Origin of the sequence: Microbacterium sp. PRC9 (assembly GCF_031844125.1) — a bacterium.
Taxonomy (GTDB): domain Bacteria; phylum Actinomycetota; class Actinomycetes; order Actinomycetales; family Microbacteriaceae; genus Microbacterium.
The window spans coordinates 1-115,343 of sequence record NZ_JAUZUR010000001.1 but is presented as its reverse complement, the minus strand read 5'-3'; the positions used below and the strand labels follow the sequence as shown (position 1 = coordinate 115,343).

The window sequence follows — 115,343 nt, the reverse complement described above, 5'->3', positions numbered from 1 at the left end:
ACGGCGACACCGGCGCTTCCAGCGTGAGGCTCAGCACCGGGTGGTCGAGCGCGTACTGCATGACGACAGCGCCGCCCAGCGACCAGCCGACGAGGTGGGCGGTCGGGATGTCGAGGGCCTCGAGTGTCGCGCGCACGTCGTCGCTGAAGTCCCGCACGCCGCGCGTCGCGTCGATCGGCGCGTGCTCGGTACCGCCGTAGCCGCGCAGATCGATCGCGATCACCCGGAGGTCGTGGGGGAGGTCCTGCATCAGCTCCTGCCAGAAGAGCGAGGAGGAGGCGTTCCCGTGAATGAGCACCACCGTGCGATCGGGCGGTGTGGCCGGGTCGTCCGCAGTGCGCTCCAGCACGTTCACCGACAGGCCGGGCGTCTCGACGATGCGCGCGGCGATGCCGTCGAAGAGGGTCATATCGGGTGCCTCCCACGTCCTGCGGAAGCTCCTGCGCCCCCGCCCACTCATGAGAATAGACCGGCCGTCAGTTCTTGCGAATCAGGTTTCATGTTCCGGATGCCGTGACCCGGGGCATCCCGTCACTCCTCCGTGGACGGCGGGGTCTGGCCGGTGTAGAAGGCGAACGTGTTGTCGGCGGCTCGCGCAGCGGCGGCGGCATCGGCGCCGTCGGCGACGTGCGCGGCACCCCACGCATCGGCGGCGCCGCGGTAGAACGCGCGGCCCTCGTCCGTGAACGCCCACGCCTCGGCGTCTTCGGGCTTCGGTCCGCCGCCGCCGGTGAGGTGCAGGCCGAGTCCGAGGAGTCCGCCGTCCCAGCCGACACCCGTGGCGCCGGGGCCGTAGAGGTCCCAGAACTCGGCGGGCACGTCGTCGGTGCGGGCGATGTGCTCCAGCTCGAAGCGGGTCGCATCGTCGCCCTCCGCGGTGAGCCGCACCGTGAGCCACGTCACGCCGCCGCCGTACTCCCACGTCGCCTTGTAGTGCGCGGCGCCGTGGGTGGGAGGCGTGCACTCCTGGATCTCGCCGCCGGCGTTGCCCTCGATCTGGTAGCGGCCGCCGAGCATGAGGTCTCCGGAGATCGGCTGGAACCACCGTGCGATCCGGTCCGCGCTGGTGACGGCATCCCACACGTCGTCGATGGGGGACGGATACGTCTGCGCGAGCGTCTGCACGCGCGACGGGAAGCCGTCGACCTCTTCGCTCGCGATCTCGCGGCTCACTGCGGCGAGCTGGCTCTGTACGTCGACCATGTCAGTCCTCCTGGGGTTCGGTCGTGTCGGTTTCGTCGGTATCGAGGTGTGGGGTGTCGCCGGCGGTGTCCTGTTCGGCGAGACGCCGAGCGCGGCGACCGCGGGCGAGCTCGGTGCCGAGGGCGTCGAGGTGCGGCTGCCAGAACCGCCGGAACGGGTCGAACCAGGCCGCGGCGTTCTCGAGCGGCTCCGGCGCGATGGCGTAGAGGCGGCGGGCGCCCTCCGGCCGCACCGTCGCGAACCCCGACTCGCGCAGTACCCGCAGATGCTGCGACACCGCGGGCTGCGAGATGCCGAACTCGCGCTGCACCTGCTCGCCGATCTCGCCGGCGCTGCGCTCGCCCTCTGCCAGGAGTTCGAGGATGCGCCGGCGCACCGGGTCTCCGAGGATGTCGAGCGCGTGCACGAGACAATATTTGCGCTCTGGCTTATATAAGTCAACACCTATGCTGACCTATCCGTTCGCAATTCAGGATGGATGGCGACGGGATCGCGTGCGACCCACGTGTTTCCGCGCCTCGACGCGTGTGGGTGGAGCAACCATCCTGAATTGCGAACACGGGTGGGCTCGTAGGATCGGATCCATGGCTGCAGACACCCCCGCCCTTCCGCCCATCGCGATCCTCGGCGCCGGCTCCATGGGCGGGGCGATCGCCCGCGGCCTGTCGCGTTCCGGGCTCGCGGCCGGGGGAGTGACGACGACGAACCGCTCCCTCGCCAAGGCGGCCGAGCTGGACGGTCTCGCGGGAGTGGCGAGCGTGGCCCTCGAAGCGGATCCGGCAGGGAACACGGATGCTGCGGCCGCCGCGGGCGTCGTGCTCGTGGGCGTCAAGCCGGTCATGGTGCCGGACCTGCTGCGGGAGATCGCGCCGGCGCTGCGGCCCGGCACCATCGTGGTGAGCCTCGCTGCCGGCGTCACGATCGCGACGTTCGAGGAGATCCTGGGTGACGGCGTCGCCGTGCTGCGCTCGATGCCGAACACCCCCGCTCTCGTCGGTCGCGGCGTCACGGGGCTCGCCGCGGGCTCGCGCGCCGACGCCGCCGCGGTCGCCACGGTCCGCCGGCTGTTCGAGACCGTCGGCACCGTCGTCGAGGTGCCCGAGTCAGAGATCGACGCGCTCTCCACGATCTCGGGCTCGGGTCCGGCCTACTTCTTCCTGCTCGTGGAGGAGTTCACGAAGGCCGCCGTCGCCAAGGGGTTCGCCCAGCCCGAGGCGCGGCTCATGGCGGAGCAGACCTTCATCGGCGCTGCGGCGCTCCTCGAGGCATCCGGTGACGATCCCGCGGAGCTGCGCCGGCGCGTGACCAGCCCGAAGGGCACCACCGAACGCGCCATCGCCGTGCTGCAGGATGCCCGTCTCGACGACGTGTTCGCCGAAGCCACCGGCGCGGCGCTGGCCCGTGCGAAAGAGCTCGCCGCCGGAGGCTGAGGTTCAGCTCGCCTTCGACCCGTCAGCGCTCGAGGGACGCGAAGCGCTCGATGTCCGAGTTGGTGCCCGACACGATGATGAGGTCGTGGTTGGTGACCACGGTGTTCGCCTCCGCATAGCGGAAGGGCTTGCCCGGGCTCTTCACGCCCACGACCGTCACGTTGTACTTCGTGCGCACGCCCGACTCGTTGAGGCCGACGCCCCGGATGAACTTCGGCGGGTAGAGCTTCGCGAGGGCGAAGTCGTCGTCGAACCGGATGAAGTCGAGCATGCGGCCGCTCACGAGGTGCGCGACGCGCTCGCCCGCCTCGCGCTCGGGGTAGATCACGTGGTTCGCCCCGACGCGGGCGAGGATCTTGCCGTGCGACTGCGAGACCGCCTTGGCCCAGATCTGCGGCACCTTGAGGTCGACCAGGTTGGCCGTGATGAGGACGGATGCCTCGATCGACGAGCCGACCGCGACGACGGCGACGGAGAAGTCCTGGGCGCCGATCTGCTTCAGCGCGTCGATGTTGCGGGCGTCGGCCTGCACCGTGTGGGTGACGCGCTCCGACCACTTCTGCACGAGGTCGAGGTTGTCGTCGATGGCGAGCACCTCGCGGTCGAGCCGGTCGAGCTCACCCGCGCAGGCGGCGCCGAAGCGCCCGAGTCCGATCACGAGAACGGGCGCATCGCCCCTCATCCGCTCAACCAACGATCGGCCTTTCCACGGGCAGCGAGTACAGCTGCGATCGGGATGACGCGGCCACCGCCGCGGCGAGAGTCACTGTACCAACGCGGCCCATGACGATCGTGATCGCCAGCACGTAGACCGCGGGATCCGGGAGTTCGGCGGTGAGCCCGGTCGACAAGCCGACGGTGGCGAACCCCGAGATGACGTCGAAGAGCACGTCGCCGAGATCGGCCTTGGTGATCTGGGTGATGATGATCGTCGAGATCGCGACGATCGTCGATCCCCAGGCGACGACCGAGAGGGCGACCCGCAGCACGTCGCTGGGGATGCGCCTGCCGAACACCTGGTTCGACGCTCGCCCTTTCGCCTCGGAGATGACGGCGAGGGCGATGACCGCGAGCGTCGTCACCTTGATGCCGCCGGCGGTCGACGCCGAGCCGCCGCCGACGAACATCAGCATGCACGCGACCAGAAGACTCGACTGGTTGAGCTCCCCGATGTCGAGGATGGCGAAGCCGCCGGATCTCGTCATCGCCGAGAGGAAGAACGCCTGGAAGGTCGTGTCCCACGCGTCATTGGTACCGAGGGTGAGGAGGTTGTCGTACTCGAGGACGAGGAAGACGACGCCGCCGAGGAAGAACAGCCCCACCGTCGTGATGACCGTGAGCTTCGCGTGCAGCGACCAGCGCCGCACCCGCCACCGCTGCCTCAGGAGCGTGTAGATCACCGGGAATCCGATGGAGCCGAGGAACACGCCGGCCATCAGGACGGTGAGGAAGAAGTAGTCGTGGCGGAACGGCGCGAGGCCCTCCGCGTTCGGGGTGAACCCCGTGTTCGTGAACGACATCGCCGCATAGAACGGCGCCTCCCACAACGCCACGTTCCACGGAACGCCTGCGACCAGCAGCCCGGGGTAGAGGAGGATCGCGATGATCACCTCGATGACGAGCGTCGACAGCGCGACCGTCGCGAGCAGGCTGCCGATCTGGCCGAGCTGCACCGTCTGGCCTTCGTTGACCGGTCCGCCGTGCGTGCGGAGCGGATTCGAGTCGCTCGCCGCGATGAGCTTCGCGCGCAGGCCGAGCCGACGCGAGATCACCAGGCCGAGGATCGAGGCGAGCGTCAGCACGCCGAGCGCACCGATCTGAACGCCGACGAACACGAGCACGTGCCCGAACGGCGACCAGTGCGTCGCCATGTCGACCGTCGCGAGGCCCGTGACGCAGATCGTCGACACGGCGGTGAAGAAGGCGTCGGCGAACGGGGTGACCTGGCCGCTCGCGGCGGCGACCGGGAGGGAGAAGAGACCGGTGAAGACGAGGATCAGCGACAGGAAGATGAGGATCGCGAACCGGGCGGGCGAGCGCTGGGTGAGGTCGCGGAAGAACTCCATGAACCCGTGGCCGAGGGCGCGCAGCGGGCTCATGCCTGAGACGGGGGCGGCGCGCCTGCCATCCGTCATACGGGGTTCCTCCTGGTGCGAACGGTCCTCGTGCGGGCGGCCCGGCGGTCTCGCTCATGGTACTCCGCTGGGCTCCCGACTAATCTGAGCACATGGCGGACATCTTCGACGTGATCGCAGACGGAACGCGTCGCGACATCCTGCGACTGCTGCTCGATCGATCATCCGCCGGAGAGCGCGGCACCAGCGTGTCGCACATCGTGACCGAACTCGGCGCCAGCCAGCCGACCGTCTCGAAGCACCTCAAGGTGCTGCGCGACGCCCACCTGGTGTCGGTGCGCGAAGAGGGCCAGCACCGCTACTACAGCCTGTCCGCCGCACCACTGGACGAGGTCGACGACTGGCTCGTGCCCTTCCTCGACGACGACGGCGGCATCGAGGGTGACGGCATCGCCCCGGCCCTGCCGGATTCCGCCGCGCACGCGGCCGAGGTCGTGGGCCGCGCCGCCGCCTCCGCGAAGCACGCCCTCGAGAACGCCTTCAAGCGCCTCCCCGGACGCTGACATGTGAGGACGGATGCTGCGGCCCGCAGCATCCGTCTCCGTCGTCGTCTCCACGTGACGAGACCGCACGACAGCACCGCCCCGCCAGGCGGGGCGGTGCTGTCGTGCGGTCTCGCGATGCGTCAGTGGCGGCGGCTCTTGCGGCCGAAGAGCCACGCGCCCCACACCGCAGAGATCGCGACGATCCCGACGCACCAGCCGATGGCCCACCACGGCTCGGTGCCGAGGTCGGTATCCATCAAGAGGCCGCGGAGGGTCTCGATGATCGGGGTGATCGGCTGGTTGTCGGCGACCCACTGCAGCCACTCCGGCATGGTCTCGACCGGCACGAAGGCGCTCGAGAGGTACGGCACGAACAGGATGATGAACCCGTAGCCGGAGGCCGCCTCGGGGCTGCCGGCCGCCAGGCCGATCGAGGCGAACAGATACGTGATCGCGAGGATGTAGAGCGCGATGAGTCCGGCCGCGCCGATCCACGCGACCAGGTCGGCGTGCGGGCGGAACCCGACGAGGAGCCCGACGCCGATGACGACCGCGGTCGCGACCAGGTTGCGGGCGAGGCTCGCCACGACATGTCCCGTGAGTACGGCTCCGCTGCGCAGCGGCATCGTGCGGAAGCGGTCGATGATGCCGCTGGACATGTCGCGCGCGACGTACGTCGCGGTCGTCGCGGCCCCGAAGCCCGCGCAGAGCAGGATGATGCCGGGAACGACGTAGTCGACGTAGGCGCCGCCGGGCTCGATCGCGCCGCCGAACACGAACGTGAACAGCAGCATGAGCATGACCGGCAGCAGGATCGACATGCTCAGCGATTCGCCGTCGCGCAGCGACTGCGTGAGACTGCGGCCGACGAACACCGACTCGGCGGTGAACCCGCGCAGCCGCGGGCGAGGGGCGATGGCGGTCGTGGTCACGCGAGCTCCTTGGCGGCGGGGGCGTGGGAAGCGCCGGTGAGGGACAGGAAGACGTCGTCGAGAGTGGGCCGTCGCAGCGTGACCTCGGCGCCGGGCGCCACGTCGCCGAGCTGATCCATCGCCGAGCGCAGGCCGTCGATCGACCCGTCGGTGGCGATCTCGCGCAGGACCTCGCCGTCCGCGCCGGTCAGCACGACGGTGTCGGTGCCCACGAGCGACTTGAGCTCGGCGGGGGTGCCGGTCGCGACGATGCGGCCGCCGTCGAGCACCGCGATGCGGCCGGCCAGCTGATCCGCCTCCTCGAGGTACTGGGTCGTGAGGAACACGGTGGTGCCGGCACTCGCGAGCGACCGGATGACGTCCCACAGGTCGCGGCGGCTGCGCGGGTCGACGCCGGTGGTGGGCTCGTCCAGGAACAGCACCTCGGGCACCACGACGAAGCTGAGGGCGAGGTCGAGACGTCGGCGCATGCCGCCGGAGTAGGTGCTCACGCGGCGGGTCGCAGCATCCGTCAGTGCGAAGCGCTCCAGCAGCTCGGCCGCGCGCAGCTTCGCGGCCCGCGGCGACAGGCCTGACAGGCGCCCCAGCATGACGAGGTTCTCGACGCCGGTGAGCATGTCGTCCACCGCGGTGGACTGCCCGGTGAGCGCGATGCGCCGGCGCACCGCGTCGGGATCCGTCGCGACATCGTGCCCTGCCACGCGCGCGATGCCGGCATCGGGGCGCAGCAGCGTCGTGAGGATCGAGATGGTCGTCGTCTTGCCGGCGCCGTTCGCGCCGAGGAGGGCGAAGATCTCGCCGCGCTCGACGTGGAGATCGAGGTGGTCGAGGACGAGGGAGCGCCCGAAGCTCTTGCCGAGCCCGCGGACGTCGATGGCGGGTGCTGGGCCCACGCGCCGAGAGGCTCCGCGCGACGCGCCGGCGGCGTGTGGAGTAGGTGTGGGGATCATCGCGGCATCCTTCCGTCAATCGTGTAGAGGAGAAACTGTTTATGCCAGTAACTGTTTATGACGCTAACACACTGTTTACGTAATAAACAGTCTTAGACTGACGCCATGACGGATGCAGTCGAGCCCGAGCTTCCGCGGGGGATCGCCCTCGCGTGGGGCGTGGCCGCCAACCCGCAGCGCGGCCCCAAGCGGGAGATGAGCGTCGAGCGCATCGTGGAGGCGGCGGTCGATATCGCGGATGCCGAGGGCCTCGGCGCCGTGTCGATGGCCGCCGTGGCGGCTCGACTGGGCTTCACGCCGATGTCGCTCTACCGCTACGTCACCGCGAAGGAGGACCTCATCCTGCTCATGCAGGAGGAGGCGACCGGTGCCCCGTCGGAGGCGACGCGGACGGCCGGCGGATGGCGCGAGCGGCTCGAGGCGCTGTACCGCGAGCAGTTGCAGCACTACCTCACGCACCCGTGGGTGCTCGACATCCCGATCTCCGGGGTCCCCGCGACGCCGAACAGCGCCGCGTGGATGGACGCCGGGCTGAGCGCGCTGGCCGAGACCGACCTCACCTACACGGAGCGCCTCGCCGTCATGCTGCTGGTCACCGGCACCGCGCACTGGGCCGGCACGATCCTCGCGGGCTACGCGCGGGTCGAGCGCGAGCGGGGTGTCGACGGCCAGGCCATCAGCCGCAGCGAGGACGCGATGTTCCGCACCCTCATCACGGCCGACGCGTACCCCGAGCTTCGCGCCGCCATCGAGGCCGGCGCCTTCCTCGATGAGTCGGATCCCTTCTCGTTCGCCCTCGCCCGTGGCCTCGAAGGGGTCAGCGACTACATCGCGGCGACCGGAGACGGGCGCCGGGAACGCCCGCAGTCGTGGGTCGAGCGGGACGACGCCGACATCGCCGACGACAAGAAGTTCCGGGAGGCGCGCAAGGCGGTGCGCGAGGCCGAGAAGGCGTTGCGCGACGCTCACAAGCTCGAGCGTCAGGCCGCGCGCGAGGCGCGCGATCGACGCGCCCGGCAGTGACCCGGGATGTGATCACCCCACGGGCATCACTTGTCACAGGATTCACACCAGTCTCTGTGTTTACACGCGGGTCGCGCGCGTTCTAGAGTGACTGCAGCACTTCTGGGGAAGGGGATCGAGATGGCTGAACTGCCGGACGTGCGCTTCCTCACGGTGGCCGAGGTCGCCGAGCTGATGCGGGTCTCGAAGATGACGGTCTACCGCCTCGTGCACTCGGGCGAGCTGCCCGCGGTGCGCTTCGGCCGCAGCTACCGTGTGCCCGAGTCCGCGGTCACTGAGGCTCTGCAACGGCCGATCGCCGACGTCGGCTAGACTGTTCCGAGGCATTTTTTCCTTTTGCCCCGTTCCCGGGCGCGGCCAGCCGCGTCCAGACCCCGATCTAGTGAGGTTTTCCGTGGGTTCTGTCATCAAGAAGCGCCGCAAGCGCATGGCGAAGAAGAAGCACCGCAAGCTGCTTCGCAAGACTCGCCACCAGCGCCGCAACAAGAAGTAAGCGGCATCCGCACCAAGCGCCTGTCTCCGGACGGGCGCTTCGTGTATCCCTGCCCGCAGAGCCCGCGACCCGAGAGGCCGTCATGAAGTCCATCACCGTCCAGCAGCTGCGCGAGCGCGTCGAGACCCCGCTCATCGACGTCCGCGAGGTCGACGAGTACGCCGCAGGACACGTGCCCGGCGCGGTCAACATCCCGATGTCGGTCATCGGCGGTCGCCTCGACGAGCTGCCCGACGGCGCGTTCGACGTCATCTGCGCGATCGGCGGCCGTTCGGGGCGCGTGGTCGAGGCCCTCGAGGCGCGCGGCTACGACGTCACCAACGTCGACGGCGGCACCAACGAGTGGATCGCGGCCGGCTTCCCGGTCGAGGCCTGACGACGCGCGTGAGGACCGTCACCCTCATCGGCAAGCCCGACTGCCACCTGTGCGACGTCGCACGCGAGGTCGTCGAGACCGTCGTGGCGGAGCTGCCCGAGGACGCGGTAGACGTCGAGGAGCTCTCGATCGCCGACGATCCCTCCCTCTACGCGACGTGGTGGGAGAAGATCCCCGTGGTGCTCATCGACGGCGAGCTGCACGGGCACTGGCGCGTGTCGCCCGACCGCCTGCGCGCGGCGCTGACCGCCGCGCGCTGACGGGCCTGCGTCACTTCTCGATCTCTTCGACCCCCGCGCCGGGCGCGTTCGTCCTGACCGACTCGATGCCGTTCAGTGCGCTCGCCTTCGACGAGTACCCCTGACTGGTCGCGATCACCTGTCCGTTCGACGCCTTCAGGTTGAAGCGCCAGTCGCCGCCCTTGTCGGTCCACAGTTCGAACTTGCCCGCCATCGGAGCCCCCTTGATCGATGTGGGATGCGAATGGATGCTGCGCACCCCGGCGCCCGGCGCCGCGTTCACGCTATCGGCGCCCGCCTTGCACCGGAAGGGGCCTGCGTCCTCCGTGTTCCGGGTGGCGGATGCAGGGGTTCACGCCCTCAAGCGAGTCCGGAGTGCGTCGAGCTCGTCGTCGGTGAGGCCGCCCGACTGCAGATAGGCGGCGGACCCGCCCCTGCCGTCGACCCATGTCAGGGCCTGCTCGATCGCTGCGGGAGGAGTCTTCGTCACGAGGGTGCGCAGCGAGTCGGTGACCGGCACGCCCATCGAGGTGAGGGTGCCGAGCATGCCCTCGGCCCAGGGGCCGGCAAGGTTGTCCTGTGAGGACGCGTAGTCGGCGACGATCGCGTCGCGCTCCGCGCCCGCGGCGTCGAGCATCAGGGCGACCGCCACCCCCGTGCGATCCTTCCCCGCGGTGCAGTGCACGAGCACCGCCGTCGGCTCGTCGTCGGTGGATGCGCCGACGAGGCGTGCCACCCCGGCGAAGGTGCCGGCGCCGTGGGCGAGCATCGACAGGTACAGCTCGCCGAGAGTCGGCAGCTGCGCCAGCACCGTCGCGAACGACTCCGGTACCGCCGTGGCATCGGGACCGATGGCGGGCTGAGGCAGGGCGCCCTCGAGGAGGGTGAGCGACTCGACGCGGAACGGGCGTGACACCGGAACCCGGTCGGGGGCCATCTGCTGTTCGACGGGCGTGCGGAAATCGGCGATCACGCCTACCGCCGTGTCGGCGAGCTGCGCAAGCCCGTCGTCGGTGAGCGCGTTGAGCGCGGCAGACCGGTAGAGCACGCCGCTGCGGATCACACCGCCCGAGGTCAGCGGCATCCCACCGGTGTCGCGGAAGTTGAACAAACCCTCGATCGCCATGCGATCCACCCTAACCACCGGCGGGCGGCACGCCCGTGCGTCAGGGGGCGAGGCGCGTGGGGCCTCGGAAGAGGTAGGTGACCTCGCGGATCGAGTCCTGCCCGAGCAGCAGCATGAGCACTCGCGCGAGGCCCATACCGAACCCGCCGTGGGGCGGGGCGCCGTAGCGGAAGAAGTCGAAGTAGAAGTCGAGGTGCTCGGCCCCGAGACCCTTCTCCTTCGCCTGCTCGATCAGCACGTCGACGCGGTGCTCGCGCTGGGCGCCCGTGGTGATCTCCACGCCCTTGAACAGCAGGTCGTACGACTTGGTCAGCCCGGTCTCCTCGTCGCGCATGTGGTAGAACGCACGGATCTCGGGGTGGTAGTCGGTGATGAAGACGAACTGGTGGCCGTAGGTCTCCTCGACGTACGCGGAGATCTGGCGCTCGCCCTCGGGGTCGAGGTCGCCGTCGGTGCGCGGGATCTCGTACCCGCGGCTCTTCACGATCTCGCGCGCCTCGGCCAGCGGGATGCGCGGGAACGGGATCGCCGGCACCTGCACCTCGAGGCCGAACAGCTCCTCGATCTCGGCGCCGTGCTTGTCCTTCACGGCCTGGAACGCGGTCTGCAGGAGCTCCTCCTGCATGCGCGCGACGTCCTCGTGGGAGTCGATCCAGCTGATCTCGGCGTCGACCGAGGTGAACTCGGTCGCGTGGCGCGACGTGAACGAGGGGTCGGCGCGGAAGGCGGGAGCGATCTCGAAGATCTTGCCGAAGCCGGCGACCTGCGCCATCTGCTTGAAGAACTGCGGAGACTGCGCGAGGTACGCGGTCTTGTCCTCGAAGTACGGCACTTCGAACAGCTCGGCGTTGGACTCGGATGCCGAGGCCATGAGCTTGGGGGAGTGCACCTCGATGTAGTCGCGCTCGATCCAGTACGAGCGGAAGGCGTGCTCGAGGGTGGTCTGCACGCGGAAGACGAGGTTGTTGCGGCGCTGGCGCAGGTCGAGGAAGCGCCAGTCCATGCGCTTGTCCAGACCCGAGTCCGCCGCGATGGGCGTCTCGGGAAGAGCCGCCGCTGCGATCTCGAGCGCACCGATCTTGATCTCGACGCCGCCGAGCTTCACGCGCTCGTCATGCTTGAGCTCGCCGGTCACGGTCAGGAAGGTGCCCGTGGCGAGGTTGGAGATGAGGTCCGTGAGGGCCAGGGCCGCAGCATCCTGTTCCGTGCCGTCCTCTGCCGGGCGCGTCGCCGGGTTCACCAGCTGCACGGCGCCGGACTCATCGCGGAGGATGACGAACTGCACCTTCTTCTGATCACGGACGGTCTCGACCCACCCGGACACCGACACCGGGCCGTCGGCGAGACCCTGAAGCTGCTTGACGAGGACGCGTTCACTCACGAGCGACAAGTCTAGGTGACGCGCCGCACTCGCCTTCTCGCTGAAATCCGCACCCACCGCTACCATGCGGGCATGACCACGCCGGAACCCGAGCAGCCTGCGCCGGCCTGGACCGCGGCGGCTCCGCCTCCCTATCCGGGCGGCCCCGCCTACACGCCGTCCCCCGAGGGCGCAGCGCCGGCGAAGCCGCCGGTGAAGGTCCTCGACCTCGTGATCACGATCGTGCTGCTGGTCGCCGACGCGGTCCTGGCGACGCTGGCGTCGTTCATGGGGATCTTCCTCGTGATGGCGTCGGATTCGTGCGGCGCCCGCGACTGCAACGTCGATCTCATCACCCTCGGATGGCTGATGGGCATGATCCTGCCGTGGGTGATGCTCGTCGCGACTGTCGTCGTGGCGATCGTGCTGATGGTCAAGCGACGCCTCGCCTTCTGGGTGCCGCTCGTGGGAGCCGCCTTGATCGTGCTGTCGCTCGTCGCGGCGTTCATGGTCGCCTCGGCCGCTGTTCCCGGGTCGACGCTCTGATCCCGACCTGACCCCGCGAGGTTCATCGGCTTCCGGGGGTCTGCACCCGGGTTTCGTTCATCCTCGCCCCGTAGCGTGGACGTCGTCGCGCCGAACGGTCGCGGCCGCCGCCACGAAAATGCCACCGACGGACGGGATCCGACGAATGACGACTGCGACGACGACCGACGGCTCCTGGCTCACCGCCCTCGCGGACTGGGCCGTCTCCCTGATGGACGTGATCGGACCCGCCGGAGCGGGCATCGCGATCGCGATGGAGAACCTGTTCCCGCCACTGCCGAGCGAGGTGATCCTGCCGATGGCGGGCCTCGCGGCCAGCCGCGGGTCGTTCTCGCTGGTCGAGGCCCTCGTGTGGACCACCGTCGGATCGGTCGTCGGCGCCCTCCTCCTCTATGGGCTCGGCGCATGGCTCGGAATCGCGCGGCTGCGGGCGATCGCGACCAAGGTGCCGCTGCTGCACCCGGAGGACATCGACCGCACGGTCGCGTGGTTCGGGCGCCACGGTGGCAAGGCCGTGTTCTTCGGACGCATGATCCCGATCTTCCGGAGCCTCATCTCGATCCCCGCGGGCATCACCCGCATGCCGGTGTGGCGGTTCACGCTGCTCACCGCGGCGGGAAGCCTGGTGTGGAACTCGATCTTCGTGTTCTCGGGCTTCTTCCTCGGGGAGTCGTGGCACATCGTGGAGCGCTACGCCGACATCCTGCAGTACGTCGTCATCGCGGCCGCCGTGATCGGGGTCGCCTGGTTCCTCTCTGTGCGGGTCCGCGCACTCCTCGAGTCCCGCGGCACCTCCCGCGGTCCCGAGCCCGAACTCGACTGACGCGAGCCCGCCGAAGCTGGGAGAACGCTCAGCCGGTCCACAGAAGACCCCCACGTAGACTGGGCCGGTGCCCGCCGCCCGCCTTCATCTCGTGCGCCACGGGGAGGTCCACAACCCTGCCCGCGTGCTCTACGGGCGACTCCCCGGATACCGGCTGAGCGCCGGCGGCCGTCACATGGCCCGGCAGGCCGCCGAGTACATCAAGTCGCTCGAGCGTCCCGTGTCGGCGCTCGTGTGCTCCCCGCTCGAGCGCACGCAGGAGTCGGCCGAGCCGTTCACCGAGATCTTCGGCCTCCAGCCCGTCCTCGACGAGCGGGTCATCGAGCCGACCAACGTCTTCGAGGGCAAGCGCATGGCGCGGGCACTCGTCAATCCCTGGAACTGGCGGCACCTCAGCAAGCCGGCACTGCCGAGCTGGGGCGAGCCGTATGCCGACGTCGTGGGTCGTATGAACTCGGCCATGACGCACGCGTGGGATGCTGCGGATTCGGGCGACGTCGTCATCGTGTCGCACCAGCTCCCGATCTGGATCACCCACCTCGCGGTCGCCGGGCTCCCGCTCCGGCACGACCCTCGCGCGCGGCGCTGCGCGCTGTCGAGCGTGACGAGCTTCGAGATGGTCGACGGCACGTGGACCGAGACCGCCTACGCCGAGCCGGCGTCGACGGCCGGTGCGGTGGATGTGGGGGCGGTATGACTGAGCGGTTCCGGAAGGCGCGGGCAGCAGCATCCGCTCTCCTCGTCGTCGGGCTGATCGCCGGTCTCGCCGCGTGCACGAGTGACCCCCTCGCCGACCAGTACCGCTCTGGTGACAACAAGGGCTTCGTCGCGGCCGACGGCTTCCGCGTCGTCGAGATCCCGGCCGCCGATCGCACCGAACCCGTGGAGTTCGAGGGCGTGCTCGACACGGGCGGCACGACCTCGAGCGCGGATTATGCGGGCGACGTGCTCGTCGTGAACTTCTGGTACGCCGGCTGCGCGCCGTGCCGCGTCGAGGCTCCCGAGCTGGCCGCGGTCGACGCGGAGTTCCAGGACCAGGACGTCTCGTTCCTCGGGGTGAACCTGTACGACGGCGCCGCGGCATCGCAGGCGTTCGCCGAGAAGTACGGGGTGGAGTACCCCAGCGCCCTGGCGACCGAGGACGGCTCGATCAAGCTCGCCTTCGCGGGGGAGACCCCGCTCAACGCGGTGCCCGTCACGATCGTGCTCGACAAGCAGGGTCGCGTCGCCGCCCGCCTGGTCGGCCAGATCGAAGAGGCGTCGATCCTCGAGACCATCGTGCGCGACGCCCTGGAGGAGTCGTGAACCTCGGCGCCCTGGTCGCCGACGGGTCGCTCCTGATCGCCATCCCCATCGCGATCCTCGCCGGCGCCATCTCGTTCCTCTCGCCGTGCGTCCTGCCGCTGGTTCCGGGGTACCTCGGGTTCATCGGCGGCGCGGTCTCGCCGCGGCCGGCGCCGGTGGCGGTCGGAACGGATGCTCCACTCCAGCGTTCCGCGGACGCCCAGGGCGTCTCGTCTCGCTCGTCCCTCGCTCGCTCAACCAGCGGGGGTGATGACGCGCCCGCGCGCGGGCGCCTGGTGCTGGGCGTGCTGCTGTTCATCGCGGGGTTCACCGTGGTCTTCGTCAGCATGGCGATGCTCGGCGGCACCCTCGGCCGCTTCCTGCTCGAGTACCAGGACCTCATCACCCGCATCCTCGGCGTCGTCATCATCGCGATGGGGCTCGTCTTCATCGGGTGGTTCGGCATGGCCCAGCGCATCGCGCGGCCGCAGGTGAGGGGCAACCTCGGTCTGATCGGGGCGCCGCTCCTGGGCATCGCGCTCGGCATCGGGTGGGCGCCGTGCATCGGCCCGACCCTCGCCGTCATCCTGACGATGGCGTTCGACTCGGGCTCTGCCGCGCGTGCCGCGCTCCTGGGCGTGGCGTACTCGCTGGGGCTCGGCATCCCGTTCCTCCTCCTCACCCTGGGATTCGGGTGGGCGACGCGTTCCGTGTCGTTCCTGCGTCGCCACATCCGCGTCGTCAACCTCATCGGCGGCGCCGTGCTCATCGTTCTCGGCCTCCTCATGGTCACCGGCGTCTGGACCGCCGTGATGGCCCAGCTCCAGGGGGTGTTCGCCAGTGTCCCGGCCCCGCTCTGACGCTCCGGAAGGTTCTGTGACCGACGACGTGACCGACCCGCTGAGGCCCTCCGACCACGCGGACTCCGCGGCGCCCGACGTCACCCAGCCCGCTCTGGGCGTGGTCGGATGGCTGCGCTGGGGCTGGCGCCAGCTCACGTCGATGCGCACCGCGCTCGTGCTGCTGCTGCTGCTCGCGATCGCCGCCGTGCCCGGCTCGCTCGTGCCGCAGCGCAGCGCCGACCCCAACGGCGTGCGCCAGTACTTCGTCGACAACCCCGACCTCGCCCCGGTGCTCGACAACCTGAGCCTGTTCGACGTGTACACGTCGCCGTGGTTCTCGGCGATCTACATCCTGCTCTTCGTCTCGCTCGTCGGCTGCGTCATCCCGCGCACCAAGCACCACTACAAGGCCATGCGCGCGCAGCCGCCGCGCACGCCCGCGCGACTGGCGCGGCTCGACGCGCACCGCTCCGAGATCCTCGAGTACCCGGACGACACGGATGCTGCCGCCGCCGCGACGACCGCCATCGAGGCCGCCGAGCAGCAGCTGAAGAAGGCGGGGTACCGCGTCGCCCGCTACGACGGCGCGAAGTCGCTGTCGGTGTCGGCGGAGCGCGGGTACCTGCGCGAGACCGGCAACCTCGTGTTCCACGCCGCTCTGGTCGGCGTCCTGCTCGCGGTCGGCATCGGCGGCGGGTTCACGTACACCGGGCAGACGGTGATCATCGAGGGCCGCACCTGGGTCAACACGATGCTCGACTACACGTCGTTCAATCCCGGCCGGTTCGTCGACGAGGACGCCCTCCAGCCCTACGCGCTCACGCTCGACGAGTTCTCGCTCTCGTACGTCACCCCGGGCGCGCAGGGCGCGGGACAGGCCGGCGACTTCGTCGCGCACCTGACGACGCAGTTCCCGGACGCCGATGCCGAAGCGGGCGAGGTGCGCGTCAACCACCCGCTGCAGATCGCGGGCGACAAGGTGTACCTGATGGGCAACGGCTACGCGCCGACCATCACCATCCGGGACAGCGACGGCGACGTGGTCTTCTCGGAGTCTGTGCCGTTCCTGCCGCAGGACAACAACATGACCTCGCAGGGCGTCGTGAAGGTGCCGGACGGCCTCCGTGACCAGGTGGGCCTCGTGGGCTTCTTCTATCCCACCGCGCAGGAGCTCACGAACGGCGCCTACACCTCGGTGTACGGCGACCTCGAGTACCCGATGCTCACCTTCTGGGTCTACGCCGGCGACCTCGGCATCGACGGCGGCGTGCCGAAGTCGGTGTACACGCTCGACCCGAGCGAGATGACCCAGCTGGCCGGCGGCGATTCGGGCACCGATTCGCTCGAGCTCAAGCCCGGCGACACCGTCGACCTTCCGGACGGCCTCGGCACGATCACCTTCGAGAACGAGACACCGGACGCTGCCGGCTTCCAGGACTCGGTCAAGCGGTACGTGTCGCTGTCGATCCATCGCGACGCCGCGGCGACGTGGGTGCTGGTGTTCGCCGTGCTCGCGACAGCCGGCCTGCTCGCCGCGCTCTTCGTGCCGCGCCGGCGCATGTGGGTCAAAGCCACGCGGCAGGGCCACACCGTGCACCTCGAGTACGCCGGCCTCGCGCGCGGCGAGGACCCTGCGCTCGAGGGCGCGGTCGAGCAGTTCGCCCAGCGCCACCTCGCATGGCTCGCCGACCCCGCTTCGGCGGGCGAACGTCCCACGAAGCCCGAATCCACCCCCGACGTAGACTGAGAGCCATGCCCGACGCCTCCCCCCTCACCCTCGACTCGGTCTCGGTGCTGCTGGTCTGGACGGCCATCGCGATCTACGCCCTCGCGTTCATCGCGTACGCGGTCGACCTGGCCCGTCGTGGCGCGGTCGCCGTGGACGCCAAGGATGCTGCGGCCAAGACCGCGCGCGAGCGCGAACTCGTCGCCGCCGGTGGCGCCGGCGCAGGCTCGCGCGGCGGCATCGTCGAGCAGCTGCGGGCGCAGGAGACGGCGTCGGAGGCGGCGCTCAACGCCCCCGTCGGAAAGCGCGCACGGCTCGTCTGGGCCCGCATCGGCACCTCGCTGACGGTGCTCGGCTTCCTCTTCCACCTCGGTGGCGACGTCACCCGCGGCATCGCCGCGGGGCGCGTGCCGTGGTCGAACATGTACGAGTTCGCCCTCACCGGGACGCTTCTCATCGTCGCGGTGTACCTCGGTGTGCTTTTCCGCTACGACCTGCGATTCCTCGGCACATTCATCACGGGCCTCGTGGTGGTGCTACTCGGCGGCACGGCCATCTGGTTCTACACCGACATCGTGCCCCTCATGGACCCGCTGAAGTCGGTGTGGCTCGTCATCCACGTCTTCGTCGCCTCGCTCGCGACGGCGCTGTTCGCCCTCGCCTTCGGCCTCTCGGTGCTGCAGCTCATGCAGGCCCGGCGCGAGACGAAGATCGCGGCTCTCGCGACGGCCGAGGCCGCGGCATCCGGTACCGCCAAGACCGGCCCGGGCTTCCTCAAGACGCTCCCGAGCGCCGAGGCGCTCGAGTCGCTGGCCTACCGTTTCGCGATCCTCGGCTTCATCTTCTGGACCTTCACGCTCATCGCCGGATCCATCTGGGCCAACGACGCGTGGGGCCGCTACTGGGGCTTCGACACCAAGGAAGTCTGGACCTTCGTGATCTGGGTGCTCTACGCCGGCTACATCCACGCGCGGGCCACGCGCGGCTGGCGCGGCTCGCGCTCGGCGTGGCTGTCGATCATCGGTTTCACCGCCGTGATCTTCAACTTCACGATCGTCAACATGTTCTTCAAGGGCCTCCACGCCTACTCCGGTCTGAACTGAGCTGCTGTTCCGCGATGACATTCCGTCGACGGAATGTGCCGTCTGAGCAGGAATTCACGACACACCCTTGACGGAACTCGGTGGGCGGGTCTAGCTTTGCCGCTGTTCGGTCCGCCGTGCGTGTTGCCCTCGGGTGGGCGGGTGCGGAGAACCGGACAAGGGGTTCGATGCATGTGTCATCGCCGGGGTTCGGGGGAGCCGCGTAGCGGAACGAGTGCACCGGCGCGTTGTTGTCAGTTCGATCGAGCGACAGGCGCGTCATGGTTTGGGGTGAGGGGACGAAGCGCTCTCAGAGCGCAGCGTTCGGAGTGCTCGCGTATGCGACGGCGATCGCCGTCGCCGTGAGCATTGCGATCCCCTTCGGCACGCCCGCGAACGCCGCCGCCGCGACGGTCACCATCGCGAGCGAGTCCGCCCCGACGCCGGCATCCGCACCCGCCGCACCGGAGCTCTCGGTGAGCGGCGGGCAAGCGGCACCAGCGTCCGGCGAGATGGTCGGGCAACCGGCCGCACTCGACGTGCGGCCCTTCGAGGTGACGGACGGCGCGCCGACGGAGCCCGCGCCGGCCGAGGCGACGACGCCCGCCGAGCCCGCGCCCGCGCCGGAGCCGGCTGCTCCCGCGCCGGATCCTGAGCCCGCGCCTGCGCCCGATCCCGCCCCGGCGGTCGATCCCGCGCCGGCCCCGGTCGAGCCCACGGTCGTCGACCCGGCACCGTCTGCTCCCGCCCCCGCTGACCCCGCGCCCGCGGCCCCGGCCGAGCCTGCTCCGGCGGCCCCCGCGGCGCCCGCCCCGTGGGTGGTCACGATGTCGGGCACCTCGTCGTTCCTGGTCTTCCACGGCGACGGCACCGTGACGTTCGAGGGCGTGACACGGGCGCTCTCCGAGATCTCCGTGATCCGCGTCACCGGCACGTCCGGTGACGACACCTTCACGATCGACTTCGGCGGGACCGATCCCGCGATCACGATCGGGTTCGACGGAGCTGCCGGATTCGACACGCTCGCCACCGGTGGCGCGGGCGGCTTCACCTCGCAGCCGACGGACGGCTCAAGCGGCGTGATGCTGTTCGGTTCGACCCGCGTCGAGTACGCCGGCATCGAGCCCATCGTCGCCGACAACGACCCCGGCGCCGGTGTCGGCTTCGCCCTCGCCGACGACAAGGACGACGAGGCGATCCTCGAGGCGGGCCCGTCGGCAGGCCAGCTGCAGCTGCGCAGCGCCAACGGCACCTTCGAGACCACGACGTTCACCGCGCCGGTCGGCACGGGCACCGTGCTGAAGATCACCGGCGGCGGAGGACGTGACTCGCTCACCATCGCCGACGTGCTGAACCTCGGGTTGGCCGCGTTCCTCGCGGAGTTCGAGACGATCACCGTCACCGGCTCGCTGAGCGCGGGTGACATCACGCTGACCGCGGCCGAGAGCAACACCGACGGCATCCCGGTGAACGTCCCCGACTGCACGGACTTCGACGACTTCAGCCTCACGGAGTGCCTCGACCACGACGCCGATGCATCGGTGATCGTGGACGGCGGGTCGCTCACCGCGACCGGTGATGGCGGGGCGGCCACCGGCGGCATCACCCTGACAGCCACGGCCACCGTCGTGCCCGACGCGACCGCCGGCAGCGCCTACCTCGTGCTCGCCGATGCCGACGCCGTCGTGGACGTGCGCGGCGGCGCGACGATCACGGCGACCGGCGACTTCACGGCGACGGCCACGTCGACCGTCGGACCCGTCACCCTCATCAAGGACTACGGCGACGCCGCGTTCGTCACCTCGAACGCGTCCGCCACCGTCGGCGGCGACGCGGTCGTCGACGTCGACGGGGCGGCGACGATCTCGGCCACCTCGACGGTGGACGTCGGAGCGACGCCCCAGACCGATCCGTCGAAGGACGAGGACCCGCTGTCGAGCGACTTCGATGCGGCGGTCGCGATCCTGAGCGTCACGGCGATCGCCCTCGGGAAGGTCACGGGGAACGCGCGCATGATCGTCGGGGGAGCGCTCGGGATCGCGGCCGCGAACAGCGCCACGCTCAACGCCGTCGGCGACGCGCACGAGGCATCGAGCGGCGCAGGTGTCGCGATCGCGCACCTGTCGCAGACCACCGACGCCGCCATCGACTCGACCAACACGACCGGCTCGACGGCGGGGTCCCTGGCGATCCTCGCGTCGCAGACGGCCGACGTGACCGCCACCGCGAAGGCGAGCCCCGGCGGCGCGTCGCAGAACAACAAGAACTCGAACGGCGCCGGACGCGGCAACGGCCAGGCGAGCACCAGCGACGGGGGCATCGGCATCTCCGGCGCGTTCGGCATGGCGCTCACCGACTCGCACACCACCGGCCGGATCGTCGGCGCCAAGGTCGTGACGACCGGCACGCAGAAGGTCACGGCGCGGGGGAAGAACACCATCGCCGTCACCGGCGACGGCGGCACCACCACGGGCAGCGGCGGCGCGAGCGGCAACGGCGTCGGGATCGGCATCGCCCTCCTGATCACCGACCTCTCGACCCGGGCCTTCGTCCAGGGCGGCGCGATCGATGCCGCCGGCGGCCTCACGATCGCCGCCGAGGGCCCCGACGCCGGGCACTCGTCGTTCACCGCCACCGCCGTCTCGGGCAAGAAGACCTCGGGCGGCTCGATCGCCGTGGCAGGATCCTTCGCCCTGGCCAAGATCGACGCGCTGACCTCGGCCACGATCGACGGCGCCGGCTCCTTCGCGAACCGGGCCGTGGCCATCACCGCTCGCGGCGCGCACAAGAGCACCGCGAAGGCGACGGCCAAGCAGGAGCTCGGCGGCGACAACGGCAGCGCCGTCGGAGCCGGGGCCTCCGTCGCGCTGAGCCTCGTCCGCGACGACATCGTGGCGGCGATCGGCGCGGGCGCCGCGCCCTCCGGCATCGGCGTCCTGACGATGAACGCGACCGGCGCAGACGACGCCACCACGACGACCGTCGGAGGATCCGACGGCGGCACCAGCGCGACCCTGACCGGCGTCGCGAGCATCGCGATCCACAACGTCCGCACGTTCGCCGGGGTCCTCGCGGGGCCGGCTCTCACGCTCGGATCGCTGGCCGCCACCGCCACCCAGACCGCCAAGGCGACGACGAGCGCCACCGGCGCGACGAACGCGGGCGCAGGATCGTCGCTGGCCATGACCATCTCGTTCGCTCTGACGTCCGCAGATCACGAGGTCGAGGCATCCGTCGCCCGTGCCGTCACCGCGACCGGCGACGTCGGTCTCACCGCCGACGGCACGTCCACGACGGCCACGGCCGCCGAAGCGAGCGCCACCGGCGCGCCCGCCGAGAACCAGGGCGGCGGCAGCGCCGGCAGCGACAACGTCAACACGAAGTCCGACGCGAAGCTCGGCAACGCCGCGGGCCGCACCAGCGGTGGCGCGGGCGGCGGCTCGACCACGCCGCAGGCGAAGAACGAGGACGGCACCAGCGTGAGCGTCGCCGCCGCGATCGCGTTCAACCTCGTCACCTCGGCGGCGCGCGCCATGCTGCTGCCGGGCGCGTCTCTCGCCACCGGCGGGACGGTCAGCTTCGTGGCTCGGGCCGACACCGATGCGTCGGCCTCGGCCAAGGGCACGGCGACCAACTCGTCGACCGTCGGCATCGGCGCCGCGGTCGCGGTCAACAAGGTCACGATCGCCACCGAAGCCGGCGTGGGCGTCGGCGCGGGCGTGCAGGCGTCGGGTCTCACGATCACGGCTCAGATGAAGGACGCGGGAACCCACACCACGCTGGCGGTCGCCGAAGCGGGTGCCTCGCACACCGACGGCACGCTCGGCGTGGCCGCGGCCTTCGCCCTCAACATCGTCAACGAGAGCACGCGCGCTGTCCTCGACGCCGACGGCTCGAACTCGCCCTTCCCGGGGCCTGGGCAGATCCCGGGCGTCGTCATCACGGGCGGCGGCGCGGTGTCGATCAGCGCCGGGTCGAAGTCGAACGACAAGGCCTCCGCGAAGGCCACGCAGTCCGGGGACGGCACCGTCGGCATCGGCGCCGCCGTCGCCCTGAACCTGCCGACCCACCTGGTGTACGCGGGCATCAGCCAGGCCGCCGACCCGACCCGCGGCCCCCCGCTCACCGGAGCAGGCGCCGTCAGCCTCACCGCCACGCACGATGTCGTGCTCACCACCGAAGCCGAGGCCGGCGCAGCCTCCGCCACGGTCAGCGTGACCCCCTCGGTCGCCATCCTCCTCGCGGTCATCCGCACCAGCGCCTCGGTCGGCAAAGGCTCCGCTCCGCTCAGCGCGTCGAGCATCACCGCCTCCGCCACCCAGACCGTCACCGCCGACACCACGGCGAAGGGTTCGACGGTCGCCGGCAGCACCGCCGGCATCGGCATCTCGCTCGCCCTCGCCATCCTCGACGACGTCTCGTCCACCTCGGGCAGCGACCGCAGCCTCACCACCACCGGCGCGGTCTCGTTCACCGCGACCCAGCGCATCGACGCCAAGACCACCGCGAAGGCCGCAGCCCAGGGTGCCAAGCCCTCGGAGGGCAAGGACTCCGGCGGCAAGGACGTCAACGAGAAGGCCGACGACAACCTCGGCAACGCGAAGTCCACGAAGTCCGCCAACGGCGGCGGCAGCACCTCCACGACGCAGACGCCGAAGGCGGCGACCGGTCAGAACTCCAGCGGCTCCTCGAGCGGCAACTCGGTGTCGATCGCCGGCGCGATCGCCATCGCCGTCGTCTCGGGATCGGTGACGGCGCGGTTCGCCGACGGCATCGCCGTCGCGGCAGGCGGAGCGGTGTCGCTCATCGCCCGCGGCGACACCGACTCGCTCGCCGATGCACGCGGCGACACCGCGACGAAGGGCTCCGTGGGTGTCGGGGCCGGCGTCGCCGTGCAGGCCGTCGACATCACGGTCCGTGCCACGACGGGGGCATCGGCGATCACGGCGACCGGGCTCACCGTGATCGCCGAGATGCTCGACGGCGACACCGACGACGTCGTGCGCCGCTGGAACGACGTCGCGAAGCGCTGGGAGACCGTCGAATCCGGCGAGCAGCTGCCGGGCCCGAGCGAGGGCGATCTGATCTTCGTCAAGACGAACGCCGACGGTGACGACGCGTCGGGCGGCGACGACGGGCTGTACAAGTACTCCGGCGGCAGCTGGAGCATGGAGACCGACGTCAGCCTCACCGGCACCGTCGACGCGCTGCCCGCCTCGGTCGTCAACGGCAACTGGTATGTCCTCGACGCCGAGAAGGACGGCCACCCGGCCGGCAGCGTCTGGAAGGGCGAGGGCGGCGCATGGGTGTTCGTCACGAAGAACACCGTGGTCGAGAAGTCGCAGCTGCCGACCGACCAGATCGCCGAAGACACCTGGTTCGAGCTCACGAAGGCCGACGGCGCGAACACGGTGGGCTTCTACAAGCGCAACGGCAGCCACGCCTGGGTGAAGCAGAACGGCGTCACCGTCGGCGACGGCGACACGCTGCCGACGAGCCCCGCCGCCGACCAGCTGTTCCGGCTGTTCGAGCACGAGATCGTGTCGACCGCGCGCGCCGGAGCGAGCAAGTCCACGAGCGTCGGCGTCGCCGGCGCCCTCGCGATCAACGTCCTGAGCAGCACCATCGAAGCGCTGGTGCCGGCCGGAGCCGTCGTCACGCTCTCGTCCGGAGCATCCGTCATCCGCGCCCAGAGCAACGAGCGCGACGCGGCCACCGCCACCAGCAAGGCGAAGGTGGGTTCGGCGACGGGCGTCGGCGCCTCGTTCGCGCTGCAGGTCATCGACGGCAGCGACGTGACCGCCCGCATCTCGGGCGGCTTCAGCGGGGGCGGTGCACTCACCGTCTCGGCCGCCGGGTTCCGCGACCTCGCGACCAAGGCCGAGGGCGGCACCGCGGGCGATACGGCGGTCACGCCCGTGGTCGCCCTCGTGATCAGCGTGGACGACCACGTGACCGCGCGCATCGCCGGCGGCGCCGCGACGGTGCAGACCGGCGCGGTCGTCGTGCGGGCAACGCACGTGACGTGGATCGCGACGGAGGGCAACGCGGATGCGGCGGGCAAGAGCACCGCGGTCGGCGCCACCGTCGTCGTCAACGCGGTCGTCGGATGGGACACGCTCGCCGAGATCGCCCGGAACGTGCAGGGGACCGCGGTCACCGTCGAAGGGCTGTCGGAGGTGCGGTCCGAGGCGAAGGCCGTCGCGAGCGCGAAGGGCGCCGAAAGCGGGGGCAAGTCGGGCGACGACGAGTCGAAGGATGCCGTCGGCGGCTCGAACCCGAACACGCAGGGCACCAAGAGCGACACGAACTCGATGCCGACCTCCAACGGGGGCACGAACGGCTCGAACGGCGCGTCCGGCGCGAACGGCCAGTCCTCGAGTCAGTCCGGCACCGGCAGCGGGTCGACGCAGGTCGGCGCGGCCGTCGCGGTGAACTGGGTCGTGGCGACGAGCACGGCGCGCATCGCCGCGAACGTGACCGTGACGGCGCTGAGCGGCGCGGTCACGGTGCAGAGCCTCCTCGCCGCGAACGCGCGGGCTCTCGCGATGGGATCGGCCATCGACCTGCAGTCCAGCGGCATGCGGGTGGGCGCTGCCATCAGCCTGAACGTGCAGGACATCACGACGCGCGCCGAGATCGGCACCGATGCCACGGTCAGCGGCAACGGCGGCGTGATCGTCCGCGCCTCGACCCCGCTCGTGTCGAACGCGCCGTCGCGCGACGATTTCGTCGCCTGGGCCTTCGCAGCCGGAGGCGGCCAGAGCACGTCGTTCGCCGGCAGCGCGGCGGTGCAGATCCTCCTGCTCACGACCGAGGCGAAGGTGGGCGCGGGCGCGACCCTCCAGGCGGCGAACGGGGCGATCACCGTCTTCGCCGGCCAGCGCTTCGGGTTCCAGAACCTCGCGATCGCGGGTGCGCTCTCCACCGACAGCGGTGCCGCCATCGGCGGGGCGTTCTCGGTCAACTACTTCGAGATCACCACGACCGCGGCGATCGAGTCGGGCACCGCGGCCGGCTCCGTCACGACGACCAACGCCGCGGGCGCGACATCCGTGTCGGCCACCTCCACGATCGAGCCGCTGGTCCCTGAGGTGCCGAAGCCGCTCGCCGGCAAGATCGACTGGCTGAAACTGTCGTCGGTCGCGATCGCCGGCGGTGCGAGCAGCGGCGGAGCGGCCGTCACCGGCGCGTTCATCGTCGACATCTTCGACATCGACACCCGCGCCTGGATCGGCGACGGCGCGCAGGTGAACCAGACGATCGCGGGCGGCGCCGGTCAGTCGGTGACGGTGCGCGCCGAGGACTCGCTCGACGTCGTCGACGTCGGCGGCACGCTGGCGCTCAGCCAGAGCTCGGCGAGCGTCGGCATCACCGTCGTCGTCGTGGTCGCCAACTCCAACGTGCGGGCGTGGATCGGGTCCTCCGCCGATGTCGACGCCGGTGGATCGGTGACCGTCGAGGCGAAGGGCACGGAGGACTGGTTCCTCCTCGCGATCGCCGGCGGCGTGAGCCTCAATTCCGTCGCCGTGACCGGCGCGGTCATCGTCTTCGTCTTCGACCAGGGCGGCTCCGACCCGAAGGTACGTGCCCACATCGGCGCGAACAGCACCGTCCACGCGACGGGCGCTGTGACCGTGGCCGCGAGCCGCGAGATGGAGGCCGACGTCGCGGCGGGCAACCTCGCGATCGGCGGCGGCTCCGCGGGCGTCGGAGCATCGGCCGTCGTCGTGGTGCGCGGCAGCACCGTGGAGGCGGAAGTGGGCGCGGGCGCCGACGTCCAGGCGGGCGACGCGGGACTCACGGTCTCGGCCACCCAGTCCGCGGACCTGCTGCTCCTCGCAGTCGGCGGCTCGGGCGGCGGCACGGCGGGCGTCGCGGGCTCCGTCGTCGTCAACACGACGACGGACGTGACGAAGGCGAGCCTCCTCGGCAGCGTGAGCCAGCCCACGACGAACGTGGCAGTGAAGGCGCAGGACGACACGACGATCCTGTCGCTCGCGGGGCAGCTCACCTACGGCGGCACCGCCGGCGTGGGCGCGGGCGTCGACGTCGAGGTGCTGAACAAGACGACCGAGGCCTGGATCGGGAAGGATGCCGTGGTCCGGGGCTCCGGCAACCTCACGGTCGACGCCATCTCGACCGAGGGGATCGACTCGATCTCGGTCGGCGGCGGCTTCGGCGGCACCGCGGCGGTCAACGTCAACGCCGGTGTCTCCGTCATCAACATCACGACCCGCGCGTACGTGCAGGACGGCACGTCGGCCTCCGACCGCGCAGACCTCGAGGTGTCGGGGAGCGTCCGGGTCGCAGCATCCGATCGCCTCCGTCTCAACGTCATCGCGGGCAACATCTCGGGCGGCGGCACCGCGGCGGTCGGCGCCGCGGTCGCCGTTCCCGTCGTCACCAAGAGCACGCGGTCGTTCATCGGGGCGTTCTCCCGCGTGATCGGCCTCGGCAACGGCTCGGCGCTCGACGTCGTCACGGGCGGGTACACCGTCACGACGCAGGACACGCGTTTCGACCCGTCGGTCGCCCTCGAAGGCGGCGGGGTCATCAACCTCGGCTTCGCGCACGGCTTCCACAACGGCGACGAGGTCATCTACGACTCGGGCTACGGTGCGAACATCGCGGGACTCGACGACACCCCGGGCGACGAGGTCACGCCGCAGCAGGTGTACTACGTCGAGGTCGTCGACGCGTTCCGCGTCAAGCTGCACCACCAGCAGAACCTGCAGGACGCGGCGATCGGCGTCTCGGGCGGCACGGGCGAGAGCCACCGCCTCATCCCGACCGACCAGGCAGGCGTCCGCAAGGACGACTCGCTCCGCTTCAACCCGCTGAAGCCCGGCGCGATCGGCGCGGGCGGGCTCATCACGCTCCCGTACGATCACGGCTTCAGCGACGGCGACACCGTCGTCTACAGCTCGGGCGGCGGCCTGCCGATCTCGGGCCTCATCGACGGCGGAACGTACTACGCCGAGACGAGCGGTCTCGCCGCGAATCAGCTGAAGCTGCGGAACAAGCCCGAAGACAAGGGCGGCGTGATCCTCACCGGACTCGGCACCGTGAACACGACGGGTCGCGGGCACAGCATCGTGAAGAGCGGCGTCACCCCCGGCGGCGACGCGAGCGCCTACGGGCCGCGGGTCGTCGAGCTGTCGACCGACACCTTCCGCGGCGTCGCGGTCACCGCGAGCAGCAGCGACGACATCGCCGTCGTCGGCATCTCGGCCGGAGTCGCCGGCACCGCGGCGGTCAACCTCGCCGGTGCGGTGAACGTCGACAACGTCCACACCTACGCATGGATCGGCGACAGCGCGCGCGTCAACTGCAACGCGGACTGCAGTGCGGCGACGGCCGGATCGAGCACCGCGCAGAGCGTGCTCGTCGCGGCGGCGAGCCAGTTCTACCACCTGGGCATCGCCGGGGCGCTGTCGATCGCGGGCAGCGCCGCGGTGGCCATCCCCGTCGGCGTCCGCGTCGTCAACCTCAACACCCGGGCCCACGTCGGCAGCGGTGCGATCGTCCGGGCGCGCGGCGACATCGCCGTGACCGCGCGGGCGAAGGACGCCGTCGTCTCGGTCGTGGTCGGCGCCGGCGGCGGCACGGTGGGCGTCGCGGCCACGGTCGCCGTCTCGATCCTCAACACCAAGACGTACGCCTGCACGGGCACGCCTGCGGGCGACGCCGCGACCTGCACCTCCGGCGGAGCGACGCTGCGCGCCGGCAACAACGTGCTCGTCCTCGCGAGCGACGACACGAAGGCGATCCTCATCACCGCCGCCATCGCGGGCGGAGTGGTCGGTGTCGGAGCAGCCGTCGGCATCGCGCTGCTCACGAAGGACACGCAGGCCTCTCTCGGCGCAGGATCGGTGGTGGATGCCGCGGCCACGGGCGCAGGGCTCCCCGATGTGTACGCGGGCACGATCACGGGCGACCGCTTCGACCGCTACGGCGTCGGCACCCCGTTCCACGGCGTCGCCATCCAGGCGTCCAGCTCGGAGGATGTCTTCGGGCTCGTGCCGGCGATCGGCGGCGGGTTCGTCGGCGTCGCGGGCGGCATCGCCGTCACGCTGCTCCGCGTCACCACCAAGGCGTTCATCGCGGCCGGCAGCCTCGTGAACACGCTCGCCGGAGCCTCCGCCGCGCAGTCGGTGAACGTGTCGGCGGTCGACCGCTTCAAGTCCCTGACGATCGCCGGCGGCGCGGCGGGCGGATTCGTCGGCGTGGCGGGCGGCATCGACATCGGCATCGCCGACACGAGCGTGCAGGCGGCGATCGGCACCGGCGCCACGGTGCAGGCGAACGACGACGTCGAGGTCTTCGCGCTGTCGGTGAAGGACGTCAGCTCGATCGCGGTGAGCATCGCGGGCGGCGCCGTGGGCCTCGCGATCTCGCTGTCGATCTGGGCGATCGGCGTGCAGCAGTCGGGCACCTACCACCAGGCCGACGGCGGCCGGTTCCGGGGCGACTACAGCTCGACGGTCGCGAACGACGCCGACCTGTTCTACCTCAAGGGCGACGTCGTCACCCACGGCGGCAAGCGCTGGGCGGCGACGATCGACCACGCGAACGACACCCCCGGCACCAGCGGCGAGTGGGAGGGCGAGACGGATGCTGCGCCCACCGCGAAGGACAACACCGACGAAGCCGACTCCATCGCCAAGGGCGACGGCGGCTACAAGGACGCGCTCAACGGCACCACCAGCACGCGGACCTTCACCGTGTGGAGCAACGCGGTCTCGTACGACAAGGACGACGCGAGCTCGTACGTGACCTTCAACGGGCACAAGTACCGTCCCACCGGGAACTCCACGACCGTGGGCGCCTCGCCCGAGGCCAAGCCGTCGGAGTGGGTCATGATCGACGGCGAGGAGAAGACGAACTCGCGCGTCGGCGCCGCCATGGCAGGCGCCTCGTCGGGCATCGCGGGTGCCGCTCCGACCACGGGACTCACCGCCGAAGCCCTCGCGATCCCGCCGGCCGGCGGGACGACGGCATCCATCGACGGCATCATCAGCGCGGGCCGGTCGGTGCGCGTGTGGGCGATCGACGACCTCGAGATCCTCGGCATCGCGGGTGCGATCGGCGGCGGCTTCGTCGGCGGCGGCGGATCGGTGCTGGTGCTGAACATCCGCAGCAACACCGAGGCATCCGTCGGCCGGAACGCCCAGATCACGGCGGGCGGGGGCGGGTCCGACGAGATCAGCGTGCGCGCGGTCATGACCGAGCACGGACTCGGCTTCGGCCTCGCCGCAGGCGGCGGCTTCGTGGGCATCGGCGGTCAGGTGACCGTGATCAAGGACACCAGCCGGCAGTTCGCACACATCGACTCCGGGGCGCAGCTGCGCCGGGCCGGAGGCCGGGTGCTGCTCGAGTCCGTCGCGAACCGCTCGCTCGAGGTCTACTCGATCGGTGTCGCAGTCGGTGCAGGAGCCGTCGGGTTCGCCATCGCGTACGTCAGCGTCGACGGCGACAACCGCGCGGTGAGCGGCTACGACCCGGCGACGGCCCTCGAGAACGGCACCGTGGCGGTCGGGGCAGGCGGCGTGGTCGGAAAGTACGAGGCGAAGGTCACCGACAACGTGACGGTGACGGCACTCGGCATCTCGCTGGCGGGCGGCGCGATCGGCATCGGCGGCGTGCTCACCTTCGTCGAACTGGGCGGCACGGCGCGCGCATCGGCGGCGCCCGTCGGCACGATCGGCGCGGGCGGCGTCTCGGTCACGGCCGACGGCACCCGGACGGTCGGCGTCACGACGCTGAACGTCACGGTCGGCGCCTTCGCGCTCGGCGTGACGGTGGCGCGCGCGAACTCCTCGCGACACCTCGAATCGGCGCTGCGCGGGAACACCACGACGACCGGGCAGGTGACGGTCCGCGCGACCGCCGACAACGAGGCGAGCGTGACGGCGCCCGCGGGCGGTGGCGGAGGCGTCAGCGTCCAGATCCAGGTCGTGTTCGCGGTGCTGTCGGGTCACACCCTCGCCGAGGTCGCCGGGAGCGTCACGAACGCGTCGGGCATCACCGTCGAGGCGGATGCCGAGAACCGGGCCACCTCCGACACCTTCATGGGCGGGATCGCCCTCATCGGACTCGCCGGCGCGTGGGCGAGCGTCGAGGTCACGTCCGGTGCGTGGGTGCGTGCGACCGTGGCCAGCGGCACGCTGAACTCCACCGGCATCATCGCGGTGACCGCGAAGACGCACGGCGACGGCAGCTTCGCGAAGGCGGTCGTCGACGCGATCTCGGGCGGACTCATCGACCTCAAGGCCATGATCGCGATCGCCGAGGTCGACAACGAGGTCGCCGCGACCATGAACGGCGCCGTCACCGGGGCGACGGCGGTGCGGGTGCGCGCGACCGCCGGCAGTACCGCCGAGGCACGCGTGCTGACCGCGGCCATCGCGCTGGTGAGCCTCGCGATCGGCGCGGCCTACGCGCACGTGAGCGGCGAGACGTTCGCCCGCGGTGCGGGCTCGCTCGGTGCGAGCGGCGCGGACTACGACTTCACCGCGACGTCCACGAACCGCGCCACGGCGTTCTCGAACGTCATCACGGGCGGCTTCCTCGGTGGGGTCGCCGTGTCGGCGCCCGTCGCCGAGATCGGTGCGCAGACCGGGGCGGACTGGAGCGGCACCGTCACCTCGGGTCACGACCTCACCGTCGAGGCGGACGCCGACAACGAGGCCACCGCGACGGCCAAGGTGCTGTCGACGGGCATCATCGGGGTCTCGGGTGCCGAGGGCAAGGCGACGATCACCGCCGCCACCGTCACGTCCGCGGTCATCGGCGATCCTGCCGAGATCTCGGGCCTCAGCGGCAAGCTCCTCCTCGACGCCCACGCCGACAACGACGCGACCGCGATCGCCGGCGGCAAGGGCATCGGTGCCGTGAGCATCGGGGTGATGTTCCCGAACGCCTCCAGCTTCGCCGTCACGAAGGCGCAGCTGATCGGTGATGTCGGCACGACAGCTGTCGATCCGGCCGTCGGCACCGTGGGTATCGCCGGAGCGGGTTCGATCGAGGTCAGGGCCATCGGGCAGGACTCGACCACGGCCAGCGTCGACAGCCTCAGCATCGGGCTTCTCGCGGTCTCGGCCTCCTCCGCCGATGCGACGACGAAGTCCGAGGTGCGCGCCACGATCGGCGGCGGCGAGGTCACGGCCTCCGGCGACGTGACGGTGCTCGCACAGTCGCTGGCCGACGCCGACTCCTACGCCGACGCGACCTCCGGCGGCCTCATCGACATCCAGGCCGGGTTCACGGCCGAGTCCACGTCCGAACCGAAGGTCTACGCCCTCGTCACGGGCGGGTTCGTGCAGGCCGGGGGACTCCTGTCGCTGACGGGCCTGCACGGCGTCGCACCCGGCACCGTCTCCGACGGCACGATCCTCGCGATCAACTGCAACGGCGCCGACACCATCTGCTTCGCGCTCCCGCACGGGGTGCAGACGGGCGCCAACGTCAGCTACTCCGCCCCGGCCACCGGCATCCCGCAGATCGACAACGGGACGCTTCCGAACCCGAATGCGATCGGCGGACTCGGCGACGGTCGCACGTACGGCGTGATCAAGGTCGACGACACGACCATCCGCCTCGGCGAAGCGCTCGACTTCAACGACCCCGACACCGGCGCGGACGTGAGCGTCGAGGTGGCGACGGGCAGCATCTTCTTCCCGCAGGGCCACAACTTCCGCACCGGCGACAAGGTGGTCTACGACTGCAACGGCTCGGGCGCCATGGGCACGCTGCCCGCTGCGGGTCTCGTCTGCGGCCTGTCGTACTGGATCTTCGCGATCGACGACAACCGCATCCGGCTGTCCACGAGCCAGCTCGACGACGACGGCAACGTCGTCGTGAGCTTCACGACCGTGACCAGCCCCACCGAGATCGCGGTGGCGAACTCGGCGGGACTCGACGGGCGCGCGGTCGTCTACGCGGCACCGGCGACAGTCGACTTCAAGAACACGCTCATCGACATCGACACGAACGGCTCGGGACAGCTGGTCACGAACGGGGACGGCCAGATCGTGCGCGACGGCTCGTGGAACACCATCTACGCGCCGAGCCACGGCTGGTCGACCGGCGACGCGGTGAAGTACTCGGTCACGAACGGTCCCGCGATCACGGGCCTGAACGACGGCCAGACGTACTACGTCTACCTCGGCGACCCGGACGGCCTGTTCGGCGTCTCGGCGGCCGGGCCTCATATGCTCCGCCTCGCGCTGAACCCGTGCCGCGCCGGTATCGGCACGTACAACACGACTCCCGGCGACGGCGGCGTGGGCAACTCGTGCGCCGGCGTCATCCAGGTCATCTCGCTGTCGACGGTGCTGAACATCAGCGACCCGAACTACTTCCCCTCGATCCTCGCCAACCACTCGCTGCGTCGCGTCGGGTACGAGCCGATCGGCCTCGTCGAAGGCAACATGTACTTCATCGACGTCGTCGACGGCACGCACATCCGGCTGCTGGATGCCGCGGGCAACGTCGTCGGCGGTCTCATCGACAAGCTCGGCACCCACTACCTGATCGACCAGGGCATCGCGGTGACCAGCGGCGCGGCGGGCACGCAGCGGCTCTACATCGACCTCGATGCCGGCGGACTGCCCCCCGCCACACCGCACGTGCTGATCGGCGTCGGCGGCCCGGGCAGCCAGGTCGGCCCGTCGGAGAACGGCATCGTGAGCGCCACGTCGACCGGCGTCGGCGGCGGCCTGTTCCGCTTCAGCGACGTGTACTCGGAGGCGACGGTCAAGCCCACCGTGTCGGTCGAGGTGCAGGGCGGCACGCTCCGCGGCAAGGGCGTCCTCGTCGACGGTCGCTCGTACGCGCAGGTCGCCGTGAGCTCGGTGGGCAAGGGCGGCGGCTTCCTCGGATTCGGCGCATCGAACGCCATCGCCGATCTCGTCAACACCGTGCAGACGAAGGTCGCCGACGGCGCCTCGATCTTCGCGAGCGGCGACATCCAGATCACGGCCTTCGGCGAGAGCCGCGCGAACGGCGAGGCCGTCAACCGCACCGGCGGCCTCATCGCCGGCGCAGACACCGACGTCGACCTCGAGATCGGCTACGACATCGATGTCGAGGTCGCCGGCGACCTCTTCGCGAACCGCACGATCCTCCTCGACGCGGCGGCGGCCTTCCTCGGCAACGCCCGGGCCTCCTCCGGGTCGGGCGGTCTCGGAACGAACTCCGACGCCAATGACGACGACCAGCAGGGCGTCGGCATCGGCCGCGAGCACGCGGCATCCGTCGCCACCACCCTCACCGGCACCGCGAGCGTGCGGGGTGCGCTGGTGCAGTACTCGGCGGGCAGCGGCGTGCGCTGGAGCGTCGACTTCGCCGGCGACACGGGCGCCCGTGTCGAGCACGACGAGCTCGCGCGCGGGTTCGCGCGGTCCGACTCCGACGCGTACGCGCTGGGCGCGGATTCGGATGCCGGCGCTTATGTCCACGTCAACGACAGCGTCACCACGACCATCGCGAACGGGTCGGTGTCGGAGGGCGAGGAGGTCCGGCTGCGCGCCGTGCACAAGAACCTCGACCTGCAGGCGATCGCCAACTCCAACTGCGGCTGCGGCGGCGGCGACACGGATGCCCGGGCGCACGTGACCTTCCTCGGCGACTCGCTCATCCGCGGCGTGGACGAGTCGATCGTGCGCACGAGCGAGCTCGTCGTCTCGTCGCTGACGAGCTTCGACCGGCTGTACGCCTACGCGCACCGCTCCGGCGGCCTGTTCGACGTGGGCGGCTCGGACGCGGACGTGAACTACCAGCCCCGCCGCGACATCCTGTGGGAGTCGACCGTCTTCCTGCTCGGGGAGCCGAACCCCGTGCTCGTCGTCGACTCGTCCGGCAAGATCATCGCCAAGTCGGGCAACGTCGTCGTGCGCTCGACGCAGTTCGGAGCGCCCCTCGGCATCGGCGACACGATCTCCGGCGACACGATCTGGATCGACCCGATCCTGTACGACGAGAAGCCGGCTGCGCTCTTCGAGGCCAACGACGCCGGCGGCAGCTGCGACGGCGACTGCAGCGGACTCATCCACGGCACGGCCGGCATGTTCTACATGCAGCAGACCTGGAACTCGGTGCTCATCCGCAACAGCTCCGACAAGGCCATCTTCATCAAGGGCACGGCCGACCCCGACAGCGTCTCGATCGACGTGCTCAACGCCGACCTCGACGTGGTGCCGTCCGCCATCATCAGCGTGTCGGTCGACAACGGTCCGCACGCGCCCCCGGCGACGCAGTGGTTCTGGCACCTCCAGCACATCTTCCCCGCGACCGACATCGTCATCGAGAGCCTGCGCGCCACGAAGACGACCGGCTTCGACATCGCCTACGACGGAGACATCCGCAACAACCTCGGCTCGACCCGGATCACGAACCACCGCGGCTCCATCCTTCGCGGCATCGATGCCGGCGACGAGGTCATCACGAGCAACCGCGTCACCCTCGACGCCGAGCAGGGCTCGATCGGCACGATCCCGAACCCGATCGCCCTGGTCCTGGTCCAGATCTTCCACACCGGAGAGATCGGCGTCCCGGCCGTCCTCAAGCCCGTTTTCCTCGATGCCGAGGCCGGGCAGAGCCTCTACCTCGACGTCACGACGCTCCGCCGCTCGTCGCTCACCGCGAGCACCAGCCCGATCGCCCCCGTCCTCGGCCCGATCAAGGCCGGCTACGACGCCGTGGTCATCCTCCGAGACTCGGCCGAGGGCATCGACCCGCTCGATGTCGCCGACATCCGCGTCGACATCTACGACCCGAACGACAAGCCCGCCCCGTACGGCTCCGGCAGCCCGATCGAGAGTGTGCAGACAACGTGCTTCTTCCGGCCCGACGGCCCGTCGTGCGCCGGCGGCGTGGATGCACCTGTCGTCGTGGGCGGCACCGTCGTGCTCGTCGGTCTCGGCACCGACCTCGACCCGATCCGCACGAACGTCACCTTCAGCGACATCCGCGCGGGCCACAGCATCGCGATCTTCCACCCGTCGCCGGCGACCGAGGTCACCGTCCTCGCCTACACCGACGGGGACGCGACGTGGACCGACGACGAGACCGGCGCGGGGCACGGCGTCACCGACGGCTCAGGCAAGATCGACGTGCTGACCAACGGGAACATCACGGTGGTCGAGAAGAGTGCAAAGGGCGACCTGCGCGTCGGCCACGTCCATGCCACCGGCCTGTGCTCGGGTGCGACGCCGAAGGCGTGCACCACGGCCACGATCGCCGCGGATGTCACGCTCCGCTCGCCGGCGCGGATCCTGGATGCGGAGCTCGACGCCGGCATCATCGACACCGACGACGACCGCACCTGCGTCGACGCCTACGACCTCGACTGCGCGGCGGGCACGCCGACCGGCGTCGACGTCACCGGCCGCAACATCACCCTCGTCGCCGGCGACAACGGCCTCGGGCAGCCGGGGAGCGTGTCGGGCTCGGGCGGCATTGGACTGGCCGGCAACTTCCTCGAGATCCAGGTCGACGCGGTCGGCGGACCCACCGGGCACCTCGACGCCTTCGACACCGCCGCGGACGACGCGAACACGCAGGGCATCTACATCGACCAGGTCGCCGGGCACCTGCAGATCGGCATCGTGCACACGGCCGGCGACGACGCGCTCACGACCGGCAACGTGTCGCTGCGGACGCGCAGCGGCAGCATCCTCGACACCCTCGACGACGCCGCCGCCGACGTGATCGGCCAGACGATCGACATCGACGCGCACGGCGGCTCGATCGGCGTCTCCGCGAACGACCTCGAGATCGACTCGCTCGTCGGGTCGCCGTTCGCGTGCGTCAACGAGAACTGCGCCGACAACGCGAACGGCACCTCGGATGCCGGACTCGTCGCGGTCGCCGACGACGTCGCCCTCGAGGCATCCGCCGGAATCTGGCTCACCGAGACCGACGCCTACCTCCGTCTCCTCTTCGCCCACGCGACCGGCGGCGACATCCGCATCACCGTCCGGGAGAGCGCGCAGCTCGACGAGGACCTGTTCCTCATCCGCAACGGCACCGCGAACTTCGCCGAGGACGACAGCACGGTTCCGGGCAACAACCCCGACCACCCGCGCGTGATCCCCAACGGCACGGTCTTCGCCGAGGACGGCGGCGTCGAACTGCGGGTCGGCGACGACGTCACGCTGCACCAGTTCACGCAGATCCTGGCCGACCGCGCGATCGACATCCGCGGCGACGCCGGCAACGCCGACACGGGCGGCACGCTCGCGGTTCCCGACCCCGAGCACGGCACCACCATGATCCTGCGCGGTCGGATCATCGCCGACTGCGTCGTCGGGGCGGGCGGCACCTACGGCTATCCCGTCGGAACCTGCTCGCCGTCCACCGCCAACCCCGTCGGCGACCGCCTGGCGAACGTGTGGGGCGGCAGCGACGTCGATGTCTTCCAGCTCGGCGACCGGTCGGGTCTCGACCTCGCACAGACCAGCAATGCCGCCCTCAACAAGGAGCAGTGGGGCGACGCCGGCTACATCTTCTTCGGCGCGAAGACCATCGTGCACGGCAATGCCACCCTCACGTCGAGCACCGCCGACGGCGAGGACGAGTTCACGGTCTGGTACCTGCAGTCGATGGACGTCGTGACGAGCCCGACGGGCCTGCAGTCCGGCACGGGCGCGGGGCACACGCTCACCCTCGACGGCCAGGGCGAGACCGACCACTACTCGATCTACACCAACGGCAGCCACGGCAACATCCGCAACTACGTCATCAACGTCCTCGACACGGGTCTTGCGAACCAGGGCGTCGACGAGCTCGGCATCTACGGCTACGACAACGCGGCCGTGGCGTACAACGGGGCAAGCGGCGCTGCCGACGACATCTGGCTGCTGCGAGCACTGACCTGCATCGACAACGAGTCGCCGTTCGCCCTCAACCCGGGCGTCCCGGCGACGTGCGCGACGCCGACCGAGACCGCCGATCACCCCGCGTTCATCGCCCTGCTCGCCGGCAACGGCAACGCCGACGGCGGCATCGGCCTCTACCGCGACCGCACGCAGGGCAACGAGCCCAGCGCGCTCGTGCAGCGCATCAACTACGACCGTGCGCTCAACGGCCGCATCACGGTCTTCGGCCTGGGCGGCAACGACGCGTTCTACGTCGACGACACGCAGGCCACGATGACGCTCGACGGCGGCGCCGGCAACGACGCGTTCCAGATCGGCCAGATCTTCGGCACGCAGCGCGACGGCGAGGCCGCGCCCGAGGGCGGCGCCCTGCTCCCCGCCGACACGTTCCCGGCGCTCGTCCCCACGACCCGCGGCTGGCTGAGCCCCGGTGCGCACGCCCCGCTGCTGGCCACCGGAGGCACCGGCAACGACCGCTTCATCGTCTACTCGAACCAGGCCGAGATCCAGCTCAACGGCGACGACGACAACGACCTGTTCATCGTCCGGGCCTTCGCGATCGCCGCGGTGTGCGACACCGACGCCGACAACATCGCCGGCTGCGGCCTCAGCGACGTGGACTACCGGCCGGCGGGCGGCGTCTTCCCGCTGGATGCGGCGGACGGCGCCGACGACGGGCAGTGCGTGCTCGCGGGCGGCTACATCCGCTACGACAACAACGGCGACGACGTCTGCAACAACGCCGACGCGCACATCACGTACCACCACGCGCCGGGCAGCAACGTCGATCTCGACCACACGATGTGGCAGGACGACGTGATCCCGCTGGACGCCAACGGCGTCGCCGTGCCGGTGATCGGGCTCGGCTTCTCGACGAACCGTCCGCTCGACATCCGCGCCGGCGGCGGCGAGGACGAGGTCCAGTACAACGTCAACGCGCCGGTCAACGTCGACGGCGGCACTGGCTTCGACAAGCTCGTCGTCCTCGGCACCGAGTTCGCCGACGACTTCGTCATCACCGACAAGGCGATCTACGGCGCCGGGCTCAACGTCAAGTACACGACGATCGAGATCCTCGAGGTCGACGGGCTCGAGGGCGACGACCAGTTCTTCGTCCTGTCCACCGCGTACGGCGTCGCCTACCGCGTCATCGGCGGCCTGGGCTCCGACCAGATCTCGGTCGCGGGCGACGTCACCGCCGACATCGTGACCCGCGAGCTCGAGGGCATCTCGGGGGCGGTCGACCACATCGTCCTCTCGGACGACCCCCGCTACGACGGCATCGTGGTCGACGGTGTGCCCTACAACCTCGCGACCCCCGAGACCGGCGTCGTCGTGATCAAGGAGCAGGGCACGTCGACGAGTGTGCGCGAGGGCACGACGACCGGGCCCATCAGGGAGATCAACCACTACACCGTCGAGCTCAGCCATGCCCCCACCGCGAACATCTTCGTGACGGTCTCGGCCGCGCTCTCGCCCGATGAAGAGGCGCGCGACACCTTCGACAACCCGACGGGCTTCGGGCTCACCGACGGCGTCGCCGACACGATCTGGCTCTGCGTCGACACGTTCCCGTACGGCGACCAGTGCAACGGCATCGGCGACTTCCAGCGCCACTACGTACGGAACGGCGTCGTCGTCGACGAGGCCGGACGCGCCGTGGTGCTGACGTTCACGCCCGGGAACTGGAACACTCCGCAGCGCGTCTACATCCGCGCCTACGACGACCTCCGCTCGGAGGGCGACCGCACCGTGGTGGTGCAGCACTCGGTCATCGCCGCCGACAAGGTCGCGGATGCCGAGTTCCACGGTGCGGCGGTGCGCCAGGTGAACGTCCGCGTGTACGACAACGACACCCCGGGCGTCTACGTCACCCACGTCGAGCCGTCGACCGAGAACCCCACCACCGCGCCGAACACGCCGGGCGAGATCGCCTGCGCCGCGAACGCGCAGAACTGCGTCCTCGACGATCGGGGCGTCGTGATCGAGGGCAGCGGCACCACGCAGCGCACCGACGAGATCCTGGTCCAGCTCGCGAAGGACCCGGGCGCGCTCACCATCACCGTCAAGATCACGATGGATGCCGACTCCCAGCGCATCCTGCAGATCCTCGACCCCGCACTCGGCTCGCGCTGGACCAAGGTCACCGGCGAGGCGTTCGGCACGTACTACCTGCTGACCTTCGACAGCACGAACTGGAACACCCCGGTGCGGCTCACGCTGCAGGCACGCAGCAACCCCGAGCCCGGCGATCCCACCACGGCCATCATCTTCTGGGGTCAGGAGTTCGCGACCCCGGCATACACCTTCCCGAACCTGCGGTCGGGTCAGCAGCGCACCGACGTGCTCGTCTACGACGACGAGACGGCGCAGGTCGTCACGATCCCGACGGGCACCGACACCGTCGTCGTCAAGTGCGGCGACGCGGCGTGCTCGGTGCCGGGCCTCCGCGACGGCTACTACATCCGCCTGACGACGACCCCGACCGGCGACGTGCACGTCGTCATCACACCCGACGGTCTCGTCGACGTGGTCTCGATCAACGGGGTCGCGGTCACGCCGGACGACTATGTGGAGATCGGCGGCGACATCCCGTCGCGGGTGTTCCTGGGCAACCTCTCGTTCGCCGGATCGACGATCACGCGGGCGAACGGCAGCGACACCGGCAGCTTCTGGGACGACGGCCTCGCCGTCGGCCAGCGTCTGCGGTTCGCAGCGTGCACGGGCATCTACACCGTGCAGTCGATCTCGGTCGACGGCAAGTCCTTCACGGTGTCGACGCCGCTCGTCGGCTGCAGCGGCGCGGCGACCGGCACGTCGATCAACGTCCTGACGCGGCGAGGGATCTGGGACGGCTCGGCGGCGCTCGCCACGGCGGTCGGCGATGACCTGCTCACGCACTTCCGGCTGACGCGCGCCGGCGGCGGCTGGCTCGTCGACGGATTCCTCGAGGGCCAGTGGGTGCTGGTGTGCGACGGGGACGGCGACTGCGTCCGTGCCAAGATCCAGAACATCCGCGGCACCAACCTCGCGCACGACCAGCAGCTCGAGTTCCGCCCCGACTCGTACGACGACTTCTCAGCGCTGTCGGGCTCGGCGTTCAGCGTCGTGAGGATCGCCGCGCAGGCGACCTTCACCGCCGCCGACTGGTACCTCGACCAGAAGGTCGAGCTCGAGGCCGACCTCGGCTACTACCAGCCGATCGTGCGCCAGGGCGTCAAGAACTTCCCGGCGTCGCAGCACCTGCTCACGCGCCTGCGCGGCCCGCTCGCGGTCGAAGGCGGCGTGACGGGAGCCGACCGCTCGCTCGAGCTCGGGCTGAAGCTGCCGGGCGAGCAGGACGGCCCGCTGTTCGCGATCGCCACCCAGGCGCCCGAATCCAAGCAGATCGACGTCCTCAACATCTACGGCGACGGCAGCGTGGCGCACAACTGGGGCGTCATGACCTCGACGACCCTCCGCGGCCTCGGCATGGCGAAGGACCTCGACTTCGGAGCGGCCTACGGCGGATCGCAGAACGAGACGTTCGGCGAGCCGCAGATCTTCCCCGGCGGCATCAGCTTCGGCTCGGTGTCGTTCGTCGACGGCGAGTACGAGACCTCCGCCGGCCGCAGCTCGATCGAGGTGCTCAACCTCTTCCTCGGAGCCGGCAACGACCGCCTCGACATCCAGGGCACGCTCCAGCCGGACGACCCGGTGAAGCTGAGGGGCCAGATCACCCTCGCCGCCGCGCAGTCGTACCCCGGATTCGCGGCGCCGCCGGCCGGTGCGCTCCAGCTCACACGACCGTCGCCGTTCGACTGGAAGGCGCAGGGCTTCCTGATCGGGCAGCCGGTGACGATCAGCAACCAGCCCGGGCGCGTGTTCAAGGTCGTCGGCTTCGCCGACTCCGACCCGAGCGACACCACCGACAACACGGTGATGTACCTGCAGCTCATGAGCGGCGGCGCTCCGACCCCGGGCACGTCGGGCTCCGGTGTCAACGCCCCGACCGTCGTCGCGCAGGACGTCCCGGTGACGATCACGGTCCCGGTGACCGTGGCCGGGGGCCCCGCCGGCGGCACGGTCACCCGTGCGAGCGGCAGCTGGATCGCGGACGGCTTCGTCGTCGGCCAGCTGGTGCGGATCGCGAACATCGCGGGCCAGTGGCGCCTGGTCGCGGTGACGGCCACGACGCTGACGCTCGACCGCGGCGACGTGCTCCCGTCGATCGCGGCGCCCACCTCGCAGAACGTCTTCGTCCCCGGACCGCACGGCGGCCTCACGGCGGTGCACGGCGGCGGCAACACGCCGATCCAGACGGTGTTCGAGATGACGCGCACCGCCCCGACGCCCGCTCAGGCCTCCGCGTTCCCGGGTGCGGCACTCGTCCTCACGCGACTCGACGGACTCAATTGGGCGTTCAACGGCCTGCTGCCCGGCAGCGGGTACTACGCGGGCGACCCGTACCTGCACGCCTCCCAGCACGTGCAGCTCGTGGGCGAGAACTTCACGCGGATGATCCTCGGCTTCCTCGATCTGCCGTTCGCCCAGTGCCCGTACGGCGACCCGTTCCCCGGCTGCGGCAAGGGATCGATCATGATCCTGGGCGGGCCGAACATCGCCCCCACCACCCCCGTGACGCTGCCGCTCGGCACCGGACTCGCGACCGATGTCCGCGTCGCGCAGCCGGTGAAGATCGAGGTCACAGCGCCGGTGCAGGTGAGGACGTCGAGCCTGACGCGTACCGACGGCGCGAGCTGGAGCGCGGCGGGCTTCAAGGTCGGCATGCAGGTGCGCATCAGCGGCTTCGCGGGTCCGTTCACCATCTCGAAGTTCTCGGGTGCGAACGACAGCGTCGTGGAGTTCGCGAACGTCGCGTGGGCGCCGAGCATGCACCTGAACGCGGCGGGCGTGGCGATCTGGGATGCCGTCACCCTGACTCTCACCGCGTGGGACGAGTTCCGCGCGTCGAACGGCGTCATGATCGGCGGCGACGTCCTCACCGTCTGCAACCGAGCGGTGGACAGCCTGCTCTTCAAGATCGCCGCGCAGCCGGACGGCCTCGTCGACGATCCGGTGCGCTGCGACGCGACGCACACGGCCGGCCCCGGCTCGCCGCTCGTGGTCTACGGCGACACGTCGCAGGACGGCGTCTGGTACTCGGGCACGCCGGGCGACAACCTGGGCATGGAGTTCGGTCCCAAGCCGTTCGACCCGTTCACCCACGTCCCCGACGGCGAGAACGAGGACGACGAGTGGGTGTTCGGACTCGCGAACCCCTACGACTACAGCGGCAACGACATCATCGACGCGTCCGGTCTGTTCGCCGACCTCCTCCCGGCGAATCTGCCGACCGTGGGCTTCACGGCCTACGGCGGACTGGGCGACGACCTCATCATCGGCAGCCAGGCCGGCGACCACCTCGCCGGCGGCTCGGGCGACGACGAGATCCGCGGCCTCCGGGGCGTCGACCACATCTACGGCGACTCGGGCGTCAACGTCGACGTGCTGACGCGTGCGCTCGACATCGCGACGATCAACCGCAGCCCGCGGCCCACGGTGACCGGTGCGGGCTTCATCCCGAACGGCACGACCCTCACGCCGATCGTGGGTGGCGTCATCGGCGTCGTCGACGACCTGCTCGTCGCCGGGTACGACCTCATCTACGGCGACGGCGCGCCGGGCCTCGGCCTCGGGTCGTTCGCGGTGAACGCCAATGGGCAGCCCGAGTGGGCGTACGACGACATCGTCTTCGGCGACCACGGCGCGATCGACCAGAACGTGGCCGACCCGAACGAGCCCGACCCGCGGCTGCAGAAGATCCAGACGACGGCGCTCGCCTCGATCCTGCGGATCCGCAGCGTCAACCTCGACAAGGGCGCGGACGACATCGTCTTCGGCGGCCTCGGCCGTGACGTGCTCGTCGGCGGCGCCGGCAACGACATGATCGACGGCGATCAGTCCGACGACATCCTGTTCGGCGACGCCGTGTGGTTCGACCGCACGCCGGGCAACTGGACGAGCCCGCGGTTCCAGTCGCTGTGCGGCACGCTCCTCTACAGCCGCAGCGACATCACGGACGCCTCGAACCTCTGCAACGGTGCGCCGACTCCGACCGAGAACAACTCGGGCGTGCTGCTCGTCGACGGCACGCCGCGCCCGTACCGCGACCCCGACGGGGCGCCGTGGTGGGCGGAGTACGACGTGACGAACCTGTTCCACGACGTGGCGTCGGACCGGGGTGACAAGTGGGCCGCGACGTGGGGGAACGACTACCTCGCGGGCGGCGCGGCCCACGACATCCTGTTCGGGCAGCTCGGCGACGACGTCCTGCAGGGCGACGGCGGCATCGAGGGGGCCTTCCGCCGCTGGATCGACGACCACCCGTCCGTCGTCAACGGTGTGGCCGATGCGGCGACCTCGGCCTCCCACGTGGGCGCCTCGCGCACCCCCCTCGGCTGCTACGACAACGACCCCGGCGCGGGCGTGGCGATCCTCTGCGACTACACGGGCGTTCTCCTGGTCGTGCCGTCGTTCGAGGCGGCGACGGATGGCGAGGACTACATCGAGGGCAACGCCGGCAACGACGTCGTCTTCGGCGGTCTCGGCCAGGACGACATCGTCGGCGGCTCGAGCGACTTCTTCAGCCTCGACACGGCCGACAAGCGCCCCGACGGCCTGCAGAACCCGGCGCTCAACTACCTGCCCGGTCACGACCGCGGTGCCGACGTCCTCTTCGGTGGGGCGGGCTCGCGCATCGGCATCAACGACCAGACCAATGGCGGCACGATGGTCAGCACGCCGACGACCGGCGGAACGCTCGTCGACGGCACACTGCCGGCGAACATGCACGCCCGCGACGCCGACACGATCGTCGGGGACAACGGCCGCATCGTCCGCATCGTCGGCACGAGCCACGGCGACGTCAACGGGCTGGGCAACACCGGCACGGTCGGGGTCCCGCCGGCCACGGGATCGAACTACCTGACGTTCCAGTACGACAACTACGGCACGCAGAAGCTCATCGTCCGTGGCGTGACGCTCCTCGACTACACCCTCGGCGGGCCGGACTTCGAGCCCGAGAACTTCGGCCTCGGCGTGGGCAGCGACTGCACCAACGGCTCGCCGACGCAGCCGATCTGCTCGAAGGTGCTCGACACCGCGACGGGTCAGTGGCGCAACGTCGCCTACGACCCGACGGCCGGCGCGCAGACCGGCGGTCGCGACGAGGTCCACGGCGAGACCGGCGACGACACGGTCTACACCGGCGCCGACCACGACGTCGTCTACGGCGACGCCCAGGACGACGACATCATCGGCGGCTGGGGCAACGACTGGATCTCGGGCGGCACCGGCCAGGACGGCATCCTCGGCGACGACGGCCGCATCTTCACCAGCCGCAACAGCTCGACCGGCATCCTGACCGGCGGCGCCGCCTGCTCCGGCAACGCGGCCGCGCCGGGCGCGGTGAACGCCTGCTACAGCGAGCGGCTCTACGGCATCACCGCGCTCCTGGCGACAGACCCCGACACCAAGTACTCGAACGGCAACGTGCTGAACGAGTTCATCTACACGCCCGGTCAGGGCCAGACGGCGACGATCAACATCGGCGGCCAGCTGAACAAGGCGGCCGACCTCACGATCTACAACCTCGGTCCCGACGTGAACGCGAGCCTGCACCACGTCGCGAACTCGCCGCTGTACGACGCGAACAATTCCGACGACATCATCTTCGGCGGCTGGGGGAGCGACTGGATCCACGGCGGCGCCGGCGACGACGCCATCTCGGGCGCCGAGGCCATCGGCACCGACCCCGACGACAACCGCCTCGCTCCGAACGGCGTCAACGGACCGAAGCCGGCGGGCAGCGGCTACGCCCAGCACTTCGACCTCGCCGGCACCCTCGTCGGCCTCGAGTACATTGACTTCGCCCACCCGTGGAACCCCGGCGACGTGCTGCACTTCGGCGCCGACACCAACCCTTGGCACGCCAACAACCACAACGAGATGCGCCTGGGCGAGTTCCTCCTCTACGACGAGTACGACCCGCGCCGCGCCATCCTCTTCAACGGCGTCGGCCAGACCTGGGGCTGCACCTCGTGGTCGCCGAGCGGGCACACCTGCACGGGCAGTTCCGACCGCACGCTGTTCCCGAACCAGTTCTTCCTCAACAACGAGGACCTCGTCGGCGACATCCTCGTGAAGACCTGCGTCTCGGTCGACAACCAGGGCAACTGCCTCGCGTGGAAGTACGACCAGGCCACCGACGGCGACGACGCGATCTTCGGCGATCTCGGCAACGACTGGCTCGTCGGCGGCACCGGCCAGGACACGCTGTGGGGCGGCTGGGGCAACGACCTGCACCAGGCTGACGACGATCTGCACAACGGATGCCTCGTCATGGCGAACAACGGCACGTGTCTGCAGTACGGCGACACATGGCTGAACGACATCGCCGACGGCGTCAACTCGAGCTTCCAGGACCGCGCCTACGGCGGCGCCGGACTCGACATCCTCATCGGCAACACCGCCGGCGACCGCCTCATCGACTGGGTCGGCGAGTTCAACAGCTACCTCGTGCCCTTCGCCCCATTCGGCATGGCTACCGTCAGCCGCCAGAACAACCCTGCGCTGCCCGAGTTCCTGTACGCGCTCAGCCGCAGCCAGGGCGCCGACCCGACGCGCTGGAGCGACGAGGGCAGCGACCCCGTGCGCAACGGCGAGCCGTTCGGCGAGCTGGGGCTCATCCGCCAGGAGGACCATGGCTACTGGCAGACGCAGACGGGCGGCCCGACCGACCCGCAGGCGGGGAACATCCCCGGCGGCAAGCGCGACAGCGTGCGCGGCGCGGACTTCAACGACGGCACGCTGCAGGGGTTCCTCACCGACTCGGGCACCTTCACGATCACCCAGGGGGTGCTGACCGTCACGGCGGCGAGCTCGCAGGGCGACGCGGTCGCCGTCTGGTACTCGGACGCCTACCAGACCGTCTACTACGAGGTCTCGGCGCGCATCTCGATGGACAAGCCGACCGGGGGCTGGAAGGCCAACGCGTACATCGTCTTCGACTACTTCAGCCCCACCGACTTCAAGTTCGCCGGCATCGACCAGTCGACGAACAAGATGGTGATCGGCGAACGCACCGCCACCGGCTGGTGGGTCCGGGCGCAGGGGAGCGTGCCCGGCGGCGTGAAGGCCAACACGTTCTACAACCTCAACGTCGTGATCAACGGCCTGGTCGTCACGGTGACCGCGGACGGCAAGAACGCCTTCAGCTACACGTTCGCGCCGCGCATCATCGGCGGCCAGCAGGTCGCCCTCAACCGCGGCCTCACCGGCTTCGGCTCGAACCAGGCGAAGGGCCTCTTCGACAACATCGCCCTCACCGTCATCTCGCCCGAGATCACGATCGACCGCGCCGAGTTCTTCGAGGGCGGCGGGCCTTCGGCGAGGCAGGACGTGACCGGCACCTGGACGACGGTCGGCGGGCGACTGCAGGGGACGACGGATGCTGCGGGCACCGCGACGTCGCTCATCGGCGTCCCCGTCGGCACGGGCTACAGCAGCGTGCCGCAGTTCGACGCGACCAGCTACGTGCAGCTCACCGCGACTCTCCGGGCGGCGGGGATCACCGGCATCCTCTTCGACTGGTACTCCGCGAAGGACTACAAGTTCGTCGGGATCGACGTCGCCGGCCAGCGCGTGGTGATCGGACATGTGGCGAAGGGCATCCGCACCATCGACCTCGCGATCGCCCGCGCACTCGTCGCCGGCAGTGACTACGTGCTCGACATCGTCCTCAAGGCGACGGTCGTCACCGTCACGCTCGGCGGCCAGGTGCTCGCCTCGTTCTCGTACAACTCGCCGCTCGCCGATGGCAGACAGGGTCTGTTCGCGTTCGGGGCCGGGGTCACAGCATCCGCTGCCGACTATCGCCTGCGCACCGACGACGATGCGTACACGGGATCCCCGCCCGCAGCGCAGGCCGTGCGGATCTCGGACGCGACGGTCACCGAGGGCGCGGCCGGCACCACCAAGACCGTGACGCTCACGGTCACCCGCGACCAGGCAGGCTCGGCGCTGTCGATCGGGTGGAGCGTCGACACCCTCATCGCGAACGGTGTCACATGGGGCGTCGATGTGACCGGTGCCACCTCCGGCGTCGTGACGTTCGCCGCCGGCGCCACCACCGCCACCATCACCTTCACGGTCCGCGGCGACGCCGCGAAGGAACCGGACGAAGCATTCATCGTGACACTGCAGCCGGCGCCCGGCGCCAATCTGGCGGACGCGCAGGGACTGGTCACGATCAAGACCGACGACGGGTGACCGTCGCCGGCGCCGGCGGGTCGGGTCTCACTCTCCCCCGAGGGACCCGACCCCGCCGGACATGACGCTCAGGGCGCCGGGGTGAGCACGACGACCGGGGTCTCGCGGCTGCGCAGCGACGCCATCGCGTCGAGGTCCGCGTCGCCCTGCAGGGTGCGCCACACCGCCCAGAGGCGTTCGCGGTCGGCTCCCGTCGCCTCGCGGGCGAGCACGTCGCGCCTGCCGTCGGGAAGATCGACGGATGCCGCGGGCCGCGCCTCGAGGTTCAGCCACCACGCCGGCGGCGGGTCGCCCCAGCCGTTCATCGCGAGGGTGACGAGGTCGGGGCCGTCCTCGAAGTACGCGACGATCGCGACGCGCGGCTCGCCCGAGCGGCGGCCGACCGTGTGCAGGCGCATCATCCCGTAGACGGTGGGGGACGGATGCCGCAGCCCCACGCGTCCGCGGGTCACCCGGTACAGCGCCCGATGGACGACCCACGCGGTGCGGATGAACCAGCGCGGCGGGATCCGGGCCGGATCGCGGCGCGCCTCGGTCGGGTGCGGGGAGGGGTTCATGCTTGCGATCCTGTCGCGCCGCGGTCCCGCCGGCAATCGGCCGATCGGCCACTGTTCGGCCGCCGATCGGACGAGCTGCCCGCCCCGGGTGATGCCTCGGGTTTTGGGGCGCGTCGCGTACGTTCGGGGCGCGCGCGGCGCGCCCCGAACGTCGCTCCCGCGCCCCGAACCCGACACGACACGGCGGAGCCCCGGCCGGGCGGCGGCCGGGGCTCCGAGGACGAGCGGGTCAGGCGGTGGCGGGCGCCGCCTTGAGCAGCGCGCGCGCCGAGGTGCTGCGCCGGCGCGCGACCGCGAGGATCGTCGCGCCGAGGGCGAGCAGCGTCCACACGACCAGGCCGGCGATCGCGGCGCCGAGTCCCGACGCCGAGGTGAGGGCGGCGAGCATCCCGTTGTAGGCGGGCCCGGTGGGCAGCAGCGCCGCGACGCTCGAGAGCACACCGGGCACCGTCGAGACGACTCCGGTCGCGACGGCGAACACGCCGATCAGTGCGGCGATCCATCGCCCGGCACCGCCGAACACGGCGATCAGGGCCTGGTTCACCGCGGCGAACGCGATGCCGGCGACGACCGCCACCACGGCGAACATCCACCAGTCCGCCCACGCGTACGACGCGGCGAGCTGCACGACGCCGGCCACCAGCATGCCCTGCACGGCGCCGAGCGCCGCCGCCGGGGCGAACGAGCGCAGCGCGAGCAGCGCCGAGGGCTGGCGCGACGTGAGCGCGCGGCGCGAGACGGCCTGCAACGCGACGAAGGTGCCGAGTCCGCCGAACCACAGTGCGAGGGTCGCCAGCAGCGGGATCGCGGAGGCGCCGAACAGCGACGTGCCCACGCCCTCCGCTTCCACGGGGTTCGCCACCACGGTGGCGAGGTCGGTGGCCTGGTCGTCGGTGTACGACGGGAGGGAATCGGATGCTGTGGCCAGCCCGCTCGCGAGCTCTCCGGTGCCGTCGGCGAGCTGGGCCACGCCGTCGGCGAGGCTCGTCGCGCCGTCGGCGGCCTGGGTCGCGCCGGACGCGAGCTGCGATGCGCCGTCGGAGAGTCCGTCCGCACCGCTCTCGATGCCGGTCACGCCGGTCGCCAGCTGCCCCGCGCCCGCCGCGGACTGGTCGATGCCGCCGGCGAGCTGGGTGAGGCCGCCCGCGAGCGTGCCGACGCCGGTGCCGATGGTGCGGAACTGCGTCGCGAACTCCTGGGTGACGCCGGTGTTCAGCTGAGCGATGCCGTCTGCCGTGAGCTGGGTCAGGGTCGCCGCACCGGGGTTGTCGGTAGTGGGGCCCGTGCCGTTGAGGATCACGGAGGTCTTGCCGGCCGAGGCCACGGCCGTCCCGAGCTGCCTGCAGAAGTCCGTGGACTGCGTGCAGGATGCGGCGAGCTCCTGCAGGGCTTCGAAGTTCGTCTTCGCCTCTGCTGCCGCCAGACCGGTCGCCGTCGACGCGCCGCCCGCGGCCTGCGTGAGTCCGTCGGGCACGATCCCCGTCTGCTCGAGCACGGTCGCGCCGGCGTTCACACCGTCGGCGATCTGCTGCGCCCCAGCAGACGCTTCGCGCGTCTTGCCGGCGATCGTGGTCAGACCGGACTGCAGCGACGTCGCGCCGCCCGCGATCTGGCCGGCGCCGCTCGCCAGCTGCGAGGCGCCGCTCGCCAGCTGCTCGTTGCCGTCGGCGAGCTGCGAGATGCCGTCGGGCAGCTGCGCCGCGCCGTCGGCGGCCTGGGTCGCGCCGTCGGCGAGCTGCTGCGCACCGTCGGCGGCGGTGCCGAGCTGGTCGCCCAGCGTCGTGAACCCGAGGAAGACGTTCTCGAGGTACACGGTCGACAGCTGCGTGCCCATGGTCGAGGCGGCGGCGGAGGCGACCTGCGCCGTGATGGCGTCGTCCACGATGAGGCTGTCGGGGGGCGTCGTGACCTCGATCGTGGCCTGCTCGGGCGTCTCGCCCGGGCGGGTCGACAGCGCGGCGGCTGTGAAGTTCTCGGGGATCGTGATGACGGCGGCGTAGGTGCCGTCGGCGAGGCCGGCAGCCGCGTCATCCGCGTTCGACAGCGTCCACGTGAGGTTGCTGTCGAGCTCGTCCGAGCCCTCGACGAGCCCGGCGGTGAGCTGGCGGCCGAGCGGCACCAGCTGCCCGTCGACGGTGACCGGCTCGTCCTCGTTCACGACGGCGGCGGTCAGGTTGTCGAGCCGCTCCACGGGGTTGTACAGCGCGGCCACCAGGATGCCGCCGATGACGACGGGCAGCAGCAGCACGCCGATCAGCGTGAGCCACGTGACGGGCCGGGTCGAGCGCGCGCGCTCGACGGCCGTGGTGATCCAGTTCGGGGTCATGCGTTCACCTCTGCGGTGGGGGTGGTCTGAGCGGTGGCGGAGCGCAGCGTGATCGAGGTCACGTCGGGGCGGTGCGCGTCCGCGAGAAGGGCGAGAGCCGCGCTCTCGGTGCGGCCGGTCACGACGAGCGTCAGACGCTGGTCGCTCGCCGCGAGCGCCGCGGCGGCGTCGCGCAGCAGCGCGGCGGCCTGGTCGCGCTCCGCGTGATCGAGCGCGTCGACGCCTTCGATCACGACGAGGCTCGCCTTTCCGGCGAGGGCGCGGCGCAGCGCCGGCACGCGGTCGTCGGCGTCAGCGAGGAGCGCGAGCCCGACGTGCGCACGCACCCAGGCGCCGCGCTCGGGGAGCAGATGGCCGGCGACGCGCAGGCGTCCGTCGGTCGGGGCCAGTCGCGCCGCGATCGTGAGCGCGAAGGCCCGCGCCGCGCGGGGGTCGCCCGTCGCGATGAGCGTGCCGCCGGGCTCCGCGCGGAACGCGGCGTCCTCGAACAGCACGACCTCGCCGGCCGAGCCGCCCGCGTCCGCGCGCACGGCGACGCCGTCGCCGACGACCACGGCCGTCGTGTCGGGCTCCGGCCATGCGGCGAGCGAGAGCTCACGCTCGACGGCCTCGCCCTCGATGTCGAAGTGGGGGAGGATCCGCTCGAGCCAGCGCGGCATCCACCACGCCTTGTCGCCGAGCAGGGTCATGACGGCCGGCACGAGCGTCATGCGCACGAGGAACGCGTCGACGGCGATGCCGACGGCGAGGCCCAGCGCGATGGGCTTGATCGACGAGTCGCCCTCGGGCACGAAGGCCGCGAACACCGCGAACATGATGACCGCGGCGGCGGTGACCACGCGCGCCGAGGCCGTGAAGCCCGAGCGCACGGCGCCGACCGCGATGTCGCGGCTGCCGCGCGTCGCGTGGCCGCCCGCGGCGCGGCGGGCGTGCACATAGTCCTCGCGCATGCGGCTGACGAGGAAGACCTCGTAGTCCATGGCCAGGCCGAACAGCACGCCCATCAGGATGATCGGCATGAAGCTGATCACGGGGCCCGTACGGTCCACGTGCAGGAGCTCCGCGCCCCAGCCCCACTCGAAGACCGCGGCGACGACGCCGAACGCGGCCATCACCGACAGCAGGTAGCCGAGGGCGGCCTTGATGGGCACCCAGATCGAGCGGAACACGATCATGAGGAGCACGAGCGACAGGCCGACGACGAACACGCCGAACGGCAGCAGAGCGGCACCCAGGCGGTCCGAGATGTCGATGCCGACGGCCGTGAATCCCGTCACCTTGAGGTCGACGCCGTACTCGTCCTCGAGCTCCGGGGCGAGCGCGCGCAGGTCGCGTACCAACTGGGCGGTCGCCGGGTCGTCGGGCGCGGTCTCGGGCACGATCTGGATCAGTCCGGTGTCGGCGGTCTCGTTCGGCGTCGCGAGCGCGACCTCCTTCACGCCCGGCACCTTCTCGATCTCGGCCTTGAGGTCGGCCATGAGTCCGAGCGGATCCGTCGACGTCACGATCGTGCCGGTCATGATGAGCGGGCCGTTCGAGCCGGGCCCGAAGTGCTCGGCCGTGAGGTCGTACGCCTGACGCGCCTGGCTCGACTCCGGCTGCTGGCCGGCGTTCGGCAGGGCGAGCGCGAGGCTCGCCGCCGGGATCGCCATGACGCCGAGGGTGAGCACGACGGCGATGGTGGTGACGATCGGGTGCTTGGTGACGAGCGTGACCCAGCGATTGGTCTTCTTCGTCGGGGTTCCGTGGGCCGCCTCTGCTGCGAGGACGGTTTCGTTGTTCTCTGGTTCGTGCGTCCGAGCGGCATCGGTGGCCGCTCGCGCGCGCCGTGAGGTCTCCGCGGGCGCGGCTCCGCTCAGGGAATCCGAAGCATCCGATTCGTCCGAGGCGGTGGCGCTCGTCTCGGTGAGGGTGTCCGTTTCCGCCTCCGCCGAGCGGCGCGCGCCGGGCAGCGGCATCCCGCGCCGCTTCCTGCCGTGGCCCCAGCCGGCGACGCGGTGCTTCGCGAAGCCGAGGAGCGCGGGTGTGAGGGTGAGGGCGACGACGACGGCGATCGCGACGGCGACAGCCGCGGCGATGCCCATCGTCGTGAGGAAGGGGATGCCGGCGAAGCCGAGGCCGATGAGGGCGATGAGCACCGTGATTCCGGCGAAGACGACCGCCGAACCTGCCGTACCGGTCGCGCGGGCGGCGGATTCCTCGGGCTCGACCCCGGCGCGCACCTGATCCTGATGTCGCGCCACGATGAAGAGGGCGTAGTCGATGCCGACCGCGAGTCCCAGCATGATCGCGAGCATCGGCGTGGTCGACGACACCGAGACGAACGCGGTGGCGATGAAGATGAGCGCGATCGCGAGACCCACGCCGATGAGCGCGGACACGAGCGGGAACCACGCCACCGCGAACGAGCGGAACGTCACGATGAGCACGAACAGCGCGATGAGCACGCCGACCGCCTCGATGAGAGACAGTGCCGGCACAGAGGTCGAGAAGAGGTCGCCGCCCATGGCGACCTGCGAGCCCTCGGGAAGCGTCTCGCGCAGATCGTCGGCGACCTGTTCGAGTCCCTCCTTGGTCTCGTCCGACACGTCGGTCGACTGGCCGTCGAACTGGAGGCGGATGATCGCGGCGGACTCGTCGTCCGACACCATGCCCGTCACCATCTCGTTGAAGGGGTCGGTCACGGCGATGACCCCGTCGAGGTCTTCGAGGTGCGCGACCGTGTCGCCGATGGCGCCGCTGTACGGCTCCTCGTCGATCCGGTCGCCGTCGGCCGTCACGATGACGAGCTGCGCGCTCGTGCCGCTCGCCTGCGGGAAGCTGCGATCGAGCAGCTCGATGCCCTCCTGGGCCTCCGTGCCGGGGATCGAGAACGAGTTGTCCGTCCCGCCCAGGTGCGGGATCGCGAACCCGAGGGCGATGCCCAGCAGCATCAGCCACGAGACCAGCACCCGCCACGGGTGGCGGTAGGTCCAGCGACCGAGCGCATACAGAAGAGTCGACAACAGCGCCTCCGGTTACGGGTGGAGAGTTCGGGAACCGTCGATACAGCGCTGTATCGGATACATGAGTGTATCGTAGGGCGGGCCTGCCGCCCCAACCTGAGTAGTGCGTGTGAGACTGGACGAGATGGAGGACCGATGACCGACACCCCCGTGGCCGAAGCGACCGGCACCTCGCGTCGTCGCGAGGCGACCCGGCAGAAGCTGCTGGATGCCGCCGCCCTGGTCTTCGCGGAAGTCGGCCTGGACGCGGCCTCCGTCGAAGCGATCTGCGAGCGCGCAGGCTTCACGCGCGGCGCGTTCTACTCCAACTTCGAGACCAAGGACGAGCTCATGCTCGCCCTCACCGAGCGGGTCGCCGGCGAGAAGATCGACGAGGTCGCCGAGCGCGTCGCCCAGCTCCAGGAGCGCGGCGAGGACCTCGAGCCCGGCGCCCTCGTGCGCCAACTGCTCGATGTGGCGTTCGACAAGAAGGAGGGCATCCTGCTGACCAGCGAGATCCGCACGCGCGCGATGCGCGACCAGCGGCTCGCCGAGACCTACCTCGCGTGGCAGGCGGGTATCGTCCAGCGCGTCGGGTCCTTCATCGAGGAACTCGCGCTCACGTATCGCTTCAGGCTGCGCCTACCGCCGCAGGAGTTCGCGGGCCTCATCTTGCAGACCTGGGAAGACACGTCGGCCTTCGCGGTCATGACCGGCCTGAGCGTGCCAGAGATGCACCAGCTGGTCAACGAGCGCACCGCGCGTGTGGCCACCGCCCTCGTCGACCCCCTCTGATCCCGGGCAGTCGCGCTTCTCCCGGTCGTTGAGCGAGCGAAGCGAGTCGAAACGCCCCGGGTTTCCCGCAGGCAGTAAGTCCCGCAGGCATCACTCCGCGGTGCGCAGCACCTCGTAGCACCGGGCCAACCGGTCGAGCCACCACTGGCGGCGGTCGGCGGATGCTGCGTGCTCGGCGAGCAGTGCCGGGTCGGGGGTCACCCGGCCCACGACGAGCGCGCCGGCGCGCGGTGTGAGCGGCGGGTCGACCACGTCCGCCGTGAACAGCGACGCCGTGCCGAGTCCGCAGTCGTAGTCGAGCTCGGGGAGGGCCGCGGCCAGCGCGACGCCCATCGACAGCCCGACCGACGTGTCGAGGGCGCTCGACACGATCGCGGGAAGCCCGGCCTCGGCGACGATCTCGAGCGCTCGCCGCACCCCGCCGAGCGGCTGCGCCTTGATCACCAGCAGATCGGCGGCTCCCGCCCGCGCGACCTCGAGCGGGTCGGCGGCCTTGCGCACGCTCTCGTCAGCGGCGATGGGGATGCCCATGTACTTCACGCGTCGGCGAAGCTCGGCGAGCTCCTCGACGCTCGCGCACGGCTGCTCGACGTATTCGAGGTCGAACTCCGCGAGCGCGTGGACCGCGTGCTCGGCCTCGTCGACGTTCCACGCGCCGTTCGCATCGATGCGCACGCGGCCCTCGGGCCCCATGGCCTCGCGCACCGCGCGCACGCGCGCCACGTCGTCCGCGAGCACCTGACCGGGCTCCGCCACCTTGACCTTCGCCGTGCGGCAGCCGTCGAACCGTGCGAGCACGGACGGGACGGATGCTGCCACCACCGCCGGCACGGTGGCGTTGACGCCGATGAGGTCACGGCGGGCGGCGGGTCGCGGCATCCGTGAATCCTCGATGGCGGCAGCCAGCCACGTCGAGGCCTCCGCGTCGCCGTATTCGGCGAACGGCGAGAACTCGGCCCAGCCCTCGGGGCCCTCGAAGAGGAGGGCTTCGCGCACGTCGATGCCGCGGAACCGCGTCGCAAGCGGCAGTGCGACGACGTGCGCGGTGTCGAGGATCTCGGCGAGCGGGGGGAGCGGAACGGCGGTGGTCACGTACTCAGTCTGCCCCGGTGCGGACTCAGAATCCGCCGGCGTGGAATCGCGCGTCGCGTGTCTCGTAGTGCCCGACCACGCGGGCATCGCGGTACGAGGAGGACTGTGCGCTCCGATACTCCTCGTGGGTCACGGGCTTCCCGAAGACGGCCCACTTCAGGCGCATCCAGCGACTCGGCTTCTCGGACATCGGGGCTCCCGTCTCGCGGTGCCCTCAGCATCCCAGTTCTGATCTGAACTATAAAGTGTCATTGACTATAGTGTGTGACACACAGTATGGTGTGAGGCATGAGCGAAACCGAGGTCCTCGAGACGCACCTGCAGGAGCTGCGGCGCGGCACGATCGTGCTCGCGTGCCTGCGGCTGCTCGAGACGCCGGGGTACGGGTACGGGCTGCTCGAGGAGCTGGGCAAGCGCGGCTTCCCGACCGACGCGAACACGCTGTACCCGCTGCTGCGCCGCCTCGAGAAGCAGGGGTTCCTCACGAGCGAGTGGAACACCGACGAGTCCCGTCCCCGCAAGTTCTACCGCACCAGCGACGCCGGCCTCCGCCTCGCCGGCGCCCTCACCGACGACTTCCGCGCGATCGCCGTCGCGATCGGCGCCCTCCCCGAGGAGAACTGACATGACCACCACCGCCACCCTCACCGACCGCTACGTCGACGCGGCGATGCGCACCGTGCCCGAGGCGCAGCGCGCCGACCTCGCGGCCGAGCTGCGTGCGTCGATCGACGACCAGGTCGAGGCCCGCGTCGAGCAGGGCGAGCCGCGCGACACGGCCGAGCGTGCCGTGCTCACCGAACTCGGCGACCCCGACAAGCTCGCCGCCGGCTACACCGACCGCCCGCTGTGGCTCGTCGGCCCGCGGTACTTCCTCGACTGGTGGCGGCTGCTGAAGCTGCTGCTGTACGTCGTGCCCGCGTGCGCCGCCTTCGGCGTCTCGCTCGCGATGGTGCTCGACGGCGCCTCGTTCGGCGAGATCATCGGCGCACTCGTTCCGCTGCTGCTCTCGGTGGTCGTGCACCTCGCGTTCTGGACGACGCTCGTCTTCGTCATCCTCGAGCGCACCGGCCACGAGACGATGACCGGCCAGCCCTGGACGCCCGACCAGCTGCCCGAGCCGCGCCAGAAGGGCGTCGGCCTCGGCGACATGATCACGTCGCTGGCGTTCCTCGGGATCATGGTCGGGGTCGTGCTGTGGGACCTGTTCATCGGCTTCGTGCCCACGGAGCCCGGGCTGTCGTTCCTCGACCCGGGACTCTGGCCCTGGTGGATCCTGGGGCTGTTCGCCGTGATGGCCCTCGAAGCCGTGCTCGCGGTCGTCGTCTACGCGATCGGACGCTGGACCATCGGTCTCGCGGTGGCGAACGGCATCCTGAATCTCGTCATCGCGGTGCCCGCGCTGTGGCTGCTGTTCGAAGGGCGCCTGATCAATCCCGCGTACTTCCCGACGATCATCCCCGACGACGGCGCCGAGGTCGGCCAGATCATCGCGATCATCGTCGGCTTCGTCATCGCGGGTGTCGCGATCTGGGACACGGTGGATGCCGCGCTCAAGGCGGCGCGTGCGCGCCGGGGCTCATCACGCGTCCTCAACTGAGGATCTGACCCGAGATGCGGACCGAACCCCGGGGTACGGTCCGCATCTCGGCGCATTCCCTCGAACGAGGACCGCTCCCTCCCGCCGGCCGTACGCTTTCCCCATGCCCCTCCTCGATACTCCCGTGCGCCTCGGCGTGCAGCTGCAGCCCCAGCACGCTCCCTACTCCGCCTTCCGCGACGCGGTGCTCCGCCTCGAGGAGATGGGCGTCGACATCCTCTTCAACTGGGACCACTTCTTCCCGCTCAGCGGCGACCCGGACGGCCTCCACTTCGAGTCGTGGACGATGCTCGCCGCGTGGGCGGAGCAGACCGAGCGGGTCGAATTCGGCGCCCTCGTCAACTGCAACAGCTACCGCAATCCCGACCTCCAGGCCGACATGGCCCGCACGATCGACCACATCTCGGCGAAGGACGGCGTCGGCCGGTTCATCTTCGCCACCGGATCGGGCTGGTTCGCGCGCGACTACGAGGAGTACGGCTACGAGTTCGGCACCGCCGGCTCGCGCCTGAACGACCTCGCCGCCGGACTCGAGCGCATCGAGGCGCGGTGGCAGAAGCTCAACCCGGCCCCGACCCGCGACATCCCGGTCATGATCGGCGGCGCGGGCGAGCAGAAGACCCTGCGCCTGGTCGCCAGGCACGCCGACATCTGGCACAGCTACGTGCGCGCGAGCGATCTGCCTCACAAGCTCGACGTCATAGAGCAGTGGGCCGAGCGCGAGCAGACCGACGCCTCGAACCTCGTCATCTCGAACGAGCTGCACCAGCGCGACGAGGCCCACGCCGACGGCCTCTACGACGCCGGCGTGCGCCTGTTCACCATCGGCTTCCAGGGCCCCGACTGGGACTACGACCTCATCCGCTCGTGGCTGCGCTGGCGCGACGCCAAGAACGCCTGACGTTCTGAGGGACGGATGCTGCCACCCGGCGCCCTGCGCCGGGCCGCAGCATCCGTCCCTCCCGGCCTCGCCCGCACCCGCGGACCTGGGCGGGGCCGGACCAGCGTCCGCATCGGGCACGGACTGCGGTGTCCGTCACGAAGGGCGACGCCGAAGACCCCGGCGACTAAAATCGCCGAGGTGACCGCCGCACCGCCCGCACCCCGGTTCGCCCTCGACATCGACGGGGTTGCGCGACCCGAGCGCTCGCAGCAGCTGCTCGACGGCGTGCGTGAGCGCGTCGTCATCGCCGACGGCGCGATGGGCACGATGCTGCAGCGCTACGACCTGTCGATCGACGGCGACTTCCAAGGCCTCGAAGGGTGCAACGAGATCCTCAACGTCTCGCGCCCCGACGTGGTGGGGGAGATCCACGACGCGTACCTCGCGGTGGGCGTCGACGCGATCGAGACGAACACGTTCGGTGCGAACTGGTCGAACCTCGACGACTACGGCATCGTCGACCGCATCGCCGAACTCGCCGAGAAGGGTGCACGCATCGCGCGGGAGCGCGTCGAGGCCGCCGAGGCCGTCGACGGCCGCGTGCGCTGGGTGCTCGGCTCGATGGGCCCGGGCACGAAGCTCCCGAGCCTCGGGCACACCACGTACGACAACCTCAAGCAGACTTTCGCGCTGCAGGCCGAGGGGCTCATCGACGGCGGGGCCGACGCGTTCCTCGTCGAGACCTCGCAGGATCTGCTGCAGACCAAGGCCGCCATCAACGGCTGTCGTCAGGCGATCGTGAGCCGCGGCATCCGTCTGCCGATCTTCGTCGAGGTGACCGTCGAGACCACCGGCACCATGCTCATGGGCTCCGAGATCGGCGCGGCGCTCACGGCCATCGAGCCGCTCGGCGTCGACGCGATCGGCCTCAACTGCGCCACCGGCCCGACCGAGATGAGCGAGCACCTCCGGCACCTGTCGAAGCACGCGACGGTGCCGATCGCGTGCATGCCCAACGCCGGGCTTCCCGTGCTCGGGGCGAACGGCGCGCACTACCCGCTCACGCCCGTCGAGCTCGCGACCGCGCACGAGCAGTTCGTGCGCGAGTTCGGGCTGGGACTGGTCGGCGGATGCTGCGGCACCACGCCCGAGCACCTCGCCGCGGTCGTCGAGCGCCTGGCCGACTTCCGGTCGTCGGGCGACCGAAGCGAGACGAGACGCGCCGAACCCGGCGCAGGCAGCGAGCGCGCGCTTCCCGTGCGGGCTCTCGGCGACCGGGCCATCGATCTCGACCCCGGCGTGGCCTCGCTCTACCAGCACGTGTCGTTCCAGCAGGACGCCTCGTACCTCGCGATCGGCGAGCGCACCAACGCGAACGGCTCGAAGGCGTTCCGCGAGGCGATGCTCGAGGAGCGGTGGGACGACTGCGTCGAGATCGCGCGCGAACAGATCCGCGTGGGCGCGCACCTGCTCGACGTGTGCATCGACTACGTCGGCCGCGACGGCGTCGCCGACATCCGCGAGGTCGTCTCGCGCTTCGCGAGCGCCTCGACCCTGCCGCTCGTCGTCGACTCGACCGAGCCCGCGGTCATCGCCGCCGGGCTCGAGCTCATCGGCGGCCGGCCCGTCGTGAACTCCGTGAACTACGAGGACGGCGACGGCCCGACCTCCCGCTTCGGCCGCATCATGCCGCTCGTCAAGGAGCACGGCACCGCGGTCGTCGCGCTGACGATCGACGAGCACGGCCAGGCCCGCACGGCCGAGGGCAAGGTGCAGATCGCGACGCGGCTCATCGACGAGCTGGTCGGCGAGTGGGGCCTGCGGGTCAACGACATCATCGTCGACTGCCTGACCTTTCCGATCGCGACCGGCCAGGAGGAGACCCGCCGCGACGCGATCGAGACGATCGAGGCGATCCGGCAGATCACCGCGAAGTACCCGGGCATCAACACGACGCTCGGCGTCTCGAACGTCTCGTTCGGCCTCAACCCGGCCGCCCGCAGCGTGCTGAACTCCGCGTTCATGCACGAAGCGGTCGAGGCCGGTCTCACCTCGGGCATCATCGACGCCGCGAAGATCGTGCCGCTCGCCTCGATCTCGGAGGAGCAGCGCAAGGTCGCGCTCGACCTGGTGTGGGACCGTCGCGAATACGACGCCGACGGCAACGTCACGTACGACCCGCTGGCACGGATGCTGGACCTCTTCGCCGGCGTCGACACCGCGGCCCTGCGCAACCAGCGCGCGGCCGAGCTGGCGGCGCTGCCGGTGGGGGAGCGGCTCGAACGCCGCATCATCGACGGCGAGGGCAAGGGCCTCGAAGCCGACCTCGACCTCGCCCGCGAGGGCGGGCTGGCGCCGCTGCAGATCATCAACGACCACCTGCTCGAGGGCATGAAGATCGTCGGCGAGCGGTTCGGCGCCGGCGAGATGCAGCTGCCGTTCGTGCTGCAGTCGGCCGAGGTGATGAAGAACGCGGTCGCCCTCCTCGAACCGCACATGGAGAAGTCGGATGCCTCGGGCAAGGGCCGCATCATCCTCGCGACCGTCCGCGGCGACGTGCACGACATCGGCAAGAACCTCGTCGACATCATCCTCACCAACAACGGCTACGACGTGATCAACCTCGGCATCAAGCAGCCGATCGCCGACATCATCGCGGCGGCCGAGGAGCACGACGCCGACGTCATCGGCATGTCGGGCCTGCTCGTGAAGTCGACGGTCGTGATGAAGGAGAACCTCGAGGAGCTCACGTCGCGGGGCCTCGGCAAGAAGTGGCCGGTGATCCTCGGCGGCGCGGCCCTCACGCGCGCCTACGTCGAGGACGACCTCGCCTCGCTGTTCGACGGCGAGGTGCGCTACGCGCGTGACGCGTTCGAGGGGCTCGCGCTCATGGACCCGCTCGTGAAGATCGCGCGCGGCGCCGATCCCGCATCCGTCGGGCTGCCGGCGCTGAAGAAGCGGCGGCACGCTGCCGGCTCCAAGCTCACGCTCACGGAGCCCGAGGCCATGCCGGCACGCTCGGACGTGGCATCCGACAACCCCGTCCCCGCCCCGCCGTTCTGGGGCACCCGCATCGTCCGCGGCCTCGCGCTGCACGACTACGCCGCGTTCCTCGACGAGCGCGCGACGTTCATGGGGCAGTGGGGCCTCAAGCCCGGCCGCGGCGAGGACGGCGCCACGTACGAGCAGCTCGTCGAGACCGAGGGCCGGCCGCGGCTGCGGTACTGGCTCGACCGCATCCTCGGCGAGGGCATGCTCGACGCGTCGGTCGCGTACGGCTTCTTCCCGGTCGTGTCGGAGGGCAACGACGTCGTCGTGCTGCACCACGGCGACGACCCCTCGGGCGCGCTCGGCGCAGCCGGCCTCCTCGCCCCCGACGGCGGGTCGGGCGGCACGCTCGGCAGCGACCGCCTGCGCTTCCACTTCCCGCGCCAGCGCCGCGACCGCCACCTGTGCCTCGCCGACTTCGTGCGCTCGCGCGAGTCGGGCCAGGTCGACGTGATGCCGGTGCAGCTCGTGACCGCGGGAGCGAACATCGACTCCGTCACGGCGAAGCTCTTCGCCGAGGACAAGTACCGCGACTACTACGAGCTCAACGGGCTCGTGATGCAGCTGACCGAGGCGCTCGCCGAGTACTGGCACGCCCGCATCCGCTCGGAGCTCGGGTTCTCGCACGAGGACCCGACCGACACCGCGGGCCTCTTCAAGCTCGAGTACCGCGGCGCCCGCTTCTCCCTCGGCTACCCCGCGTGCCCCGACATGGAGGACCGCCGCAAGGTCGTCGAGCTCCTCCGCCCCGAGCGCATGGGTGTCGAGCTCAGCGAGGAGCTGCAGCTGCACCCCGAGCAGTCCACCGATGCCTTCGTCTTCCACCACCCCGAGGCGAAGTACTTCTCGGTCTGACCCGGACGAGCGCGCGAGCGACGGATGCTGCGGGCCGCCGCATCCGTGCTTCTCTTTCGCGGTCCGCACGGATCGTGGTGAAACCTCACGACAGCACCGAAGCAGCCGCGCTCACGGTGCTGTTGTGACGTCTCGCGGGGATCGGTCGACCACGTGGCCGGCGACGGGACGAACGGATGCCGCGGGCACCTGCAGGGGCTTGGTGCGGCGCAGGGCCGCGAGGATCGGGCGACCCACGACGACCAGCCCGATGACGGTGGTGATCGCGCGGAGGGTGTCCCAGCTGAGGGTGGAGGTGACCAGCGAGTACAGCAGGAAGCTCGAGAGGTTCACGTCGAGCGGCGCGCTGCCGTCGTACGAGATGCCGGTGCCGTAGCCGACGGCGAACGGCCAGAACCACAGGTTCATCAGCAGGCCGAACGCGTACGAGGCGACGACGCCGTAGGCGCTGAGCATCGCGATCTCGCTCCCGCGGGAGATCCGCCGGGGGAGGAGTCCCGCGATCGCGCCGACCCACGCGCACGCGAACATCTGGAACGGCGTCCATGGGCCGAAGGTGCCCGTGATCAGGGTGGACAGGGCGATCGTGGCCATGCCGAGGAGCATGCCGAACCTCGCGCCGTAGGCACGCCCCGCCAGGATCAGCAGGATGAACACGGCCTCGACGCCGCCCACGCCCGTGCCTGCGATGCGCACGGCCGCGCCGATCGCGGCGAGCGTGCCGAGGAGCGCCAGCATGTGCGCCGACCGCACGCTCCCGTCGAGGGTGGCCACGACCACGAGCGCTGCAAGGGGCACGAGCGCGAGCGCCGCGATCGGCACCGCCGCGTGGGCCTGCTCGGGCACGGCGGTCGCGACCAGCGGCCAGCAGAACGCCCCGAAGGCGACGAGATTCGCGGCCGCCAGTGTCGCGACCGGCAGTGCCTTCAGCCGACGCCGCCTCCGGGCCGTGTTCCCTGTCCGCAATTCAGGACGGTTCGCGGAGCCGGAATGGACGGGTCCCGATTCCTGCGGGTCTCTCGAGGGCCGCAGGGATCGGTCCTGAGTTACGGACGGGGAGGCGGTGGGCGCGAGGTCATCCACGCGAGGGGACTCCCGGCGGTCTCGGCCGCGTGAGGTCGGCCGGTGCGGCCGTTCCGGCGTTCGCAATTCAGGACCGTTCGTGCGGCTGGCCTGTGCGCCCGCGGAGTTCCGTGCCTCGCGCGCGGCGGCTGCGCGTTCATCCTGAGTTACGAACGGGGCGTCGGTGAGAACACCGGCGTTCATCGTCAGGGTCCGGTCGGCCCGGGCGGAGAAATCGGGCTCGTGTGTGGCCACGAGCACTGCGGTGCCGGCGGCGGCGAGCGAGGCCAGCGCCGCCCAGACCATGTCGCGGGCGGCGGGGTCGAGGCCGCGCGTCGGCTCGTCGACCATGAGGACGCGCGGCGCGCCCGCAAGCTGGATCGCCAGCGCGAGGCAGCGTCGCTCACCCGCAGAGAGGTCGCGTGGATGCCGCGCCAGCCGTGCGGCGAGGGCCGGGCTGTCGGGGTCGAGACCCAGGAACCCGGCGAACCGTGCCGCGGTCCCCGGCGCCGCACCCGCGTCGCGGCGCGCGGCCCGACGGTCCGCCCGCCGGCATTCGGCGGCGACTGTGTCGGACACGAACAGGTCGTCCGAGGCATCCGGAACCAGCGAAACCTGACCGGCCGACTCGATGTCCGCTGCCCGCGCGGGAAGTGCGAGCGCGGCGAACAGGCTCGACTTGCCGGCGCCGTTGGGCCCGACGAGTGCGACGATCTCGCCGGCGCGCAGTTCGATGTCTGCACCCGCTACGGCCACCGTGTCGCGGTGGCGCACCGTGATTCCGCGGGCGCGCAGCACGACATCCCCCGGTTCGCCGGTTTCGGGGCGCGGCCCGTGCGTTCGGGGCGTATCCCATGCGCCCCGAACGTCCGCCGTGCGCCCCGAACCCGGCTCATCGGGGCCGACCGCTGCGACCTCGCCGCCGTCGATCCGAAGCACCGTGTCGGCGATCCTGGAGAGCGCGTCGACGCGGTGCTCCGCCACCACGACGCACATGCCGGCTTCGTGCGCGAGGGCATCCAGGAGCCCGGCGACCCGCACCCGCGCGTCGGCGTCGAGATCGGCGAGCGGCTCGTCGATGAGCAAGAGGATGGGGTGCTCGACGATCGCGGCGGCGATCGCCACCAGAGTGGCCTCGCCCGCCGAGAGCCCGCGCGTGGGGCGGTCGAGCAGCGCCGTCACGCCGACCCGGCCGGCGATCTCGGCCACGCGCGCGGTCACGAGAACGGGCGCGACGCCCCGCAGCTCGAGCGAGAGCCCGATCTCGTCGCGCACCCGCTCGGTGGCGAACGCGTCACGCGGATGCTGCAGCACCACGCCCACGCGCTCCGCGAGGTCGCGCGGGGGCACGGTCGCGCGTTCGCGGCCGACGACCGACAACGACCCCGCGATCCAGCCGCCGTCGGTGTGCGTGTGCAGGCCCGCGATCGCCCGCAGCAGCGTCGACTTGCCCGACCCGGTCGGCCCGGCGACGAGGGTGAGCGTCCCCGCCGGGAGCTCGAGCGAGGGCGGAAGACGGATGCCTCGTCTCGCAGCGCCGTCGCCGAAACCGATCTCCACACCCTCGGCCTGGACCGGTGCGAGACAGTCTCCGTCGAGCCCCCGTCCCGCGAAGCCGCGCAGCTCGAGGGCGGCGGCCACGGCCCCCGCGCGCTCGAGTGTTCGTTCCAGCAGGGGAAGCAGCATCCGTGCCCCGCCGCGCTCGCCGCGGAGGCGCTGCGCGAACCGCACAGCGCGGGCGCCGTCGGCGAGCGAGGGGAGGGTGGCCGCGGCGATCGCGAGCGCCCGTGCGATGCCGCGCAGCGGCCCGCGCCGCGAGGCCGGCGCGAGCACGCGGTTCAGGTCGACGAGGGCGTTCACCACCCCGAACGCGAGGATCGTGAGGGCGATCGGCAGGGCGCTGGCGGCGGCATCCCACAGTCCATCGATCGTGACGGGACCCAGCAGCACCACATGCGCGAACGGCGACGGCAGTCGCACCGCCGGAAGGTCCAGCAGGACGAAGCCGTCGCCGTCGGCGCCGTGGAAGAGGACGCGGTAGACGACCCGGGCCGCCACGAACCCTGCGGCGAGGATCGCCGCGGCTCGCAGGGGACCGGGTCGGAACGTCATGTCAGGATGTCGGCGCTGCCGGCTCTCCGTTCAGGGTGAAGAGCAGCTCGACACCCTCGCCCGGCTCGAGTTCGAGGGTCGAGGCGCCCTCCTGGGCGTAGTCCCACTCGCCGCCCGCGGGCTTGACCCACAGCGACCAGTACGCGTACTCCGGAGCCATCGTCTTGCAGGTCTCGAAGTACTCCGAGCCGTCGGGCGCGGTGATCGCCTGGTCCTCCGCAGGCACGCCGTTGACGCGGCACACGACCTGGTCGCCGTACTGCTCGGTGCCCTCGGTCGTGACATTCACGAGCGTGAACGCATCGGCGGCGACGAGGGCCTCATCGGTCTCGATGCACCACTGCTTGCCGTCTTCGCCCAGGGCGGAGGCGTCCACGGCCACGGTGATGCCGGCGTCGTCGGCGCACGCCGCGTCGCTGACCTGCACGGCCTGCGTGTCGGAGGCCGTCGGCGCCGCCTCCGGGGCGCCGGACGAGCAGGCGGCGAGGGCGAACAGCAGGGCAGCGGATGCCGCGGCAGCCGCCACGGCGCGAAGAGTCGAAGTCACCGATCCAGGCTAGGCCCCGGCTGCCGGTGTCCGGTTGCACATGACGTCCGCACGGCGCCCGCCGTAGGCTGGCCGAGTGAGCGTTTCGGAACTGTTCGACGAAGACGAGTGGGCCACAGCCCCCGGCCAGCCGGACGGCGGCTACACCGACATCACCGCCCACGTCTCGAAGGACGGCCGCATCGCGCGCATCGCGTTCGATCGGCCGGAGGTGCGCAACGCCTTCCGCCCGCACACCGTCGACGAGCTCTACCGCGCCCTCGACGTCGCTCGCCAGGACCCGCGCGTGGGGGTCGTGCTGCTCACCGGCAACGGGCCGAGCCCGAAGGACGGCGGCTGGGCGTTCTGCTCCGGCGGCGACCAGCGCATCCGCGGGCGCGACGGCTACAAGTACTCCGAGGACGAGACGGCCGTCCCGGCCGAGGCCCAGGCCCGGGCCGGCCGGCTGCACATCCTCGAGGTGCAGCGGCTCATCCGGTTCATGCCCAAGGTCGTCATCGCCGTGATCCCCGGCTGGGCCGCGGGCGGCGGGCACTCGCTGCACGTCGTGTGCGACCTGTCGATCGCCTCGGCCGAGCACGGCCGGTTCAAGCAGACCGACGCCGACGTGGGCTCGTTCGACGCCGGCTACGGCTCTGCGTACTTCGCGCGGCAGATCGGGCAGAAGTTCGCGCGCGAGGTGTTCTTCCTCGCGGAGGAGTACTCGGCGCAGCGCGCCTACGAGATGGGCGCGGTCAACCGGGTCGTGCCGCATGCCGACCTCGAGCGCGAGGCCGTGTCGATGGCCCGCACGATCCTCACCAAGTCGCCGACCGCGATCCGCATGCTGAAGTTCGCGTTCAATGCGGTCGACGACGGCTTAGTGGGTCAGCAGGTGTTCGCGGGGGAGGCCACGCGCCTCGCCTACGGCACCGACGAGGCCGTCGAGGGTCGGGACTCGTTCCTCGAGAAGCGCGACCCCGACTGGTCGCCCTACCCCTGGCACTTCTGACCCGGCGCCCGCGATGAAGCTCGTCCCCGTCATCGGCGATGACCCCCGCGAGATCCTGCGGGGCCTGCGCGGTGCGCTGCACGGCGCAGGACCGGCTCTCGGCCTCGGCCTCGTCAGCGGACTCCCCGGGGAAGTCCGGGCGGGCACCGCGGTGGTGGTGACGACGTCCGGGTCCACCGGCATCCCGAAGAGCGTGGTCCTCAGCCGCGACGCGCTCACCGCGAGCGCCCTGTCGACCGCCGACCGCATCGGCGACGGCGCGTGGCTGCTGGCGCTGCCGGCGAGCTACGTCGCGGGTCTGCAGGTGCTCGTGCGCTCCCTGGTCGCCGATCGCGAGCCCGCGATCCTCGCGGGGGCTTTCACTCCGCAGGCGTTCTCGGCGGCCGCGCTCATGATGGTGTCGACCGAGCACGGCGAGCGGGTGCCGAGTTACACCTCGCTGGTCCCCGCGCAGCTGTCGAAGCTGCTCGACGCGGCCGAGCACGACCCCTCGGTTCTCGCGGCGCTGCGCTCCTTCGAGACGATCCTCGTCGGGGGCCAGGCGCTCCCCGCCGCGACCTTCGAGCGCGCCGAGGCCGCCGGCGCGCGCATCGTGCGCACCTACGGCTCCACCGAGACCAGCGGCGGCTGCGTGTACGACGGCGTGGCCCTGGGCAACGTGCGACTGCGAATCGAGCGCGGCGAGGTGCAGGTCTCCGGACCGACACTGGCCGACGGCTACCTCGGCAACGACGAACTGACGGATGCTGCGTTCCTCCGCGACCGCGACGGATCCCGGTGGTACCGCACCGGCGACGCGGGACTCCTCGAAGACGGGGTCCTGCGCGTGCGCGGCCGCATCGACAACGTCATCGTCTCGGGCGGCATCAACGTCTCGCTCGACCGCGTCGAGCGGATCGTGCGGGGGATCCCGGGCCTCGCTCTCGCCGTCGTCGTCGGGATTCCCGACGAGCGGTGGGGCGAGGCATCCGTCGTCGTCGCCTCCCGGGGCGAGGCATTGCGGCGCAGCGAAGCGGTGCAGCTGGAGGAGGCGCGCGCCGCCGTCCAGGCCGAGATCGGCGCACACGCCCGTCCGTCGCGACTCGTGCTGGTCGACGAGCTCGCGGCGCTCCCCTCGGGAAAGCCCGACCGCGAGGCGATCCGCCGCGCCGTGATCGCCCTGCACTGACGCGCGCTTCGACAGTTCGGCGACCGGCGTGCGGGGCAGCGACCGGGGGTCAGCCCCGCGGGTACGGGCCGGTGTCGACGACGCAGAAGCGGTTGCCCTCGGTGTCTTCGAGGACGATCCAGTCGGCGTCGTCGGGGTAGTCGTGCCAGTCGACTTCGCGGGCGCCGAGCCCGAGCAGGCGCTGCACCTCGGCCGCCTGGTCCTCGGCGTACAGGTCGAGGTGGATCCGCGGCGGGTAGTGCTGCGGGTACCCGGTGACCGACAGCGCGAGGCTCGCACCGGGCGCCGACCAGTCCGCCTTTCCCGGCGGATCGAGGATCACCCAGTCATCGCCCGGCTCGTTGCGGTTGACGTAGCCGAGGGCCGCGCGCCAGAAGTCGCCGGCGCGTGAGATGTCCTCCACGGTGAGGACGATGGATCCGATGCTCAGCATGGGCTTCATCCTCGCCCCGGGCGCCGACATCCGTCAGGGGGGTGACCCGAGCAGGTGTCACATCAACTCGGCCCCTAAGATGTGCATTCGTGGCAGGAACTCCGAGCAAGAAGCGCACCACCGCCGGACACAAGAAGCAGCCGCCCCGCGGAAACCCGCAGAAGGCGCACGTCTCGCGCGACCCCGCGCACGTTGCGAAGCCCACCGCGCGCGACTGGATCGGTGCGGCGCGCCTGCGCACCCTGCCCCTGGCGATCACGCCCATCCTCGTCGGCACAGGCGCCGCGATCCTGGTGGTGGACGTCTTCCACTGGGTGATCGCGCTCTTCTGCCTCATCGTTTCGGTGTCGCTGCAGATCGGCGTCAACTACGCCAACGACTACAGCGACGGCATCCGGGGCACCGACGACTTCCGGGTCGGCCCCGCCCGTCTCACTGCCGGCCGCAAGGTGAAGCCGCGCACCGTGCTCATCGTCGCGCTGGCCTTCTTCGCGATCGCGGCGATCGCCGGACTCGCCATCACCATCCGCACGCAGCAGTGGTGGCTGATCGCCGCCGGCGCCGTCTGCATCCTCGCCGCGTGGTTCTACACCGGCGGCAAGCGCCCCTACGGCTACTACGGCCTCGGCGAGCTCTTCGTCTTCGTGTTCTTCGGTCTCGTCGCGACACTCGGCACGACGTGGGTGCAGGCCTTCGCGCTCCCGCAGGAGGCCTGGTTCGGCGCCGTCGGCGTGGGCCTCATCGCCTGCGCGGTGCTGCTGGCGAACAACCTGCGCGACATCGACCAGGACCGTGCCGCGCACAAGCGGACGCTCACCGTGCTCATCGGCCGCACGGCGACGCGCTGGCTGTTCACCGTGTTCCTGCTGGCGGCGTTCGCCATCGCCGCGTTCCTGGCATGGATCGGGTACCCGATCGCCTGGCTCACGCTGCTCGCGCTGCTGGCCGGTGCGCCGGCGATCCTCATCGTGTGGACCTACCGCGACCCCCGCGAGCTCGTCGTCGCCCTCGGCCTCACGTCGCTGACGTCGGTCGCCTACGGCGCCTTCCTGATGTGGGCCTTCATCGGCTGACGGATGCTGCGCCCCTGAGTCCTTCGTCGGGCTCGGGGCGTTTCGACTCGCAAGCTCGCTCAACGACCGGGTGTCAAAGTGCCGGTCGTTGAGCGGAGGGCGCTCTGGCGCCCGCAGACGAAACGCCTCGAGTCTGCGAGATCGTCAGGCGCGGGGGCCGGGGGCTTCGCCGTCGGGCGTGGCAGGGGCGGCGGCGTCGGCCGCGGCATCCTCCGCCTCCTCGTCGCTCGCCGCGGAACGCGCCTGGGCGCGGCGCTCGGCAAGGCCCGACGTGACGTCGTCGAGGGGCTTGCGCAGGAACAGCACCGAGAGGCTCAGGCCGATGAGGGCGGCGAAGATGGCGGCGAGCCAGTAGTACTCGCGCATGATCGGGAACAGCATCAGGATGCCGAACGGCACGAGGAACGCCAGCAGCCGCAGCACCGAGTAGACGATGGCAGAGCGCGCTTTCACCCATCCATCCTACGTTCCGTCGCGGAGGCCGCTTCTGCGACGGTTGCGTCACGGAGCGCCCGCGAACGCCCACTCGGGGCCCCGCCCGCCTAGGATGGGAAGATGCCTCGGGTGCTGCTGATTCTGGCCCTGGTGGCGACCGCGTTCTGGGTCTTCACCATCGTCGATTGCGCGGTCCAGCCCCCGACCCGCCACCGCGGCGTGAGCAAGCCGGTCTGGATCCTCATCGTCGTCCTGCTGCCCGTGCTGGGCGGACTCCTCTGGCTCATCGTGGGCCGCGGGCGCGCCCCTTCGGTCGCTGCACGCAGAGCTCCCGATGACGACCCCGAGTTCCTCGGACGCATCGGCACGATCTCCGACCAGGACGAGCGCATCCGCCGACTCGAGGAGGAGCTCGCGCAACTCGACGCCGAGGGCGACGACCCCCGCTTCAACCCGCCGGGTTCCGCCGCGTCCGACGACACCGCCGCACCCGGCAGCGCGGCAGCCGCGGGCGGCACCGCGACGCCGGGCGCCCCGCCGCAGCCGAAGCCGCCGATCCGTCCTGCAGACGGCGACGACGACGCCCGCGGTCAGCGCGGGGTCATCGGCTGACGTGACCGACTCCGACAGCGCCCCAGCACTCGAACCAGCTGCCGCGCTCGACCCGGCGCCCGCGACCGACGCCGCCGCGGCATTGCTGTGCCGGCTCGTCGAGCTCGGGGTGCGCCACGTCGTGCTGAGCCCGGGCTCGCGCTCGCAGGCGCTCGCCCTGGTCGCCGCCGAGCTCGAGCGGCGGGGCGTCCTCCGCCTCCACGTCCGCATCGACGAGCGCGTCGCGGGCTTCACGGCGCTCGGCATCGGACGCGAGACACGGATGCCGGCGGCCGTGGTCTGCACGTCGGGCACCGCGGTCGCGAACCTGCTGCCTGCCGCACTCGAGGCCCATCACGCCGGCGTGCCGCTGCTGCTGCTCACGGCCGACCGCCCCCCGGAGCTGCGCGGGGTCGGTGCGAACCAGACCACGCGCCAGCCGGGGATGTTCGCGCCCACCGTGCGGCTCGAGACCGACGTGCCGGTGCCCGAGGCGCCCGATCCCGACGGCACACACGAGCAGAGCGCGATGCTCCGACTCCTCGCCGAGGACGCGGTCGCCGCGGCGCTGGGCGCGGGCACGCGGTCGCCGGGTCCGGTGCACCTGAACCTGCCGTACCGCGAGCCGCTGTCGGGCGCCCTCCCCGCGTGGATGGGCGTACCCGCCGCCGAGCTCGAGACCGCCGTCGTCGACGACCCCGACGGCCCCCCGGTGGCGATCGACGCCGAGGACGAGGCATCCGGTGCCCTGTATCAGGGCGGTGGCGGCATCGGCGAGGCCGACCTCCCGACCGAGCCGGAGGACGCGCCGCTCGTGCTCGAGCGCGGTCCCCGGACCATCGTGCTCGCGGGGTCCGACGCCGGTCCCGACGCGGAGGAGCTCGCCCACGTCGGCGCGTGGCCACTCGTCGCCGAGATCGTGAGCGGTGCGCGCTTCGGGCGTCAGCTCGTGCACGGCTACCGCGCGCTGCTGCGCGACCCCCACCTGGGCGGCCGCATCGAACGGGTCGTCGTGCTCGGCCACCCGACTCTCAGCAGAGAGACCGCCGCGCTGCTCTCCGACCCCGAGATCGAGGTCGTCGCGGTCCGGGGTCCGGGCGAGCCGCTCAACCTCAACGGCGCCACCCTGGCCGCCGACCGCATCGCGGTCGCCACGGGCGACCCCGACCGCGAATGGCTCGGGGAGTGGATGCAGGCGTCGCGCGCAGCATCCGTCGATCTCACGCCGCCGGCGCCCGATGCCGACGGTCTCTCGTCGGCGGTGCCGGGGGAGAGGCTCGGAGCGATCGCGGCGGAGCTCGGCGTGATCCGCGCGCCCGTCGACCGTGCTGCGCTCGTCGACGCCGTCTGGCGCGCGACGTGGCCCCATGACCGCCTCGTGTTCGGCTCGTCGCGGCTGGTGCGCGTCGCCGACCAGGTGCTCCCGGGCAAGAAGGTGCCGGTGCATGCCAACCGCGGGCTCGCCGGCATAGACGGGACGATCGCCACGGCGACCGGCATCGCCCTCGCGAGCCAGTCCGGCGGAGGCGCGGGGGTGACGCGCGTGATCCTCGGCGATCTCGCGCTGCTCCACGACGCCGGCGCGATGCTCCTGCCGCCACAGGAGCACGAGCCGCGCCTCCAGCTGATCGTCGGCAACGACGGCGGCGGCACGATCTTCGACGGGCTCGAGGTGGCAGCCGTCGCGGGCGCCGACGTGATGGACCGGGTGCTGCTGACCCCGCACACCGTGCGCCTCGAGCAGCTCGCACTTGCGTACGGCTGGGAGTACCGCCGGGTCACGACGCGGGCGGCGCTCGACCAGGTGCTCACATCGCCGGCCGGCGGTCGTCAGCTCATCGAGGTTCCGCTCGAGCGCTGAGCCCGCGGCATCCGCCATGATGGCTCCATGATCGCCTCGAGGCAGAAGCACTGGAGCGGCGACGTCGCCGATCTCCTCCGTGTCGGGGAGGGCTTCGTCCTCGCCGACGTCGACACCCGCTCGACCCCGGGATACGAGAAGGACAAGGCCCACGCGGCCGACGACCTCCAGTCCGGCGCGGCCGAGCTCGACGAGTACCAGGAGCGTCTGTACGCGCGCAGCCGCGTCGATGCGACGAACGCTTCAGTGCTGCTGGTGCTGCAGGCGATGGACTCCGCCGGCAAGGGCGGCATCATCCGTCACGTCGTGGGCTCCGTCGACCCGCAGGGCATCGTGCTCTCGGCGTTCAAGAAGCCCACGGAGGAAGAGCTGAAGCACGACTTCCTGTGGCGGGTGAAGCAGCGGCTTCCCGTCTCGGGCATGATCGGCGTCTTCGACCGCTCGCACTACGAGGACGTGCTCATCGGCCGGGTCAGGCGCCTGGCCCCCGAGCAGGAGATCGAGCGTCGCTACGCGGCGATCAACGACTTCGAGCGTCAGCTGACCGATTCGGGTACGAGGGTGGTCAAGGTGATGCTGCACATCTCGCCGGATGAGCAGAAGAAGCGCCTGATGCAGCGCCTCAACCGTCTCGACAAGCACTGGAAGTACAACCCGACCGACGTCGACGAGCGTGAGCTGTGGCCGCAGTACATGGCGGCGTACCAGACCGTGTTCGAGCGCACGTCGACCGAGCACGCGCCCTGGTTCGTCGTGCCCGCCGACCACAAGTGGTACGCGCGGCTCGCCGTCCAGAATCTGCTGCTGGAGGCGCTCGAGGACATCGACCCGCACTGGCCGAAGGCGACGTTCGACGTCGAAGCCGAGAAGCGGCGCCTCGCGGCCACCTGACCGCTGCGCGCACCGAACGCCTCCCCGCCGGATCACCGGCAGGGAGGCGTTCGTCGTGGAGAGGGCGGGTATTCGAGCTCGCAAAGTAGTCGATGTTCATGAGTACTTGACGTGATACAGTACTTGACATGACACAAGACGACGCGTTCGCGGCCGACCTGCTGCGCGGCCACACCGACACGATCGTGCTCGGTGTGCTGCGGCGCGGCGACGCGTACGGCTTCGAGATCTACAAGGCGATCCGCGATGCGACCGGCGGCGATCACGAGATCAAAGAGGCGACGCTGTACGCCACGTACCGCCGGCTCGAGAAGGACGGACTCGTCGAGTCGTACTGGGGCGACGAGTCCCAGGGCGGCCGTCGCAAGTACTACCGCATCACCGACGCCGGCCGCGCGGTCTTCCGCGGCAACGTCGCGGCCTGGACCGCGACCCGGCGCATCATCGACTCACTGCTCGACGTGAAGGAGAGCCAGCAATGAACACCGACATCCATCGCCTCCTCGACGAGGCGTTCCAGGGCATCGAGATGACGCCCGACGCCCAGGACCTGAAGGAGGAGGTGCGCGCCAACCTCGTCGCCCGCGCCGACGAACTCGAGGCGGCGGGAGTGCCGCCGACCGAGGCCGCGCACCGAGCGATCGCCGAGCTCGGCGATGTGCGTGCCCTTCTCGATGCGACGACGGATGCTGCGCCCCGCCCGCACGCGGACGGCTATGCGGCCCTGCAGCAGCGTCATCGCGTGCGTCCGAAGCCCGGCTTCGTCGTGCGGGCGGTGGTGTGGTCCATCGCCGCGGTGATCGGCATCACGCTCGGCATCCTCGGGGCAGCCGGCGTGTGGCCGATTCCGCTCGGTGCCCAGATCGGCGCCTTCGGGTTCGCGGCGACCGCCCTCGGCCTCCTCGTCGGCGACTCGCTCTCGCAGGAGACGACCACCAACCACCCGATGCCGCAGAACCGCGCCGCCGGGTACTTCCTCGCCACGCTGCTCGGCGCGTACGGGCTCGGCTTCGTCGCTCTCGTCGCCCTCGGTTCGATGCCGGTGTGGGGCGTTGTGTTCGCGGCGCTCGGCATCATCGCCTCGATCATCCTGTTCGCGTTCCTCGGAGCGAGCCAGACGAACCGCCACAAGGCATGGACGCGCCAGGCGCACACGAGCGAACCGCCGAACCGGTTCGAGCGCGAGCCCGAGACCGCCGCACGCTTCGGCATCTACAGCGCCGTCATCTGGCTGGTGACCTTCGCCGTCATCGCGGTGCTCGTGTTCACCGTGGGCTGGTGGTGGGCGCCGGTCGCCTTCGTCGGCGGATTCGCGGTCATGATGCTCGTCCTTGCACGCATGCTCTTCAGCCCCGAGAAGAAGTCCTGACACGTCGGGCGACGCCGCGCGCCGCCCGACCCCTCAACCACCCGTTCGCAGGAAGGGATGCTTCGCCATGCCCGAAAACTCCATCGCCGACGATCGCGCGATCGTCGCCACCGACCTCGTCAAGGTCTATCCGGGTCGCGGCCGGAAGCCAGGCGTCCGAGCGCTCGACGGCCTCGCGTTCTCGGTCCCCGCCGGCCGCGTGTTCGGCCTCCTCGGCCCGAACGGCGCCGGCAAGTCCACGACGACCAAGATCCTCACGACGCTGTCCCGCCCGACGAGCGGCACCGCCGTCGTCGCGGGGCACGACGTCACCACCGACCCGGCGTCGGTCCGCGCCGCCATCGGCTACGTGTCCCAGGGCGCGAGCACGGATCCGCTCCTCACCGCCCGCGAGAACCTCGAGATCGCCGCACGGCTGCGCGGCGTCGCACCGGGTGAGGCCCGCGGCCGCGCCGCGCGTCTGCTCGACGAGTTCGGGCTGGCCGAGGCATCCCGTCGTCCGGTCGGAACCTTCTCCGGCGGCATGCGCCGGCGACTCGACGTCGCTGCGGCGCTCGTGCACCGGCCGCGCGTGCTCTTCCTGGACGAGCCCACCACGGGACTCGACCCCGAGGCACGCGCCACCATGTGGGCGGAGATCCGCCGTCTCTCCGGGGAGGAGTCGCTCACCGTGGTGCTGACGACCCACTACATGGAGGAGGCCGACCGGCTCGCCGACGAGCTGCTCCTCGTCAACCGCGGCCGCGCGGTCGTGCAGGGCACGCCCGGCGAGCTCAAGGCGGCGCTGCACGGCGACTCGCTGCGGGTCTCGCTCGTGGAGCCCGACCCCGCCGCCGTGCGCGCGGCCATCGGGCGCGTGGCGGGCCTGCGGGACGTGGTGATCGAGGCATCGGGTGTCGACGGCGTCCTCGCTGCACGCACCGACGACGCCTCGGCGGCGGTCGGGGCCGTCATCGGAGCATTGGATGCCGCGGGCATCCGCTTCGGCCAGGTCGCGGCATCCCACCCCACCCTCGACGACGTGTACCTGCACTTCGTCGGCCACACCTTCGGCGACGCGGCAGCGCCTGCCCTCACGGAAGGAGCCGCAGCATGACGACTCTCGCCCTCACCGGCGCCGCGCCTCGCGCGGGCTGGTTCACGCAGGCCGGCCAGGTGCTGCGCCGCTGGCTGATCGCGACCCTGCGCCAGGTGTGGGGGCCGGTCATGTCGCTGATTCAGCCCGTCATCTGGATCGTGCTGTTCGGGCAGGTCTTCCAGTCGCTCGGCGCGCTGCCGCAGTTCGGCGGTGCCGGCTACATCGACTACCTCGTGCCCGGCATCCTCATGATGACCGTCCTCTACTCGGGGGCTTGGGCGGGGACCGGCTACATCGACGACATCAATTCGGGTGTCATGGATCAGTACCTGACCTCGCCGGTGTCGCGGTCGGCGATCATCACCGGGCAGCTGACGCAGCAGCTGATCATCAACCTCGCGCAGTCGCTCGTCGTGCTCGGCATCGGCTGGCTCGCCGGTGCGCGGTACCCGGGCGGGGTGGGCGGCATGCTCGTCGCCCTCGGCATCGCGACGCTGCTCGCGACGATCTTCTGCTGCGCCTCGACGGCGGTGGCCCTCATCTCGCGCAGTCAGATCGCGCTGATCAGCCTGTCGCAGCTCATCGTGCTGCCGGCCACGTTCCTGTCGACGACGATGATGCCGGCCGACCTGATGCCCGAGTGGGTCCAGGACGTCTCGCGCTGGAACCCCATGACGTGGGCGGTCGAGCTCGGCCGCGGCGGTCTCACCGGCGATCACCCTGCGAACGGCTGGTGGCAGCTCGGCGGCCTCGCGGTGCTCGCCGCACTGGCGTTCGTCTGGGCGGTGCGCTCGATCCGCGCGTATCAGCGCTCGGTGTGACGTGACGTCTCCGTCCTCCCGGGTTGGGGCGCAGGAGGTGCGTCCGGGGCGCACCCGATGCGCCCCGAATGTGCGCAGCGCGCCCCGAACCCGGCTGACGTCGCCCGGCGGGGCCGCCTCTCAGGCGAGCGCGTCGACGATCGGGCGGAACTTGACCCTGGTCTCGAGCAGCTCCTTGTCGGGGTTGCTCTGGGCGACGATCCCGGCGCCCGCGTGGGCGACGACCGGGATCGTCGCGCTGTACTCGGCGACGTTGCGGGGCGGCTCCCCCCCGATCTGCGCGCAGCGCAGGGCGATGGCCCACTCGCCGTTGCCGTCGCCGTCGATCCAGCCGACCGGCCCGGCGTAGCGGCCGCGGTCGAACGGCTCGAGCCGGCGGATCAGCTCGAGCGCAGCGTCGGTCGGCGTGCCGGCCACAGCTGCGGTGGGGTGCAGTTCGGCCACCAGGTCGAGGGCCGAGGCGTGGTCGGCCAGGTCGCCCGCGACGTCGGTCGCGAGGTGCCACAGGTTCGGCAGCTTGAGCGTGAACGGCTCGGGATCGGCCCGCAGATGACGCACGTGCGGCCCCAGCTTCGCGAGCACGCTCTGCACGGCGAAGCGGTGCTCGTCGAGGTCCTTCGCGCTGTGCGCGAGGGAGGTGGATGCCTCGGTGTCATCGTGCGCATCGGTCCCGCGCGGGATCGTCCCGGCGAGCACGCGTGCGGTCACCACGCCGCGCGAAGCGGTGACGAGGGTCTCCGGGCTCGCCCCGATGAGACCGTCGACGGCGAAGGTCCAGGTATCGGGGTAGTCGTCGGCGAGGGCGCGCACCAGGCGGCGCACGTCGGCACCGGCGGGGATCGTGCCGACGAGATCACGCGCGAGCACGACCTTCTCGAGTTCTCCGCGCACGATCGCGTCGACGGCCTCGCGGACCGCGGCCTGGTAGCCGGCGGGATTGAGCGTGCCGGGGCCGAGCGTGGCCGACCAGTACGGGCCGTAAGGCGCGGGCTCGACGACGGCGTCGCCGAGGTCGGCGGCGACGCGTGCGATGCGCGTCACCCATGAGCGTCCGCGGTGGCGCCCGATGACGGCCTGCGGGATCACGAGCCGGCTCGTGGCCGACGACCTCTCGTCGAAGACGAGCGTGCCGAACGCGATCAGCCCCGTTCCGGGGAGACCGAGGGGATCATCGATCTCCGCGGTCGCGGCGATCTGACGCCACGTCTCTGCCGCCGACGGCAGCGCCGCCGGGTCGACGCCGGGAGCGGAGTGGGGTCCGCGCTCGTAACCGCCCAGCTGGCCGATGCCGACGATGCCGTCGCCGCGTCTCAGCCAGGCGAGGGGCTCACCGGGAGAGGCGTAGGCGAGGAGGTCGTCGACGTGCTCGATCTCGCGGGTCTCGACCACCAGCGCAGGCGGGCGGCGCGAAGGTGTCACGACTCCAGCCTAGACTCGCCGATCCGGGCCCGACGCCGGTCGCCGCCGCCCTTGTGCGTGCCGCAGCGCCGGGGTGAGGATGGCCGCGTGAGCGTGCGCTATCTGATCACCGTCGACCCCGATGCCGACCAGGGCACCATCGAGGCAGGCCTTCGCGACGCCGGCGCCGAGTCGGTCTCGCCGCCCGCGCCGGAGCTGCCCGATGTGTTCATCGCCACGGTCGACGAGTCGGTCGCCGACTATGCGGATCGTGCGCAGGCCGTGTCAGGCGTGAGGATCGCCGAGCCCGACTCGTGGGTCGGCTTCGGGGGAGAAGGCGGCGCTGAGACGCGCGACATCGGCCTCATGCCCGTCGACGAGCCGCTCGAGGAGCCGCCCGCCGGCGACGTGCGCTGAGTCACCGCAGCCGCAGCGGCGGGTGCGCGACGCTCGCCAGGGGACCGGCGCAGCGCAGCAGCGTCAGCACGACGCCCGCGGTGCCGTCGAGGACCGCCGGCGACCGGCCGCCCCGCACGCCGTGGCTGAACGTCGTGCTCCCGTCGGCAGCGATGCCGGCGGCGATGACGGATGCCTCGGACCGTGCCGCGCGCCGGTGCTCTTCGCGGGACGCGGCATCGGTGGACCACACCGCCTCGGCGCCGGCCAGGTGCAGTTCGACGATGCCGGAGCGGCCGTGGCACAGGGTGGCGTCGTCGCCTTGCTCATCGGGGAACTCGCGCCGGGCGCGCTGGATCGAGCGGAGTGCGCGCAGGTAGGTCGCTTCGCCCTCGAAGGCATCGCCACCGTCGATGCGCGAGCGGAGCGCCGCCGCGATCCCGATCCCTGGAGCTCCGTGGCACCATGCCAGACCGATCGCCGGCTCATCCAGGCGCAGGTCGTACCAGCCGCCGTCCTCGGCGCCGTAGCCCGCGTCCTCCCACGTCCACGCGGCATCGGCGAGCGCTCGGTCCGCGCCGACGACGCCCGCCCAATCCGCGGCGAGCAGCGCCAACCCGATGCCCGAGGAACCGTGGGCGAGGCCGGTGACCGCACGGTCGCCGTCGGCCATCGGCCAGCGAGCGCCGCAGACGTCGACGACGGCGCGAGCGCGCAGGTCGCGCACGAGCCGCTCGGCGGCCGCCGCCCGATGCCGCTCCGCGCTCGCCGGCAGTGCGGCGGCGAGCACGGCGAGCAGATGGCCCGCCGAGCCGTCGAGAAGGTCCGCGTACCCGGGGAGCCACGAGTCGTCCGCCGTCGCGAGCGCCGCGACCGCGCGCGCGGCGAGCACACGGCCTCCGTGCGCGAGGTCGGGCCGGCCGAGCAGGTCCGCGATCCGCTCGGCGGCGATCGCGATCCCCAGGTCTCCGCTCTGCCAGCCGAGCTGTCCGCGCCGCGCGGCACGGCGGCGGTCGAGAACGTCGGCGAGCGTCGCCTGCGCGAGCAGTGACAGGGATGCGTCGCGCGCGTGCCGTGCCGCCGCCGCGAGGGCGAGGGCGATGCCTGCCCGCCCGGTGAGGAGGCCGTCGTCGACGGGCCCGGTCTTCAGGACGGATCCGTCGAGGCTCGCGGCGAGGTCGATCTCGTCGCCGATCCACTGCGGCGCTCCGCGGTCGTCGACGCCCACGTCGGCAGCGAGGCGGCGTGCCAGCACGATCGCGGCGATGCCGAGTTCGGCGGGCGACCGCACCGCGGCCGGCGCACCAGGGGCCAGGGCGACCGCAGTCATGGTCGTGCCCTCCAGGGGCGTGTCACGTCGAGGCCGACCGCGTCGGCGGCCTCGCGCAGACGGTGGGGCGCAGCATCCGTGTTCGCGGTCATCGCCGCGATCGCGGCGACCTGGGCCGTTCGCAGCTGACCGAAGCTGGTGCCGTCGGCGGGATCCTCCGACATCCCGATGCCCCGGGCGATGCGTCGCGTCGTGGGCGGGATCGAGGCATCGACGTGCGGCGCGATGTCGACGGCCTGCCGACGGAGCGACGCAGCCACCCGCGCCCGGACGACCCGAGGCGTGTAGACGACGAGCGCATCGGGCCGTCCGTACCCGGCGGGAGTGGGCAGGCACTTGAGCGAGAAGGCGCTCCCGGCGTCTGCGAACGCGCCCATCAGCGCAGGCAGCAGGGCAGCCGAGTCCTCCGGAGAGCGGGAGTGCGTGTACCAGCGGTCGAGGGGGCCGTCGGGGACGCCCTCACCGGAATGCGCCCACCACCATCCCGACGCGCGGTCCCATCCCGACGACCCTCGGGTGATCGTCACCAGGTCGCCCGGGGCGGGGCGGCAGCCGGGCCGCGAGGACGAGACGATGCGGTCCGTCGCGATGCGGACGTGGCCCGGCGGGGCGGAGGAGGGAGGCCGGGATGCCACGACCGTGACCGTCCCATCGCCCACGGCGAGCACGATCCACGCCTCGGACGTGCCCGCCGCCCGGCGTCGCATCGCCTCGAGCAGGCCGACGCGGGGGAACGCGGGAGGGGCGACGAGGGTGCGCTCCGGTGGTGTGATCGCATCGCCGGACTCGGCGGTCCACCAGTTCGCATACAGCCACTCCGCGAGGGGGTTCTCGATCTCCACCCCGGTCGGAGCGCCCCCGCGCAGTTCGCGTGCGTCGTCCGAGGCCTCGACGAGCGCGAGGGCCCGGCTCAGTGCGCGCAGGGTCGCCTCGGCGGCGCGCTCGCCGCGGGCGACCGCCGCCTCGGCCGCGGCTCGGGAACTCATCGTGCGAGGCATGAGCGCAGCTCCTCCGTCAGTGCGGACAGGTGATCCTGGTGTCCGATCGCGAGGCCCGCGAGCCCGTGGGACTGCTCCTCGTCGCCGTGCTCGCTCCGCTCGGCGACCTCGAGGGCGAACTGCGCGAGGCGCAGCACCGCGGCCAGCGCGACGCGCTCCGCGAAGAGTCCCGTGGCGCGCGACGAGATCCGCGCGGCGTCGCCGTAACCGCGCACGAGCTCACGGCCCGTCGACGGCAGCCCGGCCGCGGCCGACCTGCCGCGCAGCAGATGCTCGGCGACGAGGCATCCGAGATCCCAAGCCGGATCGCCCGCCCCCGCGAGCTCCCAGTCGACGATGACGGGGGAGGGGCCGGGTGCGACGGCCACGTTGTCCCACTTGAGGTCGTGGTGCACGAGAGCGCGCCCTGCGGGCGTGCGCAGACGCGCGGCTGCGGCCATCAGGGCCGGCTGCGCGCGAAGGAAGCCGATGAGGTCGCGCGTGGCCGCGGCGAGGCCGAGCGCGTCGCCACGCTCGCCCGCGCGCAGCACGTGGAGCACGAGCGGCGGGCGCGCCGGCGGCAACGGCAGTCCGGCGGTGGCGCGATGCACGGCGCCCACGCGGGCACCGAGGAGACGCAAGAAGGCATCCTCGTCACCGATCGTGCCGGAGACGAGGGCGAGCGACGCCGGGTGCCCCGCACCGAGGTCCTCCACGACGAGGATGCCGTGCTCCTCGTCGACGGCCGCAGGCGACGGGATCGCGTCCTGCAGGGGGAGGCACCAGCGCGCCATGCGCTGCACGAACAGCTCCGCGCCGAGTCCTTCCTGGGCGGAGTCGGTCGATCCGTCGGTGGGCGGCGTGAACGCGCCGGACTTGACGACCACGCGGCGGCCGTCCGGCAGGTGCACGGCCCACACCCCGTGGGCGCGGGAGAGGTCGACGGGCTCGGCGCGCAACAGCTCGGTGGGACCCAGCAGCCCCACCGCGCGCAGAGCGGTGACGGACGGATGCGGGGTGGTGCCCGCATCCGTCCGCACCATGGTCGCGTCGGCGATCACTCGTCGAACAGCCCCTCGCCGTAGGCGTCGCCGCCGCCGGACTGGAGCTCCTCGATCGCCGCGGCATAGCCGGCGGCGAAGCCGGCCTCGTAGTCGCCCTGCTCGACGCCGAACGGGTCGGCGCCGCCGGGCTGGGGTCCGGGTCCCGGGCCCGTCACGGTGGTCGGCACCTTGGTCACCGTCGTCGTCACGGGGCACGCGATGTGGATCGACTTGATCTTCTTGCACTGCAGCGGAAGGACGGTCTTGATCGTCCCGCACTCCGGGAGGGTGATCGTCCTCGGTAGGCAGGCCACCACCGGAGTGCGCAGCTTGACGGTGATCGTCGGCTTGAGGACGATCGGCCCTCGCGCCTTCAGCACCGCCGCACTGGCGTCGAGCAGTCCCCAGCCGTACCTGTCGTTCGGCACGGGATCGCTCGCGACGTCGCGCAGCGGCTTCGCCGTCGAGCGGAGGATGTCGCCGATCTCGGTCGCCGTCAGGCTCGGCTTGACCGCCTTCACGAGTGCCGCGACACCCGCCACGTGCGGCGAGGCCATCGATGTGCCGGCCATCGTGGCGAGGCCGCCGGCGAGGTACGTCGACAGGATGCCGACGCCTGGCGCCGAGATGTCGATGTGCGGTCCGGTCTGCGAGAACGCCGCGCGCGACTCGTTCGACTGGATCGCGGCGACCGCGATCACGTCCGGGTAGGCCGCGGGGAAGCTCGGCGAAGAGCTGCCGTCGTTGCCCATCGCGGCCACGACGACCACGCCCTTGCTCACCGCGTACGCCACCGCGCTCGCCTCGACCGAGGTCGAGGACGGGCTGCCGAGGCTCATGTTGATGACGTGGGCGCCGTTGTCGGCCGCGTACCGGATGGCCGCGGCGACGTCGGCCGACGAGCCCGTGCCGCTCACGCGGCCGTCGCTGATGCGCACGACCCGGGTGAGCGCCTTGATCGGCATGATCCGTGTCTGCCACCCGACGCCCGCGACGCCGACGGCGTTGTTGGACACGGCGGCGATGGTGCCCGCGACGTGCGTGCCGTGGCCGACCTCGTCCTCGGGGATCGCGTCGCGCCCCGCGAAGTCGCCCTCGAAGCGCCACCCCGGGTTCGGCGTCGGGTTCGGACCCAGATCGACCATGTCGAACCCCGGGACCAGCAGCGGCGCCAGCTCGGGGTGGTCGAGGTCGACGCCCGAGTCGATGACCGCCACGACGACGCTCGCGGATCCCTTCGTGACGTCCCACGCGTCCGGGGCGTTGATCTTGGTCAGCCCCCACTGCGCCCCGAACTGCGGGTCGTCAGGGATGACGCTGGCCTCCCGCCACCGGTTCGGCTCGGCGACCTCGACCTCGTCGAGGGCGTCGAGCTCAGCCGCCGCCTTGTCGGGGGCGACCTTCGCGTCGATGCGGACGCGGAACGAGCGACCGAGGATCGATTCCTCGGGCTCGGGCACGCCGTCCAGGGCCATCACGGAGCGCGCAATGCCCTGCGAGGGCGGGGCGAGCCGGGTGATGTCGTAGGCACCGAGGCGTGCGAGCACGGCGTCGACGCCCGACACCCCCAGCGAATCGGCCATCGAGACGCCGCGGCCGCCGGGGTGGATGGGCACGGATGCCGTCATCGCATCGGCGGCGTCGGCTTTGAGCGTGACGATGACCTCGCCGGGAATGACGTCGTCGCCGTCGATGTAGAGCGGAGCGGAGGCACCCAGTTCCGCCCGAGGAGCGGACGTGCGCTTTCGCGACGAGCCGCCGGATGTTGCAGCCATTTTCGGACTTCTCTCCTCAAGGGCCGCGAGGTTGCGGCCACCGTGGAGGAGGGATGGCGGGAAGAGACTGATACAGCCCTACACTGAGGCGGGTGCCGACCCCGATGCACCTCTCAGGTCACCCGGATTCCGACCGCCCCGAGCCCGGAGCCCCGCTCCAGTTCCGCTGGCGCAAGTGGGACGGCGGCCCGCACTGGGTCAACGACTGCATCTACCTCGGCAGGGACCGGTGGGGCGACTGGGTCGGTCAGCCCTCCGGCTGGCGCAACGTCCGTCCGGGGCTCGAGTTCCTCGCCGACGGACCCAACGTCACCCTCATCCCGCCGAGCGGCGACTACGCGATGACAGTCCACGGGGCGCCGCGGCGCGTGCGCATCTACATCGACGTCGCGTGGGACATCCGCTGGGAGGGCCACGAACCCCGCGGCATCGACATGGACCTCGACGTCGTGAAGGCGATCGACGGGCGCGGGCTGTTCATCGACGACCGTGACGAGTGGGATGAGCACCGCGTCGCGTACGGCTATCCGCTCGACCTCGTCGACAGGCTCGAGGCGCTCGCCGTGGACCTCGAGCGCCGCGTCGCGGCGGCGGAGGCGCCGTTCGATGACGCGACGCCCGATGCGTGGCTCGCCCGGCTCGCGTCCTCCGACGCCGTCGCGCCGCCCCCACCCGTCTCCTTCGCAGCCGCGGGCGACGGCGGCCCCGGCACAGACGGCACCGCCGCCTAGACTCGAAGCCGTGGCATCCCACCCCTCCGATCCCGAGCCGAACCGCGCCGACCTCCACAAGGACCCGTCGCGCGTGAGCGGCATGTTCGACCAGGTCGCGGCCGGCTACGACCGCACCAACACCGTGCTGAGCATGGGCAACGACCGGTTCTGGCGCGCCGCGACGACCCGCGCGGTGAACCCGCGCGCCGGGCAGCGCATCCTCGACCTCGCCGCGGGCACGGGCGCCTCGAGCGTCGCCCTCGCGGGCCGGGGCGCCACGGTGGTCGCGGCGGACTTCTCGCCCGGCATGATCGCCGAGGGACGACGCCGGCACAGCGGCATCCGGAATCTCTCCTTCGTGCAGGCCGACGCGACCGACCTGCCCTTCGGCGACGACGAGTTCGACGCGGTCACGATGTCGTTCGGGCTGCGCAACGTGAACGAGCCGAAGAAGGCGCTGAGCGAGCTGCTGCGTGTCACGAAGCCCGGCGGGCGCCTCGTCGTCTGCGAGTTCTCGCACCCGCCGTCGAAGGCGTTCAACGGCCTGTATCGCTTCTACAACGACCGTGTGCTGCCGGTCGTCGCGAAGTCCGTCAGCTCGAACGCCGAGGCCTACGACTACCTGAACGAGTCGATCCGCGACTGGCCCGACCAGCGCACGCTGTCGGCGTGGATCCGCCAGGCCGGCTGGACCGACGTGGCGCACCGCAACCTCTCGATGGGCATCGTCGCGCTGCACCGCGCCACGAAACCCCAGGCCTAGCAGCGGTCGCCGCTCGGCGGACCGCGACGAAACGCGCCCCCGGTAGGCTGGGCGTGTGACACCGACAGCGCCGGGCTCGCATATCGCGGGCAAGCTGGGCCTCACCGACCGCATCTTCGCGGGCGCGCGATCGCGCGGCCTGCTCAAGACCGTCGAGGCGGGGCTCAAGCGCGTCGACAGCGCCCTCGAGCGCGAGCTGCGCGTGGCCGACACCCTCGCCGACGCGACCAGCCGGTACCTCTACGACGCCGGCGGCAAGCGCATCCGTCCCATGCTGTCGCTGTTGACCGCTCAGCTCGGCGACGGCGCCACCGACGAGGTGATCGACGCCGCGACCGCTCTGGAGATGACGCATCTCGGATCCCTCTACCACGACGACGTGATGGATGCCGCCGACAAGCGTCGCGGCGTCCCCAGTGCGCACGCCGTGTGGGGCAACAACATCGCGATCCTCACCGGAGACCTGCTGTTCTCCCGCGCGAGCCAGATCATGGCGCGCCACGGCGAGGACGCCATCCGGCTGCAGGCCGACACGTTCGAGCGGCTCGTGCTCGGGCAGATGCACGAGACGGTCGGGCCGTCCGACGAGGAGGACCGCGTCGCGTTCTACCTCCAGGTGCTTTCCGACAAGACGGGTTCGCTCATCGCGGCGGCCGCGCAGTCGGGCATCGTGTTCTCCAACGGGCCCAAGCAGTTCGAGCAGCCGATGGTGACGTTCGGCGAGAAGGCCGGCGTAGCGTTCCAGCTGCTCGACGACGTCATCGACCTCTCGGCCGACCCCGACGAGACCGGCAAGGTGCCCGGCACGGACCTGCGGGCCGGCGTGCCGACCATGCCGTACCTCGTGCTCGGGCAGCGGACCGATGCCGCCTCCGTCGACCTGCGCGACCGCATCGACGAGGGCGTGGCGCGCATCGCCGACGGCGCTGACCCCGCGATCCTCGACGAGCCGCTCGCGCAGCTGCGCGACCACGAGGCCACCCAGGCGACCCTCGACCTCGCCAACGCGTGGTCGACCGAGGCGATCGAGGCGCTCGCGCCGCTGCCCGACGGCGCGGTGCGGGAGGCCCTCACCCGGTTCGCCCAGGCCGTCGCCGACCGCTCCAGTTAGACGTACCCGCGTTTCGTCTCGCGCAGACCCGGGTCGAGCGAGCGAAGCGAGTCGACATCTCGCTCAACGACCGGGGGACGCGACGAGCCGACCTCCCGAAAGGACCACCATGACCAAGCTCCGACTGGCGATCGTCGGCGCAGGACCGGCGGGCATCTACGCCGCCGACATCCTGCTGAAGGCCGAGCGCAAGTTCGACGTGTCGATCGACCTGTTCGAGCAGCTGCCCGCACCGTACGGGCTGGTCCGCTACGGCGTCGCCCCCGACCACCCCCGCATCAAGGGCATCATCACGGCCCTGCGCGAGGTGCTCGACCGCGGCGACATCCGCCTCTTCGGCAACGTGCGCTTCGGCGAGGACATCACCCTCGACGACCTCAAGCACCACTACAACGCGGTCATCTTCGCCACCGGCGCGATCCGCGACACCGACCTCGAGATCCCCGGCATCGACGCCGTCGGGTCGTACGGTGCCGCCGACTTCGTGAGCTGGTTCGACGGGCACCCGGATGTGCCGCGCGAGTGGCCGCTGGAGGCAGCATCCGTCGCCGTCATCGGCAACGGCAACGTCGCACTCGATGTGTCGCGCATGCTGGCCAAGCACGCGCAAGACCTGCTGCCGACCGAGATCCCCGACAACGTCCACGAGGGCCTCGTCGCCTCGAACGTGACCGACGTGCACGTGTTCGGCCGTCGCGGTCCGGCGAACGTGAAGTTCACCCCGCTGGAGCTCCGCGAGCTCGGCGAGCTGCGCGACGTCGACATGGTCGTCTACGACGAGGACTTCGACTACGACGACGCGGCCCGCGCCGCCATCGCCAGCAACAAGCAGGTCATGGTCATCGACCGTGTGCTGCAGTCCTGGCGCAAGCGCGACTCGGTCAACAACGCCGGCGGCACGGCGTCGCGCCGCCTTCACCTGCACTTCTACGCCAAGCCGATCGAAGTGAAGACGGATGCCGAGGGCCGCGTGTCCGCCCTCGTCTACGAGCGCACGCGTCCCGACGGGGAAGGCGGCGTCGTCGGCACCGGCGAGCTGCGCGAGGTGCCGATCCAGGCCCTCTACCGCGCCGTCGGGTACTTCGGATCGCCCCTGCCGGGCGTGCCGTTCGACAAGCGCCACGGCGTCATCCCGAACCGCGAGGGCCAGGTGCTGAGCAAGGACTCGAACCAGCGCGTCAACGGCGTGTACGCCACCGGATGGATCAAGCGCGGCCCGGTCGGCCTCATCGGCCACACCAAATCCGACGCGATGGAGACCGTCCGTCACCTCATCAACGACCAGGGCACCTGGTGGCAGCCTGCCGACCCGTCGGAGGCGGCCATCCCGGCGCTCCTCGCCGAGCGCGGTGTGGCCTGGACCGACCTCGACGGCTGGCACCGCCTCGACGAGCACGAGATGGCCCTCGGTGCACCCCACGAGCGGGCGCGCATCAAGGTCGTGCCCCGCGACGAGATGGTGACGATCTCCCGCGCCGCCGCCGGTCGTTGAGCTTGTCGGAACGCCGCCCCTAGGCTGAGGGGCATGGCCGGGCCATCCCTGACGTGGGTCCCCGACATCCTGGGGGAGCCGTTCGAGCAGCTGACGCTGCCGCTCGGCGTGGACGGTGAGCACGGGCCGCTGGTCGCGACGCTGGTGCGCAGCATCCCGAATCCGCTCCTGACCCTGTTCGCCCCGCTGCGCGACGTCGACGTGCTCTACGTGCACGGCTGGTCGGACTACTTCTTCCAGCGCGACCTCGCGCGGTTCTGGACGGGGCGCGGCGCGCGCTTCTACGCGCTCGACCTGCGTCGCTACGGGCGGAGCCTCCGAGACGGGCAGGCGCCCGGGTACGTCGATTCCCTCGATGACTACGACGTCGACATCGCGGCCGCGCTGCGCGCGATGGGACACGCCGCGGACACAGCCGGACAACCGCCGCCGACGGAACCGGACACTCGCGGCGGAGGTCGCAAGCTCGTCCTGATGGGGCACTCGACCGGGGGCCTCACCCTCACCCTCTGGGCGGCTCGGCACCCCGGCCGCGCGCACGCGGTCGTGCTGAACAGCCCGTGGCTCGAGCTCCAGCTGGGCACCCTGGGTCGTCAGGCACTGGCGCCGCTGGTGGACATGCGGGCGAGGCTCGACCCGCGCGGCACGCAGCCCGCGGTCGACTTCGGGTTCTACACGCGCGCGCAGGACGAGATCGGCACCCTGCCGCACGACGAGCACCGCGCCGTCTGGCGGCCCGACCGCGGATTTCCGACGGCGCCGGGGTGGCTGTCGGCCGTGATGCAAGGGCATCGCCGCATCGCAGCCGGCGTCGACGTCGCGTGCCCGGCGCTGGTGCTGCTGTCGGTCGGCTCGACGCCGCCGCTGTCGTGGAGGGAGTCGATGACGTCGACGGACTCCGTGCTCGTCGTCGACGACATCGCCCGCGCCGCGACCCGCATCGGCAGGCTCGTCACGATCGCCCGCGTCGAGGGTGCGATCCACGACGTCTTCCTCTCCCGCCCCGCTCCTCGTGCGATCGCGTACGATGCTCTCGACCGCTGGGCTCGCGCGTACGTCCTACCGGACGAAAATGTCCCCCGAAGAGGGGACAGCGCTCTTGTAGACAGTCGGGTTAAGCTGTAGGGGAGATGTCCCCAGCATCTCAGGGAAGGCCCTCCCCAAGAATCCTTCCCATCCGTCGTCACGCGCCGCTAACCGGGGGGTTGGTTGTGCGAGAGCAGACGACGACAGGCCCCGGGTGTCCCCAGCACCCGGGGCCTTTATCGTTCCTGAGCCGGTCGGTCACTCCGCACGGCGGGCGAGCACGCGCACGAGGAGCACGTAGGTCGTGAGCGAGAGCACGTATCCGAGCAGGTACACGACGAGTTCCTGCGCGAGGAAGCGGCTGTAGTCGAGCGTGCCGTCGGTGACCGCCGGCGAGTTCTGGCTCAGCAGGTACGCGGCCGTCTGACCCGCGGCGAGGATGGCCAGCAGCGCCAGGACGGCGAGGAGCGCGAGCCAGATGCGGCTGCGCCACACGCGGCCCGCCGCGGCCATCGCCGTCGACGACGTCCAGTCCGGCACCTCCGGGTCGAGCCACCCGTTCACCCGAGGGATCAGGATGACCGCTGCGATGAACGCGGCATTGAGGATCGCGGTGCCGACACCGGCGGCTGAGCCCCCGTCGATGTCGCTGCGGACGAGCGAGGGGATGAGGAGGACGACCAGCACCGGCAGCGTCGCGACGACGGCCGACAACACGGCCCGGAGGAAGCGCATGGCCCGAGTGTAGGGTCAGTTTCCATCGCGATTGAGGAGCAACCACGATGCCCACCCCCACGTCGGCCGACGCCATGACGACTCTCCGCCGGCGCACGAGCGAGAAGTGGGGCGTCTACGCCGACGACGTGCTGCCGATGTTCGTCGCCGAGATGGACTTCCCGCTGGCGCCGGCGATCAGGAAGGCGCTGCACGAGGCGATCGACCTGGGCGACACGGGCTACGTGAATCCTCTCGATCCCGGCGCGCGGGAGGCGTTCCGCGATTACGCCGCGGCCGCGTGGGGATGGGAGCCGGACATCGGGCGGATGGGCATCACGACCGATGTCAGCGTCGTGATCGTGGAGACGCTCCGCCGACTGATCGATCCCGGCGACGGGGTCGTGATCACGCCCCCGATCTATCCGCCGTTCTACGACCTCATCCCCGAGGCCGGCGGAGCCGTCGTCGAAGTGCCGCTGCACGACGACGGATCCTCGTACGCGCTCGACCTCGAGGGCATCGATCGCGCACTGGCGGCGGGCGCGAAGGGCGTGCTGCTGTGCAGCCCGCACAATCCCGTCGGACTGGTCCACGACCGGGCGACCCTCGAAGAGCTCTCCCGGATCGTCGCCCGCCACGACGGATTCGTCGTCTCGGACGAGATCCACGCACCGCTCACCCATCACGGCGTCGAGTTCACGCCGTACCTCACCGTCTCGGCGCAGGCGCAGGCCCACGGGATCGCCGCAGAGTCGGCAAGCAAGGCATTCAACCTCGCCGGGTTGAAGACGGCGCTGTTCGTGTCTGCGTCGGACCGCATGACCGACCTCATCCGCTCGCTGCCGGAGGAGGTCACCTTCCGGGCGGGGCAGTTCGGGCTGATCGCGACGCGGGAAGGGTTCGCCCACAGCCGCGAATGGCTCGACGGCACGATCGCCGCGGTGCAGGGCAACGCCGACCATCTCGAGGCCGAACTCGCCGCGCACCTGCCCGCGGTGCGACTTCGGCGCCCCTCGGCGAGCTACCTGGCGTGGCTGGACATGTCCGCCCTGGGCTGGGGAGACGATCCCGCCGTCATCGCCGAAGAGCGCGCACGTGTGGCGCTGTCGAGCGGACCGAGGTTCGGTCGGCAAGGCGCGGGGTATGCCCGGATGAACCTCGCCTGCTCGCCCGACACGATCACCGAGGCGGTAAGGCGGCTCGCGAGCGTGACCGTCTGAAGAGTCTCAGCCCGATCGCGGCTCGCGTCAGCGGTAGTTGACGAACTGGAGGTCGACGTCGAGGTCGGACGCCTTCAGCAGGCGCTGAACCTCCTGCAGGTCGTCGCGGGACTTCGACTGCACGCGCAGCTCGTCGCCCTGGATCTGCGACTTGACGCCCTTGGGCCCCTCATCGCGGATGATCTTCGAGATCTTCTTCGCGTTCTCCGTCGAGATGCCGTCCTTGATCGTCGAGACGATGCGGTATTCCTTGCCGCTGGCGAAGGGCTCGCCCGACTCGAGGCTCTTCAGCGAGATGCCGCGCTTGATGAGCTTCGACTGGAAGACGTCGAGCACGGCCTTCGCGCGCTCCTCGGTGCTGGCCTTGATGAGCACGGACTCACCGCTCCACTCGACGGAGGCCCCGGTGCCCTTGAAGTCGTAGCGCTGCTCGATCTCTTTGCGCGCCTGATTGAGGGCGTTCTCCGCCTCCTGGTGGTCGACCTTGCTGACGATGTCGAACGAAGAATCTGCCATGGCGGGCAGTCTATCGGCGGCTCCCGTGCAGCGCGGGAGAACAGATGCTGCTGCAAGCGGTTCCAGTCGGATCTCCATGTGCAAGCGATTCCATGCGGGCGCTGAAAGTCACGGCGAGGTATCGATCCGAGCCCGATGTTGCCATATGCAGTCTGCTGAGTTACAAATGTAAGCGCTTGCATTTCCGCAGGCGAGAGTCGAACCCGCACCGTCGCGACCGACAGTGCGGCCGGACTCACTCAGCACTCCAGAGAGGCACTGCACCGATGAAGGTGAACAAGAAGAGCTGGCTCGCGCTCGGCGGTCTCGCCGTCGCGTCGATCGTCCTCGCGGGTTGCGCGGGCAGCGGTGACGACACCGGTTCGACCGACGAGGGCGACGCCACGTCGACGCTGACCGTCTGGGTCGACTCCGAGCGCGTGGACGCGCTGAAGGGCGCCGCCGACGCGTACAGCGAGAAGACCGGTGTCAAGGTCGACCTCGTCGGCAAGGACGTCGGCAAGATCAAGGACGACTTCATCCAGCAGGCGCCGACGGGCAAGGGCCCCGACGTGGTCATGGGTGCGCACGACTGGCTGGGCGAGCTCTCGACCAACGGCGTCGTGGCGCCGATCGAGCTCGGCGACACCGCCGGCGACTACCTCCCGGTCGCGCTCCAGGCCTCGAACTACGACGGCACCACCTACATGCTCCCGTACGCGGTCGAGAACATCGCGATCCTCCGCAACGCCGACATCATCCCCGAGCCGGCCACGAGCTTCGACGACATGATCGCCAAGGGCCAGGCCGCCGGCCTCACCACGCCCTTCGTCGTGGAGCAGGGCGTCGAGGGCAACCCGTACCACCTGTACCCGTTCCAGACGGCGTTCGGCGCTCCGGTGTTCGGCACCGACGCCGAGGGCAACTACGACCCGACCGACCTGCAGATGGGCAGCGAGGGCGGCTTCCAGTTCGCCAGCTGGCTCGGCGCCCAGGGTGCCGCGGGCAACTTCAACACCGACATCGACGGTGACATCGCCAAGACCAAGTTCCTCGAGGGCGAGTCGGCCTTCTGGCTCACCGGCCCGTGGAACGTCGGCACGGCCACCGACGCCGGCATCAACGTCGCGATCGACACGATCCCGAGCCCGACCGGCGCCCCGGCCCAGCCGTTCGCCGGTGTGAAGGGCTTCTTCGTGAGCTCGGAGTCCGACAACAAGGTCGCCGCGAACGACTTCCTCGTCAACTACATCGGCACCGAGGACGTCCAGCTCGAGCTGTTCAAGGCCGGCAACATCCTGCCCGCCCTCACCGCCGCTGCCGACACGGCTGCGTCCGACCCGATCATCGCCGGCTTCCAGGCCGTCGGCGCCGACGCGGTGCCGATGCCCGCGATCCCGGCCATGGGTTCGGTCTGGCAGTACTGGGGCATCGCCGAGGCCGCCATCATCAACGGCGAGGACCCGACGACGACGTGGCAGAAGCTCGTCGACGACGTGAGCGCCGCCATCAAGTAACACCCTGCGGTCGAAAGACCGCGACAGGCGACCGGGACGGATGCCGCGGCATCCGTCCCGGTCCCGATCTCGAGGACGATCGATGACCGACACTGTTCAGGCCGACACGGCCGAGAAGACGCCGACGCCGACGCCGCGTCAGCGCAGCGCCGCGCGGATCGCCGATGCCGCTGGCGGCAAGGTGCGCTGGGTGGTGCTGAAGATCGCGCTGCTCGCCGTCGTCGACGCGCTCGCGCTCTACGCCGTCTTCGTGCTCTTCCTCCACAACGAGTGGCTGGTGCTGACCCTCGTCACGGCCGTCACGATCCTCGTCAACTGGATCTACTTCTCGCGCCGCACCATTCCCGCGAAATACCTGACGCCGGGCATCATCCTGCTCGTCGTGTTCCAGATCTTCACGCTGGTCTACACCGGCTACATCGGCTTCACGAACTACGGCACCGGCCACAACGGCTCGAAGGACCAGGCGATCGCCTCGCTCATGCGGTCCTCGCTCGTCCGCGTCGAGGATTCGCCGACCTACGACGTCACCGTCGTCGAGCGCGTCGGCGAGCTCGGCCTGCTGGTCACCGATCCGACCGACGGCGAGGCATCCCTCGGCACCAACCAGAAGCCCCTCGAACCGGTCGACGCCACGATGGAGGGCGGCAAGGCCGTCGCCGTGGACGGCTGGACGACCCTCACCTTCGCCGACGTGCTTGCGCGCAGCAATGACGTCGAGCAGCTCGCCGTTCCCTACAGCACCGATCCCAACGACGGTGCGATCCGTACGCAGGACGGCCAGAAGGGCTACCTCTACACGTCGACGCTCGTCTACGACGCCGATGCCGACACGATGACCGACACCGCCACCGGCACGGTGTACTCCGACACGGGGGAGGGTGCGTTCACCTCGGAGTCCGGCGAACAGCTCATGCCGGGCTGGCAGGTGTTCGTGGGGTTCGAGAACTTCGTGCGGGCGATCACCGACGCGTCCATCCGCGGGCCGCTCATCTCGGTCACCCTGTGGACGTTCGTGTTCGCCATCGTCTCGGTCGCCTCGACGTTCTTCCTCGGGCTGCTGCTGGCCATGCTGTTCCAGAACAAGCGCATGCGCTTCAAGAACGGGTACCGGATCATGCTGATCCTGCCGTACGCGTTCCCGGCGTTCCTCGGTGCGCTGGTATGGGCGGGCATGATGAACAAGAGCTTCGGCTTCATCAACCAGGTGCTGCTGGGCGGCGCCGAGATCCCGTGGCTCACCGATCCGGTGATGGCGAAGGTCTCCGTGCTCCTCGTCAACCTCTGGCTGGGCTTCCCTTACATGTTCCTGGTGTGCATGGGGGCGCTCCAGGGCATCCCCGAAGAGGTCAACGAGGCCGGCGTGATGGACGGCGCCAGCCCCTGGCAGATCTTCCGCCGCATCAAGCTGCCGCTGCTGCTGGTGACGGTCGCGCCGATCCTCATCGCGTCGTTCGCGTTCAACTTCAACAACTTCAACCTCATCTACATGCTCACCGGCGGCGGGCCGAGGTTCGAGGACGCGGCGATACCCGTGGGCCATACCGACCTGCTGATCTCGATGGTCTACAAGGTCGCCTTCACCGGGCAGAACCGCGACTACGGACTCGCCTCGGCGTTCACGATCCTCATCTTCATCGTCGTGGCCGTCATCGCGATCATCAGTTTCCGCAAGACCAAGGCCCTCGAGGAGCTGAACTGACATGTCTGAGTCCCAGGACCGTCTCGCTCACCCTGACAAGACCGTCGCCCGGAACGCGACCCTCGCGGTCGCCGCCGGCGGCACCGCCGCGCAGTTCGAGACCGAGGTGGGCGGCATGGCGCCGTCCCCCAAGGCCGACAAGCCCGCTCGCCGTCGCCCCTTCGGAAAGTGGTTCCGCGACACCGGCTGGCGCCACGTCGTCGCGATCATCGGCTCGATCTTCGCGATCTTCCCGCTCGTATACGTGCTGTCGTCGTCGCTGAACGGCAACGGAACGCTGACGGGAAGCAACCAGCTGTTCTCCTCGATCAGCCTCGACGCCTACGTCCGCATCCTCACGAACCCGCAGGTGCCGTACGGCCAGTGGTTCGTGAACACGATGATCGTGGCGCTGATCACCGGATTCTCGATGGTGTTCATCGGCGCGCTCGCCGCCTACGCGTTCTCGCGCATGCGCTTCAGCGGACGCCGCGTCGGGCTCATCACGATCGTCGTGGTGCAGATGTTCCCGCAGATGCTCGCCGTGGTCGCGATCTTCCTCATGTTCAGCGCGATCAGCGACTGGTTCCCCGCGATCGGGCTCAACACCCTGAGCGGTCTGATCCTCATCTATCTCGGCGGCGCGCTGGGCGTGAACACGTATCTCATGTACGGGTTCTTCAATACGATCCCGCGTGAACTCGACGAGGCGGCGAAGATCGACGGTGCAGGACACGCGCGCATCTTCTTCACGATCATCCTGCGCCTGGTCGCGCCGATCCTCGCCGTCGTCGGCCTGCTGTCGTTCATCGGTCTCATCAACGAGTACATGATCGCGAGCGTGCTGCTGATCGATCCCGACAAGCAGACGCTCATCGTCGGACTCACGAAGCTCGTCTCCAACCCGCGCTACGCGGACTGGTCGGCCTTCGCGGCCGGTGCGGTGATGGCGGCGATCCCGGTCGTCATCGTCTTCCTGCTGCTGCAGAAGTACATCGTCGGCGGCCTCACCGCCGGCGCCACGAAGGGCTGATCGCGCACAGCTGATCCGAGAGCGGATGCTGCGCCGGCTGCGTGCTGTCGCAGCATCCGCTCTGCGATGATCGAGGCGAGCACCGCCACCGCCCGCCTGACGAAAGGCCGAGCCATGACGACCCTCCTCCCTCACCATGACGGCTCGCCGCTGTACGTGTCCGACCTCGCGCCGCAGCTCGGCGACGTGGTCACCGTGCGGCTGCGCGTGCCGGCGGGCTACGGCCCCCTTGCGGCGGTGCGCACGAGGTCCAATCCCGATCACGAGCCGGAATGGACGGATGCTGCCCCCCTCGGCTCCGCCGACGGCTGGGAGTGGTGGGAGGCACCCGTCACCGTGCGCAACCCGCGGCACGGCTACCGCTGGGTGCTCGTGCATGAGGACGGGCGCATCGAGTGGCTGAACCAGACCGGCCTCCACGCGATCGAGACCCTCGACGCCGAGGACTTCGCGCTCGTCGCGTACCCGGCGCCCCCGACGTGGCTCACCGACTCCGTGACGTACCAGGTGTTCCCCGACCGCTTCGCGCGGTCGGCGCAGGCCGACACGCACCCGACCCCGGACTGGGCGATCCCGGCGACCTGGGACGACCCCGTCGACCCCGTCGTGCCGGCGCGCTCGCAGCAGTTCTACGGCGGCGACCTCGAGGGCGTCATCGAGAAGCTCGACCACCTCGTCTCGCTGGGCGTCAACCTGCTCTACCTCACGCCGATCTTCCCTGCGGCGTCCAACCACCGCTACGACGCGTCGAGCTTCGACCGCGTCGACCCGCTCCTCGGCGGCGATGAGGCCTACGTCCGGCTGATCGAGGCGGCGCATGCCCGCGGCATCCGTGTCATCGGCGATCTCACGAGCAACCACTCGGGCGATCGGCACGAGTGGTTCCAGGCGGCGCTCGGCCACCCCGGCGCCCCGGAGGAGGAGTTCTACTACTTCACGGATGACGCGAACACCCGGTACGAGTCGTGGCTCGGCGTGCCGAGTCTGCCCAAGTTCAACTGGGCGTCGCAGGAGCTGCGCGACCGGTTCATCGAAGGCCCCGGCTCCGTCGTCGCGAAGTGGCTCAAGCCGCCGTACTCGGCTGACGGCTGGCGCATCGACGTCGCCAACATGACCGGGCGCCTCGGCTCCGTCGACCTCAACGCCGAGGTGCGGCAGCTGCTGCGGCGCACGATGATCGAGATCAACCCCGACACGATCCTGCTGGGGGAGTCGACCAACGACGCCGCGAGCGACCTGCAGGGCGACGGCTGGCACGGCGCCATGACGTACCCGTCGTTCACGCGGCCGGTGTGGGGGTGGCTGTCCGAGCCGACCCACGCGCCGTACCTCACGTACGACGGCCGTGAGGCGACCGAGCCGTGGTTCTTCACACAGCCGATCGGCGGCATCCCGCGATACACCGCGCGGCAGTTCGTCGACGCCGTGGTGCGCTTCACCGCCGGCATCCCGTGGCGTGTGCGGCTCGGCAACATGCAGCCGCTCGACACGCACGACACCGGGCGCTTCGCCACCAACGCGGCGCCCGGAACGGTGCCGGTCGCGGCAGGCCTCATGATGACGCTCCCGGGCCTGCCCGTGATCTTCGCGGGCGACGAGTTCGGCCTCGTCGGGGTCGACGGCGAGGCGAGCCGCACCCCGATCCCATGGGGCACCGAAGGCGAGCCGGCGGTGGCCGAACGGCTCGCGCTGTACCGCGAGCTCGTCGCGCTGCGGCACGCGCACCCGGTCCTGTCGACCGGTGGCCTGCGCTGGGTGCATGTCGACGACGAGTCCGTCGTGTTCGTGCGGGAGGCCGTCGACGAGACGCTGCTCGTGCTGGCGGCGAAGGGCGACGCGGATGCCGAGATCCCGGCGGGCGCGCTCCCGGGCGCCGCTGCGGCCGAGGCGCTCGTCGGCGACGCGACTCTCGCGGTGGCCGGCGACGGGGCGGTGCTGCTGTCGGCCGACGGGCCCGCGTTCGCGGTGTGGCGGCTCGCGGGCGTAGAGGTGCCCGCACCCGAGCCGGAGGCGGCGACGGCGGACGAGGTGTCGCGCGGCGTGGTGTCGGCCGACGAGACCACTCCCGCAGAGCAGGTCGAGTCCGCCTGACGATACCGGCGCGGGCTGTGGACAACCGTGACACGCAGTCGCATCGTTTGGCACACTGAGTCCCATGTCAGAGTTGACCACCATCGGCCTGCCCGTGGCCCTCGGAATCATCATGTTCGGGCTCGGCCTGAGCCTCACCCTCGGCGACTTCGCCCGCGTCCTCAAGCAGCCGAAGGCGGTGGTCGTTGCGCTGCTGTGCCAGCTCGTGCTGCTGCCCCTGATCTGCTTCGGGCTGGTGCTCGCGTTCCAGCTGCCGCCGATCCTCGCGGTCGGCATGATGATGCTCGCGGCGTCGCCGGGCGGCACCACCGCCAACCTCTACAGTCACCTGTTCCGGGGCGACGTGGCCCTGAACATCTCGCTCACGGCCGTGAACTCGGTGATCGCCGTGTTCACACTCCCGCTCATCACCAACCTCGCGATCCTCTACTTCGACCCGTTCGACGACCAGCTGGGTCTGCAGTGGGCGAAGACGCTCGAAGTCTTCGCGATCGTGCTGCTGCCGGTGGCGCTCGGCATGATCGTGCGCCGCTTCTGGCCGCGCTTCGCGAAGGCGATGGACAAGCCGGTGCGCATCGCGTCGGTGATCATCCTCGTCGTCGTGATCGCCGGCGCCGTCGCGCAGAACTGGGCGCTGCTGCTCGAGAACTTCGGCCGCCTCTCGCTCATCACGATCGTGTTCTGCCTCGTCAGCCTCACGATCGGCTACTTCGCGCCGCGCCTGGTCAAGGTCGGCAGGCGGCAGTCGATCGCGTCATCGTTCGAGATCGGCATCCACAACGCGACGCTCGCGATCGTCATCGCGGTCAGCGTGCTCGGCTCGGACGAGCTGTCGCTGCCGGCTGCGGTGTACGGCGTGCTGATGTTCTTCATCGCTTTCGGATTCGGCTTCCTGATCCGCGATCGATCCGGCGCCGCCGAGGATCCGTCGCCCGACGCCGTGGATGACGTCGCCACCCCCACGTCGGCGTGACCCGTCGTCTGCGGGTCGCCGCGTCTCCCTGCCACGGCCCCCGCGGCCGCCGCGGCCCCCGGCCGTGAGACGACAACTGCCGGACGAGACCCTGGGTGTTCCCCACGGTCTCGTCCGGCGACTGTCGTCTCACGATGGATGCTGCGGCGGAGGGCCGCGGCGAAGACGCGGGGTGGCGGCATCCGTCGTCCTTCGTAGACTGGGCGGGCGAGGAGGTGCCATGCGCCCACTGACCGAAGACGAGTTGCGTTCCGCGTTCGTGAACGCCTCCGCCGACGAGCTGCGTCTCGTCACCCTGCCTCACGACTTCGTGCTCACCGACTGGGATCACCTGGACTTCCTGGCGTGGCGCGACCCGCGCACCCGCGGTCGGGGCTACCTCGTCGCCGAGATCGACGGCGAACCCGCCGCGATCGTGCTGCGCGGCGCCGAGGGCTCGTCCCACGCGCGCGCGGCGCTGTGCAACCTGTGCCACACGATGCAGCCCGCCGACCAGGTCACCATGTACACGGCGCGCAAGGCCGGCGAGGCCGGCGTGCACGGCGACAGCGTGGGCACGTACATCTGCGCCGACCTGTCGTGCCACGAGAACGTGCGCCTCGCGCCGCCGCTCGCGCCCAACGAGGTGCGGGCGAGCGTCGATATGAAGATCGACGGCACCCGCCGGCGCACGGAGGCGTTCGTCGGCCGGGTGCTCGAGACGGCGGGAGTGCGGCGATGACGGTCGTGGTGGTGGGCGACGCGCTCATCGACGAGCTGCGTGACGACCACGGCGTGCGGGAGTTCGTCGGGGGAGCCGCGCTCAATGTCGCGGTCGGCCTCGCGCGGCTCGGCGTGCCGGCGGTCCTCGTCGCGATGCTGGGCGACGATGAGCCCGCGTCGCGCGTCAGGCGCTACCTCGCCGACTTCGGCGTCGGGCTCCTCGCGACGCCGTCGCTGCTGGGCACCGCACGCGCCGTGAGCACGCGCTCCGGCGCAGGCGAGCCCGTGTACGAGTTCAACGAGGCGTCACAGCGGCGACGGATCCGCTTCGGCGACGCCGAGCGCCAGGCCTTCGCCGATGCCGACCTCGTCGTCGTGAGCTGCTTCGCCTTCGACGACGCCGAGCAGGCCGCGGAGCTGGCCGACGCGATCGCCTCGGCGGGGGCGCCCGTCGCGGTCGATCCCAACCCCCGCACCGGCATGATGCACGACAAGGACGAGTTCGTGCGCGGCTTCGAGGCCCTCGCGGCCGGGGCCGCCCTCGTGAAAGTCGGCGAGGACGACGCGGCGCTCCTGTACGGCGAGCCGCTCGACGCTCTGCGCGCCCGTCTGATCGATCTCGGTGCGCGCGCGGTGCTGGCCACCGAAGGCGCAGCCGGTGCCACGATCGAGGCCGGCGAGGTCGTGGTGACGCGGCCGATCTCGAACCTGCCCGGCCGCATCGTCGACACGATGGGCGCGGGCGATGCCGCCTTCGCGGCCACCGTCGCCGCGCTTGTCGCGAGGACGCCGGAGAGCGCCGACGACTGGGACACGGCGCTGGTCTCGGCGATGGACTCGGCAGCCGCGACGTGTCGTTTCGAGGGGGCGCTGCTGCGTACGCCGAGCGCGCTCGAGGGCCTCGACATCGACCACATCGGCACGTAGAGCGGGCCGATTTCAGACCTCGGGCATCTACGCGTAATATGGTGGATCGCGCCTCCGGTCGTCTGGAAAAGTCGGACGGGTGCGCACCTGGCGAGTTACCCAAGCGGCCAAAGGGATCTGATTGTAACTCAGCTGTCATCGACTTCGGGGGTTCGAATCCCTCACTCGCCACCAACCAGCCAACGCCGAAACGCGCCCCGCTTGCGGGGCGCGTTTCGGCGTTTCTGACCAGTGCCGGGGATTCGAACCGCGGCGCGCACGGATGACGGCGATCAGTGCGCCCGTCATATTCCGAGTGCGCCATCGACGCGATCTTCGTGCACTGCTAGCCTTCAAAAACCGAGCGAGCGCTCGGGATTTGAGAACGAAGGAGTTCTGATGATCGCGACGACGCGAACACGAGCACGTGCGATGCTCGCCACGGGAGTGGCCCTCGCCCTCGCGGCGGGAGGCATCGTCCTCGGGGCGGCCCCCGCCACAGCGGCAGGTGGCCCGGCGCAGTCCTGCGCGCGCACCCTCCCGGTCGGCGCATCCACGCTGGAGGTGACCTTCGCGGGAGAGACCTACGGCGTCCTCGTCCAGGTGCCCGACGCGCCGCTGCGTCGCGAGCTGCCGCTCGTCGTCGACCTCCACGGGTCGAACGCGAACGGCGGCGTGCAGGCCGACATCTCGGATCTCGGAGAGATCGGCGCCGCCGAGGGCTTCATCGTCGTCAACCCGACCGGCGACATCGAGTTCCCCCGGACGCTGCCCGACGGCAACTGGGCCTGGAACGTTCCCGGGGTGCCGCTGACCTCGGGCACCTACCCCCCTGCGGGGTCTCGCGACGACGTCGCCTTCCTCCGCGCCGTCGTCGACGCGGTGGACGCGGCCGGGTGCGTCGACGAGCGCCGCGTCTTCGCCACCGGGTTCTCCGGCGGCGGCCGTATGGCGTCGGCGCTCGCGTGCGAGGCATCCGACGTCTTCGCCGCGATCGCACCGGTCGCCGGTCTTCGCGCCGGGCGCCCGGACCCCGCAGAACTCTCCGAGCCCGTGGCCGACTCCTGCTCTCCCGACAGGCCGGTCGCCGTCGTGACCTTCCACGGAACCGCCGACTTCGTCAACCCGTACCCGGGCAATGCCGACCCCCGCTGGGGATACACCGTCCAGCTGGCAGCCGAGCGCTGGGCCGGGCTGAACGAGTGCCGTCGCGGCCCGATCGTCACGCCGGCGGCGGCCGGGATCACCGCCTACTCGTGGTCGAACTGCGCCAAGCAGGCCGACGTGGTGCTCTACGAGGTGGCGGACGGCGGCCACACCTGGCCCGGAACCGACGTCGACCTCTCGCCGCTGGGCGCCGTCACGCAGGAGATCAGCGCCTCGCAGATCATGTGGGACTTCTTCAAGGCCCACCCGCGCCGCGGCTGAGTCCGGCTCGTTCGAAGCGCCGGGGCACCCGGCTCCGGCGCTTCGAACCAAGCGCGGGATCATCCAGGGTCGAGACCACGCGGATCCGCCTGCGCACGCCCGGGCGGCATGTCAGGATGGGCGGTGCAGGCACTCCGCCCGTCACGAGAGGAACGCCATGACCGCGCCCGACCCGTATGCGACGCCCGCTCCGAGAGGGGAAGAAGGGCGGACGGATGCCTCGCCCTCGCCGTTGCTGCGGATCGCCATCTGGGTCGCGATCGGCGCCCTCATCGCCGCGGCGCTCGTCTGCGTCGTCTGGGTGCTCATCGGAGGGCAGAACGGCCTCATCGGACGGGCGTTCCTGACGATCCTCCTGCTCGTCGCGTTCGCCGGGGTCGCCATCCTCGACGCCCACCTCGCGCCGCAGCGTCCGGCCTGGTTCGCACTCGCGAGCATGGCGTCGTGGATCATCGCACTCCTGCTCGGCGCCGTCATGATCTGGATGCCGGAGCGCTACTACTGGATCGGATTCTCGAAGTTCGTCCAGTTCCTGCTGATCGTGCTGATCCTGCAGCTCGTCCTGCTGCATGTGCGCCTCTACATGAAGGCGCTCCAGCGTCACGACACGCCTTTCACCCGCACCGTCGCGGTCATCACGATCGCGCTCGTGGTCGGCCTCGCGGCCCTGCTGATCATTCCGCTGGCGTTCGGCGAGTGGCTCATCCTCGCCGACCTCTACTGGCGCATCGTGGTCGCCGTCGCGATCCTGGCGGCGGTCGGCACGGCGCTGCTGCCGCTCGTGAACGTGCTGCTCGCGCCGAAGAAGCCCCGCTCCCACGTCGCGTACCCGGCCCTCGCCGCACCGGTCGCCCCCGCCGCCATCACCGCGCCGGGCGGCGCTCCGGCCCCGCAGGAGCTCCTCCCGTGGCCGACGTACGTCGACGGCGCCACGCCGTTGCCGATGCTGCCTGACGGCTCGCCCGACTGGAACGCGTATTACACGGGGTACCCGTCGCCGGGCGCGCACGTCTTCACGCGGATCGAGCCGGCTCCGTCCGCGCAGCTGCCTGGCCCGCAGGCTCCCGCGCTCGCCGAGCCCGCCGCCCCGCAGCCGCCGGCGACGGCGCCGGGGTACGAGGGCTACCCGCCGCCCCCGCCGCTGCCCCCGCGCCCCTGAGCGCCGGACCCGCTGCGGGTCGCAGCATCCGACTCCTTCTCGCTCGACAGGTCAACCGGGGTTCTGCAGGAGAGTTCGAGCCGATTCCCTGCTGTGGAGCCGCGGTTGACCTGTCGAAGCGCGTTCACACGCTGCGCACCCGACCTCGGCATCGCAGGTTCACCGCCCGAGCAGCTCCAGCGCGGCCATGGCGGCGTTATGGCCGCCGAGGCCGCTGACCGCGCCGCCGCGGCGCGCCCCGGAACCGCACACCAGCACGGTCGGATGCTGCGTCGCCACGCCCCAGCGTGCGGCGGGCGTGTCGAGCGGCTCATCGTCGCCCGCCCACGGCCACGAGAGCGGCCCGTGGAAGATGTCGCCGCCCACCATGCCGAGCGAGCGCTCCAGGTCGGCCGTGGTCCGCGCCTCGACGCACAGCGTGCCGTCGGGAGCCTCGTAGAGGCAGTCGGCGATGGGCTCGGCCAGCACCGCGTCCAGCGAGCGCTGGGCCGCGTCGAGGAGCGCCGCGCGCGCAGCATCCGTGTCCCGTCCGTCCACGAGGCGGTGCGGCACCTGGAGGCCGAAGAGCGTCAGGGTGTGCGCGCCCGATGCGCGCAGCTCGGGACCGAGGATGGTCGGGTCGGTGAGGGAGTGGCAGTAGATCTCGGCCGGGAGGGGATCAGGGATGCTGCCGCCCGCCGCCGCCCGGTACGCGTCGTCGAGCTGGGTCATGGTCTCGTTGACGTGGAAGGTGCCGGCGAACGCCGCCTCGGGGGAGACGTGCGCGTCGCGGAGACGGGGGAGCCGCTTCAGCAGCATGTTGACCTTCAGTTGCGCGCCCTCGGGTGTCGGTGCGTCGGCCAGAGGGGTATCTGCGCCGCCGGCCGCGAGCAGGCGCGAGAGCACCGCCGGGCCGACGCCGCTGAGCACCAGCTGCGCGTGCATGACGCCACCGCCGGCGAGCGCGATCTCGCCGTCCGGCGTCACGGCGGTCACCTCGGTCTCGGTGCGCAGCTCGGCTCCCGCCGCGGTCGCGGCGCGCGACAGTTCGGCCGTCACACGGCCCATGCCGCCGACGGGCACGTCCCAGTGCCCGGTGCCGCCGCCGATCACGTGGTAGAGGAAGCAGCGGTTCTGGCGGAGGCTCTCGTCGTCGGCGGAGGCGAAGGTGCCGATGAGGCCGTCGGTGAGCGCGATGCCGCGGGCGATGTCGGTGTCGAACGACGACCGGAGCACGTCGCCCAGGGGGCGCTCGAAGAGGTCGGACCAGAGCCGGTCATCGCCGAGCTCCGCCCGCACCTCTCCTTCGCGGCGGAGCGGCTGCGTCATCGAGGGGAAGAGGAGTCGCGCGATCGGCTCGATCCGGTCGGCGAAGTCGCCGAAGCGCGTCGCTTCGCCGGTGCTCCCGGTGACGCGGGCGAACGACGCGGCGGTTGCCGCGGCATCCGCGGTGTCGATCAGGACGCCCCTCGCGGGAGCCGCAGGATCGGGCGTGTACGAGGAGTAGCGGCGTCGGAGGAGCCGGATGTCGAGCCCGAGGTCGTCGACGATGCTCTGCGGCAGCAGGCTCACGAGATAGGAGTAGCGCGAGAGCCGTGCGTCGACTCCCGCCCACGGCCGCTCCGACACCGCGGCTCCGCCGACGTGGTCGAGCCGCTCGAGGACGACGACCGAGCGTCCGGCTCGGGCCAGATACGCGGCGGCGACGAGGGCGTTGTGACCGCCGCCGACGATGGCGACGTCGAAGCGGGGGGACCGGGCGGCAGCGACCATGGGCTCCACGCTACCCAGGCGTCCGCTCGAGCAGCGCGCCGCTTCGTTACCGTGGAGGCATGAGCCTCGAGCACGACCTCGAATCCCTTGCCATCGACATCGCCCGCGAAGCCGGGGAGCTCGCGCGGACCCGCCGTGAAGCGGGCGTCGCGATCGCGGCGACCAAGACCGCGCTCGCCGACATCGTCACGGAGGCCGACCGCGAGGTCGAGGCGCTGATCCGCGCCCGGCTGAGGGCTGCGCGCCCCGAGGACGGCTTCCTCGGTGAGGAGACCGGCGGCGACCGTGGCACGACCGGCGTCACGTGGGTCGTCGACCCTATCGACGGCACCGTGAACTACGCCTACGGCATCCCTTCGTACGCCGTGAGCATCGCCGCCGTGCAGGGTGAGCCGACGCCCGAGGCGTGGGAGGCGCTCGCCGGCGTCGTCTACACCCCGGTGCTCGGCGAGATGTTCCACGCCGCCCGCGGCGAGGGAGCGTGGCAGGGGGTGAACCGGCTCGCCGTCAACCCAGAGGTCGGAGGAGCGGGCGCCCTCCTCGCGACCGGGTTCGGCTACGACCCCGCGACCCGGCCCGCAGACATCGAGCTCATCGGCCGCGTCATGCCCGCCGTGCCCGCGCGCGACCTGCGTCGCGGAGGATCGGCCGCCAGCGATCTGGCGTTCGTGGCCGCCGGGCGCCTGGACGGGTACTTCGAACGCGGGCTCGCCCCGTGGGACCTCGCGGCGGGGTCGCTGCTCGTGACGGAGGCGGGTGGCCGATTCGGCCGGGCGGAGCCCGACGGCGGTCCGCGCGCCCCCCTCATCGTGGCCGCGACTCCGGCGATCTTCGACCGCCTGGCGGCGGCAGCGGGACTCGCGTGAAGACGCGGTTCTCATCGAATCCTCACCAAACGCGCCCCATGAAATCCGAGCCGCACATGGCATTCCCAGGACGCCCGGGGTAGTGTTTACCCGATCGTTACCTTCGCCACCCGAACGGCGGAGGGGTCCTTTTGCCCGAAGACCGCCTTGTCGCGAACACCCCCCTCGCGGCACGACCTGAGAGCCTGCTTCCGCTTTGCCTTTCGACGCCCCCCAGGCCGGATCTGCGCCCACACGCCGCTCCAGTCGACCCTCCGCAGCGCCCGCCCAGGCGACGCCGGAGGCATCCGGGGCAGGCCGTGCGACCGCGCGGCGGCAGGCGGCCAGCACCGCTGCGGAGCGTCCCGCGGTCGTGTGGGGTCGTCCGATCGAGTCGAAGCGAACGGATGCTGCCGCCACCCCTTCGGTGAAGCCCGAGGCGACGTCGTACGTCGCGTCGACCGCTGAGGTCGCGGCTCCGGCGACTCCGGTCCTTTCCGTCCCGGTGGCTCCGGCTCCCGTGGCGACGCCGGTCGAGCCCGTGGCCCCGGCGCCGTCGTCGGTCGAGCTTCCGGCGGCGTCCGGCCCCGTCATCGAGCCCGTCGCGCCGCGCGCCCGTCTCCGTTCGTCGGCTGCCGCCGCCGCGCCCGTTGCCGAGCAGGTGAGCCGACGCTCGCGTCGCTCCCAGACCGCCGAGCAGCCCGTGACCGCCGTGCCGCCGATCGCCCCCGTCGCTCCCGCCGAGCCTGAGCGCCCTGCTGCGGCGTTCGAGGCCGGACTGCCGACACGCGAAGAGCCGGCACCGTTGCTCGACACCGTTCTCGCTCCCGCAGAGCCGTTCGAGCTTCTGGAGCCCGTCGCGATCGCCGAGTCGCCGGCCTCCTCCACCACCGCCGTTCCGGCGCCCGTGTCGAGTGCGACGCCGACCGAGGGCGCATCCACGTGGAAGGCCGACTCCTTCGATGGGCTTCTCGCCGCCGAAGCCGCTGAGACGGTGGCCACGACCGCGCCCGCGGTCGAGGCGGCCGCACCGCAGCCGACGGCAGCGCCCACCGAGTCGCCGGCACCCACCCCGAAGCCGGCCGAGCGGCCCCGCACCGAGCGCGTCGAGCCCCTGACCGGCCCGATCCCCGCGCCCGCAGCATCCGGAGTCGACGAGTTCGAAGCCGCATCCCGCCTGTTCGCCTTCACCGGCGAGACCCCTGTCCAGCAGCCCGCGCCCGAGGCGGCGCCCGAGGCAGAGGCGACGCCGCACGCGGCGCCCCGCCGCGCGCAGGCCCGTCGTGGTTCAGCCTTCAAGCGCGTCGCCACCGCGTCGTTCTCGGTCGGTGTCTTCGGCATCGTCGGTCTGATGGCCGTCGGCATGACGACCCCGGCCGAAGCGGTAGCCGCGGTCAACGGCACGGAGGCCTCGCTGTCGGTGCTCGCCGTCGGCGACGACTCGGCGCCGCTCATGGATGAGGCCGAGATCCAGGCGTATGTCGCTCCTGGCGACGCGCAGAGCGACACCCTCCAGCGCACCGAGAACTACGCGACGACCACCACGGCGCAGCTCGCGTCGGAGGCGGGGATCAAGAACTTCTCGAACCTCTTCCACAACAACCCGAACTCGAACGTCCAGTGGCCCTTCGCGGTCGGTGTGACGATGTCGTACGGGTTCGGCATGCGCTCCGGCCGCATGCACGAAGGCATCGACTTCACGCCCGGCAACGGCGCTCCCGTGCAGGCGATCGCCGACGGCACCGTCCGCGTCGCCTCGGAGGCGGGCGGCGCCTACGGCGTGCATGTCATCATCGACCACATCGTCGACGGGCAGCTGGTCTCGAGCCACTACGCGCACATGCAGTACGGCTCGCTGCAGGTCAGCCCCGGCCAGCACGTCACCGTCGGCACCATCATCGGCCGCACCGGCAACACGGGCCGCTCGTACGGCGCCCACACGCACTTCGAGATCCTCGACAACGGCACCACCGCCATCGACCCGTGGCCGTGGCTTCAGAAGTACACCGACGGGACCCACACGGTGGGTTGAGTGGTTCGGAAGGATGCCACGCCTCTGGTATCCTCTTCTAGTTGCCTGCTTGCAGGCAGCACGCCCCGATAGCTCAGTGGCAGAGCACTTCCATGGTAAGGAAGGGGTCGTCAGTTCAATCCTGACTCGGGGCTCGCAGCATCCATTTCGTGACCGTTGGATGCGTATGGCAGGGTAGCTCAGTTGGTGAGAGCGCACGACTCATAATCGTGAGGTCGCGGGTTCAAGCCCCGCTCCTGCTACAGAAGAATCTCGGGTTCGCGCTCCTCTCGCAGCAAAGTGCTCGCCCGGCCTCGAGCCGATGCTCACGACCAGTGAACTCGTCGAGTGTCTCGGCGTGCCTCGCGCAGGCGATCTGCGATCGGCGCCGATGGCCGGGGCTCAGCCGGCATTCGTGTCGCGAAATCCGGGTTCGACATTGGCCGTGCACGCCACCCGCCCGTCAGCGGACAGTGCCCGCACGTGCGACTACTCCGTGCCGGTCGGACGGACCCGATCACGTGCAACGGGCTCTGCCGGGGCCATGCCGGACGGCGATCGTTCACGCCATCCCGACGCGGCTCCACCGGCGATCCATTGAGCGGGTCGACGTCGGATCGCGCCCCGGCTTACTGGGTGGAACGGACTTTGCCTGGATCGCTCGCCGCCGCCTAGATTGCCACCAGCCCCCGGACCAGCGCGTGTGACGCATCAAGGGGAGACAGCACGCACGATCAAAGGAGATCACATGAAATCGCTCATACGCTCCGGCATCACCCTCGTGGCCGCAGCGGCTCTCGGGGCCGGCTTGGTGGTCGGCGGAACGGCGCTGAACACCGAGAAGGGCAACGGGAACGGCCTCGGCGGACAGCCGGCGACCGCCAGCCAGATCTACCTCGACGAGATCAAGGACTACGGCGTCTGCCGTGGAACCGACCCGTCGTGCTACCACGAGTGGGGCAACGGCTGGAAGGAAGGCGAGGAGAAGAAGATCCTCATCTGGAGCCGCACCGCCGGCCCGCGTCACGCGCACCTCGGCACCGCCCTCGGGCCCGGCCTCAACCCGCCTCTCAACGCCAACAACGTCGCCCAGGCCACCCTCGTTCAGTGGGCGGCTGAGCGCGGCATCAAGGCCGATTACACCGAGGACCTCTCGCAGTTCCGGCTGAACAACTACCAGGCCGTCATCTTCCTCAGCTCCAACCGCGACACGCTCGATGACACCGCGCAGACCACGCTCATGCAGTACATCCGCGGCGGCGGCGGATTCGTGGGCATCCACAACGCGTTCGGCGCGGAGTACAGCTGGCAGTACTACGAGGGTCTGCTCGGCGGGGCGAACTTCTACAACCACGGCCCGAACCGCGACGGAACCGTCGAGACGATCAACAACCGCGATGTCTCGACCACGGGCATGCCCCAGACGTGGGCCTTCAAGGACGAGTGGTACAACCTCATTCCGTACCCGAGCTTCGTCAACGTGCTGCTCGAGGTCGACAAGGCCACGAGCGAGGCCACACCTGCGGGCCACGGTGAGAACCACCCCGTGAGCTGGTGCCAGTACTACGACGGCGGCCGCGCATGGCTGACGACCCTCGGTCACGACAACGCGGCCTGGCAGGGCACCCTCCCCGGTGACGGCGACGCGTTCTTCAAGGAGCACGTGGTGTCGGGCATCGAGAGCGCGATGGGCATCAAGTCGTTCTGCACCGTCTGACGCCGGCGTAAGAGTCCACGGACTCTCACGGCCGAGGCCCGGGCTCGTCGACACGACGGGTCCGGGCCGTCGCCCCGCTCCGGTGGCGGTGGCCCGCGAGGGCGCCCCGTCCCATTGAGTGGAACCATTCCCGCGGCGAAGCCCCGTTCGCTTTGCCGCCTCCTCTCACCCGACAGATACTGCACACATGAGATCCGCCCCCAGGCAAGAGCCGGTTTCCGTGCTCGACCGGATCCTCGCCATCCTCGAAACAGTCCGCGAATCACACGGATCGACGACGATCACGCAACTCGCGCTGGCCACCGGCATCCCCAAGTCCACGGTGTCGCGTCTCGTCGGAGACCTCGTCCGGCAGCGCTACCTGACCCGCACGGCCGAGGGCGTGGTGATCGGTCTGCGCCTGTTCGAACTCGGCGCGCGCGCCAGCACACCGCGCCGGCTCAGCCTGGCCGCTCTCCCGGTGTTGGCCGAGCTCTTCAACGCGACCGGCGAGCACCTCAACGTCGCCGTCCAGGAGGGCAGCGAGATGCTCTCTGTGGTCTCGGTCCGCGGTCGACTGAGACCGGCGCCATCCCATGCGGGGGTCCGCGTGCCATCGATCACGACCGCCCTCGGCAAAGCGGTGCTGGCCTTCACCCACGACGAGCTGGCGTTCGGCAGCGTGGTCACCGGACTCGACCTGCGCAGCCGCCTCACGTTCGAGAAGGAGCTCGTGTCGGTCCGCACGGAGTGGGTCGCGATCGACAGGTGCGAGACCTTTCCAGGCGTGGTCGGCGTCGCGAGCCCCGTGCTGTCGCCGGATCGGATCCCCGTGGCCGCGATCTCGGTCGCGGGGCCGGTCACCGACATGGATCCGAACCGGATGGCGCCGCTCGTCCGTCACGCGGCACTCGCCCTCACCAACCGGTTGGCGCTGCAGGTGGCCTGAGATGAGCGACGCAGACGGCGACGCACTCGGCGTGCTCGACCGCATGACCCGCATCCTCGAGGCATTCGACCAGGACGACGGCGGCATGGGGATCTCGGAGCTCGCGCTGCGCGCCGGTCTGCCCAAATCGACGGTCTCGCGCCTCGTGGGCACGCTCGTGCGCCAGCGGTACCTGGAACGGGACGGCAAGCACATCCACCTGGGTCTGCGGCTCTTCGAGCTCGGTCAGCTCGCACAGCAGCCGCGGGAGCTCAGAACGGCGGCGCTGCCGGTCATGGCAGACCTGCGCAACAAGACCGGCCAGAACGTGCACCTGGCCATCCGTGACGGCCACGAGATGGTCTGCATCGCCGTGATGCGGGGCCGATCGACGACGCCGTCCCGCGCGCGGACCGGCGGTCGGCTGCCGATGCACGCCACCGCACTCGGGAAGGCGTGTCTCGCCCTGGCCTCGCCCACGGACGTGGACCAAGTGCTCGCGGGGGAACTCGAGGCGTGGACGCCGCGCACGATCACAGACCGCCCCGCGCTCCGCCGTCAGCTGGCCGACATCCGCCGCGGCGAACTCGCGGCGGAAGTGAGGGAATTCGCGCCCGACGTGTCGTGCGCAGCCGTTCCCGTCCGCGGGCCTGCCGACTCCGTGGCGGCCGCCGTGTCGGTGTCGGGGCACGCGGACGACGTCGATCCCGGACTCTTGGAGCAACCCCTCCGCGCGGCGGCCACCGCGCTCGGACTTCGCCTGGCGACGATGCGGTCTCCTCTGCGCTGAGTCGCGGCGGCACCAGGGTCAGGCGGCCGGGCGAGTCGTCATCGTGGCGACGATCATGTCCCCGATGAGCCGGCGGTGCGAATCCTGCAGGCTGGGAGCCAGCATGTCCCGGTCGAAGATGGCGGCGAACGTGTGCCGGTTGGCGACATGGAAGCACGCGTACGCGCTGATCATCATGTGCACGTCGACCGCGTCGACATCGTCGCGGAAGACCCCGGAGCGCACGCCGCGCTCGATGACTTGTTCCAGCAGGGTGATCGCGGTCACATTCTCGCGCAGGATGGTCTCGGACCGCCGCAGGTGCTCAGCACGATGGATGTTCTCGATGCTCACGAGCTGTATGAACGCCTGGTGCGTCGTGTGATGGACGTACGTGGCTTCGGCGATGGTGCGCAGGGCCTCGTCCGGAGACAGCTCCTCGATCCGGATGTCGCTCTCCACCCGGCGGATCTGGGCGTAGACCCGCTCCAGGACCGCCAGGTACAGACCTTCCTTCGAGCCGAAGTAGTAGTAGATCATCCGCTTGGTCGTCCGCGTACTGGCGGCGATCGCATCCACTCGCGCCCCCGCGAAGCCGTTCGCGGCGAATTCCGCGGTGGCCACCGCGATGATGTCGCTGCGCGTCCGCACCGCCCGCTCGGTGGCCGCCCCGTCCGGCGCCTCGCGCACCCGATCGCTCATCGAGGTTTCCCTTCGGATGCGGCATGCCGCTCCTCCGCCGCGATGAGCTCGCGGAAATGCTGCTGCATCCGTTCGCGATCCGGCTCGATGCCGGTGATGATGCGGAGGCTGGCCCACGCCTGGCCCACGGCCATCCGACCGCCGTCAAGCACCGGGTGGCCCCGCTCAGCCGCCTGGTTAATGAGTTCGGTCTCGAGAGGGCGATAGACCACGTCTGACACCCAGGTTCCCGGCCGCAGCAGGTCGAGATCGAAGGCGACGCCCGGATGATGGAGCATGCCCATCGGCGTGGCGTGGACCACGCCGGTCGCGCCCGCGATGGCGTTGGCCAGCTCGTCGGGTTCGATGGTGTGCACTGTCTGGCCCGGGAAGTGCCGCCGCATGCGCGCGGCCAGCTCCTCCGCGCGAACGGAGTCGGAGTCCGACAGGCCGAGATGCTCAGCACCCTGGGAGAGGAGCGCGTACGCCGTCGCTGCGCCTGCGCCGCCGCAGCCGATCTGCACGACGTGGTCGAGCGATGCGCCGGGCAGACCGGCCACCAGTCCGTCTCGGAAACCCATCCAGTCCGTGTTGTACCCCAGCAGGCGGTCGCCGTCGAACACCACAAGATTGACCGCTCCCAGCCGCGCGGCATCCGTGTCCAGCTCGTCGACGATCTCGAGCACCAGTTGCTTGCAGGGGTGGGTGATGTTCATGGCGGCGAAGCCCGCCGACCGGGCCTCGGCCAGGATCGCTCCGACGTCCGTCGCCGGCCGGCCGAGCTCGATCAGGTCGAAGATGCGGTACTCGTAGTCCAGGCCGAGCTCGAGCGCCTCCGCCTCGTGCATCGGGGGCGTGAGCGAGGCGCCGATGCCGTCGCCGATCAGACCGACGAGATAGCGGCGGACGTCCGGCTCCGACGTGGACCGAGGGTCGCGATGCGGGTCCGTCATGATTCTCCCGGTATCTCGAAGTCGACGGTCGCGAGCGACGCTTTCACCGGCCCCGAGATCCTGAGTACCTCTTGGTGCGCCGGATGCCGGTTGTAGGCGTCGAGCCCCTCGAGGTCGTCGAAGTCGGCGACGATCGCCATCTCGTGTGACGCCGGGCCGCCGAGTACATCGGTGCCCACGCTGAGGCCGCGCAGTTCGGGGATCTGCTCGGGAAGCCGGCGCAGCAACCGCATCCAGTGCTCGCGCTGCTCGCTCGTGAACTCGGGCACGAACCGGAAGACCGCCACGTGCCGGATCATTCCGGCACCACCTGAGCGGCGCGACGGTGCTGGTACTGCGCCGCCAAGCGGATCGGCGCGTTCAGAGCGCCGTAGCCCGAGTATCCGTCACGGCGCTCCACCACTTCAAGGAACACCGTGCCGATGGGCCCTGTGTAGAAATGCAAGAACTCTCCGGATTCGTCGTGGTCGTACATGACATTCAGCTCCCGCAGCTCGTCGAGGAGCGCGGTCTCGATCTGGTAGCGCGCCCCGATGTCGTCGTAGTAGTTCGCCGGGATGTCGAGAGGCGTGAATCCGCGCTCGCGAGCCGCGCGGGCGAGTGAGAGAACATCGGATGCCGCGAACGCGATGTGCTGTGGCAGGATCGCGTCGTCGGCGGCTCCTGAGGGAACCAGGTTGAGTGCGACTCGCACCACGCCGTCGGCGCTGTGGAGGACCTGGCTGCGCACGAGCCCGACCGGCGCGGCGACCTCTGTGGAGGCCTCGGCGTGCAGGTCGAGGACCGAGCGCAAGAAGAGCACCGCGGCGTCGAAGTGCTGCCACGGCTGCGCCAGGTTGATGTGGTCGACGCGCTCGATGAGATCCGGCCCAGCTGCGTCGTCCGCGGTGCCGAACTCGCTCACCCAGCCCGGCTCGGTTCCGCCTGCTGCGCCGAAGAACACCTCGGAGCCATCCGGCGCTCGGACGCCGACCAGGGTCTCCTCACCTGCGCCCTGCTCGCGCGGCACCTCGGGCGCGAAGAGATCCTCGGCCCGCCGGAGCGCCGGTGCGGGGTCGTCGACAGAGAGGCCGATTCCCGCGACCGTCGGCTGACGAGACTGGCGGTCGGGCGCGCCCAGCACGATGCGGGCGTCACCCTGAGACCAGAGCTCGACGTTCTTCGTGCGGTGCCGTCCGTGGGAGCGGAAGCCGAGCTGCGAGAGCAGCTGGCGCAGGGCGGGCAGGGCGGCGGTGCGCAGTTCGACGTAGTTGACATCGGCGGGCTGCGCCACCTCGGGAAGCCTGCGGGTCGACATGCGCGCGGCGCGGCCGCCACCGCGGTCGCCGAGCGCCATCGCGGTCTCGTGCTCGAGCCATCGCAAAGACCGACGGGCATCGATCGCCGTGGCGACCGGATCGGACTGACGGAAGGTGTCGTTGAAGATCTCGAGCGAGACGGGGCCGTCGTAGCCGGTGCGGACGAGATGCGCCATGAACTCCCCGAGCTGGAAGCCGCCCTCCCCGGGGAAGAGCCGATGGTGCCGGCTCCAGGAGAGCACGTCGAGGGAGAGCAGCGGTGCGTCGGCCATCTGGACGAAGAAGATCTTGTCGGCTGCGATGGTCTCGATCGCTTCAGGACTGTGGCCCTTGGAGAGGATGTGGAAGCTGTCGAGACAGAGGCCGATGCGGGGATGGTCCGCGAGTCGCACGATGCGGGCCGCCGCCTCGTAGCTGTCGACGAAGCGGCCCCAGGCGAGCGCCTCATATGCGACCCGGACGCCGTATCGCTCGGCGGCGTCGCCCAGCTGGCACAGCTGCGCGGCAGCGAGCTGCTCGTCGCCGCTGCGCGCGGTCGCGACGTTGCTGCACAGCAGCATCGTGTCGATGCCCAGACGGTTCATCAGCGCGAACTTCGCCTCGGCGCGGCGCAGGTTCTGCTCGAGCAGCTCAGGTCCCACTCCCTCGAAATCGCGGAAGGGCTGGTACAGGTCCAGGGTCAGGCTGAGTTCCTTGGCGCGCCCTCGGATCTGCTCGGGGGAGTGCGGCGAGGCGACGAGGTCGGGCTCGAAGATCTCCACCCCGTCGAAGCCCGCGAGGCTTGCCGCGGCGAGCTTCTCGTCGAGGGTCCCGCTGAGGCAGACCGTGGCGATCGACGTGCGCATGGCACCCTTCCTGCGGCGCCGACACCGGTGTCGCATCATCCGTGGATAGCGTTGCATAGGTCCGTACTAACTAGTACGTTCGAAAGAGGTTGAATCGAGGTTGATTCAACCTGCTGAGAGGGGGTGCTCGACGATGAGTCTCGCCGAATGGAACACGCCGCACGGTTCGGCCGACAGGCCGGTGTCGGTGCTCGACCGCATCATCGCGGTGCTGGATGCCGTCAAGGAGGCGGACGGAGCGACGACGATCACCGACATAGCGGCCCGTACCGAGCTCCCGAAATCCACTGTCTCGCGACTGGTCGCCGACCTCACCGGCCAGCGGTATCTGGAGCGTACCGATGAGGGTATCTCTCTCGGTCTCAGGCTCTTCGAGCTGGGCACACGGGCGAGCGTCCCTCGCCGGCTGGTGAATGCGGCCGCACCCGTCATCCGTAGCCTCTGCGATGCCACCGGCGAGCGTGTGGGCCTGTGGGTCCAGCAGGGCACCGACATGGTGTCCATCGCCGCCGTGGCCGGGCGCCTCCCGATGCTTCCCGCCCGCGCCGGTCTTCGCACGCCCGCGCTGACGACGGCCAGCGGCAAGGCCTATCTCGCGTTCTGCGCCGACACCTCCGTCGTGAATCGCATCAGCGCGTTGCTCGTCGCCGACGACGCCGACCACTTCCGCGAGGAGCTGGCGCGGGTGCGTTCCGCCGTGGTGGCGACGGACGTCGGAGCCTCCTACCCGGGAATCCTTGCCGTCGCGACGCCGGTGCTGTCGAGCGACAGGGTCGTGCTGGGCGCGATCTCGATCGCCGGGCCCAGCGACGCGATGGACCCCGAGCGTGTCGCACCGTTGGTGCGGGCTGCGGGTGCCAGCGTCACCCGGCGGCTCGCAGCGGCGTAGCGATGCGCACCGCGAACTGGACCGATTCCGTCAGCGTCCTCGATCGGGTGACGGCCGTCTTCGACGCGTTCGGCGAGCAGGACGATGGGCTCGGCGTCTCTGAGCTGGCGCGCCGGGCGAACCTGCCGAAGTCCACGGTGTCGCGCATCGCCACCGACCTCGTCGCCCAGCGCTTCCTTGACCGCGATGGCGACCTGCTGTACCTCGGGGTGCGGCTGTTCGAGCTCGGACAGACGGTGGAGTTGCCGCGCCGCCTGCGCCAACGCGCGCTCCCGGTGATGAAAGAGCTTCGGGACGTTACCCACCAGACCGTCCACCTGGCGGTGCTCGACGAGTCCGATGTCGTGGTCGTGGCGGTCATGCGCGGCGAGCCCGCGTTCCGTCCGCCGGTCCGGATCGGCGGGCGCCTTCCCGCGCACGCGACGGCGCTCGGCAAGGCCATGCTGGCGTACTCGCCGCACGACGCGGTCGTGCGCGCGACCTCGTGCGGCCTCCAGAGGCGAACACCTCACACCATCACCGAACCGCCGACGCTGCTGCGCCAGCTTGTCGACATCCGTGCGCTGGGCTTCGCTGTCGAACGCGAGGAGTGCGCGCTCGAGCTGACCTGTATCGCCAGCGCGATCCTCGGCCACGGCGGGCTGCCCACGGCGGCCATCTCCGTCGCCGGCACGGTGGGCGGCCTGGTGCCCGACCGCGTGGCTCCCGCCGTGCGCGCTGCCGCGGCGACGCTGAGCCGCCGCCTGATGGCGTCGGCCAGCTGACCTCCGACCGCACCCTCGCCGCCCACCCGTCGCCGCTTCGAGGAACCGTGGCTCCCACCCCGCTGCCCTTCGGACCAGGACCCGCTGCCCTTGCGCAGGCAGAAGAAGAGGGGTGGGGGGGGCGGGGCCCCCCCCCCCCCCCCC

Annotated in this window: 84 protein-coding genes and 3 tRNA genes (1 of these 87 running past the window's edge); 56 read left to right on the top strand and 31 right to left on the bottom strand. The window is 70.8% G+C overall.

All coding sequences use genetic code 11. From position 1 onward, the window contains the following. The 3 genes from Q9R33_RS00435 to Q9R33_RS00425 all read right to left on the bottom strand — a co-directional run. On the bottom strand, nt 1-409 hold the beginning of the coding sequence (locus Q9R33_RS00435) for an alpha/beta fold hydrolase (protein ID WP_311292505.1). Its footprint begins 704 nt before the window's first position; the window shows 409 of its 1,113 coding nt (coding positions 1-409); it begins with the start codon at nt 407-409; its stop codon lies beyond the left edge, outside the window. A 122-nt stretch (nt 410-531) separates the two neighbouring features. Further along, nucleotides 532-1,203 (bottom strand): SRPBCC domain-containing protein, encoded by a 672-nt coding sequence (locus tag Q9R33_RS00430; RefSeq protein WP_311292504.1) that lies wholly within the window; start codon nt 1,201-1,203, stop codon nt 532-534. Nucleotide 1,204: 1 nt separating this feature from the next. Beyond that, nucleotides 1,205-1,609, bottom strand: a complete 405-nt coding sequence (locus tag Q9R33_RS00425; protein ID WP_311292503.1) for a metalloregulator ArsR/SmtB family transcription factor — start codon at nt 1,607-1,609, stop codon at nt 1,205-1,207. A 178-nt stretch (nt 1,610-1,787) separates the two neighbouring features. Here Q9R33_RS00425 and proC point away from each other — a divergent pair, with 178 nt between their 5' ends. Then, entirely contained in the window at nt 1,788-2,633 is an 846-nt protein-coding gene (gene proC, locus Q9R33_RS00420) for a pyrroline-5-carboxylate reductase (protein ID WP_311292502.1), read from the top strand. A gap of 22 nt (nt 2,634-2,655) precedes the next feature. On the opposite strand, the gene Q9R33_RS00415 is transcribed toward proC, so the two are convergent. Both Q9R33_RS00415 and Q9R33_RS00410 read right to left on the bottom strand, forming a co-directional pair. Beyond that, complete coding sequence (locus Q9R33_RS00415) at nt 2,656-3,315, bottom strand: TrkA family potassium uptake protein (protein WP_374226639.1); 660 nt, start codon at nt 3,313-3,315, stop codon at nt 2,656-2,658. A 4-nt stretch (nt 3,316-3,319) separates the two neighbouring features. Continuing rightward, complete coding sequence (locus Q9R33_RS00410) at nt 3,320-4,732, bottom strand: TrkH family potassium uptake protein (RefSeq protein ID WP_396654061.1); 1,413 nt, start codon at nt 4,730-4,732, stop codon at nt 3,320-3,322. Between the two features lie 128 nt (nt 4,733-4,860). Here Q9R33_RS00410 and Q9R33_RS00405 point away from each other — a divergent pair, with 128 nt between their 5' ends. Beyond that, nucleotides 4,861-5,271, top strand: coding sequence for a helix-turn-helix transcriptional regulator (locus Q9R33_RS00405; RefSeq protein ID WP_056368840.1), 411 nt, complete (start codon nt 4,861-4,863; stop codon nt 5,269-5,271). Nucleotides 5,272-5,393: 122 nt separating this feature from the next. Here Q9R33_RS00405 and Q9R33_RS00400 read toward each other — a convergent pair whose 3' ends face one another. Beyond that, entirely contained in the window at nt 5,394-6,185 is a 792-nt protein-coding gene (locus Q9R33_RS00400) for an ABC transporter permease (protein WP_056368842.1), read from the bottom strand. Further along, nucleotides 6,182-7,135 (bottom strand): ATP-binding cassette domain-containing protein, encoded by a 954-nt coding sequence (locus Q9R33_RS00395; protein WP_311292501.1) that lies wholly within the window; start codon nt 7,133-7,135, stop codon nt 6,182-6,184. Before Q9R33_RS00395 ends, Q9R33_RS00400 begins: the two co-directional genes overlap by 4 nt. A gap of 105 nt (nt 7,136-7,240) precedes the next feature. Here Q9R33_RS00395 and Q9R33_RS00390 point away from each other — a divergent pair, with 105 nt between their 5' ends. From Q9R33_RS00390 to Q9R33_RS00370, 5 genes are all read left to right on the top strand, one after another. Continuing rightward, a complete protein-coding gene (locus tag Q9R33_RS00390) occupies nt 7,241-8,158 on the top strand; it encodes a TetR/AcrR family transcriptional regulator (RefSeq protein ID WP_056368846.1) in 918 nt (305 codons plus the stop codon). Nucleotides 8,159-8,278: 120 nt separating this feature from the next. After that, complete coding sequence (locus tag Q9R33_RS00385; RefSeq protein ID WP_019182077.1) at nt 8,279-8,470, top strand: helix-turn-helix domain-containing protein; 192 nt, start codon at nt 8,279-8,281, stop codon at nt 8,468-8,470. Nucleotides 8,471-8,552: 82 nt separating this feature from the next. Continuing rightward, a complete protein-coding gene (locus Q9R33_RS00380; protein ID WP_003792170.1) occupies nt 8,553-8,651 on the top strand; it encodes a 30S ribosomal protein bS22 in 99 nt (32 codons plus the stop codon). 82 nt (nt 8,652-8,733) lie between these two features. Beyond that, nucleotides 8,734-9,027 carry a rhodanese-like domain-containing protein gene (locus Q9R33_RS00375; RefSeq protein WP_056368848.1) on the top strand — a complete coding sequence of 98 codons (294 nt, stop codon included), beginning with the start codon at nt 8,734-8,736 and terminating at the stop codon, nt 9,025-9,027. A gap of 8 nt (nt 9,028-9,035) precedes the next feature. Continuing rightward, a complete protein-coding gene (locus tag Q9R33_RS00370; RefSeq protein ID WP_056368850.1) occupies nt 9,036-9,287 on the top strand; it encodes a glutaredoxin family protein in 252 nt (83 codons plus the stop codon). A gap of 10 nt (nt 9,288-9,297) precedes the next feature. Here Q9R33_RS00370 and Q9R33_RS00365 read toward each other — a convergent pair whose 3' ends face one another. From Q9R33_RS00365 to aspS, 3 genes are all read right to left on the bottom strand, one after another. After that, nucleotides 9,298-9,480 carry a YegP family protein gene (locus Q9R33_RS00365; protein WP_056369868.1) on the bottom strand — a complete coding sequence of 61 codons (183 nt, stop codon included), beginning with the start codon at nt 9,478-9,480 and terminating at the stop codon, nt 9,298-9,300. A gap of 138 nt (nt 9,481-9,618) precedes the next feature. Continuing rightward, nucleotides 9,619-10,392: a tyrosine-protein phosphatase gene (locus tag Q9R33_RS00360; RefSeq protein WP_311292500.1), complete on the bottom strand. Its 774-nt coding sequence runs from the start codon at nt 10,390-10,392 to the stop codon at nt 9,619-9,621. Nucleotides 10,393-10,432: 40 nt separating this feature from the next. Beyond that, the gene (aspS, locus tag Q9R33_RS00355; protein WP_310249962.1) at nt 10,433-11,773 is read right to left on the bottom strand and encodes an aspartate--tRNA(Asn) ligase; all 1,341 of its coding nucleotides are present in this window, start codon (nt 11,771-11,773) and stop codon (nt 10,433-10,435) included. A gap of 72 nt (nt 11,774-11,845) precedes the next feature. Here aspS and Q9R33_RS00350 point away from each other — a divergent pair, with 72 nt between their 5' ends. The 8 genes from Q9R33_RS00350 (at nt 11,846) to Q9R33_RS00315 (ending at nt 47,250) form a co-directional block, all read left to right on the top strand. Continuing rightward, entirely contained in the window at nt 11,846-12,298 is a 453-nt protein-coding gene (locus Q9R33_RS00350) for a DUF6264 family protein (protein ID WP_310249965.1), read from the top strand. 145 nt (nt 12,299-12,443) lie between these two features. Continuing rightward, complete coding sequence (locus tag Q9R33_RS00345) at nt 12,444-13,121, top strand: DedA family protein (RefSeq protein ID WP_056368855.1); 678 nt, start codon at nt 12,444-12,446, stop codon at nt 13,119-13,121. Nucleotides 13,122-13,188: 67 nt separating this feature from the next. Continuing rightward, the gene (locus Q9R33_RS00340) at nt 13,189-13,818 is read left to right on the top strand and encodes a histidine phosphatase family protein (protein ID WP_310249972.1); all 630 of its coding nucleotides are present in this window, start codon (nt 13,189-13,191) and stop codon (nt 13,816-13,818) included. Further along, entirely contained in the window at nt 13,815-14,426 is a 612-nt protein-coding gene (locus Q9R33_RS00335) for a TlpA disulfide reductase family protein (RefSeq protein ID WP_311292499.1), read from the top strand. Before Q9R33_RS00340 ends, Q9R33_RS00335 begins: the two co-directional genes overlap by 4 nt. Beyond that, complete coding sequence (locus Q9R33_RS00330; RefSeq protein ID WP_311292498.1) at nt 14,423-15,265, top strand: cytochrome c biogenesis protein CcdA; 843 nt, start codon at nt 14,423-14,425, stop codon at nt 15,263-15,265. The genes Q9R33_RS00335 and Q9R33_RS00330 overlap by 4 nt, the downstream gene beginning before the upstream one ends. Before the next feature lie 16 nt (nt 15,266-15,281). Then, a complete protein-coding gene (locus tag Q9R33_RS00325; RefSeq protein ID WP_311292497.1) occupies nt 15,282-16,994 on the top strand; it encodes a cytochrome c biogenesis protein ResB in 1,713 nt (570 codons plus the stop codon). A gap of 5 nt (nt 16,995-16,999) precedes the next feature. Continuing rightward, on the top strand, nt 17,000-18,076 hold the full coding sequence (ccsB, locus tag Q9R33_RS00320) for a c-type cytochrome biogenesis protein CcsB (RefSeq protein ID WP_056368865.1): 1,077 nt from the start codon (nt 17,000-17,002) through the stop codon (nt 18,074-18,076). Nucleotides 18,077-18,336: 260 nt separating this feature from the next. Further along, on the top strand, nt 18,337-47,250 hold the full coding sequence (locus tag Q9R33_RS00315) for a hypothetical protein (RefSeq protein WP_311292496.1): 28,914 nt from the start codon (nt 18,337-18,339) through the stop codon (nt 47,248-47,250). 68 nt (nt 47,251-47,318) lie between these two features. Here the strand turns inward: Q9R33_RS00315 and Q9R33_RS00310 are convergent, their stop codons facing one another. The 3 genes from Q9R33_RS00310 to Q9R33_RS00300 form a co-directional block, all read right to left on the bottom strand. Continuing rightward, nucleotides 47,319-47,807, bottom strand: a complete 489-nt coding sequence (locus tag Q9R33_RS00310; protein ID WP_311292495.1) for a nitroreductase/quinone reductase family protein — start codon at nt 47,805-47,807, stop codon at nt 47,319-47,321. A 229-nt stretch (nt 47,808-48,036) separates the two neighbouring features. Further along, complete coding sequence (locus Q9R33_RS00305; RefSeq protein ID WP_311292494.1) at nt 48,037-50,133, bottom strand: YhgE/Pip domain-containing protein; 2,097 nt, start codon at nt 50,131-50,133, stop codon at nt 48,037-48,039. Further along, the gene (locus Q9R33_RS00300) at nt 50,130-53,138 is read right to left on the bottom strand and encodes an MMPL family transporter (protein ID WP_311292493.1); all 3,009 of its coding nucleotides are present in this window, start codon (nt 53,136-53,138) and stop codon (nt 50,130-50,132) included. Before Q9R33_RS00300 ends, Q9R33_RS00305 begins: the two co-directional genes overlap by 4 nt. Before the next feature lie 135 nt (nt 53,139-53,273). Between Q9R33_RS00300 and Q9R33_RS00295 the strand changes: the two genes are divergently transcribed. Continuing rightward, nucleotides 53,274-53,912 carry a TetR family transcriptional regulator gene (locus Q9R33_RS00295; RefSeq protein WP_311292492.1) on the top strand — a complete coding sequence of 213 codons (639 nt, stop codon included), beginning with the start codon at nt 53,274-53,276 and terminating at the stop codon, nt 53,910-53,912. Between the two features lie 90 nt (nt 53,913-54,002). Here Q9R33_RS00295 and Q9R33_RS00290 read toward each other — a convergent pair whose 3' ends face one another. Together Q9R33_RS00290 and Q9R33_RS00285 are read right to left on the bottom strand one after the other, a co-directional pair. Beyond that, on the bottom strand, nt 54,003-55,004 hold the full coding sequence (locus Q9R33_RS00290; protein WP_311292491.1) for an o-succinylbenzoate synthase: 1,002 nt from the start codon (nt 55,002-55,004) through the stop codon (nt 54,003-54,005). A 25-nt stretch (nt 55,005-55,029) separates the two neighbouring features. Further along, nucleotides 55,030-55,194: a hypothetical protein gene (locus tag Q9R33_RS00285; RefSeq protein ID WP_162239851.1), complete on the bottom strand. Its 165-nt coding sequence runs from the start codon at nt 55,192-55,194 to the stop codon at nt 55,030-55,032. A 98-nt stretch (nt 55,195-55,292) separates the two neighbouring features. Between Q9R33_RS00285 and Q9R33_RS00280 the strand changes: the two genes are divergently transcribed. The 4 genes from Q9R33_RS00280 to Q9R33_RS00265 all read left to right on the top strand — a co-directional run bounded on the left by Q9R33_RS00280 (nt 55,293) and on the right by Q9R33_RS00265 (nt 61,390). Next, nucleotides 55,293-55,628, top strand: a complete 336-nt coding sequence (locus Q9R33_RS00280; RefSeq protein ID WP_056368878.1) for a PadR family transcriptional regulator — start codon at nt 55,293-55,295, stop codon at nt 55,626-55,628. 1 nt (nt 55,629) lies between these two features. After that, on the top strand, nt 55,630-56,604 hold the full coding sequence (locus Q9R33_RS00275; RefSeq protein ID WP_311292490.1) for a permease prefix domain 1-containing protein: 975 nt from the start codon (nt 55,630-55,632) through the stop codon (nt 56,602-56,604). A 103-nt stretch (nt 56,605-56,707) separates the two neighbouring features. Continuing rightward, nucleotides 56,708-57,505 carry an LLM class F420-dependent oxidoreductase gene (locus Q9R33_RS00270; protein WP_311292489.1) on the top strand — a complete coding sequence of 266 codons (798 nt, stop codon included), beginning with the start codon at nt 56,708-56,710 and terminating at the stop codon, nt 57,503-57,505. Between the two features lie 180 nt (nt 57,506-57,685). Then, nucleotides 57,686-61,390, top strand: a complete 3,705-nt coding sequence (locus tag Q9R33_RS00265) for a homocysteine S-methyltransferase family protein (protein WP_311292488.1) — start codon at nt 57,686-57,688, stop codon at nt 61,388-61,390. A gap of 111 nt (nt 61,391-61,501) precedes the next feature. Here Q9R33_RS00265 and Q9R33_RS00260 read toward each other — a convergent pair whose 3' ends face one another. Both Q9R33_RS00260 and Q9R33_RS00255 read right to left on the bottom strand, forming a co-directional pair. Then, the gene (locus Q9R33_RS00260) at nt 61,502-64,564 is read right to left on the bottom strand and encodes an ATP-binding cassette domain-containing protein (protein ID WP_311292487.1); all 3,063 of its coding nucleotides are present in this window, start codon (nt 64,562-64,564) and stop codon (nt 61,502-61,504) included. A 1-nt stretch (nt 64,565) separates the two neighbouring features. Continuing rightward, entirely contained in the window at nt 64,566-65,111 is a 546-nt protein-coding gene (locus Q9R33_RS00255; RefSeq protein WP_056368889.1) for a hypothetical protein, read from the bottom strand. Between the two features lie 76 nt (nt 65,112-65,187). Here Q9R33_RS00255 and Q9R33_RS00250 point away from each other — a divergent pair, with 76 nt between their 5' ends. Next, a complete protein-coding gene (locus Q9R33_RS00250; RefSeq protein WP_311292486.1) occupies nt 65,188-66,102 on the top strand; it encodes a 1,4-dihydroxy-2-naphthoyl-CoA synthase in 915 nt (304 codons plus the stop codon). A gap of 13 nt (nt 66,103-66,115) precedes the next feature. Next, entirely contained in the window at nt 66,116-67,270 is a 1,155-nt protein-coding gene (locus Q9R33_RS00245) for an AMP-binding protein (protein WP_310245031.1), read from the top strand. A gap of 49 nt (nt 67,271-67,319) precedes the next feature. Here Q9R33_RS00245 and Q9R33_RS00240 read toward each other — a convergent pair whose 3' ends face one another. Beyond that, complete coding sequence (locus Q9R33_RS00240; protein WP_056368894.1) at nt 67,320-67,703, bottom strand: VOC family protein; 384 nt, start codon at nt 67,701-67,703, stop codon at nt 67,320-67,322. Between the two features lie 89 nt (nt 67,704-67,792). Here Q9R33_RS00240 and Q9R33_RS00235 point away from each other — a divergent pair, with 89 nt between their 5' ends. After that, nucleotides 67,793-68,776 (top strand): 1,4-dihydroxy-2-naphthoate polyprenyltransferase, encoded by a 984-nt coding sequence (locus tag Q9R33_RS00235; protein WP_310245032.1) that lies wholly within the window; start codon nt 67,793-67,795, stop codon nt 68,774-68,776. A gap of 144 nt (nt 68,777-68,920) precedes the next feature. On the opposite strand, the gene Q9R33_RS00230 is transcribed toward Q9R33_RS00235, so the two are convergent. Further along, on the bottom strand, nt 68,921-69,229 hold the full coding sequence (locus Q9R33_RS00230; protein WP_056368898.1) for a DUF4229 domain-containing protein: 309 nt from the start codon (nt 69,227-69,229) through the stop codon (nt 68,921-68,923). A gap of 102 nt (nt 69,230-69,331) precedes the next feature. On the opposite strand from Q9R33_RS00230, the gene Q9R33_RS00225 reads away from it, so the two are divergent. The 7 genes from Q9R33_RS00225 (at nt 69,332) to Q9R33_RS00195 (ending at nt 75,822) form a co-directional block, all read left to right on the top strand. Further along, nucleotides 69,332-69,823 carry a PLDc N-terminal domain-containing protein gene (locus Q9R33_RS00225; protein WP_311292485.1) on the top strand — a complete coding sequence of 164 codons (492 nt, stop codon included), beginning with the start codon at nt 69,332-69,334 and terminating at the stop codon, nt 69,821-69,823. A 1-nt stretch (nt 69,824) separates the two neighbouring features. Further along, complete coding sequence (gene menD / locus Q9R33_RS00220) at nt 69,825-71,663, top strand: 2-succinyl-5-enolpyruvyl-6-hydroxy-3-cyclohexene-1-carboxylic-acid synthase (RefSeq protein WP_311292484.1); 1,839 nt, start codon at nt 69,825-69,827, stop codon at nt 71,661-71,663. Nucleotides 71,664-71,690: 27 nt separating this feature from the next. Further along, entirely contained in the window at nt 71,691-72,554 is an 864-nt protein-coding gene (locus Q9R33_RS00215; protein WP_311292483.1) for a polyphosphate kinase 2 family protein, read from the top strand. 128 nt (nt 72,555-72,682) lie between these two features. Beyond that, nucleotides 72,683-73,036, top strand: coding sequence for a PadR family transcriptional regulator (locus Q9R33_RS00210; RefSeq protein ID WP_056368906.1), 354 nt, complete (start codon nt 72,683-72,685; stop codon nt 73,034-73,036). Next, on the top strand, nt 73,033-73,923 hold the full coding sequence (locus tag Q9R33_RS00205) for a permease prefix domain 1-containing protein (RefSeq protein ID WP_311292482.1): 891 nt from the start codon (nt 73,033-73,035) through the stop codon (nt 73,921-73,923). Before Q9R33_RS00210 ends, Q9R33_RS00205 begins: the two co-directional genes overlap by 4 nt. 67 nt (nt 73,924-73,990) lie before the next feature. Next, on the top strand, nt 73,991-75,019 hold the full coding sequence (locus tag Q9R33_RS00200; RefSeq protein WP_056368910.1) for an ATP-binding cassette domain-containing protein: 1,029 nt from the start codon (nt 73,991-73,993) through the stop codon (nt 75,017-75,019). Continuing rightward, nucleotides 75,016-75,822 (top strand): ABC transporter permease, encoded by an 807-nt coding sequence (locus Q9R33_RS00195; RefSeq protein ID WP_311292481.1) that lies wholly within the window; start codon nt 75,016-75,018, stop codon nt 75,820-75,822. The genes Q9R33_RS00200 and Q9R33_RS00195 overlap by 4 nt, the downstream gene beginning before the upstream one ends. 120 nt (nt 75,823-75,942) lie before the next feature. Here Q9R33_RS00195 and Q9R33_RS00190 read toward each other — a convergent pair whose 3' ends face one another. Then, nucleotides 75,943-77,241 (bottom strand): chorismate-binding protein, encoded by a 1,299-nt coding sequence (locus Q9R33_RS00190; protein ID WP_311292480.1) that lies wholly within the window; start codon nt 77,239-77,241, stop codon nt 75,943-75,945. 87 nt (nt 77,242-77,328) lie between these two features. On the opposite strand from Q9R33_RS00190, the gene Q9R33_RS00185 reads away from it, so the two are divergent. Then, a complete protein-coding gene (locus Q9R33_RS00185) occupies nt 77,329-77,637 on the top strand; it encodes a hypothetical protein (RefSeq protein WP_311292479.1) in 309 nt (102 codons plus the stop codon). 1 nt (nt 77,638) lies between these two features. Here the strand turns inward: Q9R33_RS00185 and Q9R33_RS00180 are convergent, their stop codons facing one another. The 4 genes from Q9R33_RS00180 to Q9R33_RS00165 are packed head-to-tail and all read right to left on the bottom strand — an operon-like array spanning nt 77,639 to nt 82,741. Beyond that, nucleotides 77,639-78,946, bottom strand: coding sequence for a lanthionine synthetase LanC family protein (locus Q9R33_RS00180; protein WP_311292478.1), 1,308 nt, complete (start codon nt 78,944-78,946; stop codon nt 77,639-77,641). Continuing rightward, nucleotides 78,943-79,932, bottom strand: coding sequence for a T3SS effector HopA1 family protein (locus Q9R33_RS00175; protein ID WP_311292477.1), 990 nt, complete (start codon nt 79,930-79,932; stop codon nt 78,943-78,945). Before Q9R33_RS00175 ends, Q9R33_RS00180 begins: the two co-directional genes overlap by 4 nt. Continuing rightward, the gene (locus tag Q9R33_RS00170) at nt 79,929-80,984 is read right to left on the bottom strand and encodes a phosphotransferase (protein ID WP_311292476.1); all 1,056 of its coding nucleotides are present in this window, start codon (nt 80,982-80,984) and stop codon (nt 79,929-79,931) included. The genes Q9R33_RS00175 and Q9R33_RS00170 overlap by 4 nt, the downstream gene beginning before the upstream one ends. Continuing rightward, the gene (locus tag Q9R33_RS00165) at nt 80,981-82,741 is read right to left on the bottom strand and encodes a S8 family serine peptidase (RefSeq protein WP_311292475.1); all 1,761 of its coding nucleotides are present in this window, start codon (nt 82,739-82,741) and stop codon (nt 80,981-80,983) included. The genes Q9R33_RS00170 and Q9R33_RS00165 overlap by 4 nt, the downstream gene beginning before the upstream one ends. Nucleotides 82,742-82,833: 92 nt before the next feature. On the opposite strand from Q9R33_RS00165, the gene Q9R33_RS00160 reads away from it, so the two are divergent. From Q9R33_RS00160 to Q9R33_RS00140, 5 genes are all read left to right on the top strand, one after another. After that, on the top strand, nt 82,834-83,472 hold the full coding sequence (locus Q9R33_RS00160) for a DUF402 domain-containing protein (protein WP_310245044.1): 639 nt from the start codon (nt 82,834-82,836) through the stop codon (nt 83,470-83,472). A 10-nt stretch (nt 83,473-83,482) separates the two neighbouring features. Then, entirely contained in the window at nt 83,483-84,217 is a 735-nt protein-coding gene (locus Q9R33_RS00155; RefSeq protein WP_311292474.1) for a demethylmenaquinone methyltransferase, read from the top strand. A 55-nt stretch (nt 84,218-84,272) separates the two neighbouring features. After that, a complete protein-coding gene (locus Q9R33_RS00150) occupies nt 84,273-85,328 on the top strand; it encodes a polyprenyl synthetase family protein (protein WP_311292473.1) in 1,056 nt (351 codons plus the stop codon). A 109-nt stretch (nt 85,329-85,437) separates the two neighbouring features. Next, nucleotides 85,438-86,820: an FAD-dependent oxidoreductase gene (locus Q9R33_RS00145; protein ID WP_310245045.1), complete on the top strand. Its 1,383-nt coding sequence runs from the start codon at nt 85,438-85,440 to the stop codon at nt 86,818-86,820. A 33-nt stretch (nt 86,821-86,853) separates the two neighbouring features. After that, the gene (locus tag Q9R33_RS00140) at nt 86,854-87,945 is read left to right on the top strand and encodes an alpha/beta hydrolase (RefSeq protein WP_311292472.1); all 1,092 of its coding nucleotides are present in this window, start codon (nt 86,854-86,856) and stop codon (nt 87,943-87,945) included. A 159-nt stretch (nt 87,946-88,104) separates the two neighbouring features. Here the strand turns inward: Q9R33_RS00140 and Q9R33_RS00135 are convergent, their stop codons facing one another. After that, a complete protein-coding gene (locus Q9R33_RS00135; RefSeq protein WP_056368935.1) occupies nt 88,105-88,581 on the bottom strand; it encodes a hypothetical protein in 477 nt (158 codons plus the stop codon). 47 nt (nt 88,582-88,628) lie between these two features. Here Q9R33_RS00135 and Q9R33_RS00130 point away from each other — a divergent pair, with 47 nt between their 5' ends. Next, entirely contained in the window at nt 88,629-89,783 is a 1,155-nt protein-coding gene (locus Q9R33_RS00130) for an aminotransferase class I/II-fold pyridoxal phosphate-dependent enzyme (protein ID WP_311292471.1), read from the top strand. 27 nt (nt 89,784-89,810) lie between these two features. On the opposite strand, the gene Q9R33_RS00125 is transcribed toward Q9R33_RS00130, so the two are convergent. Then, nucleotides 89,811-90,299: a YajQ family cyclic di-GMP-binding protein gene (locus Q9R33_RS00125; RefSeq protein WP_311292470.1), complete on the bottom strand. Its 489-nt coding sequence runs from the start codon at nt 90,297-90,299 to the stop codon at nt 89,811-89,813. A 266-nt stretch (nt 90,300-90,565) separates the two neighbouring features. On the opposite strand from Q9R33_RS00125, the gene Q9R33_RS00120 reads away from it, so the two are divergent. From Q9R33_RS00120 to Q9R33_RS00075, 10 genes are all read left to right on the top strand, one after another. After that, nucleotides 90,566-91,795, top strand: coding sequence for a maltose ABC transporter substrate-binding protein (locus Q9R33_RS00120; RefSeq protein ID WP_056368941.1), 1,230 nt, complete (start codon nt 90,566-90,568; stop codon nt 91,793-91,795). 82 nt (nt 91,796-91,877) lie between these two features. Beyond that, nucleotides 91,878-93,497 (top strand): ABC transporter permease subunit, encoded by a 1,620-nt coding sequence (locus Q9R33_RS00115; RefSeq protein ID WP_310245049.1) that lies wholly within the window; start codon nt 91,878-91,880, stop codon nt 93,495-93,497. Between the two features lie 115 nt (nt 93,498-93,612). Next, on the top strand, nt 93,613-94,509 hold the full coding sequence (locus tag Q9R33_RS00110) for a sugar ABC transporter permease (RefSeq protein WP_056369875.1): 897 nt from the start codon (nt 93,613-93,615) through the stop codon (nt 94,507-94,509). Between the two features lie 114 nt (nt 94,510-94,623). Continuing rightward, complete coding sequence (locus Q9R33_RS00105; protein ID WP_311292469.1) at nt 94,624-96,600, top strand: glycoside hydrolase family 13 protein; 1,977 nt, start codon at nt 94,624-94,626, stop codon at nt 96,598-96,600. Nucleotides 96,601-96,664: 64 nt separating this feature from the next. Continuing rightward, nucleotides 96,665-97,573 carry a bile acid:sodium symporter family protein gene (locus tag Q9R33_RS00100; protein ID WP_311292468.1) on the top strand — a complete coding sequence of 303 codons (909 nt, stop codon included), beginning with the start codon at nt 96,665-96,667 and terminating at the stop codon, nt 97,571-97,573. Between the two features lie 220 nt (nt 97,574-97,793). Then, complete coding sequence (locus Q9R33_RS00095; RefSeq protein WP_056368946.1) at nt 97,794-98,294, top strand: FBP domain-containing protein; 501 nt, start codon at nt 97,794-97,796, stop codon at nt 98,292-98,294. Then, the gene (locus Q9R33_RS00090) at nt 98,291-99,202 is read left to right on the top strand and encodes a PfkB family carbohydrate kinase (RefSeq protein ID WP_311292467.1); all 912 of its coding nucleotides are present in this window, start codon (nt 98,291-98,293) and stop codon (nt 99,200-99,202) included. The genes Q9R33_RS00095 and Q9R33_RS00090 overlap by 4 nt, the downstream gene beginning before the upstream one ends. An 89-nt stretch (nt 99,203-99,291) precedes the next feature. Next, nucleotides 99,292-99,376 (top strand) — tRNA-Tyr (locus Q9R33_RS00085). A gap of 204 nt (nt 99,377-99,580) precedes the next feature. Continuing rightward, a complete protein-coding gene (locus tag Q9R33_RS00080; RefSeq protein WP_311292466.1) occupies nt 99,581-100,609 on the top strand; it encodes a PHB depolymerase family esterase in 1,029 nt (342 codons plus the stop codon). A gap of 157 nt (nt 100,610-100,766) precedes the next feature. Continuing rightward, complete coding sequence (locus tag Q9R33_RS00075) at nt 100,767-101,768, top strand: hypothetical protein (RefSeq protein ID WP_311292465.1); 1,002 nt, start codon at nt 100,767-100,769, stop codon at nt 101,766-101,768. Nucleotides 101,769-101,927: 159 nt separating this feature from the next. Here Q9R33_RS00075 and Q9R33_RS00070 read toward each other — a convergent pair whose 3' ends face one another. Next, nucleotides 101,928-103,520 carry an NAD(P)/FAD-dependent oxidoreductase gene (locus Q9R33_RS00070; protein ID WP_311292464.1) on the bottom strand — a complete coding sequence of 531 codons (1,593 nt, stop codon included), beginning with the start codon at nt 103,518-103,520 and terminating at the stop codon, nt 101,928-101,930. Nucleotides 103,521-103,579: 59 nt separating this feature from the next. Between Q9R33_RS00070 and Q9R33_RS00065 the strand changes: the two genes are divergently transcribed. The 7 genes from Q9R33_RS00065 (at nt 103,580) to Q9R33_RS00035 (ending at nt 109,790) form a co-directional block, all read left to right on the top strand. Continuing rightward, entirely contained in the window at nt 103,580-104,386 is an 807-nt protein-coding gene (locus Q9R33_RS00065; protein ID WP_311292463.1) for an inositol monophosphatase family protein, read from the top strand. Nucleotides 104,387-104,582: 196 nt separating this feature from the next. Continuing rightward, complete coding sequence (locus Q9R33_RS00060) at nt 104,583-106,397, top strand: peptidoglycan DD-metalloendopeptidase family protein (protein ID WP_311292462.1); 1,815 nt, start codon at nt 104,583-104,585, stop codon at nt 106,395-106,397. 62 nt (nt 106,398-106,459) lie between these two features. Beyond that, nucleotides 106,460-106,531, top strand: a tRNA-Thr gene (locus Q9R33_RS00055). Nucleotides 106,532-106,565: 34 nt separating this feature from the next. Then, a tRNA-Met gene (locus tag Q9R33_RS00050) sits at nt 106,566-106,639 on the top strand. 485 nt (nt 106,640-107,124) lie between these two features. Then, nucleotides 107,125-108,093: a ThuA domain-containing protein gene (locus Q9R33_RS00045; protein ID WP_310245059.1), complete on the top strand. Its 969-nt coding sequence runs from the start codon at nt 107,125-107,127 to the stop codon at nt 108,091-108,093. A 187-nt stretch (nt 108,094-108,280) separates the two neighbouring features. Further along, the gene (locus tag Q9R33_RS00040; protein WP_082497003.1) at nt 108,281-109,021 is read left to right on the top strand and encodes an IclR family transcriptional regulator; all 741 of its coding nucleotides are present in this window, start codon (nt 108,281-108,283) and stop codon (nt 109,019-109,021) included. Nucleotide 109,022: 1 nt separating this feature from the next. Then, complete coding sequence (locus Q9R33_RS00035; protein ID WP_310245060.1) at nt 109,023-109,790, top strand: IclR family transcriptional regulator; 768 nt, start codon at nt 109,023-109,025, stop codon at nt 109,788-109,790. Between the two features lie 18 nt (nt 109,791-109,808). Here the strand turns inward: Q9R33_RS00035 and Q9R33_RS00030 are convergent, their stop codons facing one another. Genes Q9R33_RS00030 through Q9R33_RS00015 form a run of 4 tightly spaced genes read right to left on the bottom strand, consistent with a single transcriptional unit; the run spans nt 109,809 to nt 113,546 of the window. Next, nucleotides 109,809-110,471, bottom strand: coding sequence for a TetR/AcrR family transcriptional regulator (locus Q9R33_RS00030; protein ID WP_310245061.1), 663 nt, complete (start codon nt 110,469-110,471; stop codon nt 109,809-109,811). Next, nucleotides 110,468-111,403 carry a shikimate dehydrogenase gene (locus tag Q9R33_RS00025; protein ID WP_310245062.1) on the bottom strand — a complete coding sequence of 312 codons (936 nt, stop codon included), beginning with the start codon at nt 111,401-111,403 and terminating at the stop codon, nt 110,468-110,470. The genes Q9R33_RS00030 and Q9R33_RS00025 overlap by 4 nt, the downstream gene beginning before the upstream one ends. Continuing rightward, nucleotides 111,400-111,690 (bottom strand): Dabb family protein, encoded by a 291-nt coding sequence (locus tag Q9R33_RS00020; RefSeq protein ID WP_056368979.1) that lies wholly within the window; start codon nt 111,688-111,690, stop codon nt 111,400-111,402. Before Q9R33_RS00020 ends, Q9R33_RS00025 begins: the two co-directional genes overlap by 4 nt. Before the next feature lie 8 nt (nt 111,691-111,698). Next, nucleotides 111,699-113,546 carry a TIM barrel protein gene (locus tag Q9R33_RS00015; protein WP_311292461.1) on the bottom strand — a complete coding sequence of 616 codons (1,848 nt, stop codon included), beginning with the start codon at nt 113,544-113,546 and terminating at the stop codon, nt 111,699-111,701. Between the two features lie 133 nt (nt 113,547-113,679). Between Q9R33_RS00015 and Q9R33_RS00010 the strand changes: the two genes are divergently transcribed. Both Q9R33_RS00010 and Q9R33_RS00005 read left to right on the top strand, forming a co-directional pair. Next, nucleotides 113,680-114,435, top strand: a complete 756-nt coding sequence (locus Q9R33_RS00010) for an IclR family transcriptional regulator (protein WP_311292460.1) — start codon at nt 113,680-113,682, stop codon at nt 114,433-114,435. 47 nt (nt 114,436-114,482) lie between these two features. After that, nucleotides 114,483-115,199, top strand: coding sequence for an IclR family transcriptional regulator (locus Q9R33_RS00005; RefSeq protein WP_311292459.1), 717 nt, complete (start codon nt 114,483-114,485; stop codon nt 115,197-115,199). Nucleotides 115,200-115,343 lie beyond the last annotated feature (144 nt).

Bases quoted from the DNA above. Each gene is read 5' to 3' on its own strand.
- Q9R33_RS00430 (WP_311292504.1), bottom strand. From the start codon at position 1,203: ATGGTCGACGTACAGAGCCAGCTCGCCGCAGTGAGCCGCGAGATCGCG.
- proC (WP_311292502.1), top strand. From the start codon at position 1,788: ATGGCTGCAGACACCCCCGCCCTTCCGCCCATCGCGATCCTCGGCGCC.
- Q9R33_RS00415 (WP_374226639.1), bottom strand. From the start codon at position 3,315: ATGAGGGGCGATGCGCCCGTTCTCGTGATCGGACTCGGGCGCTTCGGC.
- Q9R33_RS00410 (WP_396654061.1), bottom strand. From the start codon at position 4,732: ATGAGCCCGCTGCGCGCCCTCGGCCACGGGTTCATGGAGTTCTTCCGC.
- Q9R33_RS00405 (WP_056368840.1), top strand. From the start codon at position 4,861: ATGGCGGACATCTTCGACGTGATCGCAGACGGAACGCGTCGCGACATC.
- Q9R33_RS00395 (WP_311292501.1), bottom strand. From the start codon at position 7,135: ATGATCCCCACACCTACTCCACACGCCGCCGGCGCGTCGCGCGGAGCC.
- Q9R33_RS00390 (WP_056368846.1), top strand. From the start codon at position 7,241: ATGACGGATGCAGTCGAGCCCGAGCTTCCGCGGGGGATCGCCCTCGCG.
- Q9R33_RS00385 (WP_019182077.1), top strand. From the start codon at position 8,279: ATGGCTGAACTGCCGGACGTGCGCTTCCTCACGGTGGCCGAGGTCGCC.
- Q9R33_RS00375 (WP_056368848.1), top strand. From the start codon at position 8,734: ATGAAGTCCATCACCGTCCAGCAGCTGCGCGAGCGCGTCGAGACCCCG.
- Q9R33_RS00365 (WP_056369868.1), bottom strand. From the start codon at position 9,480: ATGGCGGGCAAGTTCGAACTGTGGACCGACAAGGGCGGCGACTGGCGC.
- Q9R33_RS00360 (WP_311292500.1), bottom strand. From the start codon at position 10,392: ATGGCGATCGAGGGTTTGTTCAACTTCCGCGACACCGGTGGGATGCCG.
- Q9R33_RS00350 (WP_310249965.1), top strand. From the start codon at position 11,846: ATGACCACGCCGGAACCCGAGCAGCCTGCGCCGGCCTGGACCGCGGCG.
- Q9R33_RS00345 (WP_056368855.1), top strand. From the start codon at position 12,444: ATGACGACTGCGACGACGACCGACGGCTCCTGGCTCACCGCCCTCGCG.
- Q9R33_RS00335 (WP_311292499.1), top strand. From the start codon at position 13,815: ATGACTGAGCGGTTCCGGAAGGCGCGGGCAGCAGCATCCGCTCTCCTC.
- ccsB (WP_056368865.1), top strand. From the start codon at position 17,000: ATGCCCGACGCCTCCCCCCTCACCCTCGACTCGGTCTCGGTGCTGCTG.
- Q9R33_RS00315 (WP_311292496.1), top strand. From the start codon at position 18,337: ATGGTTTGGGGTGAGGGGACGAAGCGCTCTCAGAGCGCAGCGTTCGGA.
- Q9R33_RS00310 (WP_311292495.1), bottom strand. From the start codon at position 47,807: ATGAACCCCTCCCCGCACCCGACCGAGGCGCGCCGCGATCCGGCCCGG.
- Q9R33_RS00305 (WP_311292494.1), bottom strand. From the start codon at position 50,133: ATGACCCCGAACTGGATCACCACGGCCGTCGAGCGCGCGCGCTCGACC.
- Q9R33_RS00295 (WP_311292492.1), top strand. From the start codon at position 53,274: ATGACCGACACCCCCGTGGCCGAAGCGACCGGCACCTCGCGTCGTCGC.
- Q9R33_RS00285 (WP_162239851.1), bottom strand. From the start codon at position 55,194: ATGTCCGAGAAGCCGAGTCGCTGGATGCGCCTGAAGTGGGCCGTCTTC.
- Q9R33_RS00280 (WP_056368878.1), top strand. From the start codon at position 55,293: ATGAGCGAAACCGAGGTCCTCGAGACGCACCTGCAGGAGCTGCGGCGC.
- Q9R33_RS00275 (WP_311292490.1), top strand. From the start codon at position 55,630: ATGACCACCACCGCCACCCTCACCGACCGCTACGTCGACGCGGCGATG.
- Q9R33_RS00270 (WP_311292489.1), top strand. From the start codon at position 56,708: ATGCCCCTCCTCGATACTCCCGTGCGCCTCGGCGTGCAGCTGCAGCCC.
- Q9R33_RS00260 (WP_311292487.1), bottom strand. From the start codon at position 64,564: ATGACGTTCCGACCCGGTCCCCTGCGAGCCGCGGCGATCCTCGCCGCA.
- Q9R33_RS00245 (WP_310245031.1), top strand. From the start codon at position 66,116: ATGAAGCTCGTCCCCGTCATCGGCGATGACCCCCGCGAGATCCTGCGG.
- Q9R33_RS00240 (WP_056368894.1), bottom strand. From the start codon at position 67,703: ATGCTGAGCATCGGATCCATCGTCCTCACCGTGGAGGACATCTCACGC.
- Q9R33_RS00225 (WP_311292485.1), top strand. From the start codon at position 69,332: ATGCCTCGGGTGCTGCTGATTCTGGCCCTGGTGGCGACCGCGTTCTGG.
- Q9R33_RS00215 (WP_311292483.1), top strand. From the start codon at position 71,691: ATGATCGCCTCGAGGCAGAAGCACTGGAGCGGCGACGTCGCCGATCTC.
- Q9R33_RS00210 (WP_056368906.1), top strand. From the start codon at position 72,683: ATGACACAAGACGACGCGTTCGCGGCCGACCTGCTGCGCGGCCACACC.
- Q9R33_RS00205 (WP_311292482.1), top strand. From the start codon at position 73,033: ATGAACACCGACATCCATCGCCTCCTCGACGAGGCGTTCCAGGGCATC.
- Q9R33_RS00200 (WP_056368910.1), top strand. From the start codon at position 73,991: ATGCCCGAAAACTCCATCGCCGACGATCGCGCGATCGTCGCCACCGAC.
- Q9R33_RS00195 (WP_311292481.1), top strand. From the start codon at position 75,016: ATGACGACTCTCGCCCTCACCGGCGCCGCGCCTCGCGCGGGCTGGTTC.
- Q9R33_RS00180 (WP_311292478.1), bottom strand. From the start codon at position 78,946: ATGACTGCGGTCGCCCTGGCCCCTGGTGCGCCGGCCGCGGTGCGGTCG.
- Q9R33_RS00175 (WP_311292477.1), bottom strand. From the start codon at position 79,932: ATGAGTTCCCGAGCCGCGGCCGAGGCGGCGGTCGCCCGCGGCGAGCGC.
- Q9R33_RS00165 (WP_311292475.1), bottom strand. From the start codon at position 82,741: ATGGCTGCAACATCCGGCGGCTCGTCGCGAAAGCGCACGTCCGCTCCT.
- Q9R33_RS00145 (WP_310245045.1), top strand. From the start codon at position 85,438: ATGACCAAGCTCCGACTGGCGATCGTCGGCGCAGGACCGGCGGGCATC.
- Q9R33_RS00140 (WP_311292472.1), top strand. From the start codon at position 86,854: ATGGCCGGGCCATCCCTGACGTGGGTCCCCGACATCCTGGGGGAGCCG.
- Q9R33_RS00135 (WP_056368935.1), bottom strand. From the start codon at position 88,581: ATGCGCTTCCTCCGGGCCGTGTTGTCGGCCGTCGTCGCGACGCTGCCG.
- Q9R33_RS00130 (WP_311292471.1), top strand. From the start codon at position 88,629: ATGCCCACCCCCACGTCGGCCGACGCCATGACGACTCTCCGCCGGCGC.
- Q9R33_RS00125 (WP_311292470.1), bottom strand. From the start codon at position 90,299: ATGGCAGATTCTTCGTTCGACATCGTCAGCAAGGTCGACCACCAGGAG.
- Q9R33_RS00120 (WP_056368941.1), top strand. From the start codon at position 90,566: ATGAAGGTGAACAAGAAGAGCTGGCTCGCGCTCGGCGGTCTCGCCGTC.
- Q9R33_RS00115 (WP_310245049.1), top strand. From the start codon at position 91,878: ATGACCGACACTGTTCAGGCCGACACGGCCGAGAAGACGCCGACGCCG.
- Q9R33_RS00110 (WP_056369875.1), top strand. From the start codon at position 93,613: ATGGCGCCGTCCCCCAAGGCCGACAAGCCCGCTCGCCGTCGCCCCTTC.
- Q9R33_RS00105 (WP_311292469.1), top strand. From the start codon at position 94,624: ATGACGACCCTCCTCCCTCACCATGACGGCTCGCCGCTGTACGTGTCC.
- Q9R33_RS00100 (WP_311292468.1), top strand. From the start codon at position 96,665: ATGTCAGAGTTGACCACCATCGGCCTGCCCGTGGCCCTCGGAATCATC.
- Q9R33_RS00095 (WP_056368946.1), top strand. From the start codon at position 97,794: ATGCGCCCACTGACCGAAGACGAGTTGCGTTCCGCGTTCGTGAACGCC.
- Q9R33_RS00090 (WP_311292467.1), top strand. From the start codon at position 98,291: ATGACGGTCGTGGTGGTGGGCGACGCGCTCATCGACGAGCTGCGTGAC.
- Q9R33_RS00080 (WP_311292466.1), top strand. From the start codon at position 99,581: ATGATCGCGACGACGCGAACACGAGCACGTGCGATGCTCGCCACGGGA.
- Q9R33_RS00075 (WP_311292465.1), top strand. From the start codon at position 100,767: ATGACCGCGCCCGACCCGTATGCGACGCCCGCTCCGAGAGGGGAAGAA.
- Q9R33_RS00070 (WP_311292464.1), bottom strand. From the start codon at position 103,520: ATGGTCGCTGCCGCCCGGTCCCCCCGCTTCGACGTCGCCATCGTCGGC.
- Q9R33_RS00065 (WP_311292463.1), top strand. From the start codon at position 103,580: ATGAGCCTCGAGCACGACCTCGAATCCCTTGCCATCGACATCGCCCGC.
- Q9R33_RS00045 (WP_310245059.1), top strand. From the start codon at position 107,125: ATGAAATCGCTCATACGCTCCGGCATCACCCTCGTGGCCGCAGCGGCT.
- Q9R33_RS00040 (WP_082497003.1), top strand. From the start codon at position 108,281: ATGAGATCCGCCCCCAGGCAAGAGCCGGTTTCCGTGCTCGACCGGATC.
- Q9R33_RS00035 (WP_310245060.1), top strand. From the start codon at position 109,023: ATGAGCGACGCAGACGGCGACGCACTCGGCGTGCTCGACCGCATGACC.
- Q9R33_RS00030 (WP_310245061.1), bottom strand. From the start codon at position 110,471: ATGAGCGATCGGGTGCGCGAGGCGCCGGACGGGGCGGCCACCGAGCGG.
- Q9R33_RS00025 (WP_310245062.1), bottom strand. From the start codon at position 111,403: ATGACGGACCCGCATCGCGACCCTCGGTCCACGTCGGAGCCGGACGTC.
- Q9R33_RS00015 (WP_311292461.1), bottom strand. From the start codon at position 113,546: ATGCGCACGTCGATCGCCACGGTCTGCCTCAGCGGGACCCTCGACGAG.
- Q9R33_RS00010 (WP_311292460.1), top strand. From the start codon at position 113,680: ATGAGTCTCGCCGAATGGAACACGCCGCACGGTTCGGCCGACAGGCCG.